Origin of the sequence: Shewanella septentrionalis (genome assembly GCF_025370265.1) — a bacterium.
In the GTDB taxonomy this organism is placed as follows: Bacteria; Pseudomonadota; Gammaproteobacteria; order Enterobacterales; family Shewanellaceae; genus Shewanella; species Shewanella hafniensis.
Genome location: NZ_JAMTCC010000002.1, coordinates 115343 through 227973 on the forward strand (window position 1 = coordinate 115343; position 112631 = coordinate 227973).

Annotated in this window: 107 protein-coding genes and 6 tRNA genes (1 of these 113 cut by a window edge); 70 read left to right on the plus strand and 43 right to left on the minus strand. The window is 46.0% G+C overall.

Annotation, left to right across the window (positions count from 1 at the left end; translation table 11 throughout):
* The 11 genes from NE536_RS01605 to NE536_RS01655 all read left to right on the plus strand — a co-directional run.
* On the plus strand, positions 1-278 hold the 3' portion of the coding sequence (locus NE536_RS01605; RefSeq protein WP_261271580.1) for a hypothetical protein. It extends 34 nt beyond the left edge of the window; the window shows 278 of its 312 coding nt (coding positions 35-312); the start codon falls outside the window, past its left edge; it ends in the stop codon at positions 276-278.
* A complete protein-coding gene (locus NE536_RS01610; protein WP_261271581.1) occupies positions 268-825 on the plus strand; it encodes a lysozyme in 558 nt (185 codons plus the stop codon). Before NE536_RS01605 ends, NE536_RS01610 begins: the two co-directional genes overlap by 11 nt.
* Positions 822-1391: a hypothetical protein gene (locus NE536_RS01615; protein WP_261271582.1), complete on the plus strand. Its 570-nt coding sequence runs from the start codon at positions 822-824 to the stop codon at positions 1389-1391. Before NE536_RS01610 ends, NE536_RS01615 begins: the two co-directional genes overlap by 4 nt.
* Positions 1392-1487: 96 nt before the next feature.
* Positions 1488-1712, plus strand: a complete 225-nt coding sequence (locus tag NE536_RS01620; protein ID WP_261271583.1) for a hypothetical protein — start codon at positions 1488-1490, stop codon at positions 1710-1712.
* Complete coding sequence (locus tag NE536_RS01625) at positions 1709-2044, plus strand: DUF2730 domain-containing protein (protein ID WP_076500542.1); 336 nt, start codon at positions 1709-1711, stop codon at positions 2042-2044. The genes NE536_RS01620 and NE536_RS01625 overlap by 4 nt, the downstream gene beginning before the upstream one ends.
* Positions 2044-2340, plus strand: a complete 297-nt coding sequence (locus NE536_RS01630) for a VpaChn25_0724 family phage protein (protein ID WP_006087224.1) — start codon at positions 2044-2046, stop codon at positions 2338-2340. Before NE536_RS01625 ends, NE536_RS01630 begins: the two co-directional genes overlap by 1 nt.
* Positions 2341-2342: 2 nt before the next feature.
* Positions 2343-2912: a DUF3486 family protein gene (locus tag NE536_RS01635; protein WP_012089151.1), complete on the plus strand. Its 570-nt coding sequence runs from the start codon at positions 2343-2345 to the stop codon at positions 2910-2912.
* Positions 2912-4552 carry a hypothetical protein gene (locus tag NE536_RS01640; RefSeq protein ID WP_261271584.1) on the plus strand — a complete coding sequence of 547 codons (1641 nt, stop codon included), beginning with the start codon at positions 2912-2914 and terminating at the stop codon, positions 4550-4552. Before NE536_RS01635 ends, NE536_RS01640 begins: the two co-directional genes overlap by 1 nt.
* Positions 4552-6138 (plus strand): DUF935 domain-containing protein, encoded by a 1587-nt coding sequence (locus tag NE536_RS01645; RefSeq protein WP_261271585.1) that lies wholly within the window; start codon positions 4552-4554, stop codon positions 6136-6138. Before NE536_RS01640 ends, NE536_RS01645 begins: the two co-directional genes overlap by 1 nt.
* Entirely contained in the window at positions 6131-7441 is a 1311-nt protein-coding gene (locus tag NE536_RS01650; RefSeq protein ID WP_261271586.1) for a phage head morphogenesis protein, read from the plus strand. The genes NE536_RS01645 and NE536_RS01650 overlap by 8 nt, the downstream gene beginning before the upstream one ends.
* 9 nt (positions 7442-7450) lie before the next feature.
* Positions 7451-7906: a phage virion morphogenesis protein gene (locus NE536_RS01655; protein WP_261271587.1), complete on the plus strand. Its 456-nt coding sequence runs from the start codon at positions 7451-7453 to the stop codon at positions 7904-7906.
* On the opposite strand, the gene NE536_RS01660 is transcribed toward NE536_RS01655, so the two are convergent.
* Positions 7907-8710 (minus strand): hypothetical protein, encoded by an 804-nt coding sequence (locus tag NE536_RS01660; protein ID WP_261271588.1) that lies wholly within the window; start codon positions 8708-8710, stop codon positions 7907-7909.
* Between the two features lie 697 nt (positions 8711-9407).
* On the opposite strand from NE536_RS01660, the gene NE536_RS01665 reads away from it, so the two are divergent.
* The 18 genes from NE536_RS01665 to uvrB all read left to right on the plus strand — a co-directional run bounded on the left by NE536_RS01665 (position 9408) and on the right by uvrB (position 29226).
* On the plus strand, positions 9408-9587 hold the full coding sequence (locus tag NE536_RS01665) for a hypothetical protein (protein WP_261271589.1): 180 nt from the start codon (positions 9408-9410) through the stop codon (positions 9585-9587).
* Between the two features lie 79 nt (positions 9588-9666).
* On the plus strand, positions 9667-10551 hold the full coding sequence (locus NE536_RS01670; protein WP_261271590.1) for a hypothetical protein: 885 nt from the start codon (positions 9667-9669) through the stop codon (positions 10549-10551).
* A 99-nt stretch (positions 10552-10650) separates the two neighbouring features.
* A complete protein-coding gene (locus NE536_RS01675) occupies positions 10651-11820 on the plus strand; it encodes a phage protease (RefSeq protein ID WP_261271591.1) in 1170 nt (389 codons plus the stop codon).
* A complete protein-coding gene (locus tag NE536_RS01680) occupies positions 11820-12740 on the plus strand; it encodes a Mu-like prophage major head subunit gpT family protein (protein WP_012197084.1) in 921 nt (306 codons plus the stop codon). The genes NE536_RS01675 and NE536_RS01680 overlap by 1 nt, the downstream gene beginning before the upstream one ends.
* A gap of 82 nt (positions 12741-12822) precedes the next feature.
* Entirely contained in the window at positions 12823-13335 is a 513-nt protein-coding gene (locus tag NE536_RS01685) for an HI1506-related protein (RefSeq protein WP_261271592.1), read from the plus strand.
* A 2-nt stretch (positions 13336-13337) separates the two neighbouring features.
* Positions 13338-13793 (plus strand): gp436 family protein, encoded by a 456-nt coding sequence (locus NE536_RS01690; RefSeq protein WP_261271593.1) that lies wholly within the window; start codon positions 13338-13340, stop codon positions 13791-13793.
* Positions 13793-14233 (plus strand): phage tail terminator protein, encoded by a 441-nt coding sequence (locus tag NE536_RS01695; RefSeq protein ID WP_261271594.1) that lies wholly within the window; start codon positions 13793-13795, stop codon positions 14231-14233. The genes NE536_RS01690 and NE536_RS01695 overlap by 1 nt, the downstream gene beginning before the upstream one ends.
* Positions 14234-14253: 20 nt before the next feature.
* Entirely contained in the window at positions 14254-15000 is a 747-nt protein-coding gene (locus NE536_RS01700) for a phage tail tube protein (protein ID WP_261271595.1), read from the plus strand.
* Positions 15001-15119: 119 nt separating this feature from the next.
* Positions 15120-19046 carry a tape measure protein gene (locus NE536_RS01705; protein WP_261271596.1) on the plus strand — a complete coding sequence of 1309 codons (3927 nt, stop codon included), beginning with the start codon at positions 15120-15122 and terminating at the stop codon, positions 19044-19046.
* Positions 19043-19408, plus strand: a complete 366-nt coding sequence (locus NE536_RS01710) for a hypothetical protein (RefSeq protein ID WP_261271597.1) — start codon at positions 19043-19045, stop codon at positions 19406-19408. Before NE536_RS01705 ends, NE536_RS01710 begins: the two co-directional genes overlap by 4 nt.
* Positions 19409-19435: 27 nt before the next feature.
* The gene (locus NE536_RS01715; RefSeq protein WP_261271598.1) at positions 19436-21943 is read left to right on the plus strand and encodes a hypothetical protein; all 2508 of its coding nucleotides are present in this window, start codon (positions 19436-19438) and stop codon (positions 21941-21943) included.
* 23 nt (positions 21944-21966) lie between these two features.
* A complete protein-coding gene (locus tag NE536_RS01720) occupies positions 21967-22917 on the plus strand; it encodes a hypothetical protein (RefSeq protein WP_261271599.1) in 951 nt (316 codons plus the stop codon).
* A 2-nt stretch (positions 22918-22919) separates the two neighbouring features.
* Positions 22920-23219 carry a hypothetical protein gene (locus tag NE536_RS01725; RefSeq protein ID WP_261271600.1) on the plus strand — a complete coding sequence of 100 codons (300 nt, stop codon included), beginning with the start codon at positions 22920-22922 and terminating at the stop codon, positions 23217-23219.
* A gap of 1 nt (position 23220) precedes the next feature.
* Complete coding sequence (locus NE536_RS01730) at positions 23221-23544, plus strand: hypothetical protein (RefSeq protein WP_261271601.1); 324 nt, start codon at positions 23221-23223, stop codon at positions 23542-23544.
* Between the two features lie 3 nt (positions 23545-23547).
* Positions 23548-25383, plus strand: coding sequence for a hypothetical protein (locus NE536_RS01735; RefSeq protein WP_261271602.1), 1836 nt, complete (start codon positions 23548-23550; stop codon positions 25381-25383).
* On the plus strand, positions 25380-25598 hold the full coding sequence (locus NE536_RS01740) for a hypothetical protein (protein WP_261271603.1): 219 nt from the start codon (positions 25380-25382) through the stop codon (positions 25596-25598). The genes NE536_RS01735 and NE536_RS01740 overlap by 4 nt, the downstream gene beginning before the upstream one ends.
* Before the next feature lie 145 nt (positions 25599-25743).
* Entirely contained in the window at positions 25744-26505 is a 762-nt protein-coding gene (locus NE536_RS01745) for a DNA adenine methylase (protein ID WP_261271604.1), read from the plus strand.
* A gap of 714 nt (positions 26506-27219) precedes the next feature.
* The gene (gene uvrB, locus NE536_RS01750; protein ID WP_261271605.1) at positions 27220-29226 is read left to right on the plus strand and encodes an excinuclease ABC subunit UvrB; all 2007 of its coding nucleotides are present in this window, start codon (positions 27220-27222) and stop codon (positions 29224-29226) included.
* A gap of 77 nt (positions 29227-29303) precedes the next feature.
* On the opposite strand, the gene rrtA is transcribed toward uvrB, so the two are convergent.
* Entirely contained in the window at positions 29304-29900 is a 597-nt protein-coding gene (gene rrtA / locus NE536_RS01755; RefSeq protein ID WP_261271606.1) for a rhombosortase, read from the minus strand.
* Complete coding sequence (gene queC / locus NE536_RS01760) at positions 29897-30619, minus strand: 7-cyano-7-deazaguanine synthase QueC (RefSeq protein ID WP_261271607.1); 723 nt, start codon at positions 30617-30619, stop codon at positions 29897-29899. Before queC ends, rrtA begins: the two co-directional genes overlap by 4 nt.
* A gap of 171 nt (positions 30620-30790) precedes the next feature.
* On the opposite strand from queC, the gene queE reads away from it, so the two are divergent.
* Entirely contained in the window at positions 30791-31459 is a 669-nt protein-coding gene (gene queE, locus NE536_RS01765; protein WP_261271608.1) for a 7-carboxy-7-deazaguanine synthase QueE, read from the plus strand.
* Positions 31460-31577: 118 nt separating this feature from the next.
* Here the strand turns inward: queE and NE536_RS01770 are convergent, their stop codons facing one another.
* The 4 genes from NE536_RS01770 to NE536_RS01785 form a co-directional block, all read right to left on the minus strand.
* Positions 31578-32723, minus strand: coding sequence for a PLP-dependent cysteine synthase family protein (locus NE536_RS01770; RefSeq protein ID WP_012587722.1), 1146 nt, complete (start codon positions 32721-32723; stop codon positions 31578-31580).
* 249 nt (positions 32724-32972) lie between these two features.
* A tRNA-Tyr gene (locus NE536_RS01775) sits at positions 32973-33057 on the minus strand.
* Positions 33058-33141: 84 nt separating this feature from the next.
* Positions 33142-33226: transfer RNA gene (locus NE536_RS01780), tRNA-Tyr, on the minus strand.
* A gap of 71 nt (positions 33227-33297) precedes the next feature.
* Positions 33298-33382: transfer RNA gene (locus NE536_RS01785), tRNA-Tyr, on the minus strand.
* Between the two features lie 125 nt (positions 33383-33507).
* On the opposite strand from NE536_RS01785, the gene NE536_RS01790 reads away from it, so the two are divergent.
* The 3 genes from NE536_RS01790 to NE536_RS01800 all read left to right on the plus strand — a co-directional run bounded on the left by NE536_RS01790 (position 33508) and on the right by NE536_RS01800 (position 36949).
* On the plus strand, positions 33508-33996 hold the full coding sequence (locus tag NE536_RS01790; protein WP_261271609.1) for a VC2046/SO_2500 family protein: 489 nt from the start codon (positions 33508-33510) through the stop codon (positions 33994-33996).
* 230 nt (positions 33997-34226) lie between these two features.
* A complete protein-coding gene (locus NE536_RS01795) occupies positions 34227-34514 on the plus strand; it encodes a DUF406 family protein (RefSeq protein ID WP_006081553.1) in 288 nt (95 codons plus the stop codon).
* A 251-nt stretch (positions 34515-34765) separates the two neighbouring features.
* Complete coding sequence (locus tag NE536_RS01800) at positions 34766-36949, plus strand: putative bifunctional diguanylate cyclase/phosphodiesterase (protein WP_261271610.1); 2184 nt, start codon at positions 34766-34768, stop codon at positions 36947-36949.
* 18 nt (positions 36950-36967) lie between these two features.
* On the opposite strand, the gene NE536_RS01805 is transcribed toward NE536_RS01800, so the two are convergent.
* A complete protein-coding gene (locus tag NE536_RS01805; protein ID WP_261271611.1) occupies positions 36968-37492 on the minus strand; it encodes a YchJ family protein in 525 nt (174 codons plus the stop codon).
* Positions 37493-37588: 96 nt separating this feature from the next.
* Positions 37589-38164 (minus strand): nuclear transport factor 2 family protein, encoded by a 576-nt coding sequence (locus NE536_RS01810; protein ID WP_261271612.1) that lies wholly within the window; start codon positions 38162-38164, stop codon positions 37589-37591.
* Between the two features lie 118 nt (positions 38165-38282).
* Between NE536_RS01810 and smrA the strand changes: the two genes are divergently transcribed.
* On the plus strand, positions 38283-38873 hold the full coding sequence (gene smrA, locus NE536_RS01815) for a DNA endonuclease SmrA (protein WP_261271613.1): 591 nt from the start codon (positions 38283-38285) through the stop codon (positions 38871-38873).
* 94 nt (positions 38874-38967) lie between these two features.
* Here smrA and NE536_RS01820 read toward each other — a convergent pair whose 3' ends face one another.
* Positions 38968-40839 carry a M2 family metallopeptidase gene (locus NE536_RS01820; protein WP_261271614.1) on the minus strand — a complete coding sequence of 624 codons (1872 nt, stop codon included), beginning with the start codon at positions 40837-40839 and terminating at the stop codon, positions 38968-38970.
* A 220-nt stretch (positions 40840-41059) separates the two neighbouring features.
* On the opposite strand from NE536_RS01820, the gene psrA reads away from it, so the two are divergent.
* Together psrA and NE536_RS01830 are read left to right on the plus strand one after the other, a co-directional pair.
* Positions 41060-41698 (plus strand): TetR family transcriptional repressor PsrA, encoded by a 639-nt coding sequence (gene psrA / locus NE536_RS01825; protein WP_106650433.1) that lies wholly within the window; start codon positions 41060-41062, stop codon positions 41696-41698.
* Positions 41699-41714: 16 nt separating this feature from the next.
* The gene (locus tag NE536_RS01830) at positions 41715-43994 is read left to right on the plus strand and encodes an acyl-CoA dehydrogenase (protein WP_220592919.1); all 2280 of its coding nucleotides are present in this window, start codon (positions 41715-41717) and stop codon (positions 43992-43994) included.
* Between the two features lie 241 nt (positions 43995-44235).
* On the opposite strand, the gene pyk is transcribed toward NE536_RS01830, so the two are convergent.
* On the minus strand, positions 44236-45675 hold the full coding sequence (pyk, locus tag NE536_RS01835) for a pyruvate kinase (RefSeq protein ID WP_261271615.1): 1440 nt from the start codon (positions 45673-45675) through the stop codon (positions 44236-44238).
* A 186-nt stretch (positions 45676-45861) separates the two neighbouring features.
* Positions 45862-46716, minus strand: a complete 855-nt coding sequence (locus NE536_RS01840; protein WP_106650436.1) for a MurR/RpiR family transcriptional regulator — start codon at positions 46714-46716, stop codon at positions 45862-45864.
* 312 nt (positions 46717-47028) lie between these two features.
* On the opposite strand from NE536_RS01840, the gene zwf reads away from it, so the two are divergent.
* From zwf to NE536_RS01860, 4 genes are read left to right on the plus strand one after another with little or no spacing between them, the layout of a single operon-like run.
* Positions 47029-48501, plus strand: a complete 1473-nt coding sequence (zwf, locus tag NE536_RS01845) for a glucose-6-phosphate dehydrogenase (RefSeq protein ID WP_028759998.1) — start codon at positions 47029-47031, stop codon at positions 48499-48501.
* 9 nt (positions 48502-48510) lie between these two features.
* A complete protein-coding gene (gene pgl, locus NE536_RS01850) occupies positions 48511-49209 on the plus strand; it encodes a 6-phosphogluconolactonase (protein WP_261271616.1) in 699 nt (232 codons plus the stop codon).
* A gap of 9 nt (positions 49210-49218) precedes the next feature.
* Positions 49219-51045, plus strand: coding sequence for a phosphogluconate dehydratase (gene edd / locus NE536_RS01855; RefSeq protein WP_261271617.1), 1827 nt, complete (start codon positions 49219-49221; stop codon positions 51043-51045).
* Positions 51046-51065: 20 nt separating this feature from the next.
* Positions 51066-51707, plus strand: a complete 642-nt coding sequence (locus NE536_RS01860) for a bifunctional 4-hydroxy-2-oxoglutarate aldolase/2-dehydro-3-deoxy-phosphogluconate aldolase (RefSeq protein ID WP_261271618.1) — start codon at positions 51066-51068, stop codon at positions 51705-51707.
* A gap of 185 nt (positions 51708-51892) precedes the next feature.
* Here NE536_RS01860 and NE536_RS01865 read toward each other — a convergent pair whose 3' ends face one another.
* The 3 genes from NE536_RS01865 to NE536_RS01875 form a co-directional block, all read right to left on the minus strand.
* Positions 51893-53242 (minus strand): anti-phage deoxyguanosine triphosphatase, encoded by a 1350-nt coding sequence (locus NE536_RS01865; protein ID WP_261271619.1) that lies wholly within the window; start codon positions 53240-53242, stop codon positions 51893-51895.
* A gap of 25 nt (positions 53243-53267) precedes the next feature.
* The gene (gene yfbR, locus NE536_RS01870; protein ID WP_011839912.1) at positions 53268-53855 is read right to left on the minus strand and encodes a 5'-deoxynucleotidase; all 588 of its coding nucleotides are present in this window, start codon (positions 53853-53855) and stop codon (positions 53268-53270) included.
* A gap of 249 nt (positions 53856-54104) precedes the next feature.
* Entirely contained in the window at positions 54105-55319 is a 1215-nt protein-coding gene (locus NE536_RS01875; RefSeq protein WP_261271620.1) for a pyridoxal phosphate-dependent aminotransferase, read from the minus strand.
* Positions 55320-56094: 775 nt separating this feature from the next.
* Here NE536_RS01875 and NE536_RS01880 point away from each other — a divergent pair.
* The gene (locus NE536_RS01880) at positions 56095-57477 is read left to right on the plus strand and encodes a Na+/H+ antiporter NhaC family protein (RefSeq protein WP_261271621.1); all 1383 of its coding nucleotides are present in this window, start codon (positions 56095-56097) and stop codon (positions 57475-57477) included.
* Positions 57478-57786: 309 nt separating this feature from the next.
* Positions 57787-59121, plus strand: coding sequence for a glutamine synthetase family protein (locus NE536_RS01885; protein ID WP_342455066.1), 1335 nt, complete (start codon positions 57787-57789; stop codon positions 59119-59121).
* A 155-nt stretch (positions 59122-59276) separates the two neighbouring features.
* Here NE536_RS01885 and efp read toward each other — a convergent pair whose 3' ends face one another.
* The 6 genes from efp to NE536_RS01915 all read right to left on the minus strand — a co-directional run bounded on the left by efp (position 59277) and on the right by NE536_RS01915 (position 63138).
* Positions 59277-59837, minus strand: a complete 561-nt coding sequence (gene efp / locus NE536_RS01890; protein ID WP_106650444.1) for an elongation factor P — start codon at positions 59835-59837, stop codon at positions 59277-59279.
* A 45-nt stretch (positions 59838-59882) separates the two neighbouring features.
* Entirely contained in the window at positions 59883-61061 is a 1179-nt protein-coding gene (gene earP / locus NE536_RS01895; protein ID WP_261271623.1) for an elongation factor P maturation arginine rhamnosyltransferase EarP, read from the minus strand.
* 112 nt (positions 61062-61173) lie between these two features.
* Positions 61174-61701 (minus strand): flavodoxin FldA, encoded by a 528-nt coding sequence (gene fldA / locus NE536_RS01900; protein ID WP_006081576.1) that lies wholly within the window; start codon positions 61699-61701, stop codon positions 61174-61176.
* A 54-nt stretch (positions 61702-61755) separates the two neighbouring features.
* Positions 61756-62028 carry a LexA regulated protein gene (ybfE, locus tag NE536_RS01905; protein ID WP_006081577.1) on the minus strand — a complete coding sequence of 91 codons (273 nt, stop codon included), beginning with the start codon at positions 62026-62028 and terminating at the stop codon, positions 61756-61758.
* A gap of 10 nt (positions 62029-62038) precedes the next feature.
* Entirely contained in the window at positions 62039-62260 is a 222-nt protein-coding gene (locus NE536_RS01910; protein ID WP_006081578.1) for a DUF2788 domain-containing protein, read from the minus strand.
* A 101-nt stretch (positions 62261-62361) separates the two neighbouring features.
* Positions 62362-63138 (minus strand): alpha/beta fold hydrolase, encoded by a 777-nt coding sequence (locus NE536_RS01915; RefSeq protein WP_261271624.1) that lies wholly within the window; start codon positions 63136-63138, stop codon positions 62362-62364.
* 297 nt (positions 63139-63435) lie between these two features.
* Here NE536_RS01915 and seqA point away from each other — a divergent pair, with 297 nt between their 5' ends.
* Complete coding sequence (gene seqA / locus NE536_RS01920) at positions 63436-63963, plus strand: replication initiation negative regulator SeqA (RefSeq protein WP_259521703.1); 528 nt, start codon at positions 63436-63438, stop codon at positions 63961-63963.
* A gap of 62 nt (positions 63964-64025) precedes the next feature.
* A complete protein-coding gene (gene pgm, locus NE536_RS01925; protein WP_261271625.1) occupies positions 64026-65678 on the plus strand; it encodes a phosphoglucomutase (alpha-D-glucose-1,6-bisphosphate-dependent) in 1653 nt (550 codons plus the stop codon).
* 112 nt (positions 65679-65790) lie between these two features.
* On the opposite strand, the gene msrA is transcribed toward pgm, so the two are convergent.
* Complete coding sequence (gene msrA / locus NE536_RS01930; RefSeq protein WP_012587710.1) at positions 65791-66270, minus strand: peptide-methionine (S)-S-oxide reductase MsrA; 480 nt, start codon at positions 66268-66270, stop codon at positions 65791-65793.
* Between the two features lie 342 nt (positions 66271-66612).
* Between msrA and astE the strand changes: the two genes are divergently transcribed.
* The 5 genes from astE (at position 66613) to nadA (ending at position 72817) form a co-directional block, all read left to right on the plus strand.
* Positions 66613-67647, plus strand: a complete 1035-nt coding sequence (astE, locus tag NE536_RS01935; protein WP_261271626.1) for a succinylglutamate desuccinylase — start codon at positions 66613-66615, stop codon at positions 67645-67647.
* Between the two features lie 162 nt (positions 67648-67809).
* The gene (locus NE536_RS01940; RefSeq protein WP_261271627.1) at positions 67810-68988 is read left to right on the plus strand and encodes a thiamine pyrophosphate-dependent dehydrogenase E1 component subunit alpha; all 1179 of its coding nucleotides are present in this window, start codon (positions 67810-67812) and stop codon (positions 68986-68988) included.
* Between the two features lie 3 nt (positions 68989-68991).
* Positions 68992-69969: an alpha-ketoacid dehydrogenase subunit beta gene (locus NE536_RS01945; RefSeq protein WP_261271628.1), complete on the plus strand. Its 978-nt coding sequence runs from the start codon at positions 68992-68994 to the stop codon at positions 69967-69969.
* A 9-nt stretch (positions 69970-69978) separates the two neighbouring features.
* Positions 69979-71601 carry a dihydrolipoyllysine-residue acetyltransferase gene (locus tag NE536_RS01950; RefSeq protein WP_261271629.1) on the plus strand — a complete coding sequence of 541 codons (1623 nt, stop codon included), beginning with the start codon at positions 69979-69981 and terminating at the stop codon, positions 71599-71601.
* 133 nt (positions 71602-71734) lie between these two features.
* Positions 71735-72817 carry a quinolinate synthase NadA gene (gene nadA, locus NE536_RS01955; RefSeq protein WP_261271630.1) on the plus strand — a complete coding sequence of 361 codons (1083 nt, stop codon included), beginning with the start codon at positions 71735-71737 and terminating at the stop codon, positions 72815-72817.
* A gap of 147 nt (positions 72818-72964) precedes the next feature.
* Here nadA and gap read toward each other — a convergent pair whose 3' ends face one another.
* Positions 72965-73975 (minus strand): type I glyceraldehyde-3-phosphate dehydrogenase, encoded by a 1011-nt coding sequence (gene gap, locus NE536_RS01960; protein ID WP_006081590.1) that lies wholly within the window; start codon positions 73973-73975, stop codon positions 72965-72967.
* 168 nt (positions 73976-74143) lie between these two features.
* Positions 74144-75076, minus strand: coding sequence for a DUF2989 domain-containing protein (locus tag NE536_RS01965; protein ID WP_261271631.1), 933 nt, complete (start codon positions 75074-75076; stop codon positions 74144-74146).
* Positions 75077-75279: 203 nt separating this feature from the next.
* Between NE536_RS01965 and NE536_RS01970 the strand changes: the two genes are divergently transcribed.
* From NE536_RS01970 to NE536_RS01990, 5 genes are all read left to right on the plus strand, one after another.
* Positions 75280-76713 (plus strand): glyceraldehyde-3-phosphate dehydrogenase, encoded by a 1434-nt coding sequence (locus NE536_RS01970; RefSeq protein ID WP_011839899.1) that lies wholly within the window; start codon positions 75280-75282, stop codon positions 76711-76713.
* A gap of 383 nt (positions 76714-77096) precedes the next feature.
* Positions 77097-77172: transfer RNA gene (locus tag NE536_RS01975), tRNA-Gly, on the plus strand.
* 23 nt (positions 77173-77195) lie between these two features.
* Positions 77196-77269: transfer RNA gene (locus NE536_RS01980), tRNA-Cys, on the plus strand.
* Between the two features lie 49 nt (positions 77270-77318).
* Positions 77319-77405 (plus strand) — tRNA-Leu (locus NE536_RS01985).
* Positions 77406-77821: 416 nt separating this feature from the next.
* Entirely contained in the window at positions 77822-79015 is a 1194-nt protein-coding gene (locus tag NE536_RS01990; protein WP_261271632.1) for an amino acid aminotransferase, read from the plus strand.
* A gap of 119 nt (positions 79016-79134) precedes the next feature.
* Here the strand turns inward: NE536_RS01990 and NE536_RS01995 are convergent, their stop codons facing one another.
* On the minus strand, positions 79135-80073 hold the full coding sequence (locus tag NE536_RS01995; protein ID WP_006081594.1) for a YvcK family protein: 939 nt from the start codon (positions 80071-80073) through the stop codon (positions 79135-79137).
* 340 nt (positions 80074-80413) lie between these two features.
* Here NE536_RS01995 and NE536_RS02000 point away from each other — a divergent pair, with 340 nt between their 5' ends.
* A complete protein-coding gene (locus NE536_RS02000; protein ID WP_106650458.1) occupies positions 80414-81226 on the plus strand; it encodes a glucosaminidase domain-containing protein in 813 nt (270 codons plus the stop codon).
* Positions 81219-81842 carry a DUF2987 domain-containing protein gene (locus NE536_RS02005; RefSeq protein ID WP_261271633.1) on the plus strand — a complete coding sequence of 208 codons (624 nt, stop codon included), beginning with the start codon at positions 81219-81221 and terminating at the stop codon, positions 81840-81842. Before NE536_RS02000 ends, NE536_RS02005 begins: the two co-directional genes overlap by 8 nt.
* 161 nt (positions 81843-82003) lie before the next feature.
* Here NE536_RS02005 and ttcA read toward each other — a convergent pair whose 3' ends face one another.
* The 11 genes from ttcA to ccoN all read right to left on the minus strand — a co-directional run bounded on the left by ttcA (position 82004) and on the right by ccoN (position 92266).
* On the minus strand, positions 82004-82972 hold the full coding sequence (ttcA, locus tag NE536_RS02010; protein WP_261271634.1) for a tRNA 2-thiocytidine(32) synthetase TtcA: 969 nt from the start codon (positions 82970-82972) through the stop codon (positions 82004-82006).
* Between the two features lie 78 nt (positions 82973-83050).
* Positions 83051-83983, minus strand: a complete 933-nt coding sequence (gene uspE, locus NE536_RS02015) for a universal stress protein UspE (protein ID WP_261271635.1) — start codon at positions 83981-83983, stop codon at positions 83051-83053.
* A 258-nt stretch (positions 83984-84241) separates the two neighbouring features.
* Positions 84242-84994: an electron transport transcriptional regulator EtrA gene (etrA, locus tag NE536_RS02020; RefSeq protein ID WP_006081599.1), complete on the minus strand. Its 753-nt coding sequence runs from the start codon at positions 84992-84994 to the stop codon at positions 84242-84244.
* 55 nt (positions 84995-85049) lie between these two features.
* Positions 85050-85742, minus strand: a complete 693-nt coding sequence (locus tag NE536_RS02025) for a sulfite exporter TauE/SafE family protein (RefSeq protein WP_261271653.1) — start codon at positions 85740-85742, stop codon at positions 85050-85052.
* Positions 85743-85753: 11 nt separating this feature from the next.
* On the minus strand, positions 85754-85969 hold the full coding sequence (gene ccoS, locus NE536_RS02030) for a cbb3-type cytochrome oxidase assembly protein CcoS (protein ID WP_071939826.1): 216 nt from the start codon (positions 85967-85969) through the stop codon (positions 85754-85756).
* 38 nt (positions 85970-86007) lie between these two features.
* On the minus strand, positions 86008-88407 hold the full coding sequence (locus NE536_RS02035) for a heavy metal translocating P-type ATPase (RefSeq protein ID WP_261271636.1): 2400 nt from the start codon (positions 88405-88407) through the stop codon (positions 86008-86010).
* 36 nt (positions 88408-88443) lie between these two features.
* Positions 88444-88923 (minus strand): FixH family protein, encoded by a 480-nt coding sequence (locus NE536_RS02040; RefSeq protein ID WP_261271637.1) that lies wholly within the window; start codon positions 88921-88923, stop codon positions 88444-88446.
* Between the two features lie 110 nt (positions 88924-89033).
* Positions 89034-90002, minus strand: coding sequence for a cytochrome-c oxidase, cbb3-type subunit III (gene ccoP / locus NE536_RS02045; RefSeq protein WP_006087157.1), 969 nt, complete (start codon positions 90000-90002; stop codon positions 89034-89036).
* On the minus strand, positions 90002-90178 hold the full coding sequence (locus NE536_RS02050; protein WP_006081605.1) for a CcoQ/FixQ family Cbb3-type cytochrome c oxidase assembly chaperone: 177 nt from the start codon (positions 90176-90178) through the stop codon (positions 90002-90004). Before NE536_RS02050 ends, ccoP begins: the two co-directional genes overlap by 1 nt.
* Positions 90179-90189: 11 nt before the next feature.
* Positions 90190-90816, minus strand: a complete 627-nt coding sequence (gene ccoO, locus NE536_RS02055; RefSeq protein ID WP_006087156.1) for a cytochrome-c oxidase, cbb3-type subunit II — start codon at positions 90814-90816, stop codon at positions 90190-90192.
* A gap of 13 nt (positions 90817-90829) precedes the next feature.
* Entirely contained in the window at positions 90830-92266 is a 1437-nt protein-coding gene (gene ccoN / locus NE536_RS02060) for a cytochrome-c oxidase, cbb3-type subunit I (protein WP_006081607.1), read from the minus strand.
* Positions 92267-92524: 258 nt separating this feature from the next.
* Here ccoN and NE536_RS02065 point away from each other — a divergent pair, with 258 nt between their 5' ends.
* Complete coding sequence (locus tag NE536_RS02065; RefSeq protein WP_006081608.1) at positions 92525-92977, plus strand: hypothetical protein; 453 nt, start codon at positions 92525-92527, stop codon at positions 92975-92977.
* Between the two features lie 66 nt (positions 92978-93043).
* Here NE536_RS02065 and NE536_RS02070 read toward each other — a convergent pair whose 3' ends face one another.
* Positions 93044-94615, minus strand: a complete 1572-nt coding sequence (locus NE536_RS02070; protein ID WP_012587698.1) for a DUF3369 domain-containing protein — start codon at positions 94613-94615, stop codon at positions 93044-93046.
* Positions 94616-94794: 179 nt separating this feature from the next.
* Here NE536_RS02070 and NE536_RS02075 point away from each other — a divergent pair, with 179 nt between their 5' ends.
* Complete coding sequence (locus tag NE536_RS02075; protein WP_106650466.1) at positions 94795-95013, plus strand: hypothetical protein; 219 nt, start codon at positions 94795-94797, stop codon at positions 95011-95013.
* A gap of 61 nt (positions 95014-95074) precedes the next feature.
* Positions 95075-96370, plus strand: a complete 1296-nt coding sequence (locus NE536_RS02080) for a tyrosine-type recombinase/integrase (RefSeq protein ID WP_261271638.1) — start codon at positions 95075-95077, stop codon at positions 96368-96370.
* Positions 96371-97054: 684 nt separating this feature from the next.
* On the opposite strand, the gene NE536_RS02085 is transcribed toward NE536_RS02080, so the two are convergent.
* Genes NE536_RS02085 through NE536_RS02100 form a run of 4 tightly spaced genes read right to left on the minus strand, consistent with a single transcriptional unit; the run spans position 97055 to position 101974 of the window.
* Positions 97055-98404 carry a hypothetical protein gene (locus tag NE536_RS02085; protein WP_261271639.1) on the minus strand — a complete coding sequence of 450 codons (1350 nt, stop codon included), beginning with the start codon at positions 98402-98404 and terminating at the stop codon, positions 97055-97057.
* Positions 98395-99345 carry a TniB family NTP-binding protein gene (locus NE536_RS02090; protein WP_261271640.1) on the minus strand — a complete coding sequence of 317 codons (951 nt, stop codon included), beginning with the start codon at positions 99343-99345 and terminating at the stop codon, positions 98395-98397. The genes NE536_RS02085 and NE536_RS02090 overlap by 10 nt, the downstream gene beginning before the upstream one ends.
* Entirely contained in the window at positions 99339-101354 is a 2016-nt protein-coding gene (locus tag NE536_RS02095) for a transposase family protein (protein ID WP_261271654.1), read from the minus strand. Before NE536_RS02095 ends, NE536_RS02090 begins: the two co-directional genes overlap by 7 nt.
* Positions 101354-101974 (minus strand): Tn7 transposase TnsA N-terminal domain-containing protein, encoded by a 621-nt coding sequence (locus NE536_RS02100; RefSeq protein ID WP_261271641.1) that lies wholly within the window; start codon positions 101972-101974, stop codon positions 101354-101356. The genes NE536_RS02095 and NE536_RS02100 overlap by 1 nt, the downstream gene beginning before the upstream one ends.
* A gap of 1472 nt (positions 101975-103446) precedes the next feature.
* On the opposite strand from NE536_RS02100, the gene NE536_RS02105 reads away from it, so the two are divergent.
* From NE536_RS02105 to NE536_RS02140, 8 genes are all read left to right on the plus strand, one after another.
* Positions 103447-104004 (plus strand): hypothetical protein, encoded by a 558-nt coding sequence (locus NE536_RS02105; protein WP_261271642.1) that lies wholly within the window; start codon positions 103447-103449, stop codon positions 104002-104004.
* Between the two features lie 103 nt (positions 104005-104107).
* Positions 104108-104482, plus strand: a complete 375-nt coding sequence (locus NE536_RS02110; RefSeq protein WP_006087603.1) for a hypothetical protein — start codon at positions 104108-104110, stop codon at positions 104480-104482.
* A 119-nt stretch (positions 104483-104601) separates the two neighbouring features.
* Positions 104602-105342, plus strand: coding sequence for a protein NO VEIN domain-containing protein (locus NE536_RS02115; protein ID WP_261271643.1), 741 nt, complete (start codon positions 104602-104604; stop codon positions 105340-105342).
* Positions 105343-105424: 82 nt separating this feature from the next.
* Positions 105425-105901: a hypothetical protein gene (locus tag NE536_RS02120; protein WP_261271644.1), complete on the plus strand. Its 477-nt coding sequence runs from the start codon at positions 105425-105427 to the stop codon at positions 105899-105901.
* Between the two features lie 127 nt (positions 105902-106028).
* Positions 106029-106601: a hypothetical protein gene (locus NE536_RS02125; RefSeq protein ID WP_261271645.1), complete on the plus strand. Its 573-nt coding sequence runs from the start codon at positions 106029-106031 to the stop codon at positions 106599-106601.
* 609 nt (positions 106602-107210) lie between these two features.
* Positions 107211-107561 carry a hypothetical protein gene (locus NE536_RS02130; protein WP_147287769.1) on the plus strand — a complete coding sequence of 117 codons (351 nt, stop codon included), beginning with the start codon at positions 107211-107213 and terminating at the stop codon, positions 107559-107561.
* Between the two features lie 104 nt (positions 107562-107665).
* Positions 107666-107902: a hypothetical protein gene (locus NE536_RS02135; protein ID WP_106650479.1), complete on the plus strand. Its 237-nt coding sequence runs from the start codon at positions 107666-107668 to the stop codon at positions 107900-107902.
* Positions 107903-108013: 111 nt separating this feature from the next.
* A complete protein-coding gene (locus NE536_RS02140) occupies positions 108014-108631 on the plus strand; it encodes a hypothetical protein (RefSeq protein ID WP_261271646.1) in 618 nt (205 codons plus the stop codon).
* Positions 108632-108712: 81 nt separating this feature from the next.
* Here NE536_RS02140 and NE536_RS02145 read toward each other — a convergent pair whose 3' ends face one another.
* Positions 108713-109606, minus strand: coding sequence for a reverse transcriptase domain-containing protein (locus tag NE536_RS02145; RefSeq protein WP_425347522.1), 894 nt, complete (start codon positions 109604-109606; stop codon positions 108713-108715).
* Positions 109607-110356: 750 nt separating this feature from the next.
* Here NE536_RS02145 and NE536_RS02150 point away from each other — a divergent pair.
* Positions 110357-110611: a type II toxin-antitoxin system HicA family toxin gene (locus NE536_RS02150; RefSeq protein ID WP_261271647.1), complete on the plus strand. Its 255-nt coding sequence runs from the start codon at positions 110357-110359 to the stop codon at positions 110609-110611.
* Complete coding sequence (locus tag NE536_RS02155; protein ID WP_261271648.1) at positions 110608-110940, plus strand: type II toxin-antitoxin system HicB family antitoxin; 333 nt, start codon at positions 110608-110610, stop codon at positions 110938-110940. Before NE536_RS02150 ends, NE536_RS02155 begins: the two co-directional genes overlap by 4 nt.
* Positions 110941-111538: 598 nt before the next feature.
* On the opposite strand, the gene NE536_RS02160 is transcribed toward NE536_RS02155, so the two are convergent.
* Complete coding sequence (locus tag NE536_RS02160) at positions 111539-111967, minus strand: DUF6957 family protein (RefSeq protein WP_261271649.1); 429 nt, start codon at positions 111965-111967, stop codon at positions 111539-111541.
* 444 nt (positions 111968-112411) lie between these two features.
* Between NE536_RS02160 and NE536_RS02165 the strand changes: the two genes are divergently transcribed.
* On the plus strand, positions 112412-112631 hold a 220-nt coding region (locus NE536_RS02165; protein ID WP_261271650.1), incomplete at its 3' end, for a hypothetical protein.

Below are 112631 nucleotides of genomic sequence, written 5' to 3' on the forward strand. Positions count from 1 at the left end.
GCCAGAGTCGCAGCGGCGTTAACAGTATGCCGATTGCGAATGCGCAGCCCAAACGCATTCAAAGCCGAGTCTATCGCCAGTGCGCTAAGGACGGTTTTAATGCCCGCATCAAGGCGGAGTTATCAGGCAATGTACCTAACGTCGTGCCTTTGTACAGCCACAGTCTCACCCGCCAAAGCTACTTTGAACAAGGCTGGCATGCCGTTACTCATCTACATGTTTTAAAAGCGCGTGAGCAACATAAGGCGCAAGCTATGGCGGTGCCTAATGAACAGTAAACTCAAGGCGATTTTACTGGCCGCAGGCTTAAGTTCGGCGGCCATCACGGGCGCACAGCTTACCGATAAATGGGAAGGCAATAGCCTGAGCGTCTATGTCGATGCGGTTGGCGTACTTACCGCCTGTCGTGGCCATACGAGCAAAGACTTAAAGCTTGATCAAACCTTTACCGAGCAGCAATGCATGGAGATTTTTGCCAAGGATATCGCTCGCGCCGATAAGCAGCTGCTGCAACTCACTGCCCCTGTAAACCTTACTGATGGCGAGCACGCGGCCTATCTGTCGTTTATGCATTGGGCGGGTTATGGCAATTTTGCCAGCTCAACCCTGCGTAAAAAGCTGCTTGTAGGGGATCGTGTGGGTGCCTGCAAGGAGCTAACGCAGGCCTGTTCCACCAATCCTCAAACGGGTGAGCGCGTCTGCAATGGTTGGACCTATGGTACCCGCCTAGGTGTCAAGGTGCGTCTGAATGGGCTGATTAAACGCCGCGCCGAAGAGCAAGCCATTTGCCTAAGCGAACTCATGGCCGGAGGGATAACGCAATGACGCCCTCCCAAATCAGTATCGCCATTCAATGGTTGATTGTGTCGCTTTTTGTGGCAGTGCTTTGTTTAGCTCAATACCAATTAGCCACGACAAGAAGCCAACTTACCCAAGCGCTCGCGGATAAATCAACGCTGCAAACCGATGCTGATAACTTGGCTGATAGCTTGCGCAAATCCAATGCCGATAAGGCCGCATTAGCGGCTGAGTCAGAGCAGCTTGCCTTGCAATTACAGCAAGTCTCGCTGCAAAAGGCAGAGCTAATGGGCCGCCATCACGCCCTTAAAAACCAACTCAATCAACTGTTGCAGGACACTACCGATGAAGATGCTAAAGCATGGCGCGATGCTCCTGTACCTAATGATGTTGTGCGCTTGCTCAGCCACGCAGCCGATTGTGCGCAACGTGCCCGTTTACATGACAGCGTATGTGTTGCCGCCCGCAGCACTGATGCGCGAGTGCCAAGTGACCCAAGTGCCACAGCCCGTGATCCAGTGCCTACTGACTCAGCAAACTTTGTGCCTAGCCAACCCATCCTTAGCCGAGTTGATGCTGTCTCTCACCGCTGACCTTGGGCAATGCAACCTCGACTGGCAAGCCCTGCACGATTGGCGGCAACGCCATCAAACTGACCAAACAAAATAAGCCAAAAATAAGGGATAGGCATGGACGAAAACGATTGGGCTAGCAATATGGAAACCCGCGAGCGAGCTGCCTGTGTTGATGCAGTTCGGGATGCCGCCAGGCACAAACAACACAGCACTGGCAATGGCATCTGTATTGATTGCTTAGAGCCAAATGAGCCACAGCGGCTTAACGAGTTGCGCTGTATCAGTTGCCAAGAAGATGAAGATAAGCGCCAGAAGATGCGCTATGGGAAGCGTTTATGATCGAATCGCTATTTGAATATTTCGGTAAGTATTGGGGCTTCATTGGCAGCGTCATTAGCGTTTTCTGTGCACTGCTGATGGCGTGGTTTAGCACGCGATTTACCCCACGGATTGAGCATGAAAAGGTGATCCAAAAGGTGGCTGAAATCGACAAGCGCCTTAGCGAAACTGAAATGCAATTGGAGTACATGCCGACCCGTGACGAACTGCATGCGCTCGATAAAACCCTCACAGGTTTAGGTGAGCGCTTTGGCGCAATGGAACAAGGCATTAGGCGCTTAGAAACCAAGACCGACATGCTTCTCGAAAACGAACTTAAAGGAGGCCATTAATGGCGATGCAGCAAATTATCAATGAGCACCAACGCCTTGTGGTGCTTCGATTACTGACCGAGGCGGGAGCCTTCGCACTCAATGAGTCCATCTTACAAGATGGCTTAAATGCCTACGGCCTCGACATTAGCCGCGATGCCTTGCTGGTGCAGCTCGCTTGGCTTAACGAGCAAGGGCTGATTAAAACCGAGTTAGTGGGCAAAGTGACCACGGCCACGCTAACAGGTCGCGGCCAAGATGTGGCGACAGGCCGCGCGGTAGTGCCAGGGGTTAAACGTCCACGGGCGGGAGAGTAGCCATGGCGAGTGAAACCCGAGGCCGGCGCTCTAAAGTCGATTTACTGCCTGATCCTATCCGCAAAAAGCTCGATGCGGGGCTGCGTAATGGCTCGATTCAGCAGATTGATTTGCTCGATGAAATCAATGCGCTGATTAAAGCCGCAGGCTTACCTGAGGAAAACCAGCTTTCCCGCGCGGGCATTAACCGCTATGCCACAAAGATGGAGGCCGTGGGTAAATCCCTACGTGAAATGCGTGAGATCACCCAAGTGTGGACGGCAGAACTGGGCGATAAACCGACGGGTGAAGTGACGAAACTCATCCTCGAAATGGCGCGTTCGCAGCTGTTTAAAGCCCTATTAAACCAAGATGAAACGGGCGAAGGTGCCGACGTGGGCATGATTAAAGACGCCATGTTAGCGGTGCAGCGTTTGGAGTCTGCTGCCATGGCCAGCCATAAGCGCGAGAAAGAGATCCGCACCGCGTTCGCGGCCGAAGCGGCTAATGCCGCCGAGAAGGTCGCGAAAACCGCTGGCTTAACCAGTGATGCCGTTGCCTTGCTTAAGCGTGAAATACTGGGGATTGCCTGATGACCATTAAGAAAAGGGTGTTAGCGGCCGCGACTGCGGTAGCGCTAGCCATCACGCCAACGGCAAGCAGCTTTGATCCCACGTATGAGGCAAGTTGCCTAAGTCGCTTTGATCCTAAAGAGGTGCTGCTCGGTTATCAGAAACGCTGGATAGCCGATGAGTCTCCACTCAAGATTGCCGAAAAGTCGCGCCGAACTGGACTCACTTGGGCTGAGGCTGCGGATGCTTCTCTTACCGCAGGCGCAGCCCGTGGCCAAGGGGGGACTAACCATTTTTATGTGGGCAGTAACAAGGAGATGGCGCGGGAATTTATCGACGCTGCGGCCATGTGGGCCAAAGTATTTGATAAGGCCGCAGGCGAAATCCAAGAAGAAGTGTTTGTTGATGAAGGCCTAGACGGTAAAGAGATCCTGACCTTTGCCATTTACTTTGCCTCAGGTTTCAAGGTGCAGGCGCTATCGAGTAATCCCTCGAACCTGCGCGGTATGCAAGGCAATGTGACTATAGACGAAGCGGCGTTCCACGAGCGCTTGGCCGAAGTACTAAAAGCGGCATTGGCGCTGACCATGTGGGGCGCGAAGGTACGCTTGATCTCCACTCATAATGGCATTGATAACCAGTTCAATGAGCTGATTAATGATTCCCGTGCGGGTAAAAAAGATTACTCCATTCACCGTGTCACCTTAGATGATGCCTGTAATGAGGGGCTGTATAAGCGTATTTGCCAAGTGCGCGGCATCGAATGGAGCCAAGTGGCCGAGGATGACTGGAAAGCAAAATTACTCAAAGCCACCGCTACCGAAGAGGATGCATTAGAAGAATACTTTTGCGTGCCTAAGTCTGGCGGTGGTTCTTATCTTAACCGCGCGTTAATCGAAGCCCGCATGGCCGGCGTGACAGATAGCGGCCCCGTTGTTCGCCTTAAAAAAGACGATGCTTTTGGACAATGGCCAGAGGGTTTACGGGCAGCGGAGATCCTTAAGTGGTGTGAGGATGAACTCAAGCCGGTTCTCGATAGCTTAGACCCTGCACGCCCCCATTGCTTTGGTGAAGACTTTGCCCGTAGTGGTGACTTAACCGTGATTGACGTGGGGGAAATAGCCCAAGATCTCCACATCAAAACCAAGTTACAGGTCGAGCTTAAAAACATTCCCTTTCGCCAACAAGAGCAGATCCTGTTTTACATTGTGGACCGCTTGCCACGGCTGAGGGGCGGCGCGATGGATGCACGCGGGAATGGTCAAGCGTTAGCGGAATACGCCCAGGATAAATACGGCAGCGAAGTGATCGCCTGCGTGATGCTGTCTGAGTCCTTTTACCGCGAGCAAATGCCACGTTTTAAAAGTCACTTTGAAGATGGGCTTATCACTATTCCAAGGGACGACGACACCAGTACTGATCTGCGGGCCTTAAGCATTAACCGTCGAGGTACGCCATGCCTTGGCGATGTACGCACAGGCCAAGAAAAAGAACGCCACGGTGATGCCGCAATCAGCCTGTTCTTGATGGTATACGCCTCCACCTTAGACGGTGCCCCCATAGAGTTCACCCCCATTCCTAGAAGTGAACACCGTAATCCGAATGCCGCAGCAAGTGCCCATGAGGATGATGATCATCAAACGCAGCGAGGTTGCTGGTAATGCAAGAAAAAACAACTGAATCACGTATTTTGGACGCCAGTGGTCGGCCGTTTAATCAGCGTGAAGCCAAAGCACTGCAGACCGACGATGTGCGTTTAATTGGCCTGCAACGTACCTTTAGCCAGCACCCGAGTAGCGGGTTAACGCCCGCCAGTGCGGCCAATATTTTACAGGCCGCCGAGCAAGGCGATCTCATTGCCCAATGTGAACTGGCCGAAGATATCGAAGAGAAAGACGGCCACCTATATGCCGAGTTAGACAAACGCAAACGGGCACTGATCGGCGTGGATTACTATTTAATTCCACCCCGTAACCCGACACCACAGGAAAAGGCCGACACTGAATATCTGCAAGAAATGCTCGAAGAAGGTAACTGGATAAAGACGCTCATTAAGTCAATGAGTGATGCCATTATCAAGGGCTTTAGCATGCACGAGTTAGCCTGGACGCGAGAGCTAGGCGAATGGTTTATTGAAGTGCCAGAGTATCGCGATCCGTCTTGGTTTATGACTCACCCTGAGCGGCGCAACGAACTGCGGCTGCGTGATGCCACGGTCAATGGCGCTGACCTGTGGCCCTTTGGTTGGATCAAACATATTCATCCTGCCAAATCTGGCTATGTCAGCCGCAGTGGTTTAGTGCGTCAGTTAATCTGGCCGTTTATTTTTAAAAACTACAGTGTGCGCGACTTAGCCGAGTTTCTGGAGATCTACGGTTTGCCGCTGCGGATTGGTCAGTATCCAGCAGGTGCCAACGATGAGGAAAAGCGCGCCCTGTTAAATGCTGTCATGAGCATTGGCCATAACGCGGGTGGCATTATGCCCAAGGGCATGGTGATGGATTTCGAGAGTGCCGCCACAGGTCAAGCCGATCCATTTGATTTGATGATTAGCTGGGCTGAAAAGACCATGAGCAAGGTGATTTTAGGCGGCACCTTGACCAGCCAAGCTGACGGTAAAAGCTCAACTAATGCGCTCGGTAACGTGCATAACGAAGTACGCCAAGAGCTGCGTGATGCTGACCTTAGCCTGATTGCCGAAACCTTAACCCGTGACTTAGTGGCCCCTTTGTATGCGCTCAACTGCAAGAGTTATCAAAGCCATCGTCGCCATCCACGTTTAGTATTTGATACCACAGAGGCCGAAGACTTACGTGCCTTAGCGTATCCGCTGCGGGCGTTCGTCAGCATGGGCATGCAGATCCCACAAAACTGGCTGCATGAAAAGACCCGTATCCCTAAGCCCGCTAATGGCGAAGCCGTGCTGGTGATCCAGCAAGAAGACCCCAATGCCAGCGCTGCTAACCAGACAGCATTGGCGGCTTTAGCCGCTCAACCGTCTAGTGCCCCGTTGAGTGAACCGAGCCAAACCGCCTTAGATAAAGCCTTGGATGCACTCACTCAAGGTCAAATGAGCGAAGCCTATATGGCGATGGTAGAGCCATTACTGGCACAACTGCACAGCGAGCCGGAGCAGCTGCGGGCGCAACTGGAAAAGGGCTATCCCGCCATGGATACCGAGCAGCTTACCGAAACCTTAGCGCGGTTAATGTTTGTGGCCGAACTATGGGGAATCGCAAATGCCTAAAACCGTTGATTTAAGCATTGCCATTAACCAAGACCCCGCCGATGCGGTGGCCTATTTTCGTGCCAAAGGCTTTGCCATCAGTGACGATTGGCAAGACGTGTGGACCCGCGCCCACGCCCGTGCCTTTACGGTGGCCAAGGCGGCACAGATGGATGTGCTCACGGCGATCCGTAATGAAGTGGATGCAGCCCTAAGCCAAGGATTAACCGCTAAGCAGTTTCAGGCAAACCTTAAACCTCAACTCGAAAAGCTCGGATGGTGGGGTAAAAAGGAAGTCGATGGCCGCGAGGTACAGCTGGGGAGTCCCTACCGCTTAAACACTATCTATCGTCAAAACCTGCAAACCGCTTACATGGCTGGGCGCTATCGGCGCATGTTATCGCGCACTAAAACCCACCCCTATTGGCAGTATGTGGCGATAGATGACGGCCAAACACGGCCAGCCCATGCGCGGCTTAGGGGTAAAGTGTTCCGCTTTGACGATCCAATATGGGACATCATTTATCCTCCCAATGGCTGGGGCTGTCGTTGCCGCGTTCGGGCGCTCACCGAGGCGCAGGTTAAGGCGATGGGGATCACTGTGGAAAATGGCGAAGGTTATATCCAGCGCTTTGACACTGAGACTGTCGCACGCGGAACGGGTGAAGTATTAACCGTGCCCCATGCGCGTATCGATCTGCCCGATGGCAGCAGCATGAGCCCCGATTTAGGCTGGGCCTATAGCCCAGGCGAAGCCGCCTTTGGTACCGACGTCGCGGTAGCCAAAAAGCTGGGCACTATTCAATCCCTCGATACCCGCGCGCAGTTTATTCAGGCACTCAATAATAGCCCACTGCGCCACGCCCAGTTTGCCCAATGGACGGATGAAGTCCTTGCCGCCAATCCAGTGCAGAAACGAAGACCAGGCTTAGGCGTACAGGCTTTAGGTTTTATGACGCCCTCGATTCAAACCGCAGTGACAGCGCGTTTAGGGCGAGAACCCAGCGCATTGCTCGCTATAACTGAGCGGCAACTCATTACAGCGCAAGCCTCGGTGACGCCTAACCAGTTACAGCAATTACCGCTGCTACTGGCTAAGCCCGAGGCCGTGCTATGGGATAACGATAATCAAACCTTACTCTATGTGTATCCAATGGAAGGGCAAGCAACTAATGACCCAGCTAGTAATAGCAAATTACTTATCGCGAGCCAGTGGCAATTACAGCGCACACCTAATGAGGGCCAAGTGGAAGTACTTAAGTTATCGCTAGTTGAATTGCAGCAAGCCCAATACCAAGTGCTTGAAGGTCAGTTAAAAGGGTAGGGATGCACTATGAATAAAGTGGATATTCAGTTTACCAACGGCACTGTATTGCAGGTGCTTGATAGCTTGCTGGATAAGCTCGATGACTTAAGTGAACCCATGAACGATATTGCAGCCGTTCTGGAGTCAGCCACCGAATCAGCCTTTGAAGCAGAGGCCGATCCCGTTACAGGTCAAGCCTGGGCATCCTTAAGTGATGCTTATCTTAAAGCGAACCCTAAACGCCAGGGTGGTAAGATACTGCAGGCCAGTGCTGGCGGGCTAGCTGCCAGCGTAGTCGCCGACAGCGGTAACTTTTGGGCGGCGATTGGTAGCAATAAAATCTATGCCGCTATTCACCAGTTTGGTGGCACCGACGATATGCCCGCAGGCCCAGCGGGTATTCCAGCACGGCCATACCTTGGCGTCAGTCGAGAGGATGAACAATCCATTCTTGAGATTGTTGTCGACCTTTATAGTCGTTAATTAGAATTCGTCTACGCCTTTTTTGATTTGTGTATCTATCTCTTTCAACAGAGTCTCAATACTTTCATTTGGTTGAAATTTATAGAATTTGCTCAGCAGTGATATTGCATTTACAAGGTAAGGTAACGCATAAAGTTTCGAGTTAGTTTCTTTAGAGTATTCTAAGGATATATGACCTAGCTGGATTACTTGTATCTCTAGCGCTTTTATTGAATTAATCAAAGGGTTAGGGACTTCAGAGTTCAATAGTTCAATTATTGCGCCTTGATAACTACGAACTTCATTATGATTGTTCAATATTTTGTCGAAGGTAATACCGATAGGCCCTCTATCAGTTAATCGAGAATAAACTTGGGTAGCAAGAAGGTCGTTGATGATATCAAGCTGAGCTTTTAACACGCCCTGTAATTCGGTCAGTTTTGCATCTTGTTTTAAATGAGCAACCTGAGCTTCCATAGCTTGGCGACTTAATGCTGTTTCTTCTTTAGTCTCTTTCAACTCTTGCCGAGTTAAAGCGAGTTGCTGATTAGATAGTGACAGTTCTTTCATTTGCATCTTAAGTGACCAGATCAAAAGTCCGACAGTGGCAAAGCCTAAGATAGGGTTGAGCACGCCACCAAGAAAGTCGCCAAATGCACCAAAGTCTCCTTGGTTACCCCAGCCCCCATTGAAATTCATAAAGTACAAAGTTAGTAAAAAAGCAGCAATAACGGCCAGCAAAATGATAAGCCACCAAAATGATGTCTCGGATTCGTGGGTTTGAGTCTGCTGTTCCGCTTGAGGAGATGCCGAAGGGGTGGTCATGTGCCGTCTATGGTTTAAAAGTAATGATAGTATTCTAAGGTGACAAGCTCCGAAGCGTAAAGCTCTCAAACGAGATTTAAGCGTCTAAACTCTCAACTTGGTGTAACGGTTTATCCAGATACCACTTAAACGCTTTAACAAGGATTTAAACGGGTTTTAAACTGGGTTATAGCTGAACTCACACAATTCTATTGATTTACTTAATATGGATATAAAAAAGGGCTATTTGGGAGTGAGCGGTAAGTTATTGTACAAAAGGATTTATCCTCGTTAGATCATACATGCAGATACTCATAGCTGTTTATGTTTGATATTTTGCCCGTAGTTAAAGTCAGGTGGATAAAAGATTGGCAATCGAAAAGAACGCCGAAAAATTCCTCATAAATGTACCACGCTAACCTGAAGTTGAGCTTCAAGGTTAGCCGTTACTAACGCGAAAGCTTGTCCTCAACTTATCCACAAGATGTCCCCTGAATTCAGACTTGCAAATAGAGTAGAAACCCAATGATAATGGTGTTTATGAGCTTGGTGGACAAAAAAAAACCGCAATGCTGTGGAGGCATTACGGTTTTATCGAAGCTCTTACAAATGCAAGCACATCGATTTATGTACAAGTTGAGTTTACGGATTCAGTTTCGTTTACGCAACTATATCTTGGCGCTGCTTGTGAACTTAAATGCTCTTTTGGGAGGTCTTTATGGACGATACCGAGCGCCAAATGATTGTTAATCAAACAATCGTAATTATTAATGTTGCACCTCAACCCCCTCCAGTAAAGTTCAAAAGCTGGCTGGACTTCATAACTAAAGCGAGTTTGTTGTCACTGCCTTGGTTGCTAGATCATGCTTATGCGATTTGGCCTGTGATGTTTGGGTAATTTAAAGCCCACATGAGAAATCATGCGGGCTTTTACTTATAAAATTATTATTACTTTTTATACATAAGGACATGACTCAATGGAGCAAGTATATAGCACCAAATCTGGGACGGTTATAAACGCTGCCGATTTTTCAAACTTGTCTACTGAATTGCAGCAAACATATAAAGCAAGCCTGCATTGTATAGGTTGCGAAGATGTGGCTTGGTTTCGTTCTGCCACAAAACCGAATGCAAAAGTGGCTCGAGCGGCTCACTTCAATTCGCATCATCATCAAGGTGAGTGTCCTTATAGAACTTCATATTTAGTAATCGATGACGGAAGCGACACTGGTAATTCAGTTGATGTGCCTGTGCCAACTGTTTCTGATTATGTGATAAATTTAGATGATAATCGAGGTGGTGCAATTGCTGATATCGACTTACCTCCGATTCCACCTGCTGGATTTGTGACACCAAAAGGCGGGAGTATTGGCATTGGTACAGATAAAGCATATGAAGCCACAGTCACGCGAACACTCCGACAAATTCTATCTTACCTTAAACGCTATCCAGATTTTAAATTCTCTGATAAAAGGGTGGAAATTTATTCAGATAGTGGGCAGTTAAAGATACAAGGAACGATCAGGGACGTAGCAGTTCATTTCGATGATATTACTCCCGCAGTCGATGATAGCCAAAGCAGACTTTTTTGGGGGCTAATTGTTGACTCTTACGATGAGGCATATGGCGGTATTTGGTTGAATGCTAGTGATTCAAAATCTGGGCTAAGTGTTAAAGTATTTGCCGATATACGTGACAAGTTTTTAGAAGTTTTTAAAATCGAAGATCTTGAAGAACTTCGGGGTACTCATATACTGCTCGTTGGTAAGTTGCATTACACTGGTAAGTACAATAAACCTGTTATTTTTTGTCCATTTGTTAATTTAGTAACTTTGCAAAAGTATCGAGAGAGAAATATCTAGTTATTGGATAATTAAATTAATCCCGAAACCTTTCCAATCCGCTAGCGAGTCAAGCGAGATCATTATAGGCACTCCAATGTAATTGAGAGTGCCTTTTTTATGTCTGCAACCACCACAACTTTGGGTTTTGCCGCCTTAAGCAGCCAGTTAAACGTCAATTCAGAAGCAACCTTTGTGGTTGGTGAAGATGGCTACATTCAGGCGCTGCCTGATGGCCACTTTGCCGCCGTAGATGGTCGCCCTGAAGATGTGGCTGGTGGCAAGTGGTTGATGGATAGCGTTGCATTCGCGGCCCTGCAAGCAAACACCCCCCATAAAGCCGGTGATCTGGTTATTGACTACGAACACCAAACCCTCAACAAAGAGAAGAATGGCCTGCCTGCACCCGCTGCGGGTTGGTTCAACATCGATGACGTGCAATATCGACAAGGGCAGGGCTTGTTTATTAAGCCGCGCTTTACCGATAACGCCATCGTTTACCTCACCGCCAAAGAATACAAGTACTTCAGCCTAGTGTTCGGTTATGACACCAGCACTGGCCGCCCGCAATTTATCCACTCAGCCGCGTTAACTAACCGCCCTGGTGTCGATGGCATGTTGCCACTCGCCGCGCTGGCCGCATTGGCTGCTCTTAATACAAGCCTCAATCCAAACCTTAACCCAAACCAACCTAGCCAATCCACCGACACGGAGGAACTCCATGTGAACCCATTACTGAGAAAAATCTTAGCCGCCCTTGGGGTAGATGTGCCCGAGGATGCAACGGCCTTAACGGCTGAGCAAGAGGTCGCGGCGCTATCTGCACTTAATACGCTAACCACGGCAGCAAATAGCGTTGATGGCTTAAAGCAACAGCTTACAGCGTTGAGTGCTACATCGCCCTCGGTTGATCTAAGCCAGTACGTTCCAGCGGCAACTGTCGCTGCCCTGCGCGCGCAACTTGTTGCACTCACTGCTGAAAACGGTGTGCTTACCGTTGAGCAAACCGTGAAGGCGGCGATAGATGAAGGCAAAGCCTTTGAGTGCGAACGTGATTACCTAACCAAGTTAGGCAAGCAATCCATCGCGGCGCTTACAACCAACTTGGGTGAGCGTGTGGCTATTGCCGCATTAACGGCCAAGCAAACCACCACAGTTCCCGATCCTATCAAGGACAAGGAAACCAAACTCGCGGCACTGACTGCCGACCAAATCAAAATGGCCGATTCTTGGGGCATGTCGCACGCTGACTTTGCTAAAGCTATCGCCGCTGATCAGGAGCAAAAATAATGGCTGCTATTAACGCCCCAGTATTACACGCTCTGCGCACTATGGTGCGTAGCGAGTTTCAAAATGCTTTAGCTAAGACAGATCCACTGTATTTAAAAATTGCCTCAGTCGTGCCAAGCAATACTAAGTCCAATACCTACGGCTGGTTAGGCTCAATGCCGACTATGCGCGAATGGATTGGTGCGCGGGTGATCAACTCCATCAAAGAGCATGGTTATTCAATCACTAACCGGACCTTTGAAACCACCATAGGTATTAGTCGTGATGATGTGGAAGATGACACTTTAGGGATTTACAAACCTATGGTGCAGGCATTGGCGCAGGAAGGTGAAGAGTTTCCCGACGATCTGGTGTTCGAGCTATTAGCCGAAGGCTTTGGCACTTTGTGTTATGACGGGCAGAACTTTTTTGACACTGACCATCCCGTTAACGAGAAGCACGATGGAACGGGTGCTGACGTATCGGTGGCCAACATGGTGGTTGATGGCGCTTATACGGGGGAACCTTGGTTTTTGCTCGATACCACGCGCCCATTAAAGCCACTCATCTTCCAAGAGCGTCGCAAGCTGGATTTAAACACCCTGTTTAATCCAACTGACCCTGCAGTTTGGACCAATAACGAGTTCCAGTTCGGCACCGATATGCGCTGTGAAGCGGGCTTTGGCTTCTGGCAAATGGCCTTCGCCAACAAGCGTACTCTCAATGCCACCAACCTATGGAGCGCTTACAAAGCCATGCAAGCTTTTACCAGCGATGGCGGTAAGAAGCTCAAGATACGCCCCAATTTGTTGGTGATCCCAGCTTCTCTTGAAGACGTCGCACTCAAGTTAATGACCCGTGAGCGCATTGATGAAGGTGGCGTGACCGTGGATAACGAACTGAAAGGCAAGTTCGAGATCCTTGTGGTGCCACAGCTTTAGGTGTTCACCCCTTAAGTTTGAGCAGCGAATCGCAGGCACAAGGATGCGCCTGCACCCCAACATCGAGTGAGGTAACAATGAAATGGCGAATCCTTCTAAGAACATTCAAGTCCTGTTGGTTATCTGTCTTGCGCACACTGGCTATCGACGTGCGGGCATGGCGCTTAACAAAGGCGAAAACCTTATACCGCTGGCCGAGCTGTCGGATGAGCAAGTTGCAGCGTTTGAAGCTGATCAGCGCCTTAAGGTATCCGTGCGTGATATGGCACCAGCGTCGGGGAGTGTGGACATTCCAGACGGTGATCAGACATTAGGCACCGATATCACAGGCACGCTCACTGGTGTGAAAGAGCCCAATGGTGAAGAGAAAGCCTTGGATGAACTGACAGCAAAAGAGCTGAAAGAACTGGCAAAAGACTTGGCGATCACGGGTGTTAACTCGATGAATAAAACTGACTTAGTTAGTGCTATTCAGGCGGTAAAAGTCACAGTGCCAGGTGCGAGTGAAACGGCTAATTCAAGCGCTGAAATGCCTAACACTGAAACGGAAAGCACTGAGCCATCTGGCACCGCCACCAACGAAGCAGGTGAATAGTCATGGCCGACTTAGCCATCACAAGAGCCATGTACGCTACCCCTGACAACATGCTGAGTCGCTTTGGTGCGCAGGACTTAATGCTGCTTACCGAGCGTGAAGACAGTGTGCCAGGGGAAATCAATTTCGCCTTGCTTGAGCAGGCGCTGCGCGATGCGTCTGCCGAGATTGATGGCTATATCGTGGGCCGTTACACCTTGCCGTTAACCACGGTTCCCGCCGTATTGGAGCGTAACTGCTGCGATATCGCCCGTTACTTCTTGTATGGCGATAAAGCCCCTGAACAAGTCGAGAAACGCTATACCGCTGTGGTGAAGTTTTTAACCGCAGTGAGCAAAGGCGATATCAGTTTGGGGCTAGCTGATACGGGTGAAGTCGCTAGCCAAAGTGAGTTAGTGGTCAGTATCGAAAGTGCAGGCAGCGTGTTTGGCCGTGCATCGTCTAAGGGGTTTATCTGATGTTTGAAATTAAAGATAACTACCTTGCTGCAGGTGATGCGCTGACTCAAATACTTGAGCCATTAGTGACGAGCCAGAAGCTGAAAAAGGTCTATCAAGCCAATGAGCTAAGCGAAGTGGATGAGCGCAGCCAAATCACCCCCGCCGCCCATGTGTTGTATCTGGGCGATACGCTGGCGGATACCGCACAAGGCGGCAACACCAGCCAAATTAAGCAGACTTGGCTTGTGGTATTAGCTTGCCGTTTATCTATTCACGAAGGCCAAGCAGGTGAGTTATTAGTCAGCCTGTTAAACGCGATTGTGGGTAAGTCCATTGCGGTGGATGGTCAGATGCTTGGCCCCTTTGTGCGCGTTAACAGTCCCGTTAAACCCCGTTTCACTAAAAGCCACGGTTATTACCCCGTGGCGTTAAGTGTGATTTTGAGATTCAAACCTTAACAACCTAAGAGGAACTCACCATGAGTGGATTATTAGTCGCAGGCAACTTCTTTGTTGACCGCTTAAATGCCCAAGGGCAATCAACGGGGATCATTGGCCCCATTAACACCACTAAGCTCGCGATCAAAACCGATGCCGAAGAAAAGGTACGTGGCAGTAAAAAGAAGGAAAGCTATGGCCAAGCCTTAAGCGTGGTGAAAATTTCTAAGCCTGTTGAGGTGGAATGGTCCTTCGACGATCAACCCGCCGAACTGATTGCTATGGCACTACTGGGTGATACCCAAGTGCTGAACACGGGCAGCGGCACCTTAACTGATGAGGCCGTGACCTTGCCTGATAATCAGCGTTGGATACAGCTACCTGAAAGTAACTTTGCCGCCCTCGGTTTTGTGGTGAAGAAAGACGCTGCCACCTTAGTGCTGGGCACTGACTATGAGGTGAACTATGCCCTAGGGCTAGTGCGCGCCGTAAAAGGCGGCGACATAGAAGCGGGCGGCGCGGTGACAGTGACAGGCCAACATAACGCCATTAGCGGCACCCTCATTCGCGGTGGCATTAACGCCCAAACTCGTGCGCGGATCTTCGGAGAAGGTACCAACTTAGAAACAGGCAAACCGATTAAGCTCGAAATTTTCGACGCCAGCTTATCGCCAACAGCGGCGCTCGATTTTGCCGCCAGTGAGTTTGTGAGCGCCACCCTTGCGGGTAAAGCCCAGTTAGTCGCGGGTAAGGATCATCCGTTCGAGTACCTAGAGCTGGATGCGTAAGCGGTTTTGCTTAACCCAAGGGCATGGCCGTACTCAATTGCCATGCCCTTTAATCCCCATTTAACCGCCGTTTAAACACCGATTATTTAGATACTAACGAGAGCATTAACGAGATAGCCATGGCTGATAAAACCTTAGAACTCGCCCTGCGGATCGTGGCAGAGGCCACGGGCAAGCAACACATTGCGGCTTTAGTCGATGAGCTTAAGCGCATCGGCACTGAGTCGGATGCGGCGAATCCTAAGACGCAGGCGCTCGCTGATGAACTCGATGGCGTGAGTGATGCCAGCCAAGCGGGTGCGAATCAAGTTGATGAACTCAAAAACAGCCTTGATCCGTTAAGCGACCAGTTAGACCAAGTGGCCCAAAGCGGCCGTAATACCAGCAACCAAGCAGAGCAGCTCACTAATGACCTCAAGCCTTTAGCAACAGGGCTTGATGATGTTGGCGAGAGTAGCCAATCGACCAGCCAAAAAGCCAATACCTTAGCCAATAAGCTCGATGAACTGGCTAACCAGCAAGACCTGATCAACACCTTTAAGCGGTCACGCAATGAGCTTGAACAGCAAGAGCTTGCTGTCACTGCTGCCGCCTTAGCTCTGCAGGACTTAAAGCAACGTGCCAGCCAAACGGATGCGCCTTTTGTGCAACTGGCACGCTCTATTGATGTGGCAGAAAAAGAGCTGGAGCAAATGCAGCGCGAGTTAGCGCAGCAATCATCCAGCCACACTAAGCTGCAAAATGCCCTGTCGAAATCGGGCATTGATTACAACAACCTGACCACAGCGCAGCGCAAGTTAAATGCCGAATTTGACGGCACTGGCCGCAATGTCGATAAGTTTGCTAATCAGTTAGATAAGGGCAATGCCAGCGCCCGTGATCATGCCAGTTCCCTGCGTGGTGTGATCGGCCAAGTGACCGCCTTAGCGGGTGCCTATTTGGGCTTTGACCGCGTAGCTCAAGCGGTGAAGGATGTCTTTGCCACGGGCGATCAATTCGAACGTCTTGGCGTGCAGATGAATGCTGTGATGGGCGGTTTTGAATCTGGCAAACAAGCGACCGCTTGGGTAAAACAATTCGCCATCGATGTGCCACTGCAACTGAACGAAGTCAATCAAGCGTTTGTGAAGGCCAAAGCCTTTGGCCTCGATCCTATGAACGGCACCATGAAGGCGATTGTGGATCAAGCCTTTAAACTCGGTGGTGGTTTTCAAGAGGTCGAGGGGATCACCTTGGCACTCGGCCAAGCCTGGGCAAAACAAAAGCTACAGGGCGAAGAGATCCTGCAACTGATTGAGCGCGGCGTGCCCGTATGGGACATGCTGGCTAAGGTCACGGGAAAGAACACTACCGAACTGCAAAAACTCAGTGAGCAAGGCAAGCTTGGCCGCGATGTGATCCAAGGCTTGATTGATGAAATGGGCCGAGCCGCAAATGGCAGCGCAGCGGTGCAGATGGCTTTGCTCAGTGGCCAAGTATCAAACCTCAAAGATAACCTTTCATCCTTCTATGATCTCGTGGCTCAGTCCGGTGCACTTGATTGGCTTAAGGGCCAGATCAGTGAGTTGAATCTTGAGTTTGCCGCCATGGCCGCCGATGGCCGTTTAAAGGAATGGGCGCAGCAAGTCAGCGACACGATCGTGAGCATAGGCTCAGCGGTGCAAGATGGCGCGGCGATGCTTTACCACTTCCGTGATGAAATTGGTTTTGTGGCTAAGGCATTTCTAGCGTTAAAAGTCGGTAGCTATTTTAGTGATGTGATCACCGGAGCCAATGCCGCCATCGGCGTGATGCGTCTTTACACTGGCGCGATCATGGGTACCACTGCGGCGAGTGAGGGCGCGGCCTTAGCTGCTGGCAAACTTAAAACCGCCTTGGCAGCAGCGGCTAAAGCGGGTTTGTACTTAGCCCTGATTAGTGAGTTGATCGAGGTCGCTCGGGTATACCAAGAGTTATTGATTGCTGAAGAAGCACTGGCAAAGTCTAAACGCGCTGCCGCGTCTAGCGCCAAACAGTTGGAGTACTCACTTAAGGATCTCAGTGAGCAAACGGGCGTAGCCTTTACCACTATGGCCGAGTTCAACAAGGCGGTAGACGAAGGCAAACTGATTTATGACGACGCCACTGGTAAGTGGAAGAACGCCGCTAAAGCCATGCAAGAAGTCAAACAGGCTGCGGTTGACGTTGTTGAGCCGATTAAATTAACGGTTGAAGAAGCGCTGCGCCTGACCTTTACCTTAAGCGAACAAACTAAAACGCTCGATGGCGTTAAAGGTGGTATGGGCGGTTTCATTCGCCAAATTGATGCCGCCTTAGTGCCGTTAAAAGCGGCGGGGGATCAATACGAAGGCCACGTTAAGTTACTCACGATACTGCGCGCCAAGTTTGAAGATCAGCAAACCTATCTTGATGCCACGGCTAAGGGCACTGAGGCACTAGAGCAAGCCTATAAGGACTTAGGGCTAACCAGTAGCCAAGCCTTAGAGCTGGTCAATACTAAGGCCGAAGTGGCCTTTAATCTGATTAAAAATAACCGTGAACCGATTGAGCAACAAAAGGATGCGTTTTTAGCCTGGGCGAAAGCGGCATTAACGGCCGCCGAAGCGACTGGCGCTGCGGTACCCGAAACCTTGAAAGCGCAAGCCGCTACCCTTGGGCTAACCAAGGAACTGAGCGATCTGACAGCAAAGCAATACGGCTATACAGACAGCGTGAAGGAACTTTCACCCGAGCAAGCCAAGCTAAGCCGCGCGGTTGCTGACACCGAAGCCCGATTGAAGCAATGCCGCGATGTGATGAACAGCTCGACGGTATCGAGTAAAGCCAAAGCAAAAGCCCAACAAGATCTGATTAGTTTACAGGGCAAGTTGAGTGACCAAACTAAGCAGCTCAGTGAGGTTCAGGCACTCGAAGCGGCTAATTATGAACAGATAAAAAGTAAGTATGCCGCGGTATCTGATGAGATGTTAAGGCTCGAACAAGCCTATAAAGACGGCGGCATCACGGCGGAAGAATACCTGCGACAAAAAGAGCGCTTGGTCGAAGTGCTCAGAATATTGCAACGCTTAATGGGCGGCTTGGAAGATAGTGAGCAAGAGACTGACGAACAGGTAAAAAAGACCACTAAAACCTTAATTGAGCAACGCCAAGAACTCGAACAATTAGAGGAAACTACTGGCCGCGCCACTGAGTATGTCAACCTGTTCGCGGGTGCCTATGCCCACTTAAATAAACAGTTCAATTTTAACGAAGATAGTACCGAAAAACTCAACGCCCGCGTCGATCAGCTGACTAATAGCATTATGAACAATATGCGGGTGAATACTGGCTTTTGGGGTGTACTGGCGCAGCTCAGTAACCAAGCCTTTATCCGCGAAAAGCAGATCATCAATGAAACCCTACTGACACGTAAATGGACTGAAGAACTTGAAAGCTCCAGCGTTAGCCTAGCTCGCGTCAATCAAATTAGCCGCGAGGCAAAGTGGAATATACGCGAGTTAGGCGATGAAGATCTTAAGCCACTGCAAGCCGCCATTGATGCTACCCGCGATCGTATTCTCGGCCTGCGTGACGATATCAACGCGACTTTGGGCAGTCTCAAAGATGAGATGGATCAGCTCAACAATAACCAAGCCGCTATCGAGAAACGCCGCTATGAACAGCAACAGGCTGAGCTTAAGGTGCAGCTCGAAGCTGCCCGCACGGCCCAGGATAAAGAGTCCATTGCCAGTGCGGCAGAAGCCCTGCAACTCAGTCAGCAAATCTACGCCACCAAACTAAAACAAATCGAAGCAGAGGCGGCAGAACGTAGCGCGCAGGCGAACGAGCCCGCATCAAGTAGTACAAGCACCGCGACTAACCCCACTCGCAGTAGTGCCAACCAAACCACAACGCCATCGGTGAGCAATCAGAGCACTGGCAGCAGCGTGCAGGTGTATCGGCTAGAGCTAGCGATGCCCTCGGGCAATGTAGTGAAGGCCGATTTGCTTGATGAGTTTAAACAGTTGTTTTTGCGCGAACTAGAACAGATTAAGGCCACCTCATGATCACCTTAGACACGCTTCAATTACCGCACTTTATTTGGCTTAACCGCTTTGGTTATACGCCCTTTGTGAGCAGCACTGAGTTTGCGCTCGATGGCTCGCAGCATGTTGAAGTCGCCGCCAAACAAGCGGGCCGCCCAGTGGTGTTATTCAGCGATGCAGAAACATTGGCGGTATTCAATGCCCTTGAGGCCCACGCTAATTCAAAGGGCGCGACCAGCTTTAACCTGGATGTCAATGGCACTGCATTAACTGTGATGTGGGACTACAGCGAACAGCCCATTAGCGGCACGCCCGCGATCAATTACAGCGATACCGACCCCGACGAAATCGAGGCTATCACCTTGAAGTTAATCACCGTTTAAAGGCCATTTATCTATTGTGAGAGTGCTATGACTATTTCCCGTGCAGATTTAAAAGTATTCAAACCAGAGCAATTGGGCTCAAGCGATGATGCGGGTGGACAACGTACCAAGCTGGCGGTGGAGTCTGGCAAGCTAAACGAACTATTTCGCGCCATTTCAGATATTGACCACTCACAATCTGCTGTTGATATTGTTAAGTGCTACCCTGCACTTGATACGCCTGACACAAGCATCTTGCTCGATGGTCACATATTCATTAGCCAAAGGCCAACAGATGAACTGGTCAGTTTATTGATAGCTGAGTCAGAGACATTGAGTGATGCCGACCGCATGACCGATATGGTTGAGATTCTGGAATCATCTGTGCGTGCTGGCCAGTTGATCCGCAATCGACTGATTGGGCTACTTGCTGGTCAGGATACATTTCCTCGGCCATATTTGCAGAGCATATATCAGTTCAACGGTCGGGAATTTTACGAAAACATCACATTGGTGCAGGGTCAAACAATCGTGATATCGGTGGAATATCCCGGTGCAGAGGATGCTTTATATCCAAGGTTTGAACATTTTTGCCAAATTCAGCAAACAGTGACTGGTGGTACTGGTGGGTTGGTAAATTTCAAACCTGCCATACCGTTCGATACACCCAATTATGATGTAACAATCAATGGTAAAACGGGTTGTACACATTTGCGCTATACATCACAGAATGATGGTATTAAATATCACGGTGCGACCAAACTCACGGCGGCGACCAACTCAGCCGTACTGGCAGTTGAATCAACATCGGTTGAGTTACTACCAAAAGTCAAAACCATTTCGATCAGTGCTGGTAATGCACTTGAAGGTGTTGAAGATTCACAAGGTGGTGTGGTTGGTGGTGTGAGTAACATACAATCTATGGTGTATAAAACTGTATCGCTCCCCTCAGTGACAGGTCAGAGCACTTATATTTTTGAATTACCAGATTTACTGATCTCAGATTGGTTCAATGATAACGGTATACAGAATGTAAAATATTCAGGTGCATGGGCTCAGAATGCTATTCTCAGTGTTATCGGTACAACTGTCACTGTGATATTTTCAGGTTATACACCACCTGTCGGTTACAGTATTGGTGCCAGCTATATTAGTGATGATAAGTATGATGTTTACTATTCAAATTTGACATTCCCATCTAACAGGTTAATGGTCAAGGATAAATTGTTTGGTGAAATAACATTTGTCAATACTACGTATGGTAAAAGCAATATTAACATGCGTACCACTTCACCTGCTTTGGATATCACCGCAATACCTTTGATTGAATCTAACAACAACATTGTTGGTTACATTGATGCCACCACAGGTATCGTCACTAAAAACCTCGATTTCAGGGGTGATTTTACATACACATATGATTGCCTACTCGTTGAGACTGTGCCGGGTGAAGTCACACCACCGGGTGATTTGACAGTCGAATTTATTCTCAAATCAGATTCGCCAATCCTCGATACATTCTACCTCACAGTTTCAACAACCAGTGACACACTACTGAGTGCATCGGCCAACAGTACGGGTGTTGTCACAGGTGCTGGCGTGAGTGGTACGATTGTAAACGGTGCGGTGTCACTCACTTTTACTCAGCGTGTATATCTAAGCACCTTGCGTTATGACATTAGTGAAACCGTTACACTATCGCCACCACCTGAACTCTACGGTTTGAATCCATTGCGGATTAAAAACGGTGGTTTAGTCAATGCATTCACCGCATGGACAAACATTGCTATACAACATACTGAGGTGCAGTTAGTCACCAGCCCAACACCAGCCCAAACATACAATGCACGTGAGAATACACGATTTGTTGACATTACTGATGCTGATGGTAAGTCACTTTGGACATTGACCGACACGCATTACACTTGGGTAAAATCGACAGGCGTTGTGACTATCAACAGTGATTTTGCTGGATTTACAGCACCATTTATCCTTACTGACATAATGGGTGAAACCGCATTGGTGGTCGAGGTGAACCCCACATCATTAGTGCTTGCATCCCCACTTAGTACCACATATCCCGTTGGTTCCAATGTGTCCAGCATTCAAAATTTGGGTGATTTACAAGCTCGCATCGGCACTGTGCGCGATATGACGGCATGGTCTAACAATTGGGATTTAGATGGTACACCTGCAACGGCAAACATGAACACAGTGGATTTCCCAATTGAGGTACGCAACGATACTGCTGTCAATGAAGATTGGGTGCTGATATTCACAGGCCCAACGTCATTCAGGTGCGTTGGTCGTCGCCTAGGTCAAATAGCAACAGGTGACACGCTTAACGATTTTGCACCAGTGAACCCTCTGACTTTATTACCCTATTTCATCATTCGCTCAGGTGCGTTTGGAGGTGGTTGGAATGCGGGTGAAGCAGTTCGTTTTAGAAGTTATGCCGCATCAAAACCAGCTATGCTCTTGCGTACAGTACGCAGCGGTCACAGTCAAATCACCACCGACCGCGCAGTGCTCGCGTTCCGTGGCAACGAATCTTAATAAGCCGATTTTAGGAGATAGAAATGGGATTACCAGTAACTATTTATCGTTGGGACGATGCAGGTGCGCCACAAATAAATAACGCTAAATCCGTCAGCTCAGTCATTGATATATTTAGAAAATGCTTGGTTAGTGGTTATGGTGAAAAATTACCACTGGGTTGGTCAGTGGTTTTTGAAAATACTGGTACTTTTAAAATAGCATTTCGTAATAATACGACAGATGGTAGCGGAAGCTATGTTCAGATTTGGAATACACAAGGCACAGATACGGCCGCATCAAATCTAATCTATCAGACTGCACAGAGTATGTCAGCGTTAGATGCGTTGATTAGACCCGGGTATCAAACCTCCATTTTCAACTCAGGCGTTGGGCCAACAAATAATCAATGGATATTGATTGGTACCAGCACAGGTTTTTATTTTGCAATAATGAATAGCTCTATTACCAACTACACGAAATGTGTTTATTCTTTTTTTATTGGTGATTTAGATTCATTTGTCAGTAATGACCAAGGTAGGTTCATAGGCAGTACAGCTAACGCCGACAATGGACCCGGTTACAATGGTAGAAATTTGTTTGCATCCACAATTAGCTGCAATCCTAAACTCTATCAAACGGATGGTAGTAGCGCGAGTACAAATGCTTTAAATAATATAGCATTAAGTTCAATAACTTATAGTGCAACATACACTAGTAATGATGCCCATGAAACTGCTGGTGTAGTTCTCAATTTTGCCCCTTTATCATTGTCAATTACAGGTTCAGTCAGAGATTCATTGAACATACCTGTGAATCATAGCTTGCTACAACCACAACAAAGAGGCGTACTGCCGGGGCTGCTGATTTCCTCTTTTGTTGGGTATAAAACTATAACATTCCCAATAACTCGTAATTTTTTTGGGCAAGATTATATGTTAATGCCGGGTGATAGTAGTGGCGCTAATCGTTGGATAAATATAGTTGAGTGGTAAATATGTCAATACTTTTCTTAGTGCGAGATTCGGCATTGTATCCGACATCTATAGCTATATTAGAGGTGTCATTAGATGCAGATGCCGAGCGTTTAATTGTTATGAATAGAATTACAACCGAATGCCTTACTGTACTGAATAATACACAATCAAACACTGTAAAAGTTCGCTTACCAATGGATTATATTATATCCAATAATTTATTATTACTGATGGTTGATGATGATGCAGTTTTTAACGTTAGTGCCGTTGATGGTATAAATTGTCAAATAGTTAGTACACCATATGATATGAGCCAATGATATGATCAATGTAGCGACTAGAAATGCCATGTTGAATACTATAACGCTGACCCATGTTAGTTTACACACTGATGAACCGGGTGCGGACGGTACTGTGGGTGAAATAGACATACCTAGGGGTGTTGTAGTATTTAGTGCAGCCAGTGGTGGGCGTATTTATTTGACAGATAATGTCAGCATGCCAATCACTGACCCTGTGACGATTACACATGTGGGCTATTGGAATGGTGCCACTTTCGTATTGTCGCAACCCATTACCGCACAAGATGTTACTACACCTTCTAATTTCGTATTACAGGCCACTACCACTTATATTGAGATTTAACCAATGGCAATCATTCTGCGATTCAGTAAGCCTTGGTTAAATAAAACATCACCGATCATCTTACGGTTTGCTGAAAGCGGTAATGATGCACCAGTGAGTGTGCCAATTAATATCCCCGTTGATATCGTAGTTGATTTCAATGTTAGTGAAATAGTAATCGACCGAACATTTGGTATTGAAGTTGGTATCAGTTGGTTTGCGCTGGATGAAGTTGAACAAGCATTACTATTGGCTGAGTTTGCTCGTGATCACCATGTTGCAGTCGAATCGCCTTGGTTGAGCTACAACGCTGAAGTTACGAATTTTGAATCGAATTGGGTTAGCAATATTGCGGTTGACCATGTTTGGAGTGTGCATTGGTTGTTTAATGATGAACACGTCAGAACCAACATCGCCGTAAGCTGGGCTTTACCCGCTGCACATCAAATTACTTTGGCATTTGATTGGTTGGTTCCTGACAACCATGATTTGAACACCATGTTAAATTGGCTGGACACATCATCATATCAATTGGCCACTAATATCACGTGGCTATATAGTGAAATTCACGAATACGACCTGATGATTCACTATCGCGGATTTGCAATCGGTGATGAGAAGTCAATTAAATGGGGCTTCCACGAACCACGTTGGGTTTGTTCAACCAAATACCGACCACCAGTAGGTAAGGTCACAATCAGGTTTGATGAGCCATCATCTACACAACCAAACCCTGTTGTTTTACGGTTCACAGCATCACCAAATTATTGCTACTGGGACGATGGCGGTGGCCTCATCGATGCCAATCCGCCGTTACCCACCATTGATTTTAAGATCCCCATCGAACCGCAAATCAGAAGGAGTTACCTCATGCAGCCTCAAATCAGTTGTGTTCGAGTGAGTGACGGCGTTGCTGTGGTGCTCAAATCTGTATCTATTTCCCAGTCCCGTTCGCAATGGGCCAGTAGCGGAAGCTTAGCGTTTTCATCCCGTATTGATGCCGAGCGTGCCGCAAATGAATTACTGAAAATAAGCATTAACGGCTATGACTTTTACATGCTTTGTGAGTCTCCAAGCGAGTCCAAAGCTTTTGGCAAAACCAGTTATAGCGCGACAGGTCGAGGCCGTTTAGCCACACTCGCCAGCCCGAACCGAAAGGCCATCAACTATGTGAACGTAGTAGCCCGCAGCTTTATTGGCTTAATGGCCGATATAGTTGCCAACACTGGGTGGACTGTCGCCAGCCAGATCACTGATTACCCCGTGCCTGCAAATGCCTTTAGTTATGCCGCTAAAACACCCGCCGAAGCGATTAACATGATGGCAAATAGCATTGGGGCCATGCTCGATGTGAACGATGAAACTCAGACCATAACCGTGATCCCTCAGTGGCCAGTCGTGCCTTGGAATACCGCAAGCGCAATTCCCGATGTGATTTTGCATGATGGAGTGATCCTCGAATTTAACGAGCGTACCGACATTCGTCCCGATGCTAATGCGGTGTTTGTACGTGGTGAACAGCAAGGCGTGGCGGCGAAAGTGAAACGTTTCGGGACCGCTGGTGACAACTTTGCTGGTGATATAGTGGATAAGTTAATCACTGATAATCAAGCCGCAAGAATGCGCGCAACGGCCGAATTAGCTAACGCAGGTAATAAGGTGCAAAACAGCATTCGCGCAAAGGTCATGGCGGATTTGCCACCCATGCGACCAGGCATGTTAATTGGGGTTCGCAAAGGTGCCGAGGTGTTTAAGTCAGTGTGTGAAAGCTTCAGCATAAGCGGCAGCATTAATGAGTCAACGGGCATGGTTACAGTGAATCAGACTGTGACGCTATTGCGTAATGAGGTAGCAGCATGAACATCTATCAACGCTTAGCGAACTTAAACCCTAAGCCCCAGCGCAGTGTTGCCACTGTGATTAACGTGACAAATGGCACCACAACAGTACAGCACGCCGATGGCAGTTATCAGACCGTTTTGGGTGACTCAGTTGTCAGCGGGAAAGTGTATATCGTCGATGGTCAGATCCAAGGCCAAGCAGCCGACCTGACGTATGTTGAATTAGAGATTTAATAAAAGAGAGCGGTCTAGCAATGCTACCAACACTGCTAGACCGTCAACACACAGGATTAGACCCTGTGAGCCAACCAAGGCTCCCTCACCGCGTCGACACGGCGAACCGAGCCTAGCATAAAAAATCCTAAAAAAGGAGGCTCACATGCCAAAACCGATTATCCCTTGGATGGGTGGTAAGCGTAGATTAGTTAAGCAGATTTTACCGCTATTCCCTGAACACCATACCTATGTCGAACCCTTCTGCGGCGGCGCTGCAATGTTCTTTAGCAAGGATGAGGCGAGGGTGGAAGTGGTCAACGATATGAATGGCGATCTCGTCAATCTATATCGAGTCATTAAACATCATTTAGAGGAGTTTATAAGGCACTTTAAATGGGCTTTAATCAGCCGTGAAGAGTTCCTATGGCAGAAGAATACTAACCCTGAAACACTGACTGATATTCAGCGAGCGAGTCGTTTCTTCTATCTGCAAAAACTGGCCTTCGGCGGTAAAGTTTCCGGTCAGAACTTTGGGTGTTCAGCGTCTCGACCAGCTGGCTTGAACTTGTTAAGGATTGAGGAAGATCTCAGCGTTGCTCACCTACGCTTGGCAAGAACCTATATCGAGCGGTTGGACTGGGCTGAGTGCGTAAGACGATACGATAAGCCAGAAACCTTGTTCTATTTAGACCCGCCTTACTGGAGTACGGCAGGCTATGGTGTAGAGTTTGGATTAGAGCAATATGAATTAATGGCTGAACTTGCTAAGTTAATAAAAGGTAAAATGGTTATCAGTGTTAATGACATACCAGAAATGCGCGACGCATTCGCTGGGTTGCAAATGAAAACACTAGATATACGATACACAGTTGGAGGCTCACAACGCTCTGGAGAGCAGCAAGAACTGCTTATTTGGAACTGGTAAGCCAATGTATTAACTAGGTAGAAAAGACTCAATAGCTCTCGTTTTAGGGGGCTTTTTGAGAAGTTTATCAAATTGAATGAACCCATATTTATCAAACTAAGTGAAGCACTTAGTAATAAATCAATCACTAATTTTCAATCTAGGTGAATTGGTTTATCAAATTTCGTGGCGCGCTACATTAGTGAAATTGATACAAGTAGCAACATTTATCAAATGTAATTAAATTACCAAATGTTGACTGGCTGTTATTCGGGGGCATGACAGCCTCCAATCCCGCGTGGTTTCTAGGTTATTTCGACTTATCAACAAAATCTGTGGATAACCCTGTGAGTTGTCCTGATAAACGGCCGTCAAAGCCTTGGCGTATGGGCGGCGGACTTAAAATGCACTATTTTGGGGTTCAAAAATAAATATAAGCATTATCAAGTGCATACTAAAAGCAAGTGGTTTTTGTTGAGGGGGTAAGTCAGGTTGCAATTTTGTAATCGAACGAAATTGATTTCTTGTGTATTAAATTGGCATTTTTGCTTAGTTTGCGGGTGTTTTGTAAGCAAAAATCGTTGAAAATGACTTGGTGTAAAAGTTTCATGTTGCTTCCACTAAATTGTCATCTGGCGGTGTTGCGGCGTAATGAATAGCGACAGTAAGGATAACTGTGGAGCTTAGTCGGTGACTTGATTAGAATGGGGCGACTCATTAAAAGGATATGTGCGCGTGTCAGAATCTGTTTTTCAGCTTGAATCGCAATTCGCCCCCGCAGGCGACCAACCTACAGCGATAGCCAAATTAGTCGATGGACTCGAAGCGGGTTTAGCTTGCCAAACCTTACTTGGGGTGACGGGCTCAGGTAAAACCTTCACGATTGCCAATGTGATCCAAAAGTTGGGTCGCCCGACTATTATCATGGCGCCGAATAAAACCTTGGCGGCACAGCTTTATGGCGAGATGAAAGAGTTCTTTCCCCATAATGCGGTCGAGTATTTTGTCTCTTACTACGATTACTATCAGCCAGAAGCCTATGTGCCTGCATCTAACACTTTTATTGAGAAAGATGCGTCAGTAAATGCCCACATTGAGCAAATGCGCCTGTCGGCGACCAAGGCGCTGTTAGAGCGCAAAGATGTGGTGCTCATCGCCTCTGTGTCGGCCATTTATGGTTTGGGTGATCCCGATTCCTATTTAAAAATGTTGCTGCATCTACGTCAAGGCGATGTGATGGGGCAGCGTGATATCTTAATCCGTCTCAGTGAGTTGCAATATACGCGTAATGATATTGAACTGCAGCGCTGCACCTATCGCGTGCGTGGAGAAGTGATTGATGTTTTTCCTGCCGATTCTGAGCGTAATGCCATTCGTGTTGAATTGTTCGACGATGAGATTGAGCGTTTAAGTGAGTTTGACCCGTTAACGGGCCATATTATTAAACGGATAGCACGTACGACGGTTTACCCTAAGACTCACTATGTGACGCCGCGGGAAAAAATTATCGCCGCCACTGAGTTCATTAAAGAAGAACTGCGTGATCGTAAACAATATTTACTCGATAACAATAAGTTAATCGAAGCACAGCGTATTCATGAGCGAGTGCAATACGATGTGGAAATGATGGTGGAGTTAGGTTACTGCTCCGGTATCGAAAACTACTCGCGCTATTTGTCTGGCCGCGCTCCTGGAGAAGGGCCGCCAACCTTGCTCGACTATTTGCCTGCTGACGGCTTATTAATTATCGACGAATCCCATGTGACTGTGCCGCAAATCGGCGCTATGTACAAAGGTGATCGTTCCCGTAAAACCACGCTCGTGGAATACGGTTTCCGCTTACCGTCGGCATTAGATAACCGCCCGCTCAAGTTTGAAGAGTTTGAACAATTGATGCCGCAGACCATTTATGTGTCGGCGACGCCAAGTGCCTACGAGTTAGAAAAGAGCGAAGGCGAGATTGCAGAGCAGGTCGTACGACCGACAGGGTTACTTGATCCTGAATTAGAAGTGCGCCCAGTCGGTATTCAAGTGGATGATTTATTGTCCGAAATCGCCAAAAGGGTGGCGGTGAATGAGCGGGTATTAGTTACAACACTGACCAAGCGTATGTCGGAGGATTTAACCGAATACCTCGACGAGCATGGTGTGAAAGTGCGTTATTTGCATTCCGACATCGACACGGTGGAGCGAGTGGAGATCATCCGCGATCTGCGATTAGGAAAGTTTGATGTGTTGGTTGGGATCAACCTCTTACGCGAAGGCTTAGACATGCCGGAAGTATCTTTGGTGTGTATTTTAGATGCCGATAAAGAGGGCTTCCTGCGTTCTGAACGCTCGCTTATTCAAACTATCGGCAGAGCCGCGCGAAACGTCAATGGTAAAGTGATCCTCTATGCTGACCGTATTACTAATTCGATGGCCAAAGCCATGGGTGAAACTGAGCGGCGCCGCGAAAAACAGCGGGCTCATAATCTAAAACATGGGATCATTCCGAAGGGGGTGGTTAAACGTATTACAGATGTGATGGATGTGGATGATGGTCGTGACACTAAAGCTGTGTATGGCAAAGTGGCAGAGTCTAAGTCCGATTACCACAAAGTTGATGCAACTGAGTTGAGCCATCAAATCGATAAGCTTGAGAAGAAGATGCACGAACATGCGCGCAACTTAGAGTTTGAACAAGCGGCGGCGATGCGTGATGAAGTAAAACATCTGCGGGATCTGTTGATCAAGGCCTAGATTTACCTCGGCGCTCAAGATCTAAAAAAGTCGTCCAGCAATTATGCTGTGACGGCTTTTTTGATCGTGCTGGTGAATTAAGCGGCGACTTTTACGGGGCGAAACTTCAACGTGATGAACACCACTAAAGCGCAAATCAGCCCGCAGATTAAACCGACCAAATGCGCTTCGGTTGCCACGCGCGCACCTATCATGGCGGTGACATCATTGCTGGCGCCGTAAAGCTGCTCGTGGACAATCTTGATGAACACGCCAACGAGTAGCAGATAGCCCGAGCGCAGCTTGCGGACGATATCCTGCACCGCGCCGTAGGCGAATAAGCCATGCAACATACCGCTTAAGCCGACATAACCGAGTAATTGCGGATAGCCCAAATATAAGCCTACACCTTCCAGTAAACATAACACTAGGAACAGTGCGCTTAAGCCTTTGAGATGGAAGTGGAAATGATGCAAAAACAGTACAACCCACAGCCCTGCAAGGTTCATCAACAGGTGCCACTGATTGGTGTGCAATAAATTACCGCTGATTAAGCGCCACCATTCGCCATCAGCAATGGCACTGCGGCGATAGGCGAGCAGGTTGTCGACAGCGGGACTGGCTAAGCCCGCGACATACAAACCCGCGCATATCAAACTCACTATCAGCGCAACCCAATAGGGACTGCGTGTCATGCCTTAGGCTCGTTAGCGTCGAGTGAAGCCATGACTGCGGTTTTATCCTGTAGATAATCGTCCAACCCCCGTTTACGCAGATGACAAGCTGGGCAATCGCCACAACCATCGCCAATCACGCCGTTATAGCAAGTGAGTGTATGGTGACGAACCAGTTCGAGTTGCGAATATTTATCCGCCAGCGCCCAGGTTTGTGCCTTATTGAGCCACATTAAGGGCGTGATGATCTGCAGTTGTTTATCCATACCTTGAACTAAGGCAGATTCCATCGCTTTAACAAAATCGTTACGGCAATCTGGGTAACCCGAAAAATCGGTTTCACACACGCCGGTGATAATCGCCTGCGCGCCTAGTTGGTAGGCATAAATGCCCGCAAGCGTTAAAAACAGAATATTACGTCCAGGCACAAAAGTATTCGGCAGGCCATTTTCCATTAACTCGTGTGAAACGGGAATCGCATCACGGGTCAGTGCCGATATCGCTAACTCATTGAGTAAGGTGACATCCATGACTTTATGGCTGGTGATTTTCAAGCGTTTAGCTAAGGATTTGGCGACTTCAATTTCTTCGCGGTGACGTTGACCGTAGTCAAAGGTGATCCCGTGTACTTCATCGTACTGGGTTAGGGCTTGGATAAGACAGGTTGTCGAATCTTGTCCGCCACTGAATACTACCACTGCTTTGGACGCTAAGGGTTTTGACACTAAGCTCGTTGACATAAAAGATTTCACTTCACCGTAGAACACTCTCAAATAGGCCGTTAGTGTAACTCAGGCCATAGGGCTTGCAAACTCTGACGAACGACATCAAATCGGCGTTGTCGGCGCAAAAACTTGCAGCTCAAGCTAAAATCCACTATAAATGCCGCCCCAGAAAAGTGGAACGCCAGCATGAACTACCCAGTCAACGAAGTATTTGAAACCATTCAAGGTGAAGGCGTCTTTACCGGAGTGCCCGCCATATTTGTCCGCCTGCAAGGTTGTCCCGTGGGATGTGCTTGGTGCGACACGAAACAGACATGGGATGTGCTGGAAGCCAATAAGGTCTCGCCTGAACAAGTGATTACCGTCGATGGCACTATTGGTCGCTGGGCAAACCATAGCGCGCAAAGTCTTATTGCTGCTTTTGATGCTAAAGGTTTTACTGCGCGCCATATCGTGATTACTGGCGGCGAGCCTTGTATGTACGATTTACGCGAATTAACTGAAACCTTGCACAGCCAAGGCTTTGCGACCCAAATCGAAACCAGTGGCACCTTCGATATCAACTGTGCCTATGACACTTGGGTGACGGTATCGCCCAAGGTGAACATGAAAGGGGGCTATAAGGTATTAGCGCAGGCGCTTAACCGTGCCAATGAGATCAAGCATCCCATCGCCACTGAAAATCACATTGCTGAATTGGATGAGTTACTGCAAGACATCGATATTTCCGCAAAAACGATTTGCCTACAGCCGATTAGCCAAAAGCACAGAGCGACTGAACTGGCGATGAAGGTGTGTATTGCCCGTAATTGGCGTTTATCGATCCAAACCCATAAGTATTTGAATATTGATTAATGCCCTTCAGTTAATCTATAAACGATAAACAACGCCTCACAATTGTGGGGCGTTTTTTATGGCTGACGTTTAGCGGTGTACTTTAAAGCCATCGACTCAAGGGATTTCATCGAGTCGATTAATCAAGCTCACTTAACTGGCCGAAATGATTGAATGCTGCAAGTTGACGCTGATAGGGGGCAATATCGCCGATGTTAGCCGCAATCCAGTCTGCATCGTAATAGGTATCGAGGTAACGTTCACCTGAGTCGCAAATTAAGGTGACGATTGAGCCTTGTTCTCCACGCGCTTGCATTTGTACGGCAAGTTGCAATGCACCGTACAGGTTAGTGCCCGTCGATGCGCCGGTTTTACGGCCAATCAGTTGTTCTAACCAATGAATTGTCGCTACGGAAGCCGCGTCGGGGATTTGCAGCATAGAATCCACAACGCCAGGAATAAACGATGGCTCGACTCTTGGTCGACCTATGCCTTCAATTTTACTGCCATTGCAACAGGTTAAGCTAGCATCGCCACTCTGATAGAAATCAAAAAACACCGAGTTTTGTGGATCAACTACGCAAAGCTGGGTCGCCAACCTTTGATAGCGGATGTAACGGCCTATGGTCGCCGATGTGCCGCCTGTGCCCGGACTCATCACTATCCAACGCGGGATAGTATGTGGCTCGCGCTCCATCTGATTGAAAATCGAATTGGCAATATTGTTATTACCGCGCCAGTCGGTCGCGCGCTCGGCGTAGGTGAATTGATCCATGTAATGGCCGCCAAGCTCTGCGGCGAGGCGTGCCGATTCGGCGTAAATCTCACTGGAATGATCGACAAAATGACATTGGCCGCCATAGAAAGTGATCTGTTCAATCTTCTTTTTAGCCGTGCTTTTAGGCATCACGGCAATAAAAGGTAAACCGAGTAATCGGGCAAAATAGGCTTCAGAAATCGCTGTGCTGCCCGATGAGGATTCGATAATCGGCGTGCCTTGTTTAATCCAGCCGTTACACAGGGCATAGAGGAAGAGTGAGCGGGCGAGGCGATGCTTTAAGCTGCCTGTCGGGTGGGTACTTTCATCTTTAAGATAAATATCTATGCCATCGAGCATAGGTAATTCAAGTTTAATCAAATGGGTATCGGCGCTGCGCTGAAAATCCGCTTCAATCTTGCCTATTGCATGGGCTTCCCACGTTGGGCAGAGTCTGTGAGCGCTGTGTGAGTCCACTGGCGGTTGAATTGTGTTAGATATCATCATAGTCACTTCGAAAGGGATCATTTTTAGAGCATATCACAGGGACGGGTAAAGCGGTTTTATTGGATCTGCTTGGGGGCATTAGCTTGAAGTAGAGCGAAGCGTGATTGATGTTAAAGACAAATATCGCGAACTAAAAAGATGGCTTAAACAGAAGTGCAGTCTAATACAAAGAATGTAATCAGAACAAAAGGAATAGATGAAGCTATGGCAGATAAAACTGGAATAGACAAAACGGAAGTTGAACAACAGCGGTATAGATAATGAAAGAAATGGTGGAGGGAGAAGGATTCGAACCTTCGAAGGCTGAGCCGTCAGATTTACAGTCTGATCCCTTTGGCCACTCGGGAACCCCTCCACAAACTTTCTTTACTTTTAAAACTGAACCAAACATTGGCCATGTTTGGTACTTGAAAATGATTATCTGCGTTAGAGATAAAGATGGTGGAGGGAGAAGGATTCGAACCTTCGAAGGCTGAGCCGTCAGATTTACAGTATGATCCCTTTGGCCACTCGGGAACCCCTCCACAAATACCTTTAACGCTTTTGTAAAACTCTACATCATTTTCGAACAACACTCACAAACTTACAGTGCAAATGGTGGAGGGAGAAGGATTCGAACCTTCGAAGGCTGAGCCGTCAGATTTACAGTCTGATCCCTTTGGCCACTCGGGAACCCCTCCTCAATTGCGGCCGCCATAGTAGTCAGAAACCTTTTGCATGTAAATACCCAATTTAAAAATTTTCCTAAAGTTATGCATCAAATGGTCGATTAACTAACAACGAATTGTTTTGACGATGTTTTTTTATGCAAATTGATGTTCCTTTAGTCAACGAAGCCCAAATTGGCCCCCGCTTAAACGCGGCGATAGAAAACGACAGACGGGGCGAATTCGCCCTGTTGCTGTCGTTACTGTCGGTTGACGCACGGGACATGGCGCAATTTCAATGGCAAAACGAGCTTGATATGGCGCAAAAATTACAGCGTCAGTTCGAGTTGCCACCGCAGCAAAGCTTAATGGCAGATTTATCTTCTGCTGAACCTGTGGTCGATAATAGCAGTATTTTTATGGCGCAAGGTCCGCGGGCATTTCAATTACAGCAGGCACTGCGACCGGAAGCCTTAGTGATCCGAGGCGGTGAGAGCGTAGCAATGGCCGAGGCCCTGAGTAACTGTGATCATGTCACCCAGCTTAGGCAGAGGGGCCAACTCAGCGCGCCTAAGGTCGAAATCATGCATTTTGCCGATCAATTGGCAATCCAACGTAATCTGGTGCCTCTGCTTGCTTCTGCCTAGTTACCAACTCCTGTAAGTGTTCTTTAAAACGCGTGTTCTGCTATAGCAATAGCAATTGCGTCAATCTGCGCCATTTCAGTAAATAAGCGTGAGCTAAAGCCAGTTATCTTGAGGCTTAATTACCTATAATTCTGATTAACCTATCGAGTTAGCCACTTACCGCGCAAATAAATTAGCGAGCATAGTTTAGTGATGCCGTTAATCAGTCGCTTTATAAATAAGGAATACAGATGAAAGGCATAATAGAAGCACAGAATCCGGCAGTGAATGATACTTGCACCGATTGTGGCAGTTTTGTCGATATCGGCGCCGTCATTGATGAACACGATACCTTATTGACGTTAAATTTTGTTGGCGATAGCGCGCAAACAGATGCAGAAAGTATGGCGAGCCGTGCCCAAGCTCGATTTGCTGAAGTGCAAACTGAGTTTGTGACCACGGCTGCGGGTATCGATTTACTGCTGACCTTTGGTGTGAGCGCTGAGAAAATGATTTTCCAATTGGAAAACGGTTTATAAGTTTTTGTGCAGCACTTTTAGCGGATAGACTTTAGCGGATAGAATTCGAGCTTAATCGTTTTAACTGTTTAAAAATGCTGCAGTTGTTAACTGAATTGTAATAAATTGTGCCACATGTTGCTGCACTTACAATAGATAGTGTAATCTGCCTCCAAATAAGAATAATTCAATCAGCTTAATTGCATATTTCAAGCTACGTTTGCGCGTAGCAAAGATCTTTAGCCCAACACGAAGTTTTGTAGGGAATCAGCGTGAAGCGACGTCAGCATCAGCATTTATTGGAGTCTTTGGTTCAGTCAACTGCAAAACAGCAGGGCGATTTCACCAAGACAGCAGAGTTAGCCACAGAGTTGTTGTGCCAGAATTTAGCGGTTTCTTTGGTGTCAGTGTGGACGTTTTCAGCTGATCAACAAACCCAAACACTCGTTGCACAATTTGGTTCTATGATGTTGCAAGACATTCATAGGCCTAAACTATTACAAGCTTGTCCCCGTTATGTGCACGAGCTTAAAACCCTGCGCCATATCGATGCTGGCAATACGCTGACCGATCCCCGTTTAAGTGAATTGGCAGAGTGCTACTTTATCCCGCGGCACATCAATTCCACTCTCGACATCGCCATTCGCATCAATGGTCGTCTGGAAGGTGTGCTCTGCATCGAGCGGGCGCAGTTCACTCCCCATTGGCACGACAGTGAAATCCACCTCGCGTGCCAGATGGCCGATCAATTAGCCCTGACCTTAGCGACAAAACACAGCTACGACAAAGAAGAAAGTTTGAGCCTATTTCGCTGCGCGACGGAGCAATCGCGACAGATCAGTATGCTCATTAATTTGCATACTGAAAAAGTCGAGTATGTGAATCAGGCACACAGTGAAATTACTGGCATGCCCCGTGAGCAGATAATCGGCGCAAATATCCGTGAATTGGCTTTTTTTAAGCAGCATGCCCAATTAGCCGAGCAAACCCTAGCGCAGATATTTAGGGGCGAGATTGCCAAAGGCGAAGTGCAGTTTAGCCGTACTGATGGCAGCCGTTATTGGCTGACATACGTCTTGAGTCAATTCATTACTGATCGCGGCAATCATTATGCCTTGGTCTCGTGTGAAGAAAATACCGATGAGCACAACTACAAGTCAGAGCTTGAACGCCTCGCTTGGCGCTGTGGATTAACGGGGCTACATAACCGCACCCACTTTAATCGAGTGCTTGAACGTACCAATAAAGGTTTGTTGTTATTAGTTGATTTAGTAGGATTTAAGCGGTTTAACGATACCTATGGTCATGAGAATGGCGATAGCTTGTTGATAGAAATTGCCCGCCGTTTGAAACATTTCTCCGAAATCAATAAAGCCACCGAAATTGCCCGCGTCGGCAGCGATGAATTTGCCGTATTGTTGACCGATGATAACGCGGTATACGATCTCGACTATTTTAGTACGCGTCTGTATCAGCATCTGGCTATGCCTATCTTAATCGGTCGCGAGCAAGTAGAGCCTAAGCCTGCCTTAGCTGTGGTTGATATCGCCTCGGTGGCGAGTTTGTTTGCGCCGTTAACCTGTGCCGATATTGCTGTTCAGTATGCTAAAAAGAAAAAAGGCACTGCAATCCAAGTGTTTAACAGTACTTTGTTGAGCGCATTTAAAGAAGATGCACAGATAGAGCGCGATTTACACAGTGCCATTCGTGGCCGTCAGTTTGAGCTTTATTATCAGCCACTGAGGGATTTAGAGCAGAATACCTATATTGGTGCTGAAGCTTTAATCCGTTGGCATCATCCTAAAAGAGGCGTGTTATTTCCCGCATCTTTTATCGACATTGCCGAGCAGTCGGGGATGATTAATTCCATTGGTAGCTGGGTGTTAGAGGCTGCATGTCGCCAGTTGAACCTATGGCAACACCATAATGCGGACATGACAATGCACGTGAATGTGTCGGCTCGCCAGTTTTTCAGTGGCAATTTATTCGAGCAGGTGTGGCAGCTGTTGACTCGTTATCGATTGAAACCTAAGACGTTAATTTTAGAGATCACTGAAACTGAGTTGATGGGCGACATTCGCCACGCGACCTTGTTATGTCAAGAATTAGCGGAATTAGGCGTAGGGCTTGCGATTGACGATTTTGGCACGGGTTATAGCTCAATGCGTTATTTGAAGCAGTTCCCGATCAGTAAACTTAAGATTGATCGGTCGTTTATTTCAGATCTGACTGTGAGCCGCGAAAGCCGCGAAATTGTCTCAGCCATTATCGCCATGGCGAGTGCCTTGAATATCTCTTTGACGGCAGAAGGGGTTGAAACCCTTGAACAAGAAGCCTTTTTAGCGAAGAGTTTTTGCCATCAGGCGCAGGGCTATCTCTATAGCCCCGCATTGCGGGAGCCTGAGTTTGCACAATTTATTTTGTCGGCCAAAAGCCCTTCGGTCTTGACCCACTAGACTGGTGTACTTGTTAAATCAGAGGGATTTTAAGCAGCATTGTTTGAATTTTTTACCGCTATGGCAAACGCAAGCATCATTTCTGCCGGGTAACTTCGCCGTCATTTGCTGGCCTTGGCTGTAATACCAGCGACCCGTTTGATAGATGAATTCCGAACGCTCATAGATAGCATCAATTTCACCTTCGAGTGTGTACCAAGCCTTAAATGTCACTGTGCCATGTCTTGGTTCATCTTCGGCTTGACTCGCTTGAGTGCTGTGGGAGGGTGTTTCACTGCTGCTGAGTACTTCTAGTCCTAACCAGTGTGGGTGAGGGCCAGTATTAAGACTCGCTAGGGTGAGACCGTTTAGATACTCGGGGTGATGTGTCTTTAATATATAATCAAAATTTTTCAACACAAATGCGCAGTAGCGTGAGCGCATGAGTTGCTCGGGCGTGCGCGCAACGACTTGCCCAGAATCCAGATGAATATGCAGTGGAGAGCAGCAATCTTGATAGCGTTTGCCACTGCCACAGGGGCAGTGTTGTTCAGTTGTCGTCATGTATTCTTTGCGATATCGATTTATTTAATAAATTAGGCTTTTATTCTAACGCATTAGGCTGGAATCTGAATGCGCAAATTAGCGTCAGTACAAAACTTAGGGTAATTTTTTACCGACAGGCAAAGGCGGGAACTGGCGGCCATAATACAAGTTAGGCACAGGTTTCGCATTCAGATAATAGCTAGGTTCTGCACGATTATTGGTATCTAAACTTACTTTCCACTGAGTCGCTGAGACTTTTTCTGTACCAATGGCAAATTTGCCTGCAAATTCACTCACAGGTTCGCCCGTTTCTTGTGCGGGATAAAATCGAACTAAATAATAGCCAGTATCTATGGCACCATTGCCGATAATTTTACGTTTAGTAATGCGGAAATCCACGTCGATATTGGCTTTCTTAGCGCGGATTTTATCGAAAAATTTCTTGTAAATCGCAACGATATTATCTCGTCCATAGTAAATCTCTTTACTTTGACTCTCAGATAAGTAGCTCGCATCATCGGCATAAATTTCACGGGTCACTTCAGGGGATAATTGATTAAAAGCGCTAATAAATAAAGGATAATTAGCATTGATCAATTGATCATCTGTGGATTTTGTATGCGTTTTAGCTGGATTGGCTAAGCTTGGCAGCGACAATAGGCATATCAGGACTAGCGGCAAAAATTTCATTACTTTATTCTAATCTGGCAATCATGGCGTCACTATAATGGAGCCGCCCGCTGAACTAAAGCCTTGAATGTTTACAAAGTGTGTTTCTGTACAAGAGTGTGAAGTAAAGGAGCTTGCCATGCTGGATGATGAATCAGCACTGTTTTTTGAGGAAATGGCCGGAGTTGTACCCCTGAAAGGTGAGGTGCCTGTGGTGAGTTTTGCGCCCAAAGCGTTAACGACGGAGCAGATCAATAGACGCGATGCCTTACAAAGGGAAGCTTATTTAGCGTGTATGCCGCTGGATTTAAAGGCGTTTGTGCAGCAAGCCCCGGATGAGATTGTCAGCTTTAAACGTGAAGGGGTACAAAGCGGCGTTTTTAAGCGCTTACGCATGGGGCAATACAGTATCAAGATGGAGCTCGATGTGCATGCCTATCGACTTAATCAAGCTCGCGAGGCTGTACTCAACTACTTACTGGCAGCGCAGGCGCACGGTGAGCGGTGCGTGATGTTGATCCACGGTAAAGGTTATCAGAGCCAACCCTTTGCTGGATTACTCAAATCCGCTGTGTGTTGTTGGTTATCACAACTGGATATGGTGCTGGCCTATCATTCGGCGAAAACGGAGCAGGGCGGCACAGGGGCGCTGTATGTGATGTTAACTAAGTCTGAACAGCTAAAGCTTGAGAACCGTGAAGCCAATCGTAAAGGCATGGGCTGGCGTTAGACCAAAACAGGCCGTGTATGAAATAAAAAGTCTCGAATAAAAATGCCCAATCTCGTTGGGCATTTTGTTTTATACAACTTGGCGATGGTTTAACTCATGATTGCCAACCGCATTGGCGATTAGCCGCGGTATTTTGCTCATCTAACCATGTTTTAAGTGGCGCGAAGTAATCGAGCACAGCTTTGGCATCCATAGCTTCTTTGCCTGTGACTTCTTTCAATGCCTGTGGCCATGGCTTGCTTAAGCCTAACTCGAGCATCTTATTAAGTTTCTCTCCCGCGGCTTGATTGCCATAAATACTGCATCTATGTACCGGTCCTTTATCGCCCGCAGTTTCACACAGGGCTTGATGGAACTGAAATTGCAGAATATGCGCGAGGAAGTAACGGGTGTAAGGCACATTACCTGGCACATGGTATTTAGCGCCCGGATCAAAATCTGCTTCACTACGTTCAACTGGTGCTTTTATGCCTTGGTATTTTTCCCTGAGATCCCACCAAGCTTGGTTATATTGCGCTGGTGTGATTTCGCCGCTAAACACTTTCCAGCGCCACTGATCTATCATCAAGCCAAAGGGCAGGAAGGCGATTTTATCTAAAGCTTGCTTCAGTAAAAGCCCAATATCCTTAGAGGCATCAGGCACTTCTTCAAGTAAACCAATCTGTTTTAAGTAGCTTGGGGTGATCGACAGCGCAATCGTGTCACCAATCGCTTCATGGAAACCGTCGTTAGCACTGTTTTTAAACAGGAATGGTTGCTGCTTATAAGCGCGTTGATAGAAGTTATGTCCAAGTTCGTGGTGGATCACGCTAAAGTCTTCGGCGGTCTTTTGGATACACATTTTTATGCGAATATCGTCGAGATTATCGAGATCCCATGCCGAGGCGTGGCAAACCACATCACGATCCTTTGGCTGAACAAACAGTGAACGAGCCCAAAAACTCTCAGGCAATGGCGCAAATCCTAGCGACGTGAAGAAGCCTTCGGCTTGTTTCACCATTTTATGCTCGTCATAGCCATTTTTTGCCAGTAACTCAGTGACATCATAACCTGGGTCGGCATTGTCAGGGGCGACTAAGTCATACACATTGCCCCATTGCTGGGCCCACATGTTACCGAGCAAGTGTGCAGGAATTGGTCCAGTGCTCGGTGCGATGCTATCGCCGTATTCTTTATTGAGTTCACCGCGCACATAACAGTGCAATGATTCATAAAGGGGTTTCACTTGGCCCCAAAGACGATCGAGTTCCTGTGAAAAATCATCGGGTTTCATATCATATTGACTGCGCCATAGCTCAGACAGGTTTGCATAACCAAGATCCTTCGCGCCTTCATTGGCCAGTTCCACTTCACGTTGAAACAAGGGACGCATGGGTTTGGCAATTTCACGCCAGCCTTTCCACGCTTCTAGTAAGGTTGCGGGATCCCGTGATTCGGCCATCAAGCTCGATAGCTCAGGCTGGGTCATACACTTACCGTCGGCAAAACAGTACTTTCCTTTGCCGTATAAGCCATTTAACTCTGAGCTAATTTGCGCAAGCTCGGCATTTTTCGCAGGATCGAGCGGGGCGGGCAATACTAACGCACTGCGTAGAATATTAAGCTTACGGGTATTAACGGGATCGAGTTGCACATTGGCGTACTTAGCCGCCTCTGTTGCAAATTTTACCGACGCTGCGCTGACCTTTTCACCGACCGCGGCAGACAGGGCAGCGGTATCATCGGTAATAAAGTTGCTGTAAATCCATTCGGCGCGATTAGACTCAATCGACAATTCAGCCATTTTGGCTTCAGCATCGTTAATAAAAGCAATGGCTTGTGCTTTATCTGGCGCGGTATTGATGACAGCCGCTTCAGTGCTAGCGGGCTTGTCTGTTTTACTTTGTGCATCATTACAGGCCGTTAATCCCAGCGCTAAGGCGACTGTGAGGGCGATTTTACTGCGACGATTCAATGAAATAACCATGTCTACTTGTCCTTGTTGTTTTTGTGTTACACAGTTTACCTAAAGCTAAGGTGTATTGCACAAGGGTTAATGGGCTTGTTAGTTACACTTATTTCGCAGATGTTCCATATACGGCTTGAATGCAGGCTAGAAAGCGGCGAATTTGTCCAATTTTAGTTTGACATCCGTGGTGCCAATGTTTAATTTAAACGAGTGTTTTAAATTAATTCAAGGTCACGGAATGGCAAGTCGATCCGATACAAAAACTAGAATACTTGATGCCGCAGAAAAACTGTTCGCTGAACGGGGCTTTTCTGAGACCTCGTTGCGACTCATCACCAGTAAGGCTGAGGTGAATTTAGCATCGGTCAATTATCACTTTGGTTCTAAAAAAGAGCTGATCCGTGCAGTATTAGCGCGTTATTTAGACGTGTTTATGCCTGCGGCTTCAAACCAAATTAATCGCTTAAATACCGCGCCAGCACAAGCAACACTCGAAGAAATTTTGTCTTCGCTGGTCGATCCTTTATTGGATTTAAACGCGCTACGTACAGAAGGCACCACGATCTTCCTGCAGCTTTTAGGACGCGGTTATATCGAAAGCCAAGGGCATTTACGTTGGTTTATCACGACCCATTATGGCCAACATTTGGATGCATTTGTTAAAGCTGTATCGGCTAGTGCGCCACATATTCCACCCGCTGAAATGTTTTGGCGTTTACACTTTACCTTAGGCACTATCGTATTCACTATGGCGTCCGCCGATGCCCTAAACGATATCGCTGCTGCTGAGTTTGGTGAGCATAACGACATCGAAGCCGTTATCCGTAAAGTGATCCCATACATGGCGGCTGGCGTATCAGTCCCCGTTTCTTCTTAATTAAAAGGTCTTGATAATGTTGACGATTATAATTCTTGCCCTGATAGCCATTGTCGTGTTGTTTGCGGTGAAAAATATCCGGATGCAGTTTATTACCCGCCCAGTTTTTAGTTTTTTCAAGAAGGTCTTACCGCCACTTTCAGATACCGAGCGCGAAGCGATGGAAGCCGGTGATGTCTGGTGGGAAGGGGAGTTGTTCCGCGGAAATCCTAACTGGAATACCTTGCACAGCTACGGCAAACCAACGCTGACCGCTGAAGAAAAAGACTTTATCGATAATCAAGTGATGACAGCACTGACGATGATAGATGATTTCGACATAGTGCATAACCGTAAAGATTTACCACCAGAGTTGTGGGAATACTTCAAGAAAGAAGGTTTCTTCGCCCTGATCATTCCGAAGAAATTCGGTGGTAAAGCTTTCTCTGCCTATGCTAACTCGACCATTGTCAGCAAACTAGCCAGCCGCAGCGTAAGCGCTGCTGTTACAGTAATGGTGCCGAACTCTTTAGGCCCGGGTGAGCTGCTGACCCACTATGGTACGAGCGAGCAGAAAGAACGCTGGCTACCCGCGTTAGCTAAAGGCGATGAAATCCCTTGTTTTGCATTAACCGGTCCAGAAGCTGGCAGTGATGCCGGCGCTATCCCCGATGTGGGTATTGTGTGCCGTGATACCTTCAATGGCGAAGAGATGCTCGGGCTAAAACTGACTTGGGATAAACGTTATATCACGCTGGCGCCAGTGGCGACGGTTTTGGGTTTAGCGTTCCAAATGCGCGATCCTGAAGGCTTGCTTGGTGATAAGAAAAACTTAGGCATTACCTGTGCGTTGATCCCAACGGATCATCCTGGTGTGGTGATTGGTCGTCGTCATAATCCGCTGGGCATGGCGTTTATGAACGGTACGACTCAAGGCAAAGAAGTGTTTATCCCGCTGGATTGGATCATCGGTGGCCCTGAATTTGCCGGTAAAGGCTGGCGTATGCTGGTTGAGTGTTTGTCGGCGGGCCGCGGTATTTCATTGCCAGCATTGGCAACGGCGTCAGGTCACATGGCGACAAAGACGACAACGGCTTACAGCTACGTGCGTCATCAGTTTGGTATGGCGATTGGCCAGTTTGAAGGAGTGCAAGAAGCGCTTGCGCGTATTATTGCCAACACTTATCAGTTGGAAGCTGCGCGTCGGTTAACGACTACGGGTATCGATCTTAAAGTGAAACCTTCGGTTGTGACTGCGATTGCTAAGTTCCACATGACTGAGTTAGGCCGTTCAGTGATGAACGATGCCATGGATATTCAATCGGGTAAGGGCATTCAATTAGGACCTAAAAACTATCTAGGCCACCCTTATATGTCGAATCCAATTTCGATCACTGTCGAAGGCGCGAATATTCTAACCCGCTCCTTGATGATTTTTGGTCAAGGTGCGACTCGCTGCCATCCTTACGTGCTTGCCGAAATGGAAGCTGCTGCGATGGAAAACCAACATGAAGCCTTAGAGCGTTTTGATGCGCTATTAATGGGCCACATGGGTTATGCCACACGCAATGCGTTCAGTGCTCTGTTTAGCGCGTTAAGCGGTAGCCGTTTTGGCAGTGCGCCAGTGAGCGGTGAAACTAAGCAGTACTATAAAGATATGTCGCGTATTTCGTCTGCGTTAGCCTTAATGACAGATTTATCTATGCTGATCATGGGCGGCGATTTAAAACGCAAAGAAATGTTGTCGGCGCGTATGGGCGATGTACTCAGCCAGCTGTATTTAGGCTCTGCAACCTTGAAGTTGTTTGAAGACAATGGCCGTCAACAGGACGATTTGCCAGCAGTACGTTACGTTATGGCCAATCGTTTGCACTTAGCGGCGAAAGCACTGGAAGACACGATTCGTAACTTCCCGAGCCGTCCTGTGGCATGGTTACTGCGCGGCTTAATCTTCCCGCTGGGTAATCACTTCAATGCACCGAGCGATAAAATGGCGACCGATTTAGTCGGCGGCATGTTGAAGCCTGGTCCTGCTCGTGACCGTATTACCTTCTTATGTCCTGAATTTGAAGGAGATAAAGGCGGTATTGCAGAAGTTGAGCAAGCATTTGTTGCTCAATATGCCTGTAAAGATATCTATAAAAAGCTGAAGAAAGCGCAGCGTGCCGGTGAATTGCCAGCCAAAGTGCCTAATCTTGTCTTGTTTGCAAAAGCCCTCGAGACTGGCGTAATCACTGCCGATGAAGAGCAAAAATTGCAGCATGCTGATAAGCTGCGCTTAGCGGCAATTAATGTGAATGATTTCGAAACGTTATAATGATTGCTAGTGTTTGATGTTAGCTTTTAATGTTAGTACGGTCTGGTCTAAGCGGTGTTAAGTTTGATGATTACTCCGCTTGGGCCGCTTAGATTCCCCTCAGCAATGAGAGCCGATAAATCAGCATTAACAGAAATCTGCACTTACAGATAACAGTCAATATAAAAAAACCACCTTCATGAGGTGGTTTTTTATTGGCTTTTTCTAACACGCTTGAGTCGTTAGAAGCAGCTTATGCAACTTAAGCAACGATTAACACTTTACAGGTGTTAGTGCCGCCAATCGTTTCCATTGCATCGCCTTTGGTCATTAGTACCATATCACCGCTATTCAAATAACCTGCCGCTGTTAATGCTTCTAACGCTTTTTGCGCTAGCTCATCGGCTGGGTGGATAGTTGAATCGAAGTAGATGGGTAACACGCCGCGGTACAAGGCCATTTTAGCCAGCGTTGTCGCGTGACGTGATAAACCTAAGATCGGCAGTGAAGAACTGATGCGAGACATTAGCTGTGGTGTCGCACCTGATTCAGTCAAAGCAATAATAGCCTTAACGCCTTCAAGGTGGTTTGCTGCATACATAGTCGAGAGTGCAATGGTTTCTTCAACTGAAGTAAAACGCACATCTAATCTATGCTTAGACACAATCACACTTGGGTGAGATTCAGCGCCAATACACACGTTTGCCATTGCCTTAACGGTTTCTTCTGGGAAGTCACCGGCAGCAGTTTCAGCAGATAACATCACAGCATCGGTACCATCAAGCACAGCGTTCGCCACGTCCATTACTTCGGCGCGGGTTGGCATTGGGCTTGAAATCATCGATTCCATCATCTGAGTGGCCGTGATGACGACTTTATTCAGCTGGCGTGAACGGGCGATTAATTTCTTCTGCACCGCAACGAGCGCAGCATCACCAATTTCAACACCTAAGTCACCACGGGCAACCATAACCACGTCAGACGCTAAGATCACATCGTCCATAGCTGCATCGGTCGCAACGGCTTCAGCGCGTTCAACTTTAGCCACGATCAAGGCATTGCAACCGGCTTGACGGGCAAGATCACGGGCGTAATCTAAATCAGCACCACTGCGCGGGAAAGACACGGCTAAATAATCCACTTGGATCATTGCCGCAGTCAAAATGTCAGCCTTGTCTTTTTCGGTTAGCGCAGCAGCAGAAAGTCCGCCGCCTTGCTTGTTAATACCTTTGTTGTTAGATAAAGGGCCTGCCACAGTCACTGTGGTATGCACTTTTCGGCCTTCAACACGCTCAACGCGTAATTGAACACGGCCATCATCTAACATCAGGATATCACCAACAGTCACATCGTCTGGCAATTGCTTGTAATCGATACCCACTTGGGTCTCGTCGCCTTCACCTTTGGCTAACTCGGCATCAAGTACATAGGCTTGACCTAATACCAGTTGTACTTTCTTATTGTCCTTGAAAGTAGAAACACGGATTTTAGGGCCTTGTAAGTCACCCAGAATAGCCACATGAACGCCCAACTCTTTAGCGATTTCACGCGCTTGAGTCGCTCGTTTTAAGTGATCTTCAGGGGAACCGTGGGAGAAATTAAGACGTACAACGTTTGCACCTGCCGCGATGATGCGGCGTAGATTATCATCACGATCGGTAGCGGGACCTAGAGTGGTGACGATTTTGGTTCTGCGGAACATAAGGATACTCCGTTAAAGTTAAAAAAATCTTGGGCCTATATTACCATGCAATTCCAGATTATGTAGTAAAGTTACAATCAAAATGATCTAAAGTTATGTATGAAATTTGTGAGGTATCGCTGATATTTGCACGATAAATGGCTAGGTAAAGGATCAACGCTAGCCATTTTTAGAAAAGGAAGTGAGTTACAGTATCGGATCTTTATTGATGCGAGACTCTTTTAACACTTCTTTTACGCGTTTCAAATTATCGCGGAAACGTGGACCTCGACGTAAGGTAAAACCCGTTGCCAATACATCTATAGTGACTAATTGGGCTAAACGCGAGGCCATAGGCAAATACATGTCGGTATCTTCTGGCACTTCCATTGTCACTGGCAGCGTACATTCCATCGACAACGGTGAGTTGCGGGCAGTAATACCAATTACAGCTGCACCGTTTTCTCTCGCTAAACGTGCTATCTCAATCAATGACTTAGTACGGCCAGTGTGGGATATCAACACGACAACATCGCCTTCATTGCTGTTTATGCAGCTCATGCGTTGCATTAGAACATCGTCAAAACAGATGACAGGCACATTAAAGCGGAAAAATTTATTTTGTGCGTCATGGGCAACAGAAGCGGAGGCTCCTAGGCCAAAAAAGGAAATCGTCTTAGCTTGAGTCAGTATATCAACGGCTTTATTGATGGCTGAAATATCGAGACTTTGACGAGCGGTATCAAGCGAAGCCATTGAAGATTCGAAGATTTTTGTCGTGTAAGATTCTGGTGAGTCATCTTCTTCAACATGGCGGCTCACATAAGGAGTACCGTTAGCGAGACTTTGCGCTAGATGTAACTTAAAATCAGGGAAGCCTTTAGTATCTAAGCGGCGACAGAAACGATTCACAGTAGGTTCACTGACATCTGCCATCTTAGCCAGTGTGGCGATGCTAGAATGTATAGCTGTCTGTGGTGATGCTAAGATCACCTCTGCAACTTTGCGTTCTGATTTACTAAAATGGGTGAGGCTTTTTTGAACCTTTTCTAGGGTATTCATACGCGTATGTCCGCTAAATTGAGAATGTAATTTTATTTTTTTAGTTTTGTGGGTGGCAGATCAAGGCCGGCGGCCCACAAAGAGACTTTTTGTAGTAACTTTTCAGTACAATTTTGAAATAAGACTTTACTAGCTTCAGTAATTTAAGCACAAAAAGCATATCAGATTTATGCTGCAAGTGCCTAGTTAGCAAGAATGTTAATATTTATAAAAATAGATGCATTTAACAAATTCTGTTGTTATATTACAACAAAAGTGTGGATTTCTTCATCGACATGAAGGGACACGACATACAAAGGAGATCGTAACGCAATGGGCAAAACAACATCAGGCGCCAAAGCTTGTGACTTCGTACTCTTTGGTACTAAAGGCGATTTGGCACGACGCAAGTTGTTACCTTCTTTATACCAGCTAGATAAAGCTGAACTTCTCGATAAAGATACGAAAGTGATCGGTGTCGCGAAAGACGAGTTTACTCAAGATGAGTTTATCGAATTAGTCACGCTTGCATTAAACACCTTCGTGAAAGAGCCTTTGTGCGAAGAGACTCTCCAACGTTTTCTGTCCCGCTGCCACTATATAGGCACTAACTTTACCGATTCAGCGGGCTACAGTGCCTTCCATGATCTGCTCAAACCAGAAGAGCGTGTCATGGTCAGTTACTTTGCTACGCCACCTGCAATATTCGGCGACATTTGCCGTTGTTTGCATGAACAAGATCTTATCCACCCAGATTCACGCGTGGTGCTCGAAAAGCCAATCGGTTCAGATTTAGACTCTTCTCGCGTTATCAACGATCAAGTTTCCGCTTACTTCAAAGAACGTCAGGTTTACCGTATCGACCATTACTTAGGCAAAGAAACCGTACAGAACTTGATTGCCCTGCGTTTTGCCAACTCTTTATTTGCCTCTAAGTGGGACAACCGTACGATTGACCACGTCCAAATTACGGTAGCAGAAGAAGTGGGTATCGAAGGCCGTTGGGGTTACTTCGACAAAGCGGGTCAGATGCGCGACATGATCCAAAACCATTTGCTGCAAGTGTTAACGCTGGTTGCAATGGATCCACCGGTCAACTTAGACGCTGACAGCATACGTGATGAAAAAGTCAAAGTGCTTAAATCACTGCGTCCAATTAATTCAGACAATGTGTATGAAAACACCGTGCGCGGTCAGTACAGTGCCGGTTTCTTAAAGGGCAGCCCAGTACCGGGTTATTTAGAAGAAGAAGGCGCCAACCTTCAATCACACACAGAAACCTTTGTGGCTATTCGTGTGGATATCGACAACTGGCGTTGGGCGGGCGTGCCTTTCTATTTACGTAGCGGTAAACGTATGCCGTTTAAGAGCTCTGAAATTGTGGTGTATTTCAAAAACCCACCACATAACTTGTATCGCTCAAGTTACCGTAATCTGCCACCGAACAAGCTGACGATTCGTCTGCAACCCCATGAAGGGGTTGAAATCCAGATGATGAACAAAGTGCCAGGTTTGGAGCAAAAACAACGTTTACAAACCACTAAACTCGATTTGAGCTTCTCCGATACCTTCAAAAATGAACGTATCGCCGATGCCTACGAGCGTCTGTTACTCGAAGCTATGCTCGGTAATCAAGCGCTGTTCGTGCGCCGCGACGAAGTCGAGCAGGCATGGACTTGGGTGGATGGTATTATCCAATCGTGGGAACAAAGCAACGAAAAACCAAAACCTTATCCTGCGGGTACTTGGGGTCCAGTTGCGTCAGTTGCTTTGATCACCAAAGATGGCCGTTCGTGGGACGAGTAGGAGACTTTGATGATTAAAGAAACCGTATTCAAATCTTTCGATACGCCAAGTGCCTTAGAACAGCAACTGGCCAGCAAGATTGTGAGCCAGTTACAGGAAGCCGTCGATGCCCGCGGAAAAGCGAGCCTAGTGGTTTCCGGTGGTTCGACGCCGCTTAAGTTATTTCAACTATTGAGCATGAAGTCCATCGATTGGAGTGATGTTTATATCACTCTCGCCGATGAGCGCTGGGTTGAAGCCGACGCTGATGCGTCTAATGAACGTCTAGTGCGTGAACATTTATTACAAAACCGTGCGGCAAATGCCAAATTCCGCGGTTTAAAAAACATGTTTTCGACCGCAGAAGCGGGCGCCGATATGGCCGCCGAGTCTTTGTCTAATTTCCCTCGTCCTTTTGATGTGGTGGTATTAGGTATGGGTAACGATGGTCATACTTGTTCTTGGTTTCCCTGTAGCGCTGAGCTTGATAATGCGCTCACAACCCAAGCCCTGTGCGTGGCGACTAACCCCACCACAGCGCCCCACGCCAGGATCACGCTCTCTAAGAGTGCGATTCTGAACAGCAGACAAATTTATCTGCACTTGGTCGGGGAACAGAAATTATCCGTATATCGTCAAGCGTTAGAAAGTGATGATGTCCATGCTATGCCTATCAGAGCCGTATTAGCGCAGCGTAAAACGCCCGTTGATGTGTTCTGGAGCGCTTAAGGAGTCAAGATGCACTCAGTAGTTCAAGCTGTTACCGACAGAATTATTGCCCGTAGCAAAGCGTCACGTGAAGGTTACCTCGCCGCATTGAATGATGCCCGTAACCATGGTGTACACCGTAGCTCCTTGAGCTGTGGCAACTTAGCCCATGGTTTTGCCGCCTGTAATCCAGACGACAAAAATGCATTGCGTCAATTGAATAAGGCGAACATCGGCATAGTGACGGCATTTAACGACATGTTATCTGCGCACCAACCCTATGAAAGCTATCCTGAATTGCTTAAAAAAGCCTGTCAGGAAGTCGGCAGTGTTGCACAAGTGGCGGGCGGTGTTCCGGCCATGTGTGACGGTGTGACTCAAGGTCAACCCGGTATGGAATTGAGCTTACTGAGTCGTGAAGTGATTGCTATGGCAACGGCTGTGGGCTTGTCTCACAACATGTTTGATGGTGCTTTACTGCTCGGCATTTGCGATAAAATCGTTCCTGGTTTGCTTATCGGCGCCTTAAGCTTTGGTCACTTACCTATGTTATTCGTGCCGGCTGGACCGATGAAATCAGGTATCCCGAACAAAGAAAAAGCCCGTATTCGTCAGCAATTTGCCCAAGGTAAAGTGGATCGCGCGCAACTGCTTGAAGCAGAAGCCCAGTCTTACCACAGTGCGGGAACTTGTACCTTCTACGGCACGGCAAACTCGAATCAGCTGATGCTTGAAGTGATGGGTCTGCAGTTACCCGGCTCGTCATTTGTGAATCCAGATGATCCACTGCGTGAAGCCTTAAACAAGATGGCCGCTAAGCAAGTGTGTCGTTTAACCGAAATGGGTACCCAATATACCCCAATCGGTGAAGTGGTCAGCGAAAAGTCTGTGGTGAACGGCATAGTGGCACTCTTGGCTACCGGCGGTTCAACTAACTTGACCATGCACATCGTCGCCGCGGCTCGCGCTGCTGGTATTATCGTGAATTGGGATGATTTTTCTGAATTATCCGATGCAGTGCCATTAGTGGCGCGCGTGTATCCAAACGGTCACGCCGATATCAACCATTTCCACGCAGCAGGCGGCATGGCGTACTTGATTAAAGAATTGCTCGATGCGGGTCTATTGCATGAAGATGTGAATACCGTTGCGGGCTTTGGTTTACGCCGTTATACCCAAGAGCCAAAACTGCTCGACGGTGAACTGCGCTGGGTCGATGGCCCAACGACAAGTTTAGATACTGAAGTGTTAACTTCAGTCGCATCGCCTTTCCAAGGTAACGGTGGTTTGAAATTACTGAAAGGTAACTTAGGCCGCGCTGTGATCAAAGTATCAGCGGTACAAGAACAACATCGTGTCGTTGAGGCGCCAGCGGTAGTCATTGACGATCAAAACAAACTCGATGCCTTGTTCCAAGCAGGTGCTCTGGATAGAGATTGTGTGGTTGTGGTTAAAGGCCAAGGCCCGAAAGCTAATGGTATGCCAGAGCTGCATAAATTAACGCCATTGTTAGGCACGCTTCAGGACAAAGGCTTTAAAGTCGCGCTGCTGACCGATGGTCGTATGTCTGGCGCGTCGGGTAAAGTTCCTGCGGCCATTCATTTGACGCCGGAAGCCTTAGATGGCGGCTTAATTGCCAAAGTCAAAGATGGCGACTTGATCCGTGTCGATGCGTTAACAGGCGAACTGAGCCTGCTCGTCTCTGAAGTAGAACTTGCCACCAGAACCGCCGGAATAGTCGATTTACATCGCTCACGTTATGGCATGGGCCGCGAGTTATTTAGTGCGCTACGTTCCAATCTAAGCAGTCCAGAAACTGGTGCGCGTTGTACTAATGCCATCGATGAACTTTATTAATACAAAGGAAGAATAACGCAATGCTTGAGAATAACTGGTCACTACAGCCACAAGATATTTTTAAACGCAGCCCTATTGTTCCTGTTATGGTGATTAACAAGATTGAACATGCGGTGCCATTAGCGCGAGCACTGGTTGCCGGCGGCATTAGCGTGTTAGAAGTGACTTTGCGTACGCCTTGCGCACTTGAAGCTATCACTAAAATCGCCAAAGAAGTGCCAGAGGCCTTAGTGGGCGCGGGTACTATCTTAAACGAAGCTCAGCTAGATCTTGCGATTGCCGCTGGTGCGCAATTTATTATCACCCCAGGCGCGACAGTTGAACTGCTCAAAGCGGGTATGCATGGTCCTGTACCATTGATCCCTGGTGTTGCGAGTATTTCAGAAGTGATGACGGGTATGGCGCTCGGTTACACCCACTTTAAATTCTTCCCAGCTGAAGCCTCGGGTGGTGTGGATGCGCTGAAGGCCTTCTCGGGACCGCTTGCGGATATTCGCTTCTGCCCAACAGGTGGCATTACGCCAAGCAGCTATAAAGATTATTTAGCGCTGCAAAACGTCGATTGTATTGGCGGCAGCTGGATTGCGCCAACGGATGCAATGGAACACGGCGATTGGGATCGTATCACTCAACTTTGTAAAGATGCCATTGGCGCTTTATAAATCGAGCTTGAAATAGTGACAAAATAAAAAACCACCGCAAGGTGGTTTTTTGTCTTTCATCTTTCGCCTTTGATAAAGAATGTCTGTGACAGCGGGCGCTATAGAAAGTTTAGCTTTTATAGAAATTCGCACATTTACAAACGGTCTGGCTTTATAGCATGTCGGGCAGCGCAATGTCTGCTTGGCTACATTTCCTTGCTCAGTTCCACATTTGAGCCGGCTTTTGGGCTAAATAGCTGTTGATACAGTCGCCCCGCAAACTCATCGGTCATTCCAGAAATATAGTCCGCCAATACTCTGTGACTGTTTAAGCCTTGTTGCTCACTTTCGCGCCAGCGCTCTTGGGTGTTCAGTGGCAGTAAACGCTCGGGATCGGAAGCGAAGGCTTCGAATAAGCCCATCACAATCTGCTGGCCTCTATATTCGAGCATTTGGATCTCAGGTTTACGGATCACGTATTTATAAACCAGTTGCTTGAGCACATTGAGCGCAATGGCAAATTCCGGCTCTAAGGTCGCATTAAAGCGTAATAATGGTTCTTCGAACACGTCATCTTCTGAGATCACAATCGCGGTGACAAAGCCATTAACGAGTGTACCTATGGCATCTTTACGTAGGTGATGCTCATGGGAAAACAGCTTATTGCCAATATCGGCAAGCTCTTGTCGTATCCACGCATCGCCGCTGTTTGTGAGTGTCGGCGCCACATCTTGATGCCACTGCGATGCCGTGACTATGCCCATCACAATCGCATCTTCGAGATCGTGCACTGCATAGGCGATATCATCTGCCAGTTCCATTATCGAGCAATCGAAGGATTTAAACTGAGTGCGCAGATGTGGATAGTGGTGCAGGGCGGGGTGTGAACCTTGCTGCGTCGAGGTAAAACGACTGCGGTCCGCCTCAGATAACGGCTCAAGCACCCAAGCGAAGATGTCGTTATCATCATCGAAAATGCCCTTAACCGGCGGCCATTGTGACGGTTTGAGCTGTCTATGGTTGGTGATTTCATTATGTTCACCCGCGACAAATAGCTTCGAGTGCGGCGCGGGGTATTTCAAAATCCCGAGCATGGTACGCCGACACAAGTTCATCCCGAAATCTAACGTGTAGGGCTCAAGCTTAGAGAGAATTCGAAAAGTTTGGCCATTGCCTTCAAAACCGCCGTGGTCGCGCATCATGTAATTCAATGCTACTTCACCGCCGTGGCCGAAGGGAGGATGACCAATATCGTGGGCCAAACACAGTGATTCTAATAAGCTCATAGAGCAAAGCAGCTGCTTATGCTGTGGATATTTACGTCTTAGCTGGGCGGCTATGCCAGTGCCAATTTGCGAGACTTCGAGTGAGTGGGTTAATCGAGTGCGATAGAAGTCATTCATGCCAACGCCGAGCACTTGCGTTTTGGCCTGCAGGCGGCGAAAGGCGGCCGAGTGGAGAATACGCGCCCTGTCTCTTTGGTAAGGGCTGCGGTGATCGTTACGCCGTTGTTTATCTTCACCATGGCGGCGTTCTTGCCAAACACTTGAAGTCATATGCATTCCTAGCGAGAGTGGAAAATCAAAGCATCTTGTTAATTTCGTCTAAATTCAAGGTGAAACTTGGCACAAAGCAGTTCATAAAATACTGTACAGCGGGATCAGGATTCGTCGCCAACATGTCTTCGAGGCGCTTACGGGCGGTATTAAACTCACTGTTGCCCGCACGGTTTTCTTCAAGACATTTAAGATAGGCACACAGAGTATCTGCGGATTTCACTATTGTCTTGTAAACGGGATCGGCGTAATCACTGATGAACAGACTGCGATAATCTTCTTTAAATTCTTCTGGCACCATATCTAGCATGCGCTGCTCGGCAATCGCCTCAATCTTTTTATACTCGGCTTCAATTTCTTTATTGAAGTATTTCACCGGCGTCGGTAAGTCACCCGTGAGAATTTCACTGGCATCGTGAAAAATCGCCAGACTTGTGGCTTGATGGGGATCAAGCGTCGTGCCGAACTTCTTATTACTGATGATCACCAGTGCATGGGCCACCATGGCAACTTGCAGCGAGTGTTCTTGAACATTTTCAGTGCGAACGTTGTACATCAAAGGCCAGCGTTGGATAAGTTTCATGCGAGCTAAATGCGCAAATAAATGACTCATAGTTTTCCTGTTAAATGTGGGCAAGTATATGACTTATGGTTTGCCAGCTAATGAGTGAATGGAAAGGCGACAAGCTGCATTGGAAGACGTGACACGCGTTGAATAAGCAGTATTGACGCTAATGAAGTCTTAGATTATCACAGCCTTGGGTGACACGTGAGTATGAGCGTGGAGGATTTGTCGAAATCGCTAAAAATAAAGCGACCACTAGGATCGCTTTATGACTCAAACCGTTAGTCGAGGCTAAACCTACTGTCGATAGTTTTCGAGGAAGGCGCCAAACTCGGTAAATGCTTTTTTCAGATCTTCTTTATAGGGTAAGAAAACCACGCGTAAATGGTCGGGCTCAGGCCAATTAAAGGCGGTGCCGTGCACTAACAAAATTTTCTTTTCTCTGAGTAAATCCAGCACTAAGCGCTCATCATCCCGTAGATTGAATTTCTTCATATCCAGTTTAGGGAAAGCATAGAGTGCGCCCTTAGGTTTTTTCACGCTCACGCCCGGGATTTGGTTAAGCAATTCGTAGCAGGCATCCCGTTGAACTGTCAAACGGCCATTAGGTAAAATCAGCTCGTTAATACTTTGATAGCCACCGAGTGCAGTTTGAATCGCATGTTGATTGGGCACGTTTGCACACAGGCGCATCGAAGAGAGCATCTCTAAACCTTCGATATAGCTCTTCGCGGCCTTAAGATTGCCAGATAACATCATCCAACCGACACGAAAGCCCGCTGCGCGATAAGCCTTTGATAACCCATTGAAGGTAACAGTTAAAATATCATCAGACAGACTAGCCGCAGGAACATGCTTGGCTTCGTCATACAAAATTTTGTCGTAAATTTCATCGGCAAATAAAATCAAGCTGTGTTCACGGCAAAGTTCAACCACTTGCAGCAGTAATTCTCTGCTGTATACCGCTCCAGTTGGATTGTTCGGGTTAATCAGCACTATGCCGCGGGTACGTGATGAAATTTTACTTTTAATGTCGTTGAGATCGGGGAACCAGTCCGCTTCTTCATCACAGCGATAATGCACAGCCTTGCCGCCTGCGAGATTCGCCGCTGCTGTCCACAGGGGATAGTCTGGTGAGGGGATTAAGATCTCATCATCGGTATTTAGCAAGCCTTGCATTGCCATCATAATAAGTTCTGAAACGCCGTTACCTATATAGATATCTTCGATATCGACACCAAAAATCCCTTGGGCTTGATAATGCTGCACTATGGCCTTACGGGCAGAGAATAATCCTTTTGACTCAGAGTAGCCTTGGGCACTGGGTAAATTGAGGATCACATCGCGCACAATTTCCTCTGGCGCTTCGAAACCGAAGGGGGCCGGATTACCAATGTTAAGTTTGAGGATCCGATGACCCTCGTCTTCTAAACGTCTGGCTTCCTTGTGCACTGGGCCGCGGATGTCATAGCAAACGCTATCCAGCTTGTTGGATTTGATGATAGGGCGCATTTACACCTCGGAACATGCATAAAGTTTTGGCTTAAGTTAGCGCACCATAACGAAATTTCACTGTAGATGAAAGGGGGGAACTGCACAGAATGGGACTTTTTTTATAAATACCACTTAGTTAAATATGCTTTAACAGTCAATTAATGAAATAGGAACAAGTTTTATATTCTGATTTTTATATTATTTAAAGAACGTTAGACTGTCGATAGTGGTAAATAAAACCTGCTTTACGTGTTTTTTAGATGTAAGAAGAAAATAATCACGCTTAACAGAAATGCATTTTCAGTGGTTGACGGTTATTTCGTTTCCTTTGTTCGTCCTATAAATCTTAGTCGGGGAAAATTGTATTTTAGCAAAAGCTTAATGATTGATTTTTAATCACAGCTCCTCGATAAGATCAACTTATGCAAACTGTATATGACCTTGTGATAAATAGGCATATTTATTGAATGCTTATTAAGCTAATAGGATCATTAACGGTTTCGTTGCGAGTGAGTTAAAATGCTTTAAATTTAAAGTGTTATGTTGATTTTGTCTGCGACCGTTAAAATTATTTTCTATCAAGTTAAATTTATAGTTGACTCAATATTCGATGCGCTTTATTTTCTGCGCGATGTTTTTGGCAAGGCACCTCAGATAGCAAGCAATTAGCGGGTTTTATCTTCAGGGTTAGTCATCATGAAGCAGCTGTGTTGACGTTCTGAATCATGTTGATTTCAGACGTTATTCTAAAACCATTTGCCTTTTAGGCGATTTATTTAGAGGACCTAAGTGCATGTCTGAACCGACAGCGTTAAGTCTCATCCCACCTTTGGTGGTATTGGTGTTAGCTATTTGGTTACGCCGTCCCATTTTATCTCTGATCATAGGTGCGGTAACCGGTTTCCTGTTACTCGATCCCAGTCAAGTCTTAAACAATTTTGCCAGTGTGTCATTGAAGGTCATGGCCGATGAAACCATAGGTTGGTTGATTTTGGTGTGTGGTGGTTTTGGTGCGCTGATCGCGCTTTTAGTCCGCACCGGCGGCGCATTAGCGTTTGGTCGTAATGCACTGAGATTTGCTAAGGGACCCAAATCGTCCCTATTGATGACCTTTATTCTTGGAATCGTGATTTTCATCGATGATTATCTCAATGCGCTGACCGTGGGTGAAACCATGAAGCGTGTAACGGATAAGTTTAAAGTGTCCCGTGAGATGCTCGCCTATGTCGTAGATTCCACCGCCGCGCCCGTGTGCGTGTTAGTGCCATTGTCGACTTGGGCTGTATTCTTTGGTGGATTACTGGTTGATAACGGTGTGGCAGCAGAAGGTCAGGGCATTGCTGTTTATATGCAAGCGATTCCTTACATGCTTTATGCTTGGTTAGCCGTGGCTATGGTGCTGCTTGTGGCACTCGGCATAGTGCCCGCCATTGGTCCGATGAAGACTGCGCAGCTGCGCGCTGCTCAAGGCGAACCAGCAGAAGCCCAAGTGGATTTCGACCAAGTGCAAACCTCGGATGAATATGCGGTTAAAGCCATCGAAGAGGAATTTAAGCACGCCGATAATCATGGCAAATTACACAACTTTTTAGTGCCGATTGGTTTGTTAGTGGCTTTTACCGTGTACTTTGATATCGACGTGTGGAAAGGCTTGCTGGCGACTTTAGTCATCACTATTCCTTATTATGCTGTGCAGCGTTTGATGCCGTTATCCGAGATGATGGATCAGATGATCGATGGCTTTAAGAGCATGTTACCGGCGATTAGCACTGTGATTGCGGCGTTTGTGTTTAAGGACGTATGCGATCAGTTATTACTGCCGCAGTACGTGATTGAATCCTTAAGCCCGTTTATGACGCCTAAATTGCTGCCTGCTGTGGTGTTTTTATCCATGGCGATCCTCGCGTTTGCGACGGGTTCGAGCTGGGGCATTTTTGCGGTTACCATTCCTATCGTGATGCCATTAGCGCAATCGGTGGGTGCGGATATCCCATTAGTGATTGGTGCCTTGTTGTCAGCATCATCATTTGGTAGCCAAGCGTGCTTCTACTCAGATTCAACCGTATTGGCCGCCCAAGGCTCAGGTTGTAACTTAGTAAGCCATGCAGTGACTCAGTTACCTTACGCGCTTATTGCAGCAGTAATCGCATTTATCGGCTTTATTGTGATTGCATAGCCTAAGCCACTGTCGAACCAGTCACCATTAATATAAGAAACCAGCTGCGGCTGGTTTTTTTATGTCTGCCGTCATTGGGTTAGGCGGCTAAAGTGAATCAAAATGAGGCAAAGTGATTAGGCTTGAACTAGGTTGAAGGCGATTCCACTCTTGAAGGGAGAACTTTAGACGATGTCAAATTATATTTTACGGAATTGTCATTTATATTTTACATATTTCATCGTTGCCATGTAGCTTTTCAAATCAAAGCCTGATTATACTTTGCATCCTTCATGGTGTTATTTTCAACATTAGTGGCAAACGAATCAAATGGACTCAACCCTTCTTACTGCGTTTTTCCAGCACGGCACTATACGTGATGTCGAATGTTTATTCCCCGATATCTCAGGCTATCCAAGGGGGAAGCTCATGCCAGCCCGAAGCTTTGCTCAGGGGGCTGAGTTACGTATTGCCCAAGCGATTTCGATGCAGGCGATTACTGGGGAATATTCCTACGATCCTATTTTCCCAGATGCCGACCCTGATCTCCTATTAGTCCCCGATTACAGTACCCTAAAAATGATCCCTTGGAGCACAGTGCCGCGCGCATTTGCCATCCATGACTGTGTGTTGCTCGATGGCAATTTATGCCCATTTGCGCCGCGTTCTATTTTAAAAAATGTGTTGGCCCGTTACCAAGCCCTTGGGTTAACGCCCGTGGTGGCCCCTGAGATTGAGTTTTATCTGACTGAAGCCAATACCGATCCGCGTGCGCCGTATCAGGCGCCCATTTCAAAAAGTGGCCGAGCTGAAAACGGTCAATCTGCGTTTAGCATGAATATGCTCAATGAACTCGCGCCATTTTGGGATGAGTTTAATGCCGCCATCGATGCGATTGGGATCAAAGGAGATACTTGGATCCATGAGATGGGGCTATCGCAATATGAAATTAACTTAGTGCATGGCGATCCGCTGGCCTTAGCAGATCAAGCTTTTATGTTTAAATACGCGGCGAAAGAAATCGCCATTAAACATGGCTTGAACGCGATTTTTATGGCGAAACCCATAGCTGGCCAACCCGGCAGTTCTATGCATTTACATCAAAGTGTCGTCGATGATAAAGGCAATAATATTTTCAGCCATGCCGATGGTAGCGACACTGAACGTTTTCACCATTACATCGGCGGATTACAGAAATATCTACCTGATTTAATGTTGTTATTCGCACCTAATATCAATTCATTCCGACGTTACATTTCCGGTAGCCAAGCGCCGATTAATTTAAGCTGGGGCGTTGATAACCGCACCACTGGCTTACGTGTGCCATTGAGTGCGCCAGTGGCGAGACGGGTAGAGAATCGTATTGCGGGCGCCGATGCTAATCCATATTTGATGATTGCGGCATCTTTGGCTGCGGGACTTGCGGGAATGGAAGATAAACTATCCCCAAGCGCGCCAGAAACCGGTAGTGCTTATGAGAGCAGCCATGACTTAGCGCAGACATTTCTCGCTGCATTAACGCAAATGCGCCAAAGTGATTCGGCAAGGCGCTTACTCGGGGATGATTTTGTCACGGGGTTTGTGTCGGTGAAGGAAATCGAGTTTCAAAGTTATTTGAGTGAGATAGGGGCTTGGGAGCGACGTTTTTTAGGGCCGCAATGCTAGTGCTTATTTTCTGAGGGGATGTTGCTGGATAACGCTTTATCCCTTGAGTGACTGACATCGCACAAATACATCCCACAAATCACACGACTAAAAAACTGCGACAAAAAAGCCAGTGCAAGCACTGGCTTTTCTTCGTCTGGAAACGAGAAGGGCGATTAAACGCGCTTCTTGAATTCGCCAGTACGAGTGTCGATTTCGATCTTGTCGCCAACTTTCACGAAGTCAGCAACACTGACTGTGCCGCCGCCAGTGATAGTCGCAGGCTTCATTACTTTACCTGAAGTATCGCCACGAGCTGAAGGCTCAGTGTAGGTTACTTCACGTACGATAGTGGTTGGCATTTCAACAGAGATAGCTTTGCCATCGTAGAAAGTCACTTGGCAAGTTTCTTCCATACCGTCAACGATATAAGCCGCTGCATCACCTAAGTTTTCAGCTTCTACGTCGTATTGGTTATATTCTGCATCCATGAATACAAACATAGGATCAGCAAAGTAAGAATAAGTACAATCAAGACGATCTAGGATGATGTCTTCTAACTTATCTTCACCTTTGAAAGTCGTTTCAGTACCAGAGTTAAGCAGTAAGTTTTTCAACTTTAACTTAACGATAGCAGCATTACGGCCAGAACGAGTTGTTTCAGTTTTCTGCACAACCCATGGGCTGCCATCTAACATGATCACGTTACCAGGACGGATTTCATGAGCAGTTTTCATTACACTATTTCCTATATTTAGATTTTTCTGTTTTCGCGCAGTATCTTAGCTGTTTTTAACGAACTGAACTAGTCGAGTAGCGAGATCTGCAGCATTTAATGCATTAATTGGCCATTGTTTAGCATGGTGCAACAAGGGCAAATTAACAGGATTAAGGTTTTGCCAGTGAAGGCTCACGGCAGATTGCTGTGCTTGGTTGAACGCAAGATTCAATTCAGACCAATAACAAGCAATTTTAGGTGGCAGATTATCGCAGTAAAGTTTGAGAAAAGCTTCTAATTTTACGAGGTGATAATCATCTTCTTGGGGATAAATGTGCCAAATGAAGGGTTTTGCGGCCCATTGGGCGCGTAAAAAGGAATCTTCACCGCGTACGATATTAAAATCGCAGCTCCAGAGCAGACGATCAAACCCCTGTTGGTCTGTCATGGGTAAAATATGCAGGGTTAAATTGCCATGGATTATCTGCTGACCCGGCACTAGCGCGGCAATATCACAGGGCAGTAACTGCGTCAGACTGTTTAAGCTGCGACCCTTGGGGATTAACGCATGAATTTTCTCTGCAGATTGCTGCCATAACTCGCATAATGCCGGCAGTGCCTCGGTCTCATAGCTAAAGATGCTAATCACAGTATCTTGAGCCTCAATCCCCCTAAGACCTAGCTGACTAAAAAGCTGTAATTTGTTAGCTGAGTTAGCTTGCCAAGCATCGCGCTCGGCAAACAAATCTTGCTCGCAGATGAGCCCACCGGTTTTTGCGCCAAAGCCCGGGAAGTAAAAATACTTCTTTAAACCATTGGCTTGTAATGAAGGCAAACCATGGCAGCCTTCGACCCAATTCTCAGCGCTTAAATACTCTAAATTCAACCAGATAGGCACAGATTTGGGATCGTTCTGATGTAAATAAACCAACTGCGCTTTTACCTGTTCGGGTAATTCACAGGCAAAGGCTTCGATGAGCACAGCTCCTGCGATAAACGCTACGGGTAAAGGCTTAGTCCAATGAATAATATTCACACCATTGAAGCTTTGAGCGGTTTTTAGTGGATCGAGTGTCGGTAATATGTGCGAGAAGCTTGCGAGGTCGTCGACCCACAAATTAACGGGAATCTGGTACTCATTAGCCATTTGTTTGGCTAAACGCCAAGTGACGCCAATATCGCCATAGTTATCGACGACGGTACAAAAGATATCCCAATGAGTGGAGCGGTGTGTGTTGGTCATGAGTGTGGTATGTCGTTATTCTTAGTTACAACAAGTAGATAGTTGAAACAAGTAGAAATATAAGCATAAAAAAAGCGGCGTTAAGGCCGCTTTAATCGAATGGTTAGCCCAATTAGTCTTCTAATTCAGCTAAGCACATTTCTTCGTAAATTTGCTTAACCCAAGCATCAACGCGTTCTTCGGTCAGTTCTGGCTGACGATCTTCATCGATACCTAAACCAATAAAGTGGTCGTCATCAACTTGACCCTTAGAGGCTTCGAAGTTGTAGCTTGCAGTTGGCCAGTGACCAATGATGATACCACCACGCGCCTGAACGATATCGCCAACCATGCCCATGGCATCAAGGAAATACTCAGCGTAGTCTTCTTGATCACCACAACCAAAAATAGCGACAAGTTTGTCAGTAAAATCAATTTGCTCTAATTCAGGGAAGAAATCATCCCAGTCACATTGCGCTTCACCGTAATACCAGGTCGGGATGCCGAACAGCAGCAAGTCATACTCTGCAATCTGTTCTTTGGTACTTTTGGCGATATCTTTCACCTCAACCATTTTTTTACCCAGTTTTTTCTGGATCATCTTGGCTACAGCTTCGGTGTTACCTGTGTCGCTACCGAAAAAAAGACCTACAGTTGCCATTGTCTATCCTTTAATGTCTAGTTCACTTATTAGGTTAATCTTGCTGGTACTCGTTCAGCACTCAACTTGTTGCTGAAGAATTAATTCGATTAACTGGCTACGGCTGATGTTACTGGCCAATGCCTGCTCATTCAAGGCGTCATACAAATCTTGTGACACCTTTAACTCTATTCGCTTTAATCCGTTGGCTTTATCGCGCTGGATTTGATTGCGTTTGTTGACCTTAAGCTGCTGGCTACGGGACAAAGGATTACTTCGTGGGCGGCCCCGGCGCTTTTCATTGGCAAAAAGGTCAATGGTGGTTCTGTCTGTCGCTTCTTTTGCCATGTTCTTATTGTTAACCGATCCCTGAGCCTTCCCAAGTGATCTGGATAATACCTTTTACAATAAACCCGGCGCAGCCGAGAAATAACACTAACCAAACAATAAATCGACCAAATTTCGGCACGTTACCTTGTTTAAGCACATCGTGGATGGCCATGCCGATAAAGAAAAATATCGAGGCAAAAAACAGGTTCAGGCCGATGGTTTCAATTTGTTCCATGTACTGAGATAACATACTTTCTTAGTCCTCGAGAGTGTTCTAAGGCCAAAAGAGGCGCGAATATATCACATCAAGATGGCGGCTACCATATGCTTTAGGTCGAGTTTGCTGCTGATTTACATTGATTGTTTGTCAATAAATTCAGACACAATCCGGTTAAAGATGGCGGGTTTCTGTGCATGTAACCAATGACCACAGCCTTCGAGGGTTTTCGCCTGCGCTGCAGGGAATTGCGCCATGATAGCGCTTCTGTGTTCTCCAGTAACATAATTTGAGTCACCGCCGCGAATAAATAGACTCGGGCCATTATAGCTTTGTACTGAATTGGGCACCTGATTGTGCCAACCAATAATGTTGGGGTAACAAGCCTTTAGACCACTTAAGTTCAGCTTCCAACGAAAGCCCGTGTCGGTACGTTGCAGGTTTTTGAGTAAAAACTGCGCCGTGGCTTCGTCGATACCTTTGTCTATTAAGTGGTTAAGGGCAAAGCGTCTGTCGGTATGACCTTCTAAGGGCAGACTTGCTAATGCGGCAAACACTAAGTCATGTCTTGGCTCATAGGCGACGGGGGCAATATCGGCTGCCACCATGCTGATAATGCGCTCTGGAAAGGCTAACGCTGTCGCCATGGCGATTTTACCGCCCATGGAGTGACCCACTATATGGGCGCGTTCAATAGCCAGTTCGTCGAGTAATGAAACCATGGCCGTGGCGAGGCGAGGGTAATCCATCTCATCCCAATGCTCACTTAAACCATGATTGGGCACATCGACACGAATAACCTGATACTGGCTTTCTAATACTTGCCCTAGGCCTTTGAGGTTATCTAGGTTGCCGAACAAGCCGTGGATCAAGAGTACTGCGGGTCCTTGGCCTGTAGAAACAAAGTTCATGGTGATTCCTGTTGGATATGTTTAGCTTAACGTGGCGCGAATTGTGCCCTTAATGCCGTTGGCTTGACAAGTCAGTTGCTACTTTGGCGTGTATGCAGCGATGAACTTGGGCGCTTTTTCGGCAATTGTCGATTATCTGCTAGTTTGCTGTGCTATTTCACGCATTTTTAGAATAATGGCGCTTTATCAGATTGATAGACATGGATACACTGGTAACCGATCGCAATGATCTGCCCCGATCGCTGTGGTACACTTTTTTCGGTTAAGCCTGTCGAATAACAAAGGATAATTAAGGTTATGAAATATATCGAAGTTGATGAAGAGCTCTATCGTCATATTGCCAGCAAAACAGAACGTATTGGTGAGAGCGCCTCTGACATTCTTCGTCGATTACTCGGCCTGTCCGTCGATGCGGTCGAACCACCTCAGCCTTTGGCGATAAGCCAACCAAGTTTAGAGGCTGAGCCGATTCAAGCTGCACCTGCTGTGAATGACTTTAGTCGCTTAGTCGATGAACATCTGTTATCGCAACAAAAAGGCGCGGTAGGGCGTTTCCTCTTTTTGCTCGAAAGTCTGTATCAATTAGCCCCAGAGCAGTTCTCGCAAATTCTGCAGATCCAAGGGCGCGATCGTTTGTATTTTGCCCGTTCGAAAGAGCAATTACTGGAAGCGAGTGCCTCGGCGAATCCTAAAGAAATCGGTACCAGTGGTTTTTGGGTGACGAGCAATAACAATACCGCCAAGAAACGCACCATTTTATCCGAAGTCTTAGTGCAATTTGGCTGTGATGCAACGGTTGCAGCTGGCATAGCCGAGCGCGTTTAATCCGCTATTGAGCTAAGTTTAATCATTGTTTTTATTTGTAATTGAGTGCAGGAGAGCCATAGGTGGCAATACATCAAAGGGCAGGACAAATCGCTAATCAGACGGATCTGGTCAATATTCCAAAACTGATGAGCCACTATTACAGCATCACGCCAAATATGGATGACGTACAACAACGCGTTACCTTTGGCACTTCTGGGCACAGAGGCTGCGCTTTTAATGGCAGTTTTAACCAACAACACATTTGGGCGATTACCCAAGCTGTGGTGGATTATCGCCAATCGGTGAATATCAATGGGCCGTTGATCCTCGGGATTGACACCCATGCGTTATCCTACGCCGCTTATTTATCGGCCATTGAAGTGCTGGCGGCAAATAAAGTCACTGTGCATATCCAGCAGAATGATGGTTTCACGCCAACGCCTGTGGTGTCCCATGGAGTGATTTGCGCCAATCGCGAAGCAAATATCACAGGTGCGCCTCTTTCCGATGGTTTGATTATCACGCCTTCCCACAATCCGCCTCAAGATGGCGGGATCAAATACAATCCACCCCATGGTGGACCGGCCGAAGGTAATATCACGGCTTGGATTGAGTCGCGTGCCAATGATTACTTACGCCAAGCGTTAGCTGGCGTGCAAAAATTAGCGTATGCCGAAGCGCTGGCCTCAGGCTATGTCAACGCCATTGATTTGGTAACGCCCTATGTGGCTGATTTAGAAAATGTTATCGATATGCAGGCGATTGCCAACGCTAAGCTGCGTATCGGTGTTGACCCGCTCGGTGGTTCAGGGATTTTCTACTGGGCACCGATTGCCGCGCGTTATGGGCTCGATATCACCTTAGTCAATGATAAAGTTGACCCAAGCTTTAGCTTTATGCCGCTGGATAAAGACGGCAAAATCCGCATGGATTGCTCGTCTACCTATGCGATGGCAGGGTTACTCGCCCATAAAGAATCCTTTGATTTATGCCTTGGCAATGATCCTGACTATGACCGCCACGGCATTGTCTGCCCTGGTACAGGCTTGATGGACCCTAATCACTACCTTGCGGTCGCTATCGATTATTTACTGACGCACAGACCGGATTGGAGCGATAGCTTAGCCATAGGTAAAACCTTAGTATCGAGTGCGCTTATCGATAAAATCTGTGCTTTCCATGGCAAAAAGTTACTCGAAGTGCCTGTGGGTTTTAAGTGGTTTGTTGATGGTTTAGCCGAAGCCACCATCGCCTTTGGCGGTGAAGAGAGCGCTGGCGCGGCGTTTTTGCGCCGTGATGGCACTACGTGGTGTACAGATAAAGACGGCTTTATTCTAGGGTTACTTGCCGCAGAAATTCTTGCGGTGACAGGTAAAACTCCAGGTCAACGCCATCAAGAGCTAGTAAAACAATTTGGCCAAAGCTTTTACAAGCGTATCGATAGCCCAATCAGTCTTGAAAACAAGGCCAAATTTGCGTTATTAAATGCTGAAACCTTAAATGCCACAGTGCTTGCGGGTGAGGCAATCGAAAACGTGTTAACCCATGCACCGGGCAATAATGCTGCCATTGGTGGCATTAAAGTGACTACGGCGAATGGTTGGTTTGCGGCGCGTCCATCGGGCACGGAAGCGTTATTTAAAATCTACGGCGAGAGTTTTATCAGTGAGCAGCATTTAGCTGAAATTATCAAAGATGCGCAGGCATTAATTGATAAGGCGCTGAACGCTTAATGCAGCAGTAGGTTTATAAAGTATTAAAAACAAACGCACTCAGTTTTGAGTGCGTTTTTGTTTGTGTCTAATGCCAGTTATGAGTATTAAACTCATGCTGATTTGACTGTATTTAGTACTCGATATGACAACTCGGTAAGTTATTTTTATCAATGTAATTTTGGTGATATTCCTCTGCCACATGGAACTGTTGCAATGGCACTATTTCAGTCACGATATGGCGTAATCCCCAACGACCTGAGCGGGCAAAAGCTAATTTTGAGGCTTCTGCTGCGGCTTTTTGTTCACTGTCATGGAAGAAAATCGTGCTGCGGTATTGAGTGCCTATATCTCCACCTTGCATGTTCAGGCTGGTTGGATTGTGGTTTTTCCAAAATACCTCGAGCAAGTCTTCATAACTGACCAAGGCAGGGTCAAATTCCACTTGTACCACTTCGGCGTGGCCCGTTTTGCCTTTTTTGACTTCTTCATAGGTGGTCGCGCTATTATTGCCGCCCATATAGCCGCAGGTGGCATTCGATACGCCATTCACTTGTCTAAAAAAATACTCTACGCCCCAGAAACAGCCGGCACCAAAGGTTGCTAACGCCATAATTAAATCCAATAGAAGTCTAGATGGCTAAGGATTGTGATAAAACTCGCGCGCAAAAGCAAGCCTCTAGCAGGAATATTTATGCAGGACGATTTTTCGATAAGATGATTGGAAATTTACACTCGGCATAGCAAAGCGCCGCGTTGATCTTATTCCGTTCAAAACTGGGTCCTATGGCGATAAATGTCTGAGAACAGCATTAAAAACATGTGTTAGTATTGAAGCCGCTTTTTAAGGTGCGAGTAAGCCTAACCGCGGTGAGATGAATGCTTGAGTGGTTATTGCTATCTGCACTGATGCTATTGCGCCGTTACTGTTACACACCATTATAAGGAGAATTCTGTGTTACAAGCTCTGTTAGATTCAAAGGATTTTTTAGCGCTCACCTTAGCCCATCCTGAACAGTTCGATGGCGAGTTTTCATTTAGCTTAGGCGACCATACCCAAGTTGAAGTGTGGGATACTGGCGTTATCGTTTTTGAGCCCGCCCAGAATGAAGGAAAAGATGTTGTCCTTTCTTGCGGTGTTCACGGTAACGAGACCGCGCCCATTGAACTCTGCAATGGCTTAATTAAGCAGCTTTTACAGCAAAAGATCATCGCGAAACAGCGCACTTTATTCCTGATTGGTAATCCATTAGCGATTAATAACGGCACGCGGATTATCGATGAGAACATGAATCGTCTGTTTAGTGGTGAGCATTCCAATCCTCCGGGATTAGTCAATCCTGAGCGAGTGCGCGCCAAAAAACTCGAAGCCTATGTGGACCGTTTTTATACCGCGGTTGCAGATGGTCGTCAGCGCATTCATTATGATCTGCACACGGCGATGCGCGCCTCGAAGCATGAAAAGTTCGCTATCTATCCCTATCGTCCAGGGCGTGCCTTTAGCGGCGAGCAAATCATGTTTTTAGCCGCAAGCGGCGTCGATACGGTTCTTTTTCACCACGAACCGACCACGACCTTTAGCTATTTTTCCTCCGAACACTACGGCGCCGATGCCTTTACCATTGAGCTTGGCAAAGTCTATCCCATGGGGCAGAACGACATGACGCGTTTTATCGCGACCCATGAAATGTTTATGCGCTTGATCACCGCTAAGCCGTTGGAGTTGGATGCATTTGATGCCGATAAGGTTAACTTGTACCAAGTGTGCCGGGTCATCAATAAACATTTCGATGATTTTGAATTTACCTTCGCAACCGATGTCGAAAACTTCAGATCTTTCCCGAAAGGTTTTGTATTAGCGCGGGAAGGTGGGCAAGAAATTAAAGTGGAACATGAGTTTGAGTCTGTCGTGTTCCCTAATGCCAAAGTGCCTATTGGCAATCGCACTGTGATTTGCCTGATCCCTGCGGTGAATGCGGACGTGCGTTAGGCTTGTAAAGCAATATATACATGCGAGGCAGGGATAACTTGTAGTTTGAGCTATGCCAATGGTTGATAGGTAGTTTACGTTAACGTAATGTTCGTCGGGCATATTCGTATAAACAGACGCATCAAAACGCTTTGGTGCGTAATGAGATAACAAGAGCACAATATGAGCAAAGCAACACTCAACACTGATACAGTGCACCGTGTCGGCTTCTTGGATAAGGCATCGCTACACATTCCTATCCTTCGAATTCTACAAGCCGACGGCACCACTTATGAAACCGCGGTTTTGCCTGTGATAGATGAAACCTTAGCCACTAAAATTTACGATACCTGCGTGTTCACTCGGGTACTTGATGAACGTATGTTAGGTGCCCAGCGCCAAGGGCGCATCAGCTTTTATATGACCTGTACGGGTGAAGAAGCGGCGATTGTCGGCAGTGTAGCCGCACTCGATCAAGAAGACGTTATCCTCGCGCAATACCGTGAGCATGCGGCGCTGCGTTATCGCGGTTTTACCACTGAACAGTTTATGAATCAGATGTTCAGTAACGAGAAAGATCTCGGTAAAGGTCGCCAAATGCCTATTCACTACGGTAGTGCAGCATTGCATTATCAAACGATTTCTTCACCCCTTGCGACACAAATCCCGCAGGCGACGGGTGTGGGCTACAGCTTAAAAATGCAAGGTAAGCGCAAAGTCGCGGTTTGCTATTTTGGCGAAGGCGCTGCATCGGAAGGGGACTTCCATGCCGGTCTAAACATGGCCGCAGTATTGAAGTGTCCAGTGATTTTCTTCTGTCGTAACAATGGCTACGCCATTTCAACCCCAACTGAAGAGCAGTTTGCCGGTAACGGTATTGCGAGTCGCGGTGTGGGTTATGGCATGCACACTATTCGTGTTGACGGCAATGACATGCTGGCCGTGTTAGCGGCAACCCAGCAAGCCCGCGCCTATGCGATTGAGCATAATGCGCCTGTGCTGATTGAAGCCATGACTTACCGTCTCGGTGCACATTCATCATCAGACGATCCATCAGGTTATCGCTCGAAAGATGAAGAAGCCAAGTGGCAGCAACACGATCCGGTTAAACGCTTCAAATTATGGCTTATCAACAAAGGTTGGTTAGCTGAAGCGGATGATGTGAAACTGCATGAGAAATATCGTGAAGAAGTATTGGCTGCGGTAAAAGTGGCTGAAAAAATTCCTGTGCCTATGCTGGATGAAATTATTGAAGATGTGTACGACAAGCCGACGCCAGTGCTGAGAAAGCAACTTGCCGAGCTTAAAGAACATATCAAAAAATATCCGCAAGCCTATCCAAAAAGTGCAGGGAGACTATAAGCCGTGGCTGAAATGAATATGTTACAGGCCGTCAATGAGGCCTTGTCGATCGCCATGCAAGCCGATGAGCGCATGGTGGTTTTTGGTGAAGATGTGGGTCACTTTGGTGGGGTATTTCGCGCCACTTCCGGTCTTCAAGAAAAATTCGGCCGCGATCGCTGCTTTAATACCCCGCTGACAGAGCAAGGTATTGCCGGTTTTGCCAATGGTTTAGCCTCAAATGGCATGACTGCTGTGGCTGAAATCCAATTCGCCGATTATATCTTTCCTGCGTTCGATCAAATCGTCAACGAGTCGGCTAAATTCCGTTACCGTAGCGGTAATGAGTTCGATGTCGGTGGGTTAGTGTTCCGTACGCCCTATGGCGGCGGTATCGCTGGCGGCCATTATCACTCGCAATCACCCGAAGCTTATTTTACCCAGACACCGGGATTAAAAGTAGTGGTGCCACGTAACCCAGAGCAAGCCAAAGGCCTGCTATTGGCGTCAATTCGTGACAAAAACCCAGTGATCTTCTTTGAGCCTAAGCGTTTATATCGCGCATCGGTTGGCGAAGTGCCAGCGGGCGATTATGAAATTGAACTGGGCAAGGCTGAAGTGGTTCGCGAAGGTAAAGACATCACCTTAGTGGCGTGGGGCGCGCAAATGGAAATCCTTGAAAAAGCCGCCGACATGGCCGCTAGAGAAGGGATCTCCTGCGAAATTATTGATTTACGCACCTTGTCACCTTGGGATATCGATACCGTTGCCGATTCAGTTAAAAAGACAGGACGTTTGCTGGTTAACCATGAAGCACCATTAACTGGTGGTTTTGCCGGTGAAATTGCCGCGACAATCCAGCAAGAATGCTTCTTGTATCTCGAGTCGCCCATCAGCCGCGTTTGTGGTTTAGATACCCCGTACCCACTCATTCATGAAAAAGAATACATGCCTGATGCGTTCAAAACGTTTGAAGCCATCAAAGCATCAGTGACCTTCTAGGAGTCCGGTATGATTAAAGATTTTATTTTGCCGGATATTGGCGAAGGTGTAGTGGAGTGTGAATTGGTTGAATGGTTGGTCAAAGAAGGCGACACAGTCGTTGAAGATCAGCCGATTGCCGATGTCATGACAGACAAAGCCCTAGTGCAAATCCCTGCGCCATTTGCGGGCGTGGTTACTAAGCTGTATTACGCTAAGGGCGATATTGCGAAAGTGCATGCGCCGCTCTATGCCGTACAAATTGAAGGTGCCGTTGAAATCGCAGGTGAAGAATCTGCGACTGAACCTGCTGCGACGACTGCAAAAGTGACGGAGCCTGTGGCGGCAACAACTGCCAATACGTCATCCAGTTCATCCGTCAGCATTGAAGAATTCTTACTACCGGATATCGGCGAAGGCATTGTTGAATGTGAACTCGTTGAATGGTTAGTGAGTGAAGGTGATTGGGTTGAGGAAGATCAACCGATTGCCGACGTAATGACAGATAAAGCGCTGGTGCAAATTCCTGCCATTAAAGCGGGTAAAATTGCCAAACTGCATTATCGCAAAGGTCAGCTAGCTAAAGTACATGCGCCTTTATTTGCCATTGAAGTTGAGCATGCGGCATCTGTACCTGCGGCGACAACAAATACTGATACTGTGGTCAATGCGGCACCGGCAGCGCAGATTATGAGTGCAGAACCTGCTCGTCAAGGTAAAGCCTTGGCCAGCCCTGCGGTTCGTCGCATGGCGCGGTCGTTAGATATCGATTTGAGCCAAGTACCTGGCACAGGAAAGCACGGCCGTGTGTACAAGGAAGACATCACTCGTTTCCAACAAGGCGCGAGCAATGTTTCTGCTCCAAGTACGACTCAGGTAAAAGAGGCGCCAGCTCAAGCGACGCAAGCATCTCAAACCCAAGTTCCAACATCGACAGTGACTCAACGCGCTGACACGGTTGAGCCTATTCGCGGCGTAAAAGCTGTGATGGCACGCATGATGGTTGAGTCGGTGTCGAGCATTCCGCACTTTACCTATTGCGAAGAGTTTGATTTAACAGGCTTAGTTGCACTGCGTGAAAGCATGAAAGTGAAGTATTCGTCCGATGAAGTGAAGCTGACCATGATGCCTTTCTTCATGAAGTCGATGTCGCTCGCGTTAAGTCAGTTCCCTGTGATGAATAGCCAAGTGAATGCTGATTGCACTGAGCTGACTTACAAGGCGCGCCACAATATCGGCATGGCGGTGGATTCTAAAGTCGGTCTCTTGGTGCCAAACATCAAAGATGTGCAGGACAAGAGCATTTTAGAAGTGGCGGCAGAAATCACCCGCCTGACCCAAGCAGCCCGCAGTGGCCGCGTGGCGCCAGCGGATCTGAAAGACGGCACGATTTCAATCTCTAACATTGGCGCCTTAGGTGGCACAGTGGCGACGCCTATTATCAACAAACCTGAAGTGGCGATTGTGGCCTTAGGTAAGTTGCAGACCTTGCCGCGTTTTAATGCGAAAGGGGAAGTCGAAGCCCGCCAAATCATGCAAGTGAGCTGGTCTGGCGACCACAGAGTGATCGATGGCGGTACCATTGCTCGCTTCTGTAATCTGTGGAAACAATATCTGGAGCAGCCGCAAGAGATGTTATTGGCCATGCGCTAAGCCGCTGGCACGCAGATTTGACAGTAAAAGGACGCTTTAGAGCGTCCTTTTTTATTTGCTTTGCACAAATGGGTTAATCTTTTGATCCCGATTACGTATAATTCCCGGACGTAGTTATCCTGATGGATGTGTTATGAGTCAGTTTGCCCCCAGCCCATTTGCTCCAACAATAGAAACCATTGATTACCCGTTTCCGCCTAAGCCAGTTCCTTTGTCCGATGCGCAAAAAGCCGATTACAAGGCGCGTATCAAACAACTGCTCATTGAAAAAGATGCCGTTCTGGTTGCCCACTATTATACCGATCCTGAAATCCAAGCCCTTGCCGAAGAAACCGGCGGCTGCGTTTCAGACTCCTTAGAAATGGCGCGCTTTGGCCGCGATCACCCAGCAAAAACCTTAATCGTTGCTGGGGTCAAGTTTATGGGCGAAACCGCCAAGATTTTAAGCCCAGAAAAAACCATTTTAATGCCGACCTTAGAAGCCACTTGTTCATTGGACTTAGGTTGTCCAATCGATAAGTTCAGCGCTTTCTGCGACGCCCACCCAGATCATACTGTGGTGGTTTACGCCAATACCTCGGCTGCGGTTAAAGCGCGCGCCGATTGGGTGGTGACCTCTAGTATTGCCCTCGAAATCGTTGAGCACTTGGACAGCGAAGGTAAAAAGATCATTTGGGGACCAGACCGTCATTTAGGCAGTTATATTGCTAAACAGACGGGCGCCGACATGTTGATGTGGCAGGGCGATTGTATCGTTCACGACGAGTTTAAATCGAACGCGCTGCGCGATATGAAAAGCGTTTATCCAGATGCGGCTATCCTTGTGCACCCTGAGTCACCAGCCAGTGTGGTGGCAATGGCCGATGCCGTTGGCTCGACCAGTCAATTGATCAAAGCGGCGCAGACTATGCCGAATGAGCGTTTTATTGTGGCAACCGATCGCGGCATCTTCTATAAAATGCAGCAGGCGGCGCCAGGTAAAATCTTAATCGAAGCGCCAACAGGCGGAAATGGCGCAACCTGTAAGAGTTGCGCTCACTGTCCTTGGATGGCGATGAACGGTCTACAGGCGATTGAAGCATCACTCGCCGACAGCGATAAAACCACCCATGAGATTTTTGTGGATGAAGACTTAAGAGTTAAAGCGCTGATCCCGCTGACGCGCATGTTGGATTTTGCTAAGACACTGAATATGAAAGTGAAGGGTAATGCCTAAACATGGCTAAGTCCCTTCTTTAGCTGTTCTCCAGTGTCATAAAAATCCCCGCCATAGAGTGGGGATTTTTTATGGCTGGAATTTAAGGCAATAAAAAGCCCCGCAAATGCGAGGCTTGATTGAGTAACGCAGGATCTAGTGACTAGATTACTTTGCGTTCATCAGTGCAACCGCGTTATCTAACATACGGTTACTGAATCCCCACTCGTTATCATACCAAGACATCACTTTCACTAAACGGCCGTTTACACGGGTTTGAGTGGCGTCAAAGTTTGAAGAGAACGCATTGTGGTTAAAGTCGATAGACACCAATGGCTCTTTGTTTACTGCTAACACTTCGCTCAATGGCGCAACGCTGGCAGCACGTTCAATAATGGCATTCACTTCTTCAACTGTCGTATCACGGGCAGCGATGAAAGATAAATCCACTAGTGATACGTTAACTGTAGGTACACGAACCGCTAGACCGTCGAACTTACCTTGTAATTCAGGTACAACCAAACCTACAGCAGCAGCTGCGCCAGTTTTAGTTGGGATCATTGACAGTGCTGCTGCACGGGCACGACGTAAATCTGTGTGGTACACGTCAGATAAACGTTGATCGTTGGTATAAGCGTGAATCGTGGTCATCAGGCCTGATTCAATACCAATCTCGTCATTTAACGGCTTAGCAAAAGGCGCTAAACAGTTAGTTGTACAAGAAGCATTTGAAATCACTGTCATGTCTGACGTCAGCACGTTGTTGTTCACACCGTAAACAACAGTGGCATCGACGTTTTTGCCTGGAGCAGAAATAATTACTTTCTTCGCACCAGCGGTTAAATGCGGTTGAACGGTTTCTTTAGAAGTGAAGATACCGGTACATTCGAAAACCACGTCAACTTGCAACTCAGCCCATGGCAGTTTTGCAGGATCACGTTCTTGGAAAGTGAGGATCTTATCGCCATTCACATAAATCGCTTCGGCATCATGGTCAACTTTGGCATTGAAACGACCGTGAACAGAATCGTATTTTGTCAGGTGAGCGTTGATTGAAGCGTCGCCTAAATCATTAATAGCGACAATCTTGATTGGATAAGCTTTTTCGCTTTCGTACAAGGCGCGTAATACGTTTCTACCGATACGGCCATAGCCATTTATTGCTACACGGATAGTCATCTCATATCCCTCTGGTGATTATAAAATTCAACTGGTAGTAAAATTACCAAACTGACAGCTATCGTCAAGTTAAATCGGCATTTTACCGCTGTCTTGATTAACAAATTAGGTATTTTTTTTACATCGGTCGCGAAATCGCCATTTTTTACGCGTTAATTGGGTAAAAAATTACAAGATGGCAAACATTTTGCCATCGGTTGCTGAGTCTGTTTCTTCGACAAGCGCAGGTGGTACAGCCTCGGTTGCCGTAGGCGCTTTGTCAACCGCTTGAGGATCAAGCCATTGTCTTACTGGACTCTGAGGATAAGTCCCGTTTTTTAGCGCATCAATAAGAGCTTGGGCTTTTAAATCGAGTTCAGTCGCCAGCGTTTTATTGCCACCGAGCAAGGCTAGCATTTTTTCCTCTGAATACTTCTGCTGCGTAAGTAGTAAATTTGCCTTCGTCAGCATATAGGCTTTATCAAATAGCTGCTGCTGGCGATAAGCTGATGCGAGCCCAAGTAACCAGTTAACGTCGAAATCATCGTATTGGATCTCTGCAAAGACCTTAAGATAGAGTTGTTGCGCTTTGATGGCATTTCGATTGCTGTAGTAAGTTGCGACTTGGGCAAGTAGGAAAGGGTCAGTCACTTCGCCTGCGTTTTCATGCTCTAATAATCTATTTAGCGCTGCGGTATCGCCAAAGCGAGTCCATTGGTAATAGGACATGAAAGGATCTTGTCGCTCGCGGGTTTGATCTTGTAGCAAACTTAAATTCTGGGTGCTTAATCTAAAGGCTCTGGCTCTATCCGCGGTGCGATTGGTGTGGATGATATGCTGAACACCAGAGGCGAGTTCAATACAGCGGCTGTAATCCTCAAGGTAAGTCAATTGTAGGTAGAGTTGTTTGCCTGTGGGGTTTTCGTTGTCTTTTAGTTCGTAGCGGTTCTGGATTAGTTTAGTTTTTTCGGCCAAACACCAGCCATCCTTATGCAAATCGGCACAAATTTCAGGATTATTTTTACAAATTGCTGAGATATTTCGGCCATTATCACAACCGAAAAGACCAAAAAGGCTCATCCCAAAGGTAAATGATGTAATTATTACTAGATTTTGTCTCAAAACACTCTCCAAACGATAATTTTTCTAATAAAATTACAGATTTACAGAAAATATCTTACTGGCAACAAAGCGCGACTTTCATTACAATGGCGCCGACCAAAACAGGGTTTTCCCTAAAACCCGCATTAGATTATTGGTCTTTTCGTCATGTTACTCAAACCTTTCAGTACATTTTATTGAAAAGTGAGATAAAGGATCTGTAAATGAGCGCTGATAAACACCTACAAAGTTGGCAAGAACGTTTTGAAATGGCAGAGGCAATGCAGCCTTTGTTAGGCAAGTTGTACCGTAACCAAGGCGTTGAAGTCGTGGTCTACGGCAAGCCGTTACTCAATGCTTCTACGATTGAAATCATTAAAGCGCACCGTTTAGTTCGTCGTCATGTCGGTGAAAAATTACGTTTACGCGAGAGTTTTCCCTTCGTTCAAGCTTTGAGCAAACTCGCAGTTAAACAATGTAAAGTGGATATTGGTAAGCTTGCAGTCAATTACTGGCGCGATCACACCGATGTCAGCGAAATTGAAAACTATATGGCAAAAGAGTTGGCCGATGCCATCGACCATGCTGATGATGTCGCGCCGCGTGATGTCGTGCTTTATGGTTTTGGCCGTATCGGTCGCTTATTAGCACGCCTGTTGATTGAACGCACAGGCCGCAGCAATAAGTTAAGATTACGCGCTATCGTATTACGTGGCGGTAAGAAAGGTGATTTAGAGAAACGTGCCAGTTTGTTACGCCGTGACTCAGTCCATGGGCCTTTCAATGGCTCTGTGGAAGTTGACGAAGAGAACAATGCCATCATCGCCAACGGTACCTATATCCAAGTGATTTACGCGAACTCGCCAGATGAAGTGGATTACACTAAATACGATATCAGCGATGCACTTGTTGTTGATAACACAGGTATTTGGAAAGATGAAGCGGGTCTTGGTTTACACCTTAAGAGCCCAGGCGCGAGCAAAGTGTTGTTGACTGCTCCTGCAAAAGGCGCAATCAAGAACATCGTTTACGGTGTGAATGAAGGCGACATTACCCCAGAAGACATTATCGTTTCTGCGGCAAGCTGTACGACCAATGCCATTACGCCGGTACTGAAAGCCGTGAATGATAAATATGGTATTGAGAATGGTCACGTTGAGACGATTCACTCTTATACTAACGATCAAAACTTGATTGATAACTATCACACCGCTGATCGCCGTGGCCGCAGTGCACCATTAAACATGGTAATCACTGAAACAGGCGCCGCTAAAGCCGTTGCTAAAGCACTGCCAGTGTTAGCGGGCAAGTTAACCGGTAACGCGATTCGTGTGCCAACGCCGAACGTCTCTATGGCCATCATCAGCATGAACTTGAATGCTGAAACCAGTAAAGATGAGCTGAACGAGTACCTGAAAGATACGGCGCTGCAATCACCGCTACAAAATCAAATCGATTACACCGACTCTACTGAGATTGTATCGAGCGATTTAGTGGGTTCTCGCTACGCGGGCGTGATTGATTCACAAGCGACTATCGCAGAAGGCAAACGTGCCATTCTTTATGTATGGTATGACAACGAGTTTGGTTATAGCTGCCAAGTGGTTGGCGTAATGCAAACTATGTTAGGTTTAACGACGCTATCTCTGCCGGCATAAGTTAGCTGCGTAAATAACCAGAGTAAGTTATGCGGAGTCTTGAAAACTGCGCATAATCTTCATATAAAGCGCCCAGTAGGGCGCTTTTGTTTTTCTATACTCCAGCAACTTAATTGAGTTCGACTCAATCCTCACAATCAACCACAGCTTTTCTGCCTCACTTAATCATCTGCCGCTCGGCGTTAGTATCGGCAAAAAAGCCTAAATTGATGAAGGAAACATCAACTTTGCGGACTTGTGGCGCTTTATTGGGCAAACGGTGCGGCTTAGATCATTTTTTAAAAATTGTTGATTGACTCTGAGGTCTAAATCGGTAGAATGCCAATCCGCAGTCAGGGGAAAGCATGCCTAGCATGGCTTCTAATGATTAAGCGCAATGATAGGCGACATTAGCTCAGTTGGTAGAGCGATACCTTGCCAAGGTATAGGTCATCGGTTCGAACCCGATATGTCGCTCCAAATTTAATAAATTTGGCAGTTTGGGCGCGATGGCAGAATGGCTATGCTGCGGATTGCAAATCCGTCGATCTCGGTTCGACTCCGGGTCGCGCCTCCATAGATTAACGTATTAATGACACGATTCCCGTCGTTAATATAAAGAGTTTGCCCGAGTGGTGGAATCGGTAGACACAAGGGATTTAAAATCCCTCGCTGGTAACAGCGTGCCAGTTCAAGTCTGGCCTCGGGTACCAAAAACAGAAAAGCCCTGACTCATGTCAGGGCTTTTTTGCTTTATCGCATCACAAAGCCCGAACTCCACAACGCTTCACCTCGTGTCATATCTGATCATTCTTAGGCTAGGTCTAGTAAGGATTGCCCACGGGTTCAGCTCGCATTTCCGGCATTCAGTATTGCGATGTCAGCGCGCGATTCTTTTCTACAATATAAAACAGCAGGTTTATGTGATCTAGATGTTATAAATAACTTTATATAAGTAATTTCATATTTCTGCTTGTAATTACATAACAAAAGACACTTTTTATTGGTAAATCTACAATAGCGTAAGAATTTCCCTAAGAAGGTGCTTAAAGTAGTTATTACCCCCTTAAAGACAGTGGTATAAATAAGCCGAAATTTCCCCTACACGCGCATATTAGGATACGTAGTCATGATTTTCTCTCAGGTATTACTCGCACCCGCTGATCCGATTCTTGGTTTAAACGATACCTTTAAGGCTGATCCCCGTCAGGATAAAGTCAATTTGGGTGTCGGTATTTATAAGGATGAGGCTGGACAAACCCCTGTGCTGGCTTCAGTGAAAAAAGCCGAGGCTATTTTACTTGAGCAAGAGAAGACCAAAAACTACTTAGGCATTGAAGGCGTGCAAGCGTATAACCATGTTGTGCAAACATTGTTATTCGGTGAGGGCAGCGAGTTAATCACTTCTGGCCGTGCTGCCACAGCGCAAGCACCAGGTGGTACAGGTGCACTGCGTATTGCTGCTGAGTTTTTACTGCGTAATACCGATTCGCACACTATTTGGGTCAGCAATCCAACGTGGGCTAACCATCAGAATATTTTTGAAACCGCGGGTTTAACCGTTAAAGAGTACGGTTATTACAATGCAGAAGCCCATGATATCGATTTTGATACCATGATGACGGACTTGTCTCACGCGAATACGGGCGATGTCGTGCTGCTACACGGTTGCTGCCATAACCCAACCGGTATCGATTTAACCTTGGCGCAATGGGAACTCGTAGCCCAATTGTGTGCCGATAAGAAACTTGTGCCATTGTTTGACTTTGCATACCAAGGTTTTGGTGCTGGAATTGAAGAAGATGCCGCAGGTCTTCGTTTAGTGGCATCAAAAGTGCCTGAGCTGCTGGTTGCTAACTCTTTCTCTAAAAACTTTGGTTTGTACAACGATCGTATCGGCGCCGTAACTGTGGTGGCTGAGGATGCTGATGCTGCAGTGCGTGCCTTTAGCCAAGTGAAACGTACCATACGTGCAAACTATTCTAACCCGCCAGCACATGGCGCACTGATTGTCAGCACAATCTTAAATGACGCAGCCCTGAAAGCCATGTGGGTGCAGGAAGTCAAAGAGATGCGTGAGCGTATCGCCGAAATGCGTACTCTGTTCGTTGACAGCTTAAAGGCTGAAGGCGTGACTCAGGACTTTAGCTTTATTTCTCGCCAAAATGGCATGTTCAGTTTCTCTGGTTTGAACAAAGCCCAAGTGGCGCGTTTGAAAGACGAGTTTGGGGTTTATATCGTTGGTTCAGGACGCATTAGCGTTGCAGGCATGACTAAGACCAATATGCCAGTGATCTGTAAAGCCATCGCCCAAGTCTTGTAAGGCTTATTAGGTTATAGAATGAGGCTAAAGGAATTTCTCTTTAGCCTTCAAACATAAAGGACAGCATTTGCTGTCCTTTATGTTTTTTATTGTGTCAGCACGTGCAGGCTATTCAGTGATTAGCAGCTAAGCGCAAGAGGTTGGTGCGATTGCAGCGTGAGCTCAGATTTAATTCGCAATAGGGCGCTTAATGCATCTAATAAGTTCGCTTGATCATGCAAGTTCGGGTTATGGCGATTCTTCAACGGAAAATAGTTGATCAGTGGCCCTAAACGCGTTTGTTCGCCATGACGTAACACTTTGTGAATGATGGGCTTGCCAATCACTTGATGACACCAAGCGATACGTTGCTCAATGCTAAATCGACCTGCGGGTGAGGCTTCTTCGGCCAGGTTATCGATAAAGATCACCTGTGCTTTAGTCGCGGCGAGGCTTTTCGCGAACTTAGGTAACAGCAACGGCGGCATGATACTGGTTAAGAAGCTGCCAGGGCCTAGGATAACTAAATCTGCGTGCCGAACGGCCTCACAGGCTTCAAAGGTGGCATCGACCTGTGGCTCAAGGCAGAGCGCGATAGGTGCTTCATCCATGCTGTCAACATTGATCTCCCCAAAGACTTTACTACCACAAGCTTGCAGAGCCACTAAGTGCGTGGGTTGCTCAGACATAGGGATCAGCTGGGTTTCAATCTTGAGTAAGTTACGGATAAGATTAACCGCTTCTAATGGACGAACACACAGTTGATCAAGCGCCAGTAAAATAAGATTACCCAGATTATGGCCGCTAAGCTCAGTCTCTCCTTGGAAACGGTATTCGAATAGCTGTGAGCCGACGGAAGGGCGATTGGCCAGATGGGATAGGCAGTTGCGTAAATCGCCCCAAGCAATACAGTCCTGCTCGGCTCTGAGTCTACCGGTCGAGCCACCATTATCTGTGGTCGCGACAATCCCCGTTAAACGGCTGCCTAAAAAATCGAGTGAAGATAATACTCGGCCTAAACCATGGCCTCCGCCAATGGCGACGACACGTTCAAATTGATTTAACATCAAATGCTGCATCTGGGTTCTTCCTTCCTGAATACCCGAAAATATGAATGTTACTGTCATTACTGATTAAGTACAAAGCGCAATGACGTAAGCGCTACTGTGCAATTTAACTGCGTTAAGGAACCTTAGTATAAAAGCTCAGTCGAAAGCTTGCATCTATTATCGACTGTCATACGGCAAGCACGTATACACGGATTCAGAATCGCGACTTAGGCGCAATATTGTACCTGAGTTAATGAGCCAGATGCGTGATTAATGACAGTGACGGCGGGCACATTTCGTTAAATCTGACAAATAGCTTATAATCCGCCCTTTATTTGCCCAATACGGGCGTCATACTTAAGGTGAACTATTGAAAACGGGTAGAATCGGATCGTTTACATTGGCATTAGCCATGGTCATAGTGGCGATTTTTGCATTGCGCGTTTGGATCATTCCCAACACGAATGATTCATCTAGCATTGCGACCCAACTCGTTGACGCTGTCGATCCTGTTACGCAAGTTCCTGACTTTTCTGCGATCAACGATATCACAGAAAAGAAGAAAGCCTTTTTTGATTTTCTGCGGCCGATTGTGCAGCAGCAGAATGCCATCATCTCGATGGAACGCGAGTTTGTCAGTGAAATGCTCGCTTTGGTTGATAATGGCAAGAGTTTATCTGAGACCCAACTCGGGCAACTCAATACGCTATTCGACAAATACCAATATGCGGCACGAAACGTCGATGCTAAATCCTTAGCAAGCTTACTAAAGCGCGTCGATATTGTGCCTGAATCTATGGTGCTGATCCAAGCCGCGAATGAATCCGGTTGGGGCAGCTCACGTTTTGCCCGTGAAGGCTTTAATTTTTTTGGTGAATGGTGTTTTAGTGCTGGTTGCGGCATAGTGCCATCTTCACGGGGATCAGGTAAGAGCCATGAGGTGAAAGTGTTTTCATCGGTCGACGAGTCCGTTTCATCCTACATGCGCAATTTAAATTCTAATACGGCTTATGCGCTGTTTCGTTCTATCCGCGCTGATTTACGCTCACAGGAGCTAGAGCCGACAGCGGATCAATTGATTTACGGACTCGTGAATTATTCTGAAAGACAAGAAGCTTATATTGATGAGCTGCTTGATATGTTACGTCATAATGAAAAATATTTGGTGAATGTCGATGTATAAAAAATTGTTGTTTAGTGGCCTCTGTTTACTGGCAACTAGCGCCGCTGCAGAAACTGTATCCCTTGAATATAAAGGTTTTTATGATAGGTTAAAACAAGTCAACAAGGGCGGTTACCAACTCGTAGAAGTGGCTTTTAGTGTTCCAATACAAAAAAACTGTTTGATCCAAAGCGGTTCTATTTCCAGTGAAAAAACATCAACGCCATTGACGTATACCTATGCTCAGCGGTTATTTATTCCCTTAGATGATGATTTAAAAGATCAGCGTGCCTTGGTTAATCTCAATTTTGCTGGCAGTGCTGATGGATGCGCTATCGCGATGCAAGTCAGAGCAAAACAGACATTGGCTGAGTACGATAAAGCGCGTTTACAGCAAATCGTGACCGAAATGGACACGCTGCTTGGTGCTATGCAAGGCTTCCCGATGCGTTATTTTAGGGATCCTATTGCTGGTCTTAACTTTGAATTCCAACCCGAGCAAGAAGTGTATGTACACCTTAATGGCCGTGAACAAGCCGTTAAGGGCAGTTATAAATTAGCCGTGAATGAGCTTGAAAACATCACGACGCTAAGCTTTAGTGCCCAGCCATTAGTCTTGAGTCCTTGGGTGAAGTGATCCTCTTTGTATCTTGAATTGGCATCTTGAAATAGTCGATTGAGAAGCATGTACTCAAAGATTAACTTATTTTGTAGCCATAAAAATGCCCACATCATGTGGGCATTTTTGTTTTGCTGGTTTAACTTATTTACTGATTAGGGCGCTAGCTTCAGCCTTAATTAGACTTCGTAAGTGTTAACAATATCAATGCGTTTTGCTGCATCCAAATCAATACGGCCGCTGTTGGCGATATCTAGGAAATCGAATGCGGGCAGATTAGCTTCGGCAACATCGCCACGCAGAGGCGCATCTGGATCACGCGTTAATGACACAAAGTCGAACTGCTCACGGTCAACACCCTGTGATGGTGCGGTGTTTTGCATAGCGGTGAAAATTGTTTCAATACGACCAGGATACTGTCTATCCCATTGATTCAACATGTCTTTGACAGCGGCGCGCTTTAAGTTTTCCTGCGAGCCACACAAGTTACAGGGGATGATTGGGAATTCTTTTAAGTTGGCATATTCTTCGAGATCTTTCTCGCGGCAATAGGCAAGTGGCCGAATGACCACATTAGCGCCGTCATCTGACAGTAGCTTAGGAGGCATAGCTTTCATCTTGCCGCCAAAGAACATATTCAAGAACAAGGTCTCAATAATATCGTCCCTGTGGTGGCCAAGGGCGATTTTAGTGGCGCCAATACGCTGGGCAAAGCCATAGAGCGTACCGCGTCGCAGGCGAGAACACAGGGAGCAGGTGGTTTTGCCTTCAGGGATCTTGTCTTTCACTATCGAGTAAGTGTCTTTCTCGAGGATGTGATAGGGCACATTGAGCTTATCTAAATAGGCGGGCAATACATGCTCAGGGAAGCCTGGTTGCTTCTGATCTAAATTAACCGCAATGATTTCAAACTGAATGGGTGCACGTTGCTGCAGATTCATCAAAATATCGAGCATTGCATAGCTGTCTTTACCGCCACTAAGGCAGCACATGATCTTATCACCATCTTCAATCATATTGTAATCGGCGATAGCGCTACCCACTTCACGACGCAGACGTTTCTGTAATTTATTCAGACGGGTAGTTTGTTTTTTTGATAATTCTTCAGACATTGGATTTGCCGTAACTTCAGATATAGCTTCAAGCATAAAAAAGCGCCCAGTAACTCAGTTTCAGGGCGCGTATTATTCCAGCTATCTTTGGCGGGGTAAAGTGCCGCGTATCGCTTAGGCTTCTTCTAACGGCGATTTATAACCGTCAGGTTTGATAGCCAGTAAGTCGCAATTAATGCTATCGATAACATGCTCTGCGGTATTACCAATCAATGCCGCTGAAAATCCGGTGCGGCCGACTGTGCCTAAGATCACCAATTCGGCATCGAGTTTTTCAGCAAGCTCAGGGATCACATCCTCAGGCAGGCCTTCTTTTACATGGCAATGGTTTGGATTAATGCCGTATGCATTAGCGAGATAACTTACGCGCTGCTCATGCTGCATGCGAATGGTTTCGTTATAGGATTGGGCATCAAAATCTGGTAATTCAATGGCTAGGTTTACCGGTGTGCCGGGATAACCATTAACTAAATGCACTTCGGCAGAGAATTTATCTGCCAAATCTTTTGCGTGCTCAATGATTTTACCGTTAAGCATTTGATGATCGGTATCTTCGGTCGCCACATTCACAGCGCAAAGGATTTTACCCGCCTCTGGCCAGTCATGGGCTTTCACCATCAACACTGGCACAGGCGCTTTACGCATTAAATGCCAATCGGTTGGGGTGAAGATCACCGCTTTGAGTTTGTCGTGGGCATGGGTGCCTTTAACAATCAAATCGTATTGCCCTGCAATTGCATGATTAATAATGCTTTCGAAGGGGCGGTTATGCCAAATGACTTGGGTATCGATATTGAGTTGCAGATGAGCGTAAGCGGCGAGTAAGTCTTGGATCCAAGCGAGACGTTGATCTATGACGCCTTGGCGCATGGCTTCACGCTCTTGATTCGACAGAATCGAAGTCATCTCATAGGAAAAGTCGAAGATAGAAAGAAACACAGTGACTTGAGCATTGCATTTACTGGCCAAGGTTACCGCTCGAGCGAGGGCAACTTGATTCTCTGTGGTAGGGTCAACCACAACCAGTATTTTTTGATAATCCTTCATGGGAGGTTCCTTTAGTCATAGGCTCAATATCATCATGAGCCTTTGGCAGTTAGCTGTATTGTTCTAGATCAAACTCAATTGAAATTGATTAAAACTCGCTTAAAAATCATGCCTTAATCTGCATGACATGTCTAGCCAGCCACGTTTTTTCAACTGAATTGTTCTTGCAATCTATAGCAAGGATCTAGCGCCTAATACTTTTGCACTTAACTATTATGTTTCACTCAACTTTCTTGCAGAAAACACGCTTGCGGTGAACTATCTCGCTATACGCGAATTACCCGCTAACAGATTCAGCTCTTGTGAGTCGAGGATAGTAATGTACTTACCTTTAACCTCAATTAAGCCTGATTTTTGGAAACGCCCAAGTAAACGACTGATGGTCTCTACGGTTAAACCGAGATAATTACCAATGTCACCGCGGGTCATAGTTAAGCGGAATTCCTTTGGCGAGAAGCCACGGCTACCAAAACGATTAGCCAGATTGCTGATAAATGCAGCCAGGCGTTCTTCGGCATTTTTTTTGCTGAGTAGCAGGATCATTTCCTGATCGCTCATGATCTCATTGCTCATCAGGCGCATGATCTGCTGACGCAATTTAGGCATAGTGCCTGAAAGTTCATCGAGGATATTAAAGGGGATCTCACAGACCATGGAGGTTTCGAGGGCCTGTGCAAAACTCTGGTGCAACTGGGCGTGGATACCGTCAAAACCAATCACATCACCCGCTAAATGGAAGCCAGTTATCTGCTCATCGCCTTGCTCGGTAATCGTATAGCTTTTGATGGTGCCAGAGCGGATCGCAAATAGGGATTTTAACGCATCACCCGATTTAAAAATTTGCTCGCCTTTTTGGATCGGCTTTTTACGCTCAATAATATCATCGAGCTGATCTAGCTCACTTGCATTGAGGGTAAAAGGAATACAAAGGGTACCCATACTGCAATCGTGACAATGGATTGTGCATCCGCTAGCGGCAGGACGACGATTCTTATTTTGTTCAATTGTCATGTTGATTCTCAAGTTTATCCACTGCAGCCATGTTAAACCAATTCACGCACTTGGGCTAGTTTAGCTGCGCGAGTGCGATATATAAAGTTTGACCACCAAACGCAATTAACAGTAAGCCGCTTAATAGTCTAACGGTTTTCTGTTGAACCCAAGCGGCAAGGCGTTTTGCCGCCACGCCTGCACTTAATAGGGCGGGTAAGGTGCCTAAGCCAAAGGCCAACATAATCAAGGCACCTTGGCTAGCAGAGCCAGATGCAACCGACCAAGTTAAGGTGCTATAAACGAGTCCGCAGGGCAGCCAGCCCCAAATGAATCCCGCCATGATTGCTTGGCTTGGACTTTTGATAGGCACAAGCCGTTGCGCTATGGGTTTTAAATACTGCCACAACCATTGACCGACGCGCTCAATCTGCACGATTCCGACCCAAATTTTGGCGATATACAGCCCAGTTGCGATCATCATCAATCCAGCGATGATGCGCAGCACAATCAGATAGGTATCCAGTTCAAATAAGTGACCAAGACCTGCCGCCGAAGCTCCCACTAAGCCGCCCGCTAAGGTGTAACTCAAAATACGCCCAAGATTGTAACTCAGTAAATATTTAAGCTGATGGGCCAGCTGGTTACCTACTTTAGGATGAGGGATTTGGGCGGAAAAAGCGCCCACTAAACCGCCACACATACCAAAGCAATGTGCGGCGCCCATGAGACCTACAAGAAAAGCGCCGGTGACATTGTACTCAATCACTGCGAATTCAATCACAGAGGCATGCCTTTTTCTTGTGCAGCTTCGGCTTGCTCTTTCTCAGGCACGGGATGGCTGTTTGGTTTAACAGTATCTTCGTCGAATAATATCGACACACTTTGGCGGTCTAAATCGTCAAATTGTTCGGATTTCACCGCCCAGAAAAAGACCATTACAGCGATGGCGACAAAGATCATGGCAATGGGGATAAGCACATAAATAATTTCCATAATGACCTCTTATGATTCTGATTTAACTCTTATTATGGTTACACTTTAACCCGTAATAATCTCAGGCTATTACCGACCACAATCAAAGAACTCGCCGACATGCCAATGGCGGCGATATAAGGTGCCACATGGCCAGTAACGGCTAAGGGCAAGATTAGGGCGTTGTAACCCAGCGCCCACGCTAAATTTTGTCTGATAATCTGTGTCGTCAGTTTCGCAACTGCAACCGCTTGAGTAAAGCGGGACAGATGATCCCCCAATAAAATTAAATCGGCACTGTTTTTTGCGATAGCACTGCCGCTGCCCATGGCCACCGACAAATCAGCCCCAGCAAGCACAGGTGCATCGTTGATGCCATCGCCAAACATGGCAACCCTTGTATGCTGTTGTAATCGGGTCACGAGGGCAAGCTTATCTGCAGGCGTCAAGCCGCTGTGTACATCGTCAATCCCCAATTCTTTTGCCAATTGATGTACATGCCCTGAGCTATCGCCACTTGCAATACTGATGCGGCAACCTAGCTGCTTTAACGTCGCAACTGTGGCCTTACTGTCTTGACGAATATTGTCTTGAATTTCAAAGCTTGCCAGTATTTCAAGCTGATTATTGCATGAACGTGCTAACCAAATCTTTTGGGTCGGGTCACTACTATCAATGCTCGCGCCAGTAAATGCCGCATTACCAATTATGTAGTCAGTGTCATCAATACGGCCACGGACGCCAAAACCGACTTGATGGTGAACCTCTTCGGCAACCAGCGCATTATCGGCAAACTCGGCAAATGCGGCGGCAATCGGGTGGCGAGACCCTGTTTCCAGCGCTGCGGCAATAGCTAAGACTTGCGTTTTGGTTAAATCAGCCATGCATTGCGTTGCCCCAATAGAGAGGGTACCACAGGTGAGGGTGCCGGTTTTATCAAAGACAACATGTTTGATCAGCGGCAGTTTTTCAAACACACCGGCTTTGCGAGTAATGATCCCAAGGCGAGTAAAAATCGCAGTCGCGCAGGTGACAGCGGTCGGTGTGGCAAGTGCTAAGGCGCAAGGACAGGTAGCAACTAGAACTGACAGGGTTACCCAAAAGGCATCCTCTGGGGATATCTGCTGCCAAACCAAATAGGTGATTGTCGCTATGGTCAGGATTGTGCCCGAGAAATAACGCGATAATTTATCGGCTAATAGCGCAATTGCTGGTTTTGTATTGGATGCAAGCTCTTGCAGTCTAATAATCTCAGCCACGAGTTGGTCTTGCCCTAGTGCAGTGACGGTAACTTTGATGGGTTGGTCGACGTTGATAGTGCCTGCGTAAACTTGGCTAGCAAGAGTTTTTTCAATCGGCATTTGCTCGCCGGTGAGCATAGCTTCATTGATGCTAGTGTGACCTTCAATGACTACGCCATCGGCAGCTACCATTTCCCCTGGTTTAACGAGGATCACATCATTGAGGCGTAACTTTTTGGCGGGAACTTCTTCCTGACTATTGTCGTTCACTAAGTGCGCCGTGAGTGGCACTAACTTATGCAAATTACTCGAGCTAACCGAGGCCTTTTGCCTGGCTTTTTGTTCGAAGTAGCGCCCGAGTAACAGGAAGAAAGTAAACATGGACACAGATTCAAAATACACTTCGCCTGTGCCATTGACTGTGGCGAAACAACTGGCTACGTATGCGCCGCCAATCGCAATGGAGACTGAGACATCCATATTGAGTTTGCCGCTGAGCAGGGTACGAATGGCACTGAAATAGAAGGGCTGCGCCGAGTAAAGCACTACGGGGGTAGCAAAAATCATGCTGACCCAGCGGAAATAGTCTCGATATTGCACATCTAAATCGGTGAAGTAGCCGGTATAGAGGGCGAGGGCGAACATCATAACTTGCATAGTCGCAAAGCCGGCTAAGCCTAAACGCAGTAAAAACTTTCGACTATTGAGTTTATTGTTGATCTCTTGCTCATCGACTTGGTAGGGCGCGGCTTGATAACCAATACGGCTAATTTGCCCGAGGATATCGCTGAGTTTTACCGTGCGTTTATCCCAACTGATCATAGCCCTTTGGGTGGTCGAGTTGACGAGCACTTGGCTCACGCCCGTTAGTTGTTTTACTTTGTGCTCAATTAACCAAGCACAGGCCGCGCAGGTGATGCCATCGATAGAAAGTGACACTGACTCGATATTGTCCTCAGAATGGACAAAGTCTTGCTGCACTTCGGGTAAGTCATAGGCACTAAACTGCGTTAAGGCTTCGGGGACGAGGGCGTTCTGCTTACTGCCGGGTTCAGTGCGAAACTTATAGTAACTGAGTAATCCCGCATCCACAATCGCCTGAGAAACCGCCTGGCAACCAGGGCAACACATGAGTTCATCACGATCATTGATGCGGGTCACAAACTGCTGGCCCGTCAGCACGGGCTCTTGGCAGTGAAAACAACTTGGATGTGTCATAGCAATTCTTATTTAACTAAATCAATTCAACCACAATCAGTTCAGCCAAAGTTGGACATGACCTTTTAATTCAACGCGTTGGTGAATGCGCCATTTGCCATCGTAACTTTCAAGACGCACTTCCCAAGGGCCGATCAGTGTGGCAGGCACGGTAATGCGATACACATTACTGGCATCGGCTGTAGCGGTGAGCTTGATGTCTCTGTCGGCAATGGTTGGATGGTAGAACTCGACTTTCAGCGCAGCTTGAGAAGCGGGACCACCTTGTTGCGTCAGCAGAATTTCATTATTAGTTTGTTCGAGTAAAAAATTCATGCCTATTTGTTTAGCATACTTCACTTTACTTAAGTCCATATTAATGGCTTTGCCATCTTTGTAGTAATCCTCGGCGACTAAAGAGTCCGAGTTCGTAAGGGCAATTTTTAGTGTGGTAAAACTTGCGACGACGGCACATAAAGGAAGAATAATTAAAAACCAAGGCCAGAACTGCTTATACCAGGCTTGTTGTTCGCTCATGTCAGATACCCATTCAAAAAATTTGCGCCATTTTACCGTTAAAAGACGGTTTTAGCACTTTAAAAAAAAGGCCTCGAAGTCTTCGAGGCCTTAGCATTACTCACATCTAATTACTTGTTTGACAAGCTATAAACATAAGCTGCGATCACGTGAACTTTCTCTTCACCGAGAACGTCTTTCCAGGCTGGCATGACACCAGCACGGCCGTGTTTGATCGTTTCTTCGATCACGCCGCGGCTACCGCCATATAACCAAACATCGTCAGTTAAATTCGGTGCACCCATGAACTTGTTGCCTTTAGCGTCCATACCATGACACGCGAAACAACCTTTCATGAATGAGCCTTGACCTTGAGCGGCGAGTGTTTCATCGTGCTCACGACCAGACAATTTAACAACGTATTCAGCTAAACCCGCAATTTCGCTGTCATCGATTGGCAAACCACCTTTTGGCGGCATCATGCCATGACGACCACCCATGATAGTGGTTTTAATCGTGGCTAAGTCGCCACCATATAACCAGTCACCATCGGTGAGATTAGGGAAGCCTTTGCTACCACGTGCGTCAGAGCCGTGGCACTGTGCACAGTTTTGTAGGAACAAACGGCCGCCCACTTTTAATGCTTCTTGGTTTTTCACTAATTCTTCTAGTGGTGTTGCCAAGTAAGCAGCAAAGATTGGGCCATATTTTTCATCAGCGTGTTTTACTTCTTGGTCATACTGAACATAACGGCCTTCTTTTGCGGCAAGCTCAATGGCTGCGGCAGAGTCGGCTTTAATACCTTGTTCAGTACCAATGCTTTGGTTAGAACTGGTCCAGCCTAAAAGGCCTTTGTAGTTACCTAAACCAGGAAATAAGGCTAGATAGATCAAGCCAAACACGATAGTGATATAGAACATATAACTCCACCATTTTGGCAGTGGGTTATTGAGTTCTTCAATACCGTCGAAACTGTGACCCATGGATTCGCCTTCTTTTACGTCCGTGGTGTTCTTAGAACACACACGCAGTAATAGAAAACATCCCGCGATCACAATTAACGAGAGTACGCTAATCCAAACACTCCAGAAGCTACTCATCACTTATTCTCTCCTGAGTCCTTCGATACCTTGCTGACTTCCTCATCGGAAAACACAAGGTTAGCTGCTTCATCAAAAGATTTTTGACGACGCGAGCTATATGCCCAAGCAAATATACCGACGAAGGTCAGCATCACAATGATGGTTAAAATGCCTTGTAATGTGCCGTAATCCATATATTGCCTCCTTATTTGAGTGCGTGACCCAAAGACTGAAGATATGCAATCAAGGCTTCCAGCTCTGTCTTACCTGCAACAGCTTGCTGTGCGCCTGCGATTTCTTCATCGGTATAAAGATCATTACCTTTGTAACCGCCTTTATGCATGTTACGTAGGATAGTCATCTTATCGCCCGTCAGTTCGCCGTCTAACTTGTTTTCGGCTAACCATGGGAACCCTGGCATATTCGATTGAGGTACTACAGCACGAGGATCGATTAAGTGAACTTCATGCCATTTATCGCTGTAACGACCGCCAACACGGGCAAGATCAGGACCTGTACGCTTAGAACCCCATTGGAATGGATGATCCCAAACCGATTCACCCGCGACAGAGTAGTGACCATAACGTTCAGTTTCTGCACGCAAAGGACGGATCATCTGGCTGTGACAGTTATAACAACCTTCACGAACATAGATGTCACGGCCTTCAATTTGCAGAGCAGTGTATGGCTTTAAACCTTCCACAGGCTCAGTCGTATCTTTTTGAAAAATCAACGGTGTGATTTCAACGAGACTACCGAAACTGATAGCGATAACGGTAAAGATCGCTAACAAACCGATGTTTTTTTCAACTATCTCATGATTAAATTTCATCGAGTTTGCTCCTTTAAGCCGCTGTTGGTTCAGCCAATGCTGGCAATGAATCTTTAGAGGCTTTCACAGTACGGATCACGTTGTATGCCATGATCAGCATACCGGTCAGGAAGAAACAACCGCCAAGGAAACGTACAAAGTAGAAAGGATATGAAGCTTCAAGACTTTCAACAAAGCTATAAGTCAAAGTACCGTCAGCATTCACTGCGCGCCACATTAGACCTTGCATTACACCTGAAATCCACATAGATACGATGTAAAGCACAGTACCAATAGTCGCTAACCAGAAATGGACGTTGACTAACTTGATGCTGTACATGCGGCCGTGGCCGAACAATACAGGGATCAAGTGATACAGAGAACCAATAGACACCATTGCAACCCAGCCTAGCGCGCCGGAATGAACGTGACCGATAGTCCAATCTGTGTAATGTGATAATGCGTTAACTGTCTTAATTGCCATCATCGGGCCTTCGAAGGTAGACATACCGTAGAAAGACAGAGAAACGACTAAGAAACGCAGTACAGGGTCAGTACGCAGTTTATGCCAAGCACCAGACAAGGTCATGATACCGTTAATCATACCGCCCCAAGAAGGTGCGAATAGGATCAGTGACATCACCATACCTAAAGACTGAGTCCAGTCAGGTAAAGCTGTGTAATGTAAGTGGTGAGGACCAGCCCAAATATACAGTGCGATCAAAGCCCAAAAATGGACAATAGATAGACGGTAAGAGTACACAGGACGACCTGCTTGCTTAGGTACGAAGTAATACATCATCCCCAAGAAGCCTGCGGTTAGTAAGAAACCTACAGCGTTGTGACCATACCACCACTGCACCATAGCATCGACAGCGCCGCTATACAGAGAGTATGACTTGAACAGACTGACTGGTACTGCCATAGAGTTAACTATGTGTAGTACGGCAACGGTAATAATAAAGGCACCAAAGAACCAGTTCGCCACGTAAATATGCGAAGTAGTTCGTTTGATAATAGTACCGAAGAACACAATAGCGTAGGACACCCAAACGATAGTAATTGCGATATCGATAGGCCATTCTAATTCAGCGTATTCTTTACCTTGGGTGAAACCCATTGGCAAAGTGATAGCTGCTGACAGAATGATGGCTTGCCATCCCCAAAACGTAAATGCGGCTAACTTAGGTGCAAATAGTCGGGTTTGACAGGTGCGTTGTACGACATAATAGGATGTTGCAAAAAGGGCTGATGTACCGAACGCGAAGATCACCGCATTGGTGTGTAATGGTCGCAAGCGACTATACGTTAACCAAGGAGTGTCAAAGTTCAGCTGAGGCCAGATTAACTGAGCCGCAATTAATACGCCGACTGACATACCAACAATACCCCACAAAACTGTGGTTAAGGCAAATTGGCGGACAATGGCGTAATTGTAATCAGCGCCTGTTGGCTGGGAATGGTTCATCATAATGCTTCCACTGCTTATTACTTTTACTTTTAGTAAAGACAAGCTTTACCTGTTATAAAATGACATAAAAATCAGCTTCCCTATTCAGGTTGCTGAGTCATGTCAATGCGTTACCCTGCATATTTTTGCTCAAATATGAGGTTTCGCAATGATACTTGAGCAATATCAAAAAAGATACCAAAGAAGGGGTGTAGAAAGTTGATCTAGATCAACCTACGCCATAGAATGTTAACATATTGCGTCATAAGGTTAATCTTTGTGCTAAATCGTCCTAATCCCTATTTATTCATCGCGTTAATTCTCTTCAATCTCACAGCTTGTACTGAAGATGCTAAGCAAGTCACGCTTAAAAGCAGTCTTGATCCTTCACTTTGTCAATTTTCGGCAGGGGATTGTGTTAAACAAGTGGGCGATATTAAACTCACTATTAGTCTGTCGCCAGCAAATGCACCAAGCGAAAAGCCATTAACATTAACGCTATTAGCGTCTTCGCCTATTACCGATGTGCAAATCCGCTTAGAAGGAAGAGATATGTTTATGGGCGTTATTCCCGTAAATGTGAAGCAAACCGACGAAATGACTTATATTGGTCAAATGGTATATGGCTCTTGTAGCAGTGGTTATATGGTTTGGCGCGGCTTTATTAGTTTCAACGTTAATGGCGAAACTAAAACGGCAGTGTTTGATTTTCTCGCTGATGACAATGGCTAAGACTGGTTTGATAATTCGTCACATTGCCTTCAAAGCATTCGGACAATTACCTCTGTTTAGCGCAGCTTAATTGTCCTTCCAGTTGTCTTTTACTTTGACAAAAATATCCACATTATCAATAAAGAGCTGTAGTAAGTGCGGGTCAAAGTGTTTCGCAGCGCCTTTACGCATTTCAGCTAACACTTCTTCTAAAGGCCAGGCCGTTTTATAACAGCGGGCATGGGAAAGTGCATCAAACACATCTGCAATGGCAACAATGCGCGCGAAAATGTGAATTTCGTCTTGTTTTAAATTTGCAGGATAGCCAGAACCATCATATTTTTCATGGTGTTGTAGTGCAATAATTGATGCCGCCTTTAGTATGGGTCGCTCAGAATTTGCCAAAATCTGATGGCCAATTGTAGGGTGCTGACGCATGACTTTCCATTCTTCATCATCTAACTTGCCAGGTTTGAGCAGAACCGCATCGGGGATCGCTATCTTACCTATGTCATGCATAGGTGAAGCACGGCGTAGTAAATCAGCTTCGTATTCAGGTAAACCAGCGAGTAAGGCCAACTGAGAGCAATATTCTGCCATACGTTTCACATGGTTCGCGGCTTCTTTTGAACGGCTTTCAACCACATCCCCTAAACGCAGAATGAGTTCAGATTGGGTATCTTCGACTTCTTGATTGAGCAGTAAATTTTCAAATGCAACGCCGACGTTGATAGCAAAAATATCAATAAGTTTCTTGTCAAGATCATCAATTTTATCAATACCATCCATATACAGTAGATTGATTAACCCGCTTTTTGTGGGGAAGTAACCGATAAAGCAATTGTCTTCATACAGGCAGCGTTTTTGCTTGATCGCACTGCGCAGTAAGCGGTCGATATGCTCTGGTAATTGAGTAATATGGGATTTATTTGAGAATTGGCCTGTGCCTGCGAGGATTTCTATGTTCACAGGATCCAGATGACCGCTTATGGCATCAATGGCATTACACGTTAGCAATAAGGTTTCAGAATCCAGATTGAGTAGGGTGGCGACTTGAGTTAGCAGGCCATCTGCAAATTTATGCAGGGTGCGCAGCTCAAATAATCCAGATGTAGCTTCTAGCACTCTTTCTAGCCCTTTACGGTGATTTATTTGGGTGCGCCTTGCTTGTTCAATTTCCATAATATCGCGGTAAGAACGTAGGGCAGAGTAGACGCTGGTCATCAGTTTACGTGAATCGAGTTCAGCTTTGGCTTTGTAATCATTAATATCATAATTAACGATAACGTCTTCTTCAGGTGCTTGACCTGGCTGGCCTGTACGCAGGATTAGTCGAGTGGTTTTATTTTGCAGCTCTTCGCGGATCCATTTTACTAATTCTAAGCCCGCATGATCACTCTCCATCACAACATCAATAAAGGCGATGGCGATATCATGTTCCTGATTCATCAACTCTTTTGCTTGTTCGGCACTGTAGGCATTGATAAAAGTAAGCGGGCGGCCATCGAGTTTAAAGCGGGAGAGGGCAAGCTTAGTGACGGTATGAACATCAGGTTCATCATCGACCACTAATACCTTCCAAGGAATACCTGATGCAGTTGTCTCGGTAAGCTTTTTACCGGAAAACAGCGGATTTTTCTTTGCAAGATCAATCAGCATTCGATACCTCATTCAAATAAAAATAATGATCACATAATCAGTGTAGTAGACACATTTCAATGCAGTGCAAATTCTTACATTAAATAGCGAGGTGAGTGGCAAACCTTAAATTGAGTTATTGATAACAGTTATCATTTGTGTATTCTATTCATATCACACACTGATTAGCGGGTAAGGGCATGAGCCACCAAATTAATTTGTCGATTTCAACGCATAAACTGGCACAGCTTATACATGATGGGCACCTCTGTGCGGCAGATTTTAGGTGCTTGGATAGTCAGTCTAAACAGCAAGTGTGGCAGTTATGCTTAATTTGTTGTCAAAAGCGTATTACATGCCAGAAATGTACATTGTCCAGTTGTACTCAAAATCTGACCCTAGTTGATGCCGATAAATAACGTTATCGGCATTTGCGTTTAAGTATTATCATATCAGAAACCCTTATAATTCAGATGCAATATGCAACTTCCTCCCGTAATCCCATTATTTGACTCATTTGAATTCATACAAGTTGGCAATAGTGTCGTTAACCAATATATCACCCAAATTAGCATGAAAAAGGTGGCCGATGCGGGTTTAGTGATTGAGCACGCCAGTGATTGGCTGTTTGAGCAAAAGCATAACGAAAACAACTATAAAGCCTATCGCAGCGAGCTCACGACATTTCTTCATTGGTGTTTTGATGTGGTTTCAATGTCGCCCATAGAAGTCACACGCAAAGATATGAGCCATTACGTGGATTACTGCCAAGCGCCGCCCATAGCACTAATTGGCTATTTTAATGTGCCACAATTCAAGCTCGATAAAATGCGTGATGAACGGGTTCCAAACCCACAGTGGCGGCCATTTGTCGGTAAAAAGCGACTCGGGCAAATCCAGCCTTATGCGTTAAGTGACAATGCGTTAAAAACGAAAATGGCCATTTTGTCTTCGTTTTACTCGTACCTGACAAGTGAAGAATATTGTGAGCGTAATCCTGCACAAATTTGGCTGAATCACAGTCGATTCGCGGCCAATCGGCAATATCAGCGTCAACATCATGAAGATGATAACAGTCTCGCATTCACTGAATTACAGTGGTCATACATTATGGCGACCGTAACAGCGTTGGCAGAAACATCGCCCGAATTACATCAAAGAAGCTTATTTCTGATTTCATTGATCTATTGTTGCTATTTACGTATCTCAGATGTGTCTGCACGCGCAGGTTATTCACCGGTGATGGATCAGTTTAAGCGTAATCAACAAACGGGTATTTGGAGTTTTCATATTCCATTGAGCAAAGGCGGTAAAAGGCGCAGCGTGGCAATCTCAAAAGCTTTACTCGACGCCTTAGTCAAATACCGCCAGTTTTTAGGCTTAACGGATTATCCAAGGCCAAACGAGAACCATCCACTGTTTGTGCGGCACAAAGCTGCTGGTCGTGGTCGAGATGTCGGCATCCTCAATGCCAATCTCGGTATTCGCCAAGTCCGCGATGAAATTCAAAGTATTATCAATCTGGCAGCAGATAGTATTGAGGCCGATGGTTTTGCACAAGACGCCGCGCAGATGCGCAAACTCACAGCCCATAATATTCGTCATACAGGCATCACACACGATATCAATATTAACCGCAGACCGTTATCCCATGTACAAGCCGACGCTGGACACGAAAGTATCGACACCACATCGCAGTATTTGCACACAAGCCAAATCGAACGCCATGAAAGTGCATTCAATAAACCAATCGACCATTTAAAAGGCATCGAGTAACTCAGCCCTAAGTTATATTGAGTCCTAAATATAAGCACATAAGAGAAGGTTCTTATATGCCCGAGATCCTTATTCTGAGTGCACACGTGTTCGTGGTCACACAGAATGAGAATCTCAGGCAGCCGTAATTGAACTTATTCAATGACTTGATGGTTTAACAAAATAACAACATTGCCATTCAAGTTGAGATTTTTGAACATTTTTGCCACCTAAATTGAGATTTATTTTTCATATTAAAATCAATGATTTGGTGGCAATGTTATGCATCATTCACCGCCAATCTATTCATTTTCCACAAATCAAATATCAAGTCAACGCATATCGGATTGCTTCAAGGTTTCTACTTACATATGTTGTAGGTGTGGTAAGTGAGCCGCCGACAATACAGGCGTATATTTACAAATCTAAACGAATTGAAATTTGCGCGGATAAAACGCCATGATTTAAATCGTATCTGAGTGCGGAGGTCTGCTACATATATTTGGAACGGATATTGGGTGCAGGACGATATTGCTTTAGTGAGTTAATCGATGGGGATAATAAGTGGGATTTATATGAATGGCTTTCAGCTTAAAGCCCACATAATTACCGATGACAAATGTGGGTTTTAACCTTAGTGTCTATGCTTTAATTTAAATCGTAAGCATTTTATATATATAGGTTTTAACAGGTAATATTGCTTCATTATATGAGTGATAACTGCATCGGTTTTTGTTGCTGGCGTATTTGTAGTACATCTTCAAATTGGCAAAGTGCTAGACTGCCGGCACGCGCGACGCGAGGAGGGCGAAGTTTACCCATTTTTCTAAGTGCGTGAAGTAGCTCCATGGGTAAGCCTGTTAATGATACTGCTTTCTCTAGGGAGATAGCGTCATATTGCCGCTTGCTAAAGACGTCTTTTGCAAAGCGTATAAAAGACGCCGGTTCGCACCAGATAGCACGTCGTAAATTGTGACCTTCGCCATATCCTAACTGCAGGCGGCCTTCTTTGAATCCTATGAGAATGTCATACATTTCAACATCATTATGCACCATGACCTCCGTGAGAGTTGATAAGCACACCATGCCAGGTTGGATGTCGTTACCGACTAACAACTGGAAAATAGGTGCGACATCAATTTGGCTATTATGGTGAAGTCTGCTTTTACGTGCATGTTTCACTAAATTAACGTGTTGAAGCAGCTGCAGTTCTTCTGGCCTCAGCTCAAGTAGCCGAGATGCTTTTCCAAATGGAAGCCATTGTTCTGTCACCGAGAGAGCAATGCCATCTGCGGGGGTAGCTGGGATAACAATATCTAACGTAGCGGCAGGCCACGTACAGGAAAGTGTTTCAAGGAACTGCACAATAGCCACACTGCGGATATTGTGAGGTAGTAAAGATGAGGTTGCCTGAAGTGTCTTTTGTACCCACTCTCGAAAAAATGCATTATCCGTTAATAACCGATATCCCTTTTCGAGCATGTTTTCATAAAATGGCAGTGAAGCATAGGCGTTCGGTTTGAGCGCCATGATGTGCTCTTTTTCCAATACCAGTGCGGCATAGAGGCAATCTGACACTTGAGCCTCACTCAATGAACGTACATTTTCTGACGAGGGTTTCAGTTGTACCCCGCATCGAGGAGAAGTACAGTGCCCTTTTATAAGTGGAATATCCCAAGCAAGGCTTTCGTAACACGTGGTGCATTGACTCGTCAGTGCAGATTGGTGTTTGGAGCAGGCATGACAAAACGGATTTTGCACTTCCGTTAACAGGTAGCCATCTTCATTCAAGCACTGAATACACACTTTAGGGTTGAGTTGAATGTTGCGGTTAAACATCGGATTGATAATCGTAGAAAACACATCACCTTGGCTTATTGGTATGCCAAATTTAGCATTCAGAGCCGGTGTAATTTGAAGCTTAATAATGTTATTTTGCTCAGTTGACGACACCATACTCCCAATCCTTGCGTAACCATTAACGCGCGCTAAACGAAGAAGGTAACTGATGCTAACTTCATCAGGTTTTCTCTGTGGCGAAAAGGCTAAAGACACGTTTTCAACTCCCGCTTTAATTTCTGGTATTCATGTGTGACCGCAGCGTCTATTGCCCTATAGCTATATTCAGACTCATCAAAGGGATTATTGACGTTTTGGCTGTAAATATAAAAGTTCGCTTTTAAACGCATCATCAGTGTGTGGCGGTCTTTGATATGACTCATATCTTCACGCATGAATAAGCCATCAAGGGTACTGAAGCTGCGCTCCATATAGGCAACGTAAAGTCTATCTAATAGCTCTTTATCCTCGATACCAATTTGAGGAGCGCTGATTTGCTGTAGAAAGCTGTTGATACAATCAACCCATTCTTGCGTTCTCGGTAAGATACGATGCAGTTTTACTGACCTCAGCATTCTGCGACTGAGTTGCTCGTTGTCGTCGACGGTTTTATCCACTTCGCCGAAGGTCAGGAGTCGCATGGCCCGCTCACTACCGATAAAGACAATTGAACAAGTGAGCGTGTCGAGTAGGGCGCAGAAGTATTTCAACATGTCTAATGCAATTTTCCCTTGTTTAGCAGGAAAAACCTGTTGAATTTCATCAAGAATAATGAGTTCGACACTACGTGCTTTAATCAGAAATCGAAATTGCTTATCTAACTCACCCGCAGCAACTTTACCTATTGGGGGCTGCACGCCTAATTCCGTTATCAACAGTCGCAAAATATCATCAACTTTGCTTTTCGCTTCTTGAAAACGGTAAGTGAATATCGGCAGACGAATGTGGTCGACTTCTTTCACCGGAGGAAACTGAGCGGCATAACATTCAGCGATGTAGGTTTTGCCTTCGCCCGATTTACCATAAATGAGCACGCCTTTTTTATTATTGGGAAGGTGACACATTTGATGAACTCGCCCAATTTGTTCATGGGCGTGTTTAACCAATGTATGTTTAACAATAAAGGTGTCTACAGGTGTAGGTATGCTGACTACCATAAGGCTTTAGTGTCCCTTTGCGTGTTATCAATAATTTGTTCTGGTTCATTCAGTTGGCTTGCGCGTTGTTTGTCAGCCAATTCAGTCTTGTCTAATGAGTTTTGCCACTTAATATCTTTTAACGAATCAGTCGCATTGGCATTCTGAATGCGCTGCTCGATTGACAGTTCTTTTGCATTATTGTCTTCAAACGAACTTGTCGGTTTGCCACTTCGTTTAATACGTACTGTTTTGGCGGGAATGAAACGGTCAATCGTGACGGCATATTGACCGGTAACCTGATGTTTTTCAGTTTGGAAAATGTGTTGTCCTTTCTGCACTTTGCCATTTAACTGTGCAAAGGAAACGGGCCAACGCGAGTTGATTTCTTCATCATAATTATAAGCGACGATTGACCTGGCTTCTGTCTCGTTCGGGAGCGCAACGCTGACAGTGACACTGCTTGCATCATAGGGGTTGTAAAACACCTGAACGGTGGGGTTGACGTTTTTGTGACCATAGGTCATGAGTAACGTATGCACTTTTTTCAGTTCAACACTGGTGAAGCGGTGTTTCAATACACGGACAAAACCTCTTGAATCGAGTTGCTGCTCATGCGCCTGTGTCGCGACATGGAAGTGGTGCTTAATAGAATCGTAATCATAATAAGATTGCACCACCCTAGATTGCTGCCAACAGAATATCGGTGAACAATTTAACCCTGAATGGGTCTTGTGAGCGTATTCTGTCAGCATGGTATTGATTATCTTTGTGAACGTACTGGCAGTGATATGCGTATTCTTAAGTGGATTTATTTTTGTTCTAGTGCCTTTTTTCGGATAGGTATTTAAACCAACAGTGCGGTTGCCGGCTGAATCCGTCACCACCATTGATTCAAATTTTTGCCTAAACACTCTAAAGTGCGACTCAACAAAGGGTTTCGCTGACGGTGTATTCGAAGGGGTATAAACGATATTGCTCCCCAGCTGTTCACATAGACTCTTAATTAACTTGTTGTTAAATGCAGGGCCATTATCCATGATGAACGTATCTGTCTTACCGCAAAAGGGGAGATTGTCGTCACGCAAATACGTATTTTGGATTAACTGTAAAACAACCTCCGTCGCTTCTCCTTTGCCATAATCAAAAACCATACTTAGCGGTGCACGCGTATAACAATCAAGTGCATAATAGATGACCACAGGCTCAGTTAACTCCCCCGTGACATCATCAATAACACGGATATTTGTGTGCAAACAATCGAGTTCAACACGTTGCAATGGGTAATGCAGTTTTATCCGTTTAATCAGGTTAAGTGAGAGCTGCTGACGTTCAGCGTGGGGAGTTTTTGGATCGTCTAATTTGTCACAAATCGACTGTCTCGCTTCAATTCTGCGCGAAAACGTTCGTTTGCTTGCAACGATAATATTGGGATTTGTTTCACGTGCTTTCAGCGCATCTTGTTTGTAACAAGCATAATGACCCGTAGCCACTTTATGGCGACTATCTTGGTAAGTCGTGCTCAAATACGTGTCGATTAACGCGTTAGACTCCTCACCGATACGTGGGGTATGTGAACGTGATTTACAGATTAAACTGTCATCATTGAAACGTGAGCTTATCCAAGTCTTCCAGTAACGGTTAATCGTTGTTTTCTTGGGATGTTCAGCCCCTCTGAGTGCAGGGTAATTCTCCTCAACAACTTCAATCAGTTTCTGATAGGTAGTGGACGTCGTCGGCTTTAGGGTTTCGTCGTTCTGCAGCATGTCGCGCAGCGTATGAATATAAACAATCCGCGAATCCCGAGTCGCTTGCTGTACTGGGGACAAAATGAGACGCGTTTTTTCGACCGGTTTGGGGAAAAGGGTTTTTTCATGCAGTTTTGTGCTAAATACATCTAGCGTTAAGAACTCTCGCGTTTTTTCATCGTCATCCACTTCGAGCAAAATCGACACGTCATCAGCAAACAAGACCGTCATGATGTCGCCGTTGCTATTGTGGAATTGATGGTCACGCGCCTGAGCAAACATCACGATAGCATCACCTTATTCAGGGTTGTGCTTGCCAGTAGCAACTGTGATTTGTCGAATTGGTAAAAACCGGCTCCGACTAAATGATATGCATCACCCACGGATGTTTGGCTTCTAGGCTTGAGCCAATCGACTAACGCCTCAAATGTCAACAATTCAGGTAGGTCTGCATGGTTGAGCGAACATGATAACCGTGCAGAACGCCGATTAGCGATTAACTGGAGGTTGGTATAAATCATGGGCGTTAACTGACGCTCATCAACGAGGACGATAGGGACATTAGCCGTCTTAAGTGAGTATTCATTGAATAGCGCTAATCGCGACTGGAAGTCTTTCGTGATATGACTTGAATGATGGACTTCAATAAATGCTGCAGTGCCGTTAGCATATTTAATAAGAAAATCAGGTGTATACCGAATGGTTTTATTGGTAATGCTGTCATGGAGATGCAGGCTTTCAGGCTGCGCAGCATAGGCAACGATATTCGGTTCACACTCCATCTGCGCCGCAATACACAATTCAAGGAATGATTCGACCTTCAGCGGGGCTTGATTCTTCTGCGAAAAATATTGATATACATGCCTGCCGCGTGATTTATTCGCTTTATACTTGTTACTCACGTTACACCTCTTGCTACATTTCAGAGTGCTAACCGTTAATTTGCAGCGGAAAAATTAATCTCTGCTAAAATTAAAGGTTACCCCTATGGATAAGGCAAACGTCTTTCCCGACACGGGGAAAGCGCTCACGTGTGTTTGTTAACACGCGAGCAGCATATTCAATTTTCGAAAATCCACAAAAACTTGTGAATTTTCGCGCAAGGCACAATTCATTTTAAAAAAACATGCAGGCGTTCATCACGCTTCGATGCCCCCAATCGCTATTGATACCTCGCTGTTTTATTTCAATTCTTTTAGCTTGAAAGCGTATTTTAAAAACGCATCACATTCAAAAAATGCATTCACTATGATTTTTAAAAATCATTGTTTTTAAAGCATTAATTTTTAAAATATGCTCTGCATAAGCGCATTTCTGCTGTAAATCTATCTTTACAAAATGACGATGTGAACATCGCTAACTTAAGGATAAGCCGATTAATCCACATTAAAATTTGTTACTACATAACAATGATATAAACGACGAATGAACCTTAAATTTGTCAGCAAAAAATATTTTTGAGGAAATGGAGATTTTTTTTAGCAAACCGTGAAAAAAGGCAAATTTATTGTTTTTAATTACGCATAACCGATTCGAAAGTTGCCCCTGATGTCGCGATTTAGAAATGCATGTTTGTTTGGCCAGATAAACGCATGCTGAACCTCGATGGGCAAGACGACGCGCTAAACACGCCGGAATGTAGCTGCATGCCTTCATGTGGCGTATTAACGCGAGAGTTGAGTAAGGGGCAAATGTTTGAAGCGTACTCTATTTGTTGTCCACAAGAGAGGGGAAGGTTGGTGATATGACTGATAACATTACCATCTATAACGTTTTTACTTGTCAAGGCATGCGGGTATTAGACCTTAGATACCGAACCTACTTCTGGCTAGGGTAATGAACTGCGGTCGATCCGTTCATCCCTAAGTCACAATAAAATATACGAATGCAACGACGAACAGTGGATACAACAATGCCAATCTTAAGTTATCAATATGGCAGTCTGTTCTAAATAGCTTATGCCCCAAAACGAGTTAACGAGTTGTCAGTAGATCAGTAACAAACGGACTTTCTGTCTTAGACATTTTCATCATTACACCCGTGTGATGTAATTCATTACTACCCATCAAAAACTGGATAATTATACAGTCGTATTCAAATTATAAGGATTTTTGAACGATTTTCATCCTGTATTCGTGCGCATTTTCTCATTTTCGTTTAAATAAATAGCATTAAAATTAATTACTTATACTTTTCATTAAGCAGATAATAGGTTTGGGAAACGCGCATGCGCGTTTTTCCAGATGGTGTATTTGAAAAAAAGCTGATAAGTTCCTTTTATTACAAGTAATTAACAGTGCGCGTTTTTACTGGTCTAATGAGGTAAACGCGCATGCGCACTAATAAAATGTTATGTTCCCAAAATGGAGAGTCCGTGCAAAGTTTTTCGGTCAGCGTGAATGATAATGACTCTTTCATGTGCTCCAGCAGCGATAGAGTTTTTGATGATGTGATTGGCGTAAAAGTCTGTCCTGTGTGCCATTACAGGACTAACTTTGACTTCGTGAATCAGAACTTTACGATCAAAAGAAAAATATATGATCTATCAGCCACTTATGATGGTTATTATATTGCTTCGCTGAAATTCAAAGAGACTATAGATAGAGAAGGAATAGCCGGAATAACATTCGTGGCAATCAGTAGAGAACCTGAATACTTTGCCATGTTTGTATCTAACATGGTTTCTTTTGATACTGAAAAGCGCAAATCCAAAGCGGAGAAATATTGTTCAGCTTGTGGTAACTACGAGTCATTTGTTGGGGCAACGCCCGCTTTTTTAAGAGAATCTCCGAGCTTTGATTTATCGCGCACTGATGTTGCCTTTGGCTCCGGTAATGCTAAGCATCCTCTTTTGATTGCAAGCGAGTGTTTCGTATCATTAGTAAAGCGTGAAAAGTTGAAAGGCCTATATTTTGAGCAAACAAGAACATAACAAACGCCTGCACCGGACAAATTTCCGCTGTCACATTTTTTGCAAAAACACGCCATCAAAAATTTGCTCGGTGAGGCGGGCGTTATGTAACAAGGAGAGTAATGTGAAATTTGGAATCATAGTAATTTGTTTGGCTGCATTACTTTCTGCCCCGTCATATGCTGATGAAAATAGCTCAATTGGTTTTAAAACAGTCGCCCTAGCTTTGGAAGCATTAAAAAATAAAGATGGGACGAAAACTAGTGTGCAAGGCGGATGGACAATCATCGAAGACCAAGAAGACTCTAATATGGTCTTATGGTCGTTTACTCCAGATTCACACCCTGCGCATCCAGCAGCAGTAAAGCGTACAGTGCTTGAGAAAAAACAAAGTGTTTATATTCAAATGACAGCTCTTTGTCAGGCTAAAAAGGCTGCCTGCGATAAATTAATGCAGGAATTTGAAGAGCTTAATCAAAACATCATGAAAGGCTCATGACACATGTTACATAACAAGTTAAATCATCGGAAAATCCCTCGCAGGCCAAACAACGGCCAAAGCGCTCGGACTTTCCGCTGTTTAAAGCGTTATGTTTGCTCAAAAAATATGGAACCGAAATGACTATTTTGACTACTCCAGAGCTTGCTGAAAAATTGGCAGGTGGAGACTCTTATATTCGAACCAAGGACAATGTTGTGAAAGGTTTAGCTATTACTACAGAGCTAAATCCAGAAGCACCTGAAGTTATTGTTGTGGGCAATGGCCCTCGCATCAAAGCAAATGCTAGGTTGTTTTTAGAACAACAAGAATATGTGCCAGTTTATCTGAAACAGGCGGTGAATGCTTGGAAGTTCTTGGGCAAATATAAGGCAGATAGATACTCTCAAGATCCAAAAGTCATTGAACAGCACCGACAGCACCGTCCCTCTGAAAAAGTTGATGGGATACTGTTTCTTTCTACAGAGGTAAGTTATGACGTAGAGGTGACATACCCCAGTTTCCCTGCTCCTGAGAAACGTAAAAAGGTCGAGCTTGCGGCCATTGAGTATGTCGTAACCCACTATGAGAGACAAGGTTACTCTGTGTCTGATCGCCAGAGTGACAATTGCGGTTATGACTTGTTTGTCGAAAAGGGTAAGTCTGTTTTAAAAATTGAAGTCAAAGGCACGTCTTTTGATGAGCAACGCTTTTTCCTATCCAGAAATGAGCGCGCTAAGTCAGTTGATCCACTGTGGCGTTTAGCTGTTGTCTCGAGTGCTTTAGATAATCCAGAATTATCCATATATAACACCGCAGAAATGGAAAAGACCTTCGGTTTTGAACCTTTGTGTTGGGAGTGTAGGCTCCCGCAAACATAACAAGGCGCTGCTGCGGAAAATTTACTCGCTAGCGCTCCTAAATTTCCGCAGAGCGCGGCGTTAACTGTCATCAGGAAGGCTCGTGCTAAAACTATATAAATTTACGGACGCGAAAAAAGAATATTGGGAAACATGGGATAACGATGATGGTTCCCATACTGTTCATTGGGGTGAGCTCGGAACAACTGGGCAATCCAAAGAAGTAAAAGGTTCACTTCTAAAGAAACCAGAGAAAATCATCCAGAAAGAAGTAGATGAGATGGTATCAAATGGCTTTCGACCTATCGAAGAAGAATATACTCTTTTAATCGAGTATGAAGTTGAAGGCATGGGTACCAAAGAAGATGTCGAGAAGCGTCATCGTCTTCAAGACCGCATGAGTGAAACTTTAGGCTGGGCAGGTTTAGGCAATTGCGATGGCGGTAGCATTGGCAGTGGCACAATGGAAGTTTGTAACTACGTCGTTGATTTTGAAGTCGCCAAATCTGTAATTGAAAAAGACCTTAAAGGTACAGAGTTCGAGAATTATACTCGTATATACCATGAAGAAGCCGAGTAAACAGTTAACAAAGCTATCAAATTGACGGTTTTTCCGTCGCTTGTTTTGTGGCTTAACGCTACGCTACCACAAAGCAATCAACTCCAAAGCCGCAATTTATAGCGGCGTTAAGCCTCTAGGCGTACACATGAAATACCTTTTAGGAATTCTAATAATGATTTGGAGTGTTTTTTCTTCCGCTAAAGACTATCCAGAAGTGATTGTGGGTGAGGAAGATGGTTTTGTTGATCTTACCTTTACGATCTCAAATTCAAAAAAACTCGAATCTGGCTCATATCAGGTTGTCGTAAAAGGCAACTTGAAGGGCGATAAGGTTGGGTTTGCAATAGAGATTTTGCCCTCTTGGAACCCGCATGCGGTGGAAGGCATTGACGATGCCTTCTATTGGGGGGAGGCATTCTTCAGAAACACTGGTTCTGAATCTGAAAATTTTATAAAGTCACTGGCTACTTTGTACGGCGCAACTGTAAACGATGTATCTGTTCCGGAAAAGGTATATGCCCAAGTTGTTGGGCTTGCCTGTAATCCCGAAAAGATTGATGAATTGCCATGCAAAATGAAGTTCTTTTTTAATCCCGACGGTGAGGAAGATCTTTACTCTGAGGTTTTTATAAACATTGATACTGTTGCAAAAGAGCTAGAGTTCAACGAGAAAGACAATGATTATCGTGCACCATTATTACGTTCGTTGTTGCAATAAAGGCTTAACAAGCGGCTCCACCGGACAAATTTCCGCAGTCACTTTTTTGCGTGGCAAAAAGTCGCCATCAAAAATTTGCTCAGTGAGCCGGGCGTTTGCCCATAGGAATTTTAATTTGAAACTTACTAATTTGGGCTAATGGCCTAACTCGGAATTGTCCAAACTCGTGTCAGGCCGATCAGTTCTGGCACGTTTATGCCCCAAAGCTTGCTAGCATTCATTTAGTGAATCGAAAACTGACGAATGAATTACCCTACAAAATCTCATCTATTTACCAAATAGATAGCCCTACCGTAAAGCGACTAATAATGTATGGGTATACAGTCGTATTTAAATTTCAATGCTTTTGAGTGTTTTTAAACTCATTAGTTTGCGCGTTTATCCATCCTAAAATTAATAAACCCCCTTAAAATCATTTGGATACACTTCGGCCAAATTAGTTGATAGGTTTGGAAAACGCGCATGCGCGTTTTTCCGGATGGTGTATTTGATGAAAAGCTGATAAGTTCTTTGCATACAGATAGTTAACTGTGCGCGTTTTCACTGGTCTAATGAAGTAAACAGCGCAGCGCATAAATACTAAGACGTTATAAGCCATAAGGAAGTTGGATGAATAAATCGACATTAGGGAAACTAGATGTCTTAAGTGTTTTTATTACTTGGGCGATACTAATTTCACTTTTGAGCACTTTGGCATATTTAAAGATTTTTGCTGATCCAAACTCAAGTGCTGCAATTCTTGTATATTTGTTTGGAGCTTTCTTTATTGCTGCATTATGTCACGCAATATTGGCGTATTTTAATCGCTGCCCTCATTGCAGTAAATGTTTAACTATTCAAGGTTTTAAACCTCCTCATCCTGCTTCAAGTGGCAGTAGGGATAAAGTAGTGTGGCATTGGTTTTCAGGTTCAATTGTATGTATTCATTGCGGGCAAAAGGTTGATACAAATGGCCTATAACAAGTTGCTTAATTTCGTTCCGGCCACAACAAGTATGGCCTCACTGGACTGCCTTTGCTGCGCTGCGGCAGCCAATTAGCAAAGCCTTAGGAGTCTTGAGTAACATGGAAATTGAAGGAAGAAAATATACCCTTGTTGTTACAAGCGCTAACGACTTCGATACACTTAGCTTGGAATGCACACTCGATAACGAATTAATAATCGAAGCAGAGCTAGTCAGTTATAAGGAAAAACAGGCAAAAATCCACTTCCATAAAAGTGGGCTTTCGCTAAAGGTGGTTGAGGCGTTCATCAATGAGGTCAATAAAGAGCTAATTCATGGCGGACAGAAAAACTCCTAACAAGTTGCTTAATTTCATTCCGGCCACAAACAGCGTGGCCTCCACTGGACTGCCTACGTTACGCTGGCAGCCAATTAGCAAAGCGTTAGTTTCTTACAATTAGGATTGCGTATGATTTTTAATTCAGGGCCATGTGTTTTAGAATCAGAAAAAGAGCGGAACCTCTATACAAAGTTTTTTGCTGGTTATTTTTTTAATGAATTTATTGATGGATACGACGAGCGTGTAGTGTGGATAAATAGCTACCTATCAAAAAAATTAAATAAAACAGTGTCCTTGCAGTCTCCTTCAATCAGTTTTGATAATCATGCTTATTTACTCGATATCGACTCTGACAGAGGGGAATTTGCGGATATTTTACTTCATGACCCAGTATCAAAGACAATGATCGCAATTGAAGCGAAATACCTAACTAATTGGTCTATAGATAAAGATATTAAGAGTAATCTTAAAAGAATTAACGCTATTAGAGAAAGGTATTATAAATATACATTACACTTTTGCCTTTTAGTAAGTTCCACTAAATGGAAGTCAGCCATAAAAATGAAAAAGCACGAGAGTAGTAGTTACGCCTGTTTTATTAAGGACTTCAAAGATGATGTTGGCGTATTGTTTTGGGAAGATCTTGTTGAATATTGTGATTCAAAAACCGTTAAAAAATATATGGAATATAGGCTCAGTTTAGTTAATGCACCTGCTTCCCAAAGGTATGCAAATATCCAAAACTAATCGGGTAGCCGGAGGTATCTAGCCTCCAGCCCCCACACCACCCTGCATGCGGCTCCGCACAGGGCTGTTCATTTAGAACGCCTAATTCACTTTCTGGTTAGGATAATGAACTGCAATCCATCCATCTCTCAGTGAACATAAACCTGCTTTCTTGAGATACTCATTACTCAGCGCTTGCTGTATCCCTGGTGTTTTCGAGCTTCGCCACGGCCCTTTGCTTGTAATTCCACAAGCAACGGCCGCTTGGATCTTGACGCCACGTTTGAGTAAGTTTTGTACCTTAGTCCGTGGCTTTCGCCATAGACGCCAGTAGCACATACGTACTCGACGACGGATCCAGTGGTCTAAATCGACACACTCTTGGTAAGCGTTGGCTATGCCAAAGTAGTTGATCCAGCCTTGCATGTATTGCCGCACTTTAAACAATTGATAGCTCATGCTCACGCCCCAATTACGGTTTGTCAGTCGTCTTAACTTTTGTTTGAAGATGTGCAGTGTATTGACATGCCACTGGATCTTTCCGCGGTTAAAGGTAAACCCTAGGAACTTGCTTTGGCCTACCTTAACTACTTGGCTTTTCTGTTCGTTAACTACCAGTTTTAGCTTAGTGGCAAGATAGCGAGTAATACTCTTGAGGACACGTTCGCCCGCTCGTTGAGACTTGACCAAGATGATAAAGTCATCCGCGTAGCGGGCGAAGTGATGCCCTCTGTTTTCCAGCTCTTTATCCAGACTATCCAACATGATGTTTGATAGTAATGGTGAGAGTGGGCCGCCCTGAGGTACGCCTTCGAAGCTTGCTTCAAATTGGTCGTTGATCATCACGCCTGCACGCAGGTATTTACCAATAAGCGCCAGCAGACGCTTATCCTGTACCTTGATCCTTAACTGAGTCATTAAGAGATCATGATTTACTCGATCAAAGAACTTGGACAGATCAACATCGACGGCAAATTTGCGTTTATGTTTGATGATATCCTGACTTGCAAGACCGCTTGTTTGGCATTCCTATTCGGTCTAAAGCCGAAGCTATTAGCCGAGAAGGAAGGGTCAAACAACGGCGTGAGAATTTGAGCAATTGATTGCTGTATCACACAATCAATGACGTTAGGGATACCCAGTTTGCGTTTACCGCCATCGGGTTTGTCGATCTCTACGCGTCTGACTGCTGAGGGTTGATATTCACCTAACTCAAGTTGAGAATTACACTGTTGCCAACCGCCTTACTGCACTCAAAGCGGGAAGGCTTCGATGGTCATGCCATCGATACCAGCCGCGCCATTATTGGCTTTAACCTGACGCCAAGCTCGGTGTAGATTCTCAGGCTGAAGCAGTTGTTGGAATAAATCGCTGTTGAAGGCTGGTTGCTCATTTACGGTGGCTATTAGATCACGTGGTTTCGTCGTCTTGTCCCCTTACTTAGTGGGGGAGGCCCTGCCAACTCACCTCTAGCCTACGCCTCATATGATGTTCTTGTTCATCAGCTCGCAAATTTGCTAGCGGCTTCCTTCAAACCAATCATCAATGATAAGCCCTTGCCATTCGCTAGTAGTTAACGTTTAATAACAGCATGTTATTGAACGGTGACCTTCCTACAGAGGACTTTCACCTCATTAGTTCATGCCCATGCTGGGCGTACACAAACGCCAGCATATGGTTCACTTATTAGAGGGCGTTATATGCCTAGCTCCCTGATATGGTACTATTCAATGGTACCATTAGTTAGTGAATCGAAAGCACCAAAAGACACTGGAGCATTTTTATCTTCGCCCTACCAGCGGCACTGCACCCTGGAAGGACATCGAAGCTTTGTTTAAAGCATTAGGTGCAGACGTTTCCGAAAGAGCAGGCTCTCGAGTCGCAGTTGTGCTGTTTGATGAAGTACGAGTATTTCATCGGCCCCACCCATCTCCGAATACGGATAAAGGAGCAATTACCAGTATTCGGAAATGGCTAGAAGAGAACGAGGTGAAACCATGAACATAATGGTGGTTGACGGTTATAAGGCCAAAATTGAATATGACCCTGAACTCGATCAGTTTCGAGGAGAGATTCTTGGACTTAATGGAAGTGCAGATTTTTACGGCACAAATCCTGCGGGTCTTCGTCGGGAATTCAAAAACTCACTCAAAGTATTCCTTGAAGTATGTAAAGAAAAGGGAATCAAACCAAGCAAGGAGTTTTCTGGAAAATTTAATCTTCGCATACCGCCGCATTTACATGCTGAAGTAGCTGCACGAGCTTCTGCTGAGGACAAAAGTATCAATCAATGGATTTCTGAAGTGCTCAGAAATTCTGTAAGTGAGTAGCTTGGCATATAACAAGGTGGGGCAATATGCTCGCTTCGCTCGCGGGGCGCACCTGCCCACGGCGTTATGCAACTCAGGTAAATTTAGGGGCTCAATCTTTTGGGATTTCTCCGGCCATTCGTTTTGTGTTGTCGGCAAATGAGCTTTTTTACCCTCAAATTCTTGGTTAACTCAAACCGTAAAACAGGCAAATTTCTTTGTTTGCCTCAATCAGTTTTAGCGTTGGCGCGTTGTCAGTTTGGCTGGCGCAAAGTGTGGAAATGGCAAGTTAATCGAGCATTTCTCACTTGCTGAATTTTTCGCCAGTTGAACTTGTTTGTTCCAAAAGCTTGGTTTGTTGTTGAAAGGTGGGCTTTGTTTTGGCTGCTTATTTATCACGGCTCTTATTTGGGTTGATTCTTGAATCACTCAACCATTGCAATTGTGGTTTTCGGTCGTGTAAAGTCCATTTATCTCATTGAATTTGCATAACTAACGCTTCAAGAGGGACTGTCAACGCGTAGCGTTTCCAGTCCCATTGATGTGGTTTACTCTATATCATCATCGACTTTACTAGCAAGGTAGGTAGGCCCTTATTCAAGAGCCCATTTTGAGCGTATCAGTAGATTTGACTGAATAACTTAATTTTCTGACCAAACTCGTTGAGGGACAGGCGCTTACTGTTACCGCTCCCCACTAAAATGTAGAAGGTATTGTTCGTTTCAAAGATGCAGTTATGGTGAGTATGGATAACCATTGTGGTTCTGACCCATCCACCACTGGGGAAACGGCCTTGGCCATCTTCAATTATGTGATTCGCCAGTACCAGCTCTTTAATAGGGTGAGTGCCAGGGGTGCCTTGTGGGACATCAATAATCCAAATGATCCACTCTGAAACGACGCACCAAGCTTTGAATGGTTGGATTGACTTACAATGCAATTTCATTTGTTCAATATCATCCATTCGACAACCATATGCGGTAGGGATGCCTTCAAGAGAGAACAGTTCTGCTGTTATTTCAGCTTGTTGAGCCAGTTTTTCTGTCATGGGTTGCTCCTTAAATATTAAAGGCGCAAGTGCGTTTAAGCAGCTGATTTACGCTATAAACCGGACTGCATATCACGAACATTGCAACAACCCAATTTTAGTTTAGATGTTCAATACGATTCTGCCAGTAGACATAATTAAAATTAACTTACATAAATGACTCTCTCTTCAGTACAAGACTGTCCATCATCAATTTTTCACTGTGTTATTCGAGACCCATTTTGAAGGTAATTAGCTTGCCATTTTTTAGCCGTTAACATTTAATAACATCAGCTTAATGAAGGAGGTCTTGCGTAAATATATTTTGACTTCGATCGTTAATGCTCAGTTTCGGTATAGGCATGCTAAATCTGTTTGGAGTAGCTGCATTGATGCGTTTTTCTTTGCGCGACTGCAGCTTGGCATTCAAGCACTGTTGGTTAGGTTAGGGGCAAAGGAGCTGCAATGAAATATCTCGTGATACTGTTCGCCATTGGTTTGAGTGCATGCGCATCCAAACCAAACTTTCCTCAAGCCGGTATTGGGCAGACCTATGAGATTCTTGGGGCAACAATAAGTTCACCCAATGAGCCTAACTGGTACTTGATGCAACATGACCAAATGGGCATTTTCTTTGGCAAAGAAATGACGTCTAAAACAGATAGTCTGATTGCAAATGCATGGG

Coding starts and splice junctions, on each gene's coding strand:
- NE536_RS01610 (WP_261271581.1), top strand. CDS start 268: ATGAACAGTAAACTCAAGGCGATTTTACTGGCCGCAGGCTTAAGTTCG.
- NE536_RS01615 (WP_261271582.1), top strand. CDS start 822: ATGACGCCCTCCCAAATCAGTATCGCCATTCAATGGTTGATTGTGTCG.
- NE536_RS01620 (WP_261271583.1), top strand. CDS start 1,488: ATGGACGAAAACGATTGGGCTAGCAATATGGAAACCCGCGAGCGAGCT.
- NE536_RS01625 (WP_076500542.1), top strand. CDS start 1,709: ATGATCGAATCGCTATTTGAATATTTCGGTAAGTATTGGGGCTTCATT.
- NE536_RS01630 (WP_006087224.1), top strand. CDS start 2,044: ATGGCGATGCAGCAAATTATCAATGAGCACCAACGCCTTGTGGTGCTT.
- NE536_RS01635 (WP_012089151.1), top strand. CDS start 2,343: ATGGCGAGTGAAACCCGAGGCCGGCGCTCTAAAGTCGATTTACTGCCT.
- NE536_RS01640 (WP_261271584.1), top strand. CDS start 2,912: ATGACCATTAAGAAAAGGGTGTTAGCGGCCGCGACTGCGGTAGCGCTA.
- NE536_RS01645 (WP_261271585.1), top strand. CDS start 4,552: ATGCAAGAAAAAACAACTGAATCACGTATTTTGGACGCCAGTGGTCGG.
- NE536_RS01650 (WP_261271586.1), top strand. CDS start 6,131: ATGCCTAAAACCGTTGATTTAAGCATTGCCATTAACCAAGACCCCGCC.
- NE536_RS01655 (WP_261271587.1), top strand. CDS start 7,451: ATGAATAAAGTGGATATTCAGTTTACCAACGGCACTGTATTGCAGGTG.
- NE536_RS01660 (WP_261271588.1), bottom strand. CDS start 8,710: ATGACCACCCCTTCGGCATCTCCTCAAGCGGAACAGCAGACTCAAACC.
- NE536_RS01665 (WP_261271589.1), top strand. CDS start 9,408: ATGGACGATACCGAGCGCCAAATGATTGTTAATCAAACAATCGTAATT.
- NE536_RS01670 (WP_261271590.1), top strand. CDS start 9,667: ATGGAGCAAGTATATAGCACCAAATCTGGGACGGTTATAAACGCTGCC.
- NE536_RS01675 (WP_261271591.1), top strand. CDS start 10,651: ATGTCTGCAACCACCACAACTTTGGGTTTTGCCGCCTTAAGCAGCCAG.
- NE536_RS01680 (WP_012197084.1), top strand. CDS start 11,820: ATGGCTGCTATTAACGCCCCAGTATTACACGCTCTGCGCACTATGGTG.
- NE536_RS01685 (WP_261271592.1), top strand. CDS start 12,823: ATGGCGAATCCTTCTAAGAACATTCAAGTCCTGTTGGTTATCTGTCTT.
- NE536_RS01690 (WP_261271593.1), top strand. CDS start 13,338: ATGGCCGACTTAGCCATCACAAGAGCCATGTACGCTACCCCTGACAAC.
- NE536_RS01695 (WP_261271594.1), top strand. CDS start 13,793: ATGTTTGAAATTAAAGATAACTACCTTGCTGCAGGTGATGCGCTGACT.
- NE536_RS01700 (WP_261271595.1), top strand. CDS start 14,254: ATGAGTGGATTATTAGTCGCAGGCAACTTCTTTGTTGACCGCTTAAAT.
- NE536_RS01705 (WP_261271596.1), top strand. CDS start 15,120: ATGGCTGATAAAACCTTAGAACTCGCCCTGCGGATCGTGGCAGAGGCC.
- NE536_RS01710 (WP_261271597.1), top strand. CDS start 19,043: ATGATCACCTTAGACACGCTTCAATTACCGCACTTTATTTGGCTTAAC.
- NE536_RS01715 (WP_261271598.1), top strand. CDS start 19,436: ATGACTATTTCCCGTGCAGATTTAAAAGTATTCAAACCAGAGCAATTG.
- NE536_RS01720 (WP_261271599.1), top strand. CDS start 21,967: ATGGGATTACCAGTAACTATTTATCGTTGGGACGATGCAGGTGCGCCA.
- NE536_RS01725 (WP_261271600.1), top strand. CDS start 22,920: ATGTCAATACTTTTCTTAGTGCGAGATTCGGCATTGTATCCGACATCT.
- NE536_RS01730 (WP_261271601.1), top strand. CDS start 23,221: ATGATCAATGTAGCGACTAGAAATGCCATGTTGAATACTATAACGCTG.
- NE536_RS01735 (WP_261271602.1), top strand. CDS start 23,548: ATGGCAATCATTCTGCGATTCAGTAAGCCTTGGTTAAATAAAACATCA.
- NE536_RS01740 (WP_261271603.1), top strand. CDS start 25,380: ATGAACATCTATCAACGCTTAGCGAACTTAAACCCTAAGCCCCAGCGC.
- NE536_RS01745 (WP_261271604.1), top strand. CDS start 25,744: ATGCCAAAACCGATTATCCCTTGGATGGGTGGTAAGCGTAGATTAGTT.
- rrtA (WP_261271606.1), bottom strand. CDS start 29,900: ATGACACGCAGTCCCTATTGGGTTGCGCTGATAGTGAGTTTGATATGC.
- queC (WP_261271607.1), bottom strand. CDS start 30,619: ATGTCAACGAGCTTAGTGTCAAAACCCTTAGCGTCCAAAGCAGTGGTA.
- queE (WP_261271608.1), top strand. CDS start 30,791: ATGAACTACCCAGTCAACGAAGTATTTGAAACCATTCAAGGTGAAGGC.
- NE536_RS01770 (WP_012587722.1), bottom strand. CDS start 32,723: ATGATCCCTTTCGAAGTGACTATGATGATATCTAACACAATTCAACCG.
- NE536_RS01790 (WP_261271609.1), top strand. CDS start 33,508: ATGCAAATTGATGTTCCTTTAGTCAACGAAGCCCAAATTGGCCCCCGC.
- NE536_RS01795 (WP_006081553.1), top strand. CDS start 34,227: ATGAAAGGCATAATAGAAGCACAGAATCCGGCAGTGAATGATACTTGC.
- NE536_RS01805 (WP_261271611.1), bottom strand. CDS start 37,492: ATGACGACAACTGAACAACACTGCCCCTGTGGCAGTGGCAAACGCTAT.
- NE536_RS01810 (WP_261271612.1), bottom strand. CDS start 38,164: ATGAAATTTTTGCCGCTAGTCCTGATATGCCTATTGTCGCTGCCAAGC.
- smrA (WP_261271613.1), top strand. CDS start 38,283: ATGCTGGATGATGAATCAGCACTGTTTTTTGAGGAAATGGCCGGAGTT.
- NE536_RS01820 (WP_261271614.1), bottom strand. CDS start 40,839: ATGGTTATTTCATTGAATCGTCGCAGTAAAATCGCCCTCACAGTCGCC.
- psrA (WP_106650433.1), top strand. CDS start 41,060: ATGGCAAGTCGATCCGATACAAAAACTAGAATACTTGATGCCGCAGAA.
- NE536_RS01830 (WP_220592919.1), top strand. CDS start 41,715: ATGTTGACGATTATAATTCTTGCCCTGATAGCCATTGTCGTGTTGTTT.
- pyk (WP_261271615.1), bottom strand. CDS start 45,675: ATGTTCCGCAGAACCAAAATCGTCACCACTCTAGGTCCCGCTACCGAT.
- NE536_RS01840 (WP_106650436.1), bottom strand. CDS start 46,716: ATGAATACCCTAGAAAAGGTTCAAAAAAGCCTCACCCATTTTAGTAAA.
- zwf (WP_028759998.1), top strand. CDS start 47,029: ATGGGCAAAACAACATCAGGCGCCAAAGCTTGTGACTTCGTACTCTTT.
- pgl (WP_261271616.1), top strand. CDS start 48,511: ATGATTAAAGAAACCGTATTCAAATCTTTCGATACGCCAAGTGCCTTA.
- edd (WP_261271617.1), top strand. CDS start 49,219: ATGCACTCAGTAGTTCAAGCTGTTACCGACAGAATTATTGCCCGTAGC.
- NE536_RS01860 (WP_261271618.1), top strand. CDS start 51,066: ATGCTTGAGAATAACTGGTCACTACAGCCACAAGATATTTTTAAACGC.
- NE536_RS01865 (WP_261271619.1), bottom strand. CDS start 53,242: ATGACTTCAAGTGTTTGGCAAGAACGCCGCCATGGTGAAGATAAACAA.
- yfbR (WP_011839912.1), bottom strand. CDS start 53,855: ATGAGTCATTTATTTGCGCATTTAGCTCGCATGAAACTTATCCAACGC.
- NE536_RS01875 (WP_261271620.1), bottom strand. CDS start 55,319: ATGCGCCCTATCATCAAATCCAACAAGCTGGATAGCGTTTGCTATGAC.
- NE536_RS01880 (WP_261271621.1), top strand. CDS start 56,095: ATGTCTGAACCGACAGCGTTAAGTCTCATCCCACCTTTGGTGGTATTG.
- NE536_RS01885 (WP_342455066.1), top strand. CDS start 57,787: ATGGACTCAACCCTTCTTACTGCGTTTTTCCAGCACGGCACTATACGT.
- efp (WP_106650444.1), bottom strand. CDS start 59,837: ATGAAAACTGCTCATGAAATCCGTCCTGGTAACGTGATCATGTTAGAT.
- earP (WP_261271623.1), bottom strand. CDS start 61,061: ATGACCAACACACACCGCTCCACTCATTGGGATATCTTTTGTACCGTC.
- fldA (WP_006081576.1), bottom strand. CDS start 61,701: ATGGCAACTGTAGGTCTTTTTTTCGGTAGCGACACAGGTAACACCGAA.
- ybfE (WP_006081577.1), bottom strand. CDS start 62,028: ATGGCAAAAGAAGCGACAGACAGAACCACCATTGACCTTTTTGCCAAT.
- NE536_RS01910 (WP_006081578.1), bottom strand. CDS start 62,260: ATGTTATCTCAGTACATGGAACAAATTGAAACCATCGGCCTGAACCTG.
- NE536_RS01915 (WP_261271624.1), bottom strand. CDS start 63,138: ATGAACTTTGTTTCTACAGGCCAAGGACCCGCAGTACTCTTGATCCAC.
- seqA (WP_259521703.1), top strand. CDS start 63,436: ATGAAATATATCGAAGTTGATGAAGAGCTCTATCGTCATATTGCCAGC.
- msrA (WP_012587710.1), bottom strand. CDS start 66,270: ATGGCGTTAGCAACCTTTGGTGCCGGCTGTTTCTGGGGCGTAGAGTAT.
- NE536_RS01940 (WP_261271627.1), top strand. CDS start 67,810: ATGAGCAAAGCAACACTCAACACTGATACAGTGCACCGTGTCGGCTTC.
- NE536_RS01950 (WP_261271629.1), top strand. CDS start 69,979: ATGATTAAAGATTTTATTTTGCCGGATATTGGCGAAGGTGTAGTGGAG.
- nadA (WP_261271630.1), top strand. CDS start 71,735: ATGAGTCAGTTTGCCCCCAGCCCATTTGCTCCAACAATAGAAACCATT.
- gap (WP_006081590.1), bottom strand. CDS start 73,975: ATGACTATCCGTGTAGCAATAAATGGCTATGGCCGTATCGGTAGAAAC.
- NE536_RS01970 (WP_011839899.1), top strand. CDS start 75,280: ATGAGCGCTGATAAACACCTACAAAGTTGGCAAGAACGTTTTGAAATG.
- NE536_RS01990 (WP_261271632.1), top strand. CDS start 77,822: ATGATTTTCTCTCAGGTATTACTCGCACCCGCTGATCCGATTCTTGGT.
- NE536_RS01995 (WP_006081594.1), bottom strand. CDS start 80,073: ATGCAGCATTTGATGTTAAATCAATTTGAACGTGTCGTCGCCATTGGC.
- NE536_RS02005 (WP_261271633.1), top strand. CDS start 81,219: ATGTATAAAAAATTGTTGTTTAGTGGCCTCTGTTTACTGGCAACTAGC.
- ttcA (WP_261271634.1), bottom strand. CDS start 82,972: ATGCTTGAAGCTATATCTGAAGTTACGGCAAATCCAATGTCTGAAGAA.
- uspE (WP_261271635.1), bottom strand. CDS start 83,983: ATGAAGGATTATCAAAAAATACTGGTTGTGGTTGACCCTACCACAGAG.
- etrA (WP_006081599.1), bottom strand. CDS start 84,994: ATGACAATTGAACAAAATAAGAATCGTCGTCCTGCCGCTAGCGGATGC.
- ccoS (WP_071939826.1), bottom strand. CDS start 85,969: ATGGAAATTATTTATGTGCTTATCCCCATTGCCATGATCTTTGTCGCC.
- NE536_RS02035 (WP_261271636.1), bottom strand. CDS start 88,407: ATGACACATCCAAGTTGTTTTCACTGCCAAGAGCCCGTGCTGACGGGC.
- NE536_RS02040 (WP_261271637.1), bottom strand. CDS start 88,923: ATGAGCGAACAACAAGCCTGGTATAAGCAGTTCTGGCCTTGGTTTTTA.
- ccoP (WP_006087157.1), bottom strand. CDS start 90,002: ATGAGTAGCTTCTGGAGTGTTTGGATTAGCGTACTCTCGTTAATTGTG.
- NE536_RS02050 (WP_006081605.1), bottom strand. CDS start 90,178: ATGGATTACGGCACATTACAAGGCATTTTAACCATCATTGTGATGCTG.
- ccoO (WP_006087156.1), bottom strand. CDS start 90,816: ATGAAATTTAATCATGAGATAGTTGAAAAAAACATCGGTTTGTTAGCG.
- ccoN (WP_006081607.1), bottom strand. CDS start 92,266: ATGATGAACCATTCCCAGCCAACAGGCGCTGATTACAATTACGCCATT.
- NE536_RS02070 (WP_012587698.1), bottom strand. CDS start 94,615: ATGCTGATTGATCTTGCAAAGAAAAATCCGCTGTTTTCCGGTAAAAAG.
- NE536_RS02075 (WP_106650466.1), top strand. CDS start 94,795: ATGAGCCACCAAATTAATTTGTCGATTTCAACGCATAAACTGGCACAG.
- NE536_RS02080 (WP_261271638.1), top strand. CDS start 95,075: ATGCAACTTCCTCCCGTAATCCCATTATTTGACTCATTTGAATTCATA.
- NE536_RS02090 (WP_261271640.1), bottom strand. CDS start 99,345: ATGGTAGTCAGCATACCTACACCTGTAGACACCTTTATTGTTAAACAT.
- NE536_RS02095 (WP_261271654.1), bottom strand. CDS start 101,354: ATGTTTGCTCAGGCGCGTGACCATCAATTCCACAATAGCAACGGCGAC.
- NE536_RS02115 (WP_261271643.1), top strand. CDS start 104,602: ATGACTATTTTGACTACTCCAGAGCTTGCTGAAAAATTGGCAGGTGGA.
- NE536_RS02125 (WP_261271645.1), top strand. CDS start 106,029: ATGAAATACCTTTTAGGAATTCTAATAATGATTTGGAGTGTTTTTTCT.
- NE536_RS02130 (WP_147287769.1), top strand. CDS start 107,211: ATGAATAAATCGACATTAGGGAAACTAGATGTCTTAAGTGTTTTTATT.
- NE536_RS02135 (WP_106650479.1), top strand. CDS start 107,666: ATGGAAATTGAAGGAAGAAAATATACCCTTGTTGTTACAAGCGCTAAC.
- NE536_RS02140 (WP_261271646.1), top strand. CDS start 108,014: ATGATTTTTAATTCAGGGCCATGTGTTTTAGAATCAGAAAAAGAGCGG.
- NE536_RS02155 (WP_261271648.1), top strand. CDS start 110,608: ATGAACATAATGGTGGTTGACGGTTATAAGGCCAAAATTGAATATGAC.
- NE536_RS02160 (WP_261271649.1), bottom strand. CDS start 111,967: ATGACAGAAAAACTGGCTCAACAAGCTGAAATAACAGCAGAACTGTTC.